The following is a 113,688-nucleotide window of genomic DNA, read 5'->3' as shown; positions in this document are numbered from 1 at the left end:
TGGAACGACAGCCCCGAGATCCGCGAACCGGCCGGCTGCGCCACGTCGATGTCGTACGTCACCCCGTACACGGCGTCGTAGTTGTAGTCCGGGATGTTCTCGGCGTTCGTCAGCTTCGCCGGGTCCACCGGGGCGCCCGCGGCCGTCTGCACGTAGTACCGCGCCGAGAACTCCAGGTAGTCCTTCAGCTGCGCACCCGTCAGCAGCCGTGCCTCAAGGGTGTTCTCGAACGGGTACAGGCCCGCCGCATCCTTGATCGTCACCTGCCCGGCCGGTATCGCGGCCGTCCGGGAGAAGCACGACGCCTGCGACAGCACCGGCAGCGCCGCCCACTCCGTACCGGCCAGCGCCCCCTTCACCGTCTCCGCCTGCACATGGCTGATCAGATCGATGATCGCGACGTCCTTGACCGGACCTTCCGCCGAGGACATCGCCTGCGTCGACGTACCGATCACCTGGTTCACGTACGCCACGACCTTGCGGTGCTCGTCCGAGAGCAGCCGGGTGATTTTGGGGTCCTCGGCGGCCGTGTTGGAGTTCAGCACCTGCGCCGACACCTTCGCCACCGACCAGCGGCCCTTCGACCAGGTCAGCTCGAAGTCGAACAGCGTCAGGCGCTGCCCCCACTTCAGCGGCTCGGACAGCACCACGTCCTTGCCGGTCGCCTTGTTCTTCACCCGGTACTCAGGGATCTCCGTGTGCGCGTGCCCCACCAGGATCGCGTCGATCCCCGGCACCTGCTCCGCCACCAGACCCGCCGCGTTCTCGATGTACGGCAGCTGGTCACCGTACGAGGAGGTGCCGCTCGAACCGGAGTGCGCGGACACGATCACCACGTCGGCGCCCATCGAGCGGAGCCTGGGCACGTACTTCGCCGCCTGCTCCTCCAGGCCCGGGAAGGTCATCTTCCCCTGCACGTTGGCCTTGTCCCAGATGGCGATGCCCGGGTTCGTCAGCCCCAGCACCGCCACCTTCACGTCCCGCCCGCAGGGCGTGCGCAGCTTGTGCATGCTGTACGGCGCGAAGGCCGGGCGCAGCGTCTTCGCGTCCAGCGCGTTCGCCCCGAGCAGCGGGAAGTCGCACTGCTCCTCGAACTTGCGGAGCACCGGGATGCCGTAGTTGAACTCGTGGTTCCCGAGCGCGGCCGCGTCGTAGCCGATCGCGTTCATCGCCTGCGCCATCGGGTGGACCGGCCCGCGGCGCGCGGTGATCGGGTCGACCTTCGCGTAGTAGTACGAAAGCTGCGTGCCCTGGATCGTGTCTCCGGCGTCGATCAGCAGGGTGTTGCGGCGCCCCTTCTGTGCGCGCACCTGGTTCACGAGCGTCGAGATCTTCGCGAGGCCGACGTCGTTGTGCGCCTTGTCGTCGAACTCCTTGTCGGTGAAGTAGTCCCAGTTGAAAACGTTTCCGTGCAGGTCGGTCGTACCCATCACCGTGAACGAGTACGTGTGCTGCCGCGCGGTCGCTTCGGCTGCGGCGGCCGGAGTGCCCGCGGCCCCCGTCAGCGCGACGGCCGCACCCGTGGCGGCCGAAGTACCCAGAAACGTCCTACGGTCGAACGCCATGCCATCTCCCCTTGTCGGCGTGAACAACGCGCGTAGATTCTGACCGATGGGTAACAAGGAGCAACACCCCCGCCGGTGCGGATGTCTTGACGCGACACGGTCATGAGCCTTCAATCAAGCATTGAACTAAGGCAGTTGAGGTGAATCCCCCCACTTGAAGTGATGTGATGTCATGGCCATGCGCACCACCTGGCGCCACCGCACCGCACTCGGCGCCCTCGCCCTGCTCTGCTGGAGCGGCCTCGCCGCCCCGCCCGGCGACGCCGCGGAACCCCCCACGGCCGCGGCCGCCGCGGCCGCCGCAGCCACCTTCTCCGACGAGTTCGACGGGCCGGCCGGAGCGGCCGTCGACCCCGGGAAATGGCAGACCGAGACCGGCGACAACGTCAGCAACCACGAACGGCAGTACTACACGGCGGGCAATCGGAACGCCGCCCTCGACGGCCAGGGCCACCTCGTGATCACCGCCCGCCGCGAGAACCCCGGCAACTACGGCTGCTGGTACGGGCGGTGCGAGTACACCTCGGCACGGCTCAACACCGCCGGCCGCTTCACGCAGGCGTACGGACACGTCGAAGCCAGACTCAAGGTCCCGCGGGGCCAGGGGATGTGGCCCGCCTTCTGGATGCTCGGCAACGACCTCGGCCAGGTCGGCTGGCCGGACTCCGGCGAGATCGACGTCATGGAGAACGTCGGGTTCGAACCCTCCACCATCCACGGAACGATCCACGGACCCGGATACTCCGGCTCCGGCGGCATCGGCGCCGCCTACACCCTCCCCGGCGGCCAGGCCTTCGCGGACGCCTTCCACACCTTCGCCGTCGACTGGGCCCCCGACTCCATCAGCTGGTCCGTCGACGGCGCCGTCTACCAGCGCCGCACCCCCGCCGACCTCGGCGGCCGCACCTGGGCCTTCGACAAGCCGTTCTTCCTGATACTCAACCTCGCCGTCGGCGGCTACTGGCCCGGCGACCCCGACGCCGGCACGAGCTTCCCCCAGCAGCTCGTCGTCGACCACGTAAGGGTCACCACCTCCGACACCGGCACCGGCCGCAGCGGCCCGATCACCGGCCTGGCCGGCAAATGCGTCGACGTCGCCGGGGCCAACCCCGCCAACGGCACCCCCGTCCAGCTGTACGACTGCAACGGCACCCCCGCCCAGCAGTGGACGATCGCCGCCGACGGCACCCTGCGCGCCCTCGGCAAATGCCTCGACGTGACCGGCGGCGCCACCGCCGACGGCACGCCCGTACAGCTCTACGACTGCAACGGCAGCCCCGCACAGCGCTGGGCCCTGCCCGCGGCCCGCGACATCGTCAACCCGCAGGCCGACAAATGCCTCGACGTCACCGGCAACAACGCCGCCAACGCGACCCGCCTCCGGATCTGGACCTGCGGCGGCGCCCCCAACCAGAAATGGAACCTCCCGAACTGACGGATGCGGCCATAGCCGCTGTCGTTGCCGCCGGGCCCACGCGCCGATCGGCGCGGGCCCGGCGGCGGAGGCTACGCGCCGGCCGCCCGCCTGATCAGACCCGCCACGGCATCGGGCCGCGACACGTACACGCAATGGCTCGCCGGGACCTCCACCACCGTCGCCCCGATCCGCTCGGCCATCGCCCGCTGCGCCTGCGGCGGGATCATCCGGTCCTCCGTGGACACCAGGTACCAGCTCGGCTTCGACCGCCACGCCGGCTCCGTGACCGCCCCCGTCAGCGCCTCCATGCCCCACGGAAGCTGGGCGTCGGCCATGAACCGGGCCTGCTCGGGCGGCAGATCGCCCGCGAACGACTCCGCGAACCGCTCCCGGTCCAGGAGCAGGAAACCGTCCCGGGGCGGCAGGATCGGCGGCACCGGAGCACCCGGCGGCGGATCGGCGATCAGGCTGTTCACCGACTCGCCCTTGTCGGGAGCGAAGGCGGCGACGTAGACGAGGCTCGCGACCGCGTCGTGACGGCCCGCCTCGCTGATGATCACACCACCGTACGAGTGGCCCACGAGGACCACCGGACCGTCCTGCTCGTCGATGACCTGCCGGGCGGCCGCCACATCGCCCTCCAGCCCCAGCGTGGGGTGCTGGACCACGCTCACGCGGTAGCCCTCGCCCACCAGCCGGTCGTACACCGCCTGCCAGCCCGAGCCGTCCACGAACCCGCCATGGACCAGCACGACGTTTCGGATCGGCGCATCTGCGCTCATTTCCTTCACCTTCGCCTTTGTGTGTCGTGGCCGTTGTTCCGAGCGGGTCGAGGCTAGGGGGGCCCGCGTTCCGGCCGCTTCTGTCAAATGACGTAGAGGGGCGCCGAAGCGACATAAAGTGACAGGGCCTTGGGGGAGGGGGGACATGCTGATCGGACGTGAAGGCGACCTCGAACTGATCCGGGGCTTCGTCGACGATGCCGGAGTCCGCGGCGGCGCCCTCCTGCTGTCCGGGGACGCCGGGGTGGGGAAGAGCGAGCTCCTCGACGCCGCCGCCGCGCACGCCCACGCCGCGGGCACCCGGGTCGTGCGAGCGGCCGGCGTCGAGTTCGAGAGCTCGGTCGGCTTCGCCGGACTCCTCCAGATCCTGCACCCGCTGCTGGGCGGACTGGAAGGGCTCAGCGCCCCGTACCGCGACGCGCTCGGCGTGGCCCTGGGCCTGGAGCACGGCGCGCCACCCCGGCAACTGATGGTGTCGAACGCCGTGTCGGCCCTGCTCGCCCACGCAGGAGCCGAACGCCCGCTGCTCGTCGTCGTCGACGACCTGCCCTGGCTGGACCGGGCCAGCGCCACCGTCATGGGGTTCGCGGCCCGCCGCCTCGGCGGCAGCGGCGACCGCGTCGGCTTCCTCGGCGCGTACCGGTCCGAGGACGGCAGCTTCTTCGACCGCGGCGGCATCACCACCCACCACCTGCGGCCCCTCGGCCCCGCCGCGGCGGAAGAGCTGCTGCGAGAGCGCTTCCCCGCCCTGACACCCCGCGTGCGCACCCGCCTCCTCTCGGAGGCCCGGGGCAACCCCCTGGCGCTGCTGGAGCTGCCCATCGCCCTCGGCCCCACCCGGCGCGCCGCCGCCGCGATCCCCGACGTACTGCCGCTCGGCCGCCGCCTCCAGACGCTCTTCGCGGCCCGCATCGAGGCGCTGCCGCCCACGACCCGGCTGCTGCTCCTGTGCGCCGTCCTCGACGGCACCGGCGACCTCCACACCCTGCAGGCCGCCACCGCCACCGCCACCGGGCCGGGGCCGGGCCGGGGACCGGAACCGGAACCGGAACGGGAACCGGACCCGCCGGCATCGAGGACCTGGCCCACGCGGAGCGCGCAGGACTCGTCTACGTGGACGACACCACCGGCCGGCTGACCTTCCGCCACCCCCTCACCCGCTCGGCCGTCGTGGAACTCTCCACCAGCGACCAGCGCCGCCGCATCCACCGCGCCCTCGCCGAACACACCGCGGACCGGCCCGAACGGCGCGCCTGGCACCTCGCCCAGGCCACCGTCGAACCCGACGAGGACGTCGCCGCCCTCCTCGAACAGACCGCACACGCCGTCCTGCGGCGCGCAGGAGGGCGGCGCCATCGCCGCCCTCCTGCGCGCCGCGGACCTGAGCCCCCGAGGCCGGGACCGCGGGCGCCGCATCGCCGAAGCCGCCTACCTCGGCGCCGACCTCACCGGCGACCTGCGCGACGTGCCCAAGCTCCTCGAAGACGCCCGCCGAGCCGACGGCGGCCGCGCCGGCCCCCTCGTCGCGGCCGTCGCCGCCGCCCACCACCTCCTGCTCAGCGGCGAAGGCGACCTCGACACGGCCCACCGCCTCCTCACCGGCGCCATCGACATGCAGCACCGGCCGTACGACGCCACCGACCCCACCATGACCGACGCGCTCTACACCCTCGCCTGGGTCTGCCACGGAGCGCAGCGCCCCGAGCTGTGGAAACCGCTCGACCGGGCGGTCGCCCTGCTGACACCCCACGTCCCCGACCGGGTGGCCCTCACCCTCGCCACCATCGGCGACCCCGCCCGCACCGCACCCTCCGCACTCGGCCTCCTGGACGATGCCATCGCCACCCTCGACCGGGAAGCGGACCCCGTCCGCGTCATCCGCACCGCGATGGCCGCCGTGTACGTCGACCGGCTGGCCGACTGCCGCACGGCGTTACGGCGCATCCTGCGCGACGGGCGCGACACCAGCGCCGTCACCCTCGAACTCCAGGGCCTGGTCTTCCTGAGCCGCGACTGCTTCGCGGCGGGCGAATGGGACCAGCTCGACGAACAGACCGAGCAGGGACGACGGCTCAGCGCGGCCCACAGCTACCAGCTGCTCACCGTGGACTACCTCTACCAGCGCGCACTGGTCGCCGCCGCGCGCGGGGACACCGCCACCACCCGGGCCCTCACCGACGAGATGACCCTCTGGGCCGTGCCCCGCCGCGTCGGCTTCGCCCTCTCCGGCGCCTCCCACGCCAAAGCCCTCGCCGCACTCGGCCAGGGGCGGTACGAAGAGGCCTACCGCCACGCGACCGCGGTCAGCCCCGCCGGCGAACTCGCCTCCCACGTCCCCACGGCCCTCTTCCTCGTCATGGACCTCGTCGAAGCCGCCGTCAGGACCGGCCGCCGGACCGAAGCGGCGGCCCACGTCACCGCCGTACGGGAGGCGGGCATCGCCGCCATCTCGGCACGGCTCGCCATGACCGTCGAGGCGGCGGCCGCGCTCACCGCCCGTGGCCCACAGGCACGCGAACTGTTCGAGAGAGCGCTCTCCACGCCCGGCACCGACCGCTGGCCCTTCGAGCGCGCCCGCGTCCGGCTCGCGTACGGAGAACACCTCCGCCGGGCACGGGCCGCAACCGACGCCCGCACCCACCTCGCCGACGCACTCGACACCTTCCGGCGCCTCGGCGCCCGCCCCTGGGCCGCCCGCGCCGCGGGCGAACTCCGCGCGACGGGACGGTCCGCAGGACGGACCGCGGAACACGCCGACGAGCTCGGACCCGCCTCACTCACGCCCCGGCAACGGGAAATCGCCCAGCTCGCCGCCGCCGGCCACACCAACAAACACATCGGGGAAAGGCTCCACCTCTCCCCGCGCACCGTCTCCACCCACCTCCACCAACTCTTCCCCAAACTCGGCATCACCTCCCGAGCCGCCCTCCGCGACGCGCTGGCAGAACTCGAACGACACACCCCGGACGACAATGCGACAGTGAAACCATGACCCAGGACTCCGCACACCAGCCCTACGGAACCCCCGAAGTCCCCCGCGTCGCCGTCCGCGGCGAAGCCCGCCTCGAAGTCGATCCCGAAATCGCCCGCATCGGCATCACCGTCACCGCCCGCGGCACCGACCGGCGCACCGCACTCGAAGACCTCACGCGCCGCAACAACACCGTCCTCGAGCTCGTCAAGAGCTACGGCGACGCCGTGGAGAAACTCGAAACCGGCGCCTTCTCCATCAACCCGGAACTCACCCGCCACGGCCGCGCCGAACGCATCCGCGCCTACCACGGCAGCGTCCACGTCACCGCCGAACTCAGCGACTTCACCGCCCTCGGCGAACTCACCACCCGCCTCGCCGACCTCGAACTCACCAGCGTCGACGGCCCCTGGTGGGCCCTGCGCCCCACCTCGCCCGCCCACGGCGAAGCCCGCCGTCAAGCCGTACTCGAAGCCGTCCAGCGCGCCCGCGAATACGCCACCGCCCTCGGCGCCGACCTCGCCGCCCTCGTCGAACTCGCCGACCTCGGCGCCGAGAACGCCGTCCCGGCCTACCCGCAGGCAGCCCCAGGCGGCGGCATGCGCACCATGGCCTTCAGCGCCTCCGAGGACACCGCCCCGCCGCTCGACCTCGAACCCCAGCGCCAGACCGTCCACGCCCAGGTGAACGCCCGCTTCACCATGACCCCTCCCCGGCTGTGAACGCCTCCGCCCCGGCGGGCGCGTGGACCCTGGAGAGCCTGCGCGCCGACCACGCCTGCGCCCTCCTCGATTTCGAACGGCGGAACCGGGCCTACTTCGCCCGCACCGTCCCCGACCGCGGCGACGCGTACTTCGCCGAGTTCGCCGACCGCCACCGCGCCCTGCTCGCCGAGCAGGAGACCGGTCTGTCCCGGTTCCACGTCCTCGTCACCCGGCAGGGCGACCTGGCCGGCCGCGTCAACCTCGTGGACATCGAGGACGGCAGCGCCGAACTCGGCTACCGCATCGGCGAGAGCGCCGCCGGCCGGGGCCTGGCGACCGCCGCCGTCGCCGAGATCTGCCGCGTCGCGCACTCCGCCCACGGGCTCTCGCGGCTCATCGCCGTCACCACCCTGGACAACCCGGGCTCCATGGCCGTGCTCCGGCGCAACGGATTCACCCAGGTCGAGACCATGACCATCGACGGCCGGCCGGGCGTCCGCCACGAGCGCCCGCTGACCCCCGCCGACTGATCGAAAACACGTATCGGCAGGACCCCCGGGGGTGCTCATCAGAGCACCCCCATGCACATTCAACAATTGTCAACAACCTTTTGCCCAACGGTTGTTGAGTGGTCACCCGGAACCAATTTCCTACTGCCTGGTAGGGGCATACGCTCGCCCCATGCGCCGAGCAAAAATCGTATGTACCCTGGGCCCCGCCACCGACTCATACGACCAGATCAAAGCCCTGGTCGAAGCCGGAATGGACATCGCCCGCCTCAACCTCAGCCACGGCACCTACGCCGAACACGAGGAGCGCTACCAGCGCGTACGCAAAGCCTCCGACGAAACCGGCCGCAGCGTCGGCGTCCTCGCGGACCTTCAAGGCCCGAAGATCCGCCTCGGCCGCTTCACCGAAGGCCCCGTACTCCTTGAACGCGGCGACGAATTCACCATCACCGTCGAAGACCTCGAAGGCGACCGCCACACCTGCGGAACCACCTACAAGGGCCTCGCCGCCGACGTCACCACCGGCGAACGCATCCTCGTCGACGACGGCCGCGTGACCCTCGAAGTCACCGGCGTCGACGGTCCCCGCGTCCACACCCTCGTCATCGAGGGCGGCATGGTCTCCGACCACAAGGGACTCAACCTCCCCGGCGTCGCCGTCTCCGTCCCCGCCCTCTCCGAGAAGGACATCGAAGACCTCCGCTGGGCCCTGCGCACCGGCGCCGACGTCATCGCCCTCTCCTTCGTCCGCAGCGGCCGGGACATCGAAGACGTCCACCGCGTCATGGACGAGGAAGGCCGCCGCCTCCCCGTCATCGCGAAGATCGAAAAGCCGCAGGCCGTCGAGAACATCGACGACATCGTCGCCGCCTTCGACGGCATCATGGTCGCCCGCGGCGACCTCGGCGTCGAAATGCCCCTGGAACAGGTCCCGATCGTCCAGAAGCGCGCCGTCAAGCTGGCCAAGCGCAACGCCAAGCCGGTCATCGTCGCGACCCAGATGCTCGACTCGATGATCGACAACTCCCGGCCCACCCGCGCCGAAGCCTCCGACGTGGCCAACGCCATCATCGACGGCACGGACGCGGTCATGCTGTCCGGGGAGACGAGCGTCGGCAAATACCCGGTCGAGACCGTGAAGACGATGTCCCGGATCGTGGAGGCGGCCGAAGAGGACATCCTCGCCAAGGGCCTCCCGCCGCTCACCGAACGCAGCAAGCCCCGCACCCAGGGCGGAGCCGTCGCCCGCGCGGCCGCCGAAATGGGCGACTTCCTCGGCGCCAAATTCCTGATCGCCTTCACCCAGAGCGGCGACACCGTCCGCCGCCTCTCCCGCTACCGCTCACCCATCCCCCTCCTCGCCTTCACCCCCGACCCGGCGACCCGCTCCCAGCTGAACCTGACCTGGGGCGTCGAAACGTTCCTGGGCCCCCACGTCGACTCCACCGACGCGATGGTCGCCCAGGTCGAGGAAGAACTCCTGCGCATCGGCCGCTGCGTACGCGGTGACGTCGTCGTCATCACCGCCGGCTCGCCCCCCGGGGTCACCGGCTCCACCAACCTGGTCCGCGTCCACCACATCGGCGACCCGGTCCACTGACGCCGCGCTTCTCCTCCCCGCGTCGGGCCCCGTCCGCCCGACGCGGCCACGGCGTGCACCGCTGCCTAGTACTTGGGCCCGATGTGCGCGTCCATGAGCGCGACGGAGCCCTTGCGGGCGACGGAGACGTTGTACGGCTGCCCATGGCGCGTGCAGTTCGTCCAGACGACTCCGAGTCGATCGAGCGTGTCCGTGAACAGCCTCCGGATGTCGTCGGAGACGTTGGTGAACCAGTAGCGGGGGTACTCGTACCGTTTCCCGTTGCGCACGGTCCAGTTGGTCAACCGGCATCCGTCCGAGTGGATCAAACCCCGGACGAACTCCCAGGGGTGCTGATCCACGATCTCTTGCTGCCAGGGCTCAAGGGCTATGACGCGCTCGTGTTTCCTGCCGGGGCCGTGCTGCGGGAACATGCAGGGCAGGTGGGTCGAGTAGACCTTGATGTTGTGGGCCCCTTTCACGCGGACCCTGCACGTCGCATGGCGGGGGAACACCGCCTTGAGCGCCGCTTCGGCCTCGTCCTGGATGCCGGGCCATCGGTCGTCGAGGGTGATCATGAGGCTCCAGGTCCTGTGCCCGGAGTAGCGGCTGACATGGCCGTCGCCCAGATAGAGGCCGAGCAGGTACGCGTACGCGGGGCGGTTCAACGGCACACCGTCACACCGGGCACAATCCCGGGCGCGCCGCCCCGGGCACTCGCCGCGTGTGGCGCGGTCCTTGTGCTTCCAATAGCCGACGGTGCCGAGGGGGACGTTCAGCTGCCGGGCCACGTCGGCGTTCTTGGCTCCGCCACGCAAGAGGGAGAGGGCCGTTTGCCGTATTTCGAGGCTATGGAACTCCATGGATCAACTGTGCGTGACCGATCATGACCGGGCGCGACAAAAAGCGGACGTTCACGCGAAGGTGAACGTCCGCTTTTCGGACAAGTGCCGGGTGCGGGATTCGAACCCGCACGTCCTTTCGGACAGATGTGTTTGAGACATCAGCGTCTGCCATTCCGCCAACCCGGCAAGGTCGCTGGTCGGAGTGTACCCGGTGACCATCCTCGACTTCAGCTAGGTAGGCTCATCTAGCATCACCGCCCCGCACCGAGGAGCCATCGTGACCGCCGAGCACGAGTCGACGCCCACGCCCGACGCCGACCAGTCGCACGTTCCGCCGCTGACGACGCGCGTCGTCATCGCCGAGGACGAGGCGCTCATCCGTCTCGACCTGAAAGAGATGCTCGAGGAAGAGGGGTACTCCGTCGTCGGCGAGGCCGGGGACGGGCAGACGGCCGTCGAGCTCGCGCGGGAGCACCGGCCCGACCTGGTCATCCTCGATGTGAAGATGCCCGTCCTGGACGGCATCTCCGCGGCCGAGAAGATCGCGGAGGAGTCCATCGCCCCCGTGCTCATGCTGACGGCGTTCTCGCAGCGCGACCTCGTCGAGCGGGCGCGGGACGCCGGGGCCATGGCGTACCTGGTGAAGCCGTTCAGCAAGAGCGACGTCGTGCCGGCCATCGAGATGGCCGTGTCGCGGTTCGCGGAGTTGAAGGCGCTGGAGAAGGAGGTCGCGGACCTCTCGCTCCGGCTGGAGACCCGCAAGCTCGTGGACCGGGCCAAGAGCATCCTGCAGACGCAGTACGGGCTGAGCGAGCCGGCCGCGTTCCGGTGGATCCAGAAGACGTCCATGGACCGTCGCATGTCCATGCAGCAGGTGGCCGAGGCGGTCATCGAGGACGCCGAGGAGAAGAGGAACGCCGCGAAGTAGTCCGTGCGTACGCGAGAGGCCCGCCACCGTTCCCGGTGGCGGGCCTCTCGTGTGTGAGGGGATCAGTCCTCGCCGAGGTAGGCCTTGCGGACGTCCTCGTTGTGCAGGAGCTCCTGGCCGGAGCCGCTGAGCACGATCTTGCCGATCTCCATCACGTGGGCCTGGTCGGCCAGCGAGAGGGCGGCCTGGGCGTTCTGCTCGACGAGCAGGATGGTGGTGCCCGTGGACTTGAGCTCGGCGATGGTCGCCATGATCTTCTGCATCATGAGGGGCGAGAGGCCCATGGAGGGCTCGTCCAGCATGAGCAGCTTGGGGCGGGACATGAGCGCCCGGCCCATGGCGAGCATCTGCTGCTCACCGCCCGAGAGGGTGCCGGCGGCCTGCTTTCGGCGTTCGCCCAGGATGGGGAACATCTCGTAGGCGCGCTGGACGTCCTTCTCGATGCCCTCCTTGTCGGTGCGCAGGAACGCGCCGAGCTGGAGGTTCTCGGCGATCGTCAGCCGGGGGAAGATGTGGCGTCCCTCGGGGGAGTGGGCCAGGCCCAGGGAGACGATCTTGTGGGCGGGGACCTGCGCGAGCGGCTTGCCGTCGAAGACGACGGTGCCGCCGACCGGCTTGAGGAGGCCGGAGAGGGTGCGCAGGGTGGTGGTCTTGCCGGCGCCGTTGGTGCCGACGAGGCAGACGATCTCGCCCTCGTTGACCTCGAACGAGATGCCCTTGACGGCTTCGATCTTGCCGTAGGCGACCTTGAGGTCCTTGACCTCGAGCAGTGCGGTCACTTGGCCTCTCCGTCCGTGCTGGTGGTGCTGTCCGGGGCCGCGGCCGACTCGGCGTCCGCGGCCGGCTCGGCGTCCGCGGCCGGCTCGGCGTCCGGCTCCGCGTCGGCCGCGGCTTCCGCCGGTGCCTCCGCCTCGGCCGGTGCATCGGCTTCCGCCGGTGCCTCCGCGTCGGCTTCGGTCTCCGTCTCGACCGCCGCGTGCTCCTCGGCGGCTTCGACCTCGGCGACCTCGGCGATCGCGGCCGCCTCGGCCGCGCCCGGGTCGCCCTCGAAGGGCTCTCCGAGGTAGGCGGCGATGACGCGCTCGTCGCCCTGGACCTCGGCCGCGGTGCCCTCGATGAGCTTCTCGCCCTGGACGAGACAGGCCACGCGGTCGCAGAGGTTGAAGATGAAGCGCATGTCGTGCTCGATGACGAGTACGGCGATGCCCATGTCCCGGATGGCGAAGATGAGCTCTTCGGCCGCGCGGGTCTCCTGCGGGTTCATGCCGGCGGTCGGCTCGTCCAGGAGGATGAGGCCGGGGTCGCTGGCGAGGGCGCGGGCGATCTCGAGCTTGCGCTGCTCGCCGTAGGGGAGGTTCTTGGCGAGGTGCTGGGCCTTCTTCTCCAGGCCGATGAACGCCAGGAGCTCCATCGCCCGTGCCTCGCTGGCGGCTTCGGCCTTCTTGAAGCCGGGGCCGCGCAGGAGGGCGGACCAGAGGCCTTCCTTGGTGCGGGTGTGGCGTCCGACGAGGACGTTCTCCAGCACCGTCATGTTGTGGAAGAGCCGGATGTTCTGGAAGGTGCGGGCGATGCCGGCGCTGGTGACCAGGTGCGGCTTGGGCGGCAGGACCGTGCCCTTGTAGCTGACGGTTCCCTCGGTGGGGACGTACAGCCCGGTCAGGCAGTTGAAGAAGGTGGTCTTGCCGGCGCCGTTGGGGCCGATGAGTCCGACGATCTCGCCCGCGTTGACCTTGAGGTCCACGCCCTTGACGGCGGTGAGGCCGCCGAAGCGCATGGTGACGCCGCTGGCTTCGAGGACCGTGGTCGCCGTGGTGGTGTCTGTGGTGGTGGTCATGGTGTTCACGCACCCGCCTTGGCGGTGGCCAGGTCCGTGGGGGCCTGGTCAGTCGTCTCTTCGTCGTGGTACTCGAGCTGCGCGCGCTTGTTGGCGATGAGACCTTCGGGGCGGAAGCGCATGAGCAGGATGAGGGCGATGCCGAACGCGAGGAGCTGGTAGTCCTGGAGGAAGGCCAGCTTCGCCGGGATCAGGAACAGCAGCGCGGCGCCGAGGATGGGGCCGCGGATGGTGCCCATGCCGCCGAGGATGACGGCGGCGAGGAGGAACGCGGAGTTCGGCGGGACGGGCCCGGCGAAGACGTAGTTCTCGGGGACGACCGTGCTGTTGACGTGTGCCTGCACCGTGCCGGCGAGGCCGGCGAGGGTGGCGCCGAGGGCGAAGGCGATGAGCTTGACCTTGAAGCCGTTGATGCCCATGGCTTCGGCGGCCGTCTCGTCCTCGCGGATGGCGACCCAGGCGCGGCCGATGCGGCTGTTGCCGGCACGGGCGAAGACCAGGATGACGAGCGCCATCACGAGCAGCATCAGGAAGTAGTAGTTGGCGTAGGCGCCGAGGACGATGCCGCCGACGGTGTGCGACTCCCCGAAGTTCCACCCGAAGAGTTCGAGGTGGGGGATGTTCGGGATGCCGTTGGGGCCGTTGGTGATGTCCGGGCCGGAGGTGCCGTCGAGGTTGCCCATGGCGATGCGGAAGATTTCTCCGAAGCCGAGGGTGACGATGGCGAGGTAGTCGCCGCGCAGGCGCAGGGTCGGGGCTCCGATGACCACGCCGAAGATCAGCGAGGCGAGGGCGCCGACGATGACGGCCGCCCAGAAGGGGAGCTGGAAGCCGAAGGCGGAGGCAGTGCTTCCGGAGACCAGGGCCGCTGCGTAGGCGCCGACGCCGAGGAAGGCGACGTAACCGAGGTCGAGGAGGCCCGCGAGGCCGACGACGACGTTGAGGCCGAGGGCGACGGTCGCGAAGATCAGGATGTTCACCGCGATGAGCGTGTACGTGTCGCCGCTCTGCTGGATGAACGGGAAGGTGATCGCGACGGCCGCGCTGCCGATCAGGGTGACCTGACGGTTCTTCGCGGTGATGGCGCTGAACCGGTCGAGGAGGCCCGACTTGAGCAGGGCGAGGGCTGCGGCGCCGACGGTGATCAGGTAGGCGACGAAGAGCTGAGGCTCCTTGTCGTCGGTGTCGATGCCGTAGGTGACGACGTAGAGGCCGAGGGCGAAGACGCCGACGATGATGAGGATTTCGGCCCAGGACGGCAGCTTCTTGGCGGGGGCCGCCTTGCGGGTGTCGTCGGGGAGCTTGAGCGAGGCGAGGGCCGGGACGAGCGAGCCGACGAAGGCGGCGTAGGCGCCGGGTTCGAGGTGGACGACACCGCCGAGGACGACGGTGATCGAGACGACCGTGAATCCGGTGGCCAGGAAGTTGCCCACGGCCAGGAACTCGATGGCCTTGCGGGAGCCCGTGGGGGCGAGCCAGCCGAGGCCCTTCACGCCCAGCGCGGAGAGCGCGTAGACGAGGGTGAGGACGGCTCCTGCGAGGCTGACGAACTGGATGGGGGCCGGGCTGCCGTAGTAGGTGAGGTCACCGGGGAACTCGGCGGTCCAGGTCCAGGCGAGGAAGGTGCTGACGATCGTCAGCAGGCTTCCGCCGATGACCGTGTAGAGCAGTGCGGTGCGGGAGACGGCACCGGTGCCGGCGGCGGTGGCTTCGCCCTCGAGGGGGAGAGTGGCTTCGTTGGTCATGGTTCTCACGCCCGATCCGCGACGCGCTCACCGAGCAGGCCTTGTGGCCGCACGAGGAGGACGACGATGAGGAGTACGAACGCCCAGACGTTGGACCAGGCTCCACCGCCGAGCTGCGACATGCCGGGGATGTCTTCGATGTAAGCGATCGACAGGGCCTCGGCGAGGCCGAGGACGACGCCGCCCACCATGGCTCCGTAGATGTTGCCGATGCCGCCGAGGACGGCCGCGGTGAACGCCTTGAGGCCGAGGATGAAGCCCATCTCGAAGTTGATCTGACCCTTGTCGAGGCCGTAGGCGACGGCGGCGACGGCGGCGAACGCGGCACCGATGGCGAAGGCCATGACGATGATGCGGTCGGTGTTGATGCCCATCAGCTTCGCGGTGTCCGGGTCCTGCGCGGTGGCCTGCATGGCGCGGCCGCTGCGGCTCTTCTGGACGAAGATGCCGAGGGCGAGCATGCAGAGCGGGGCGAGGATGAGGACGAAGAGGTCCGCGCGCTGGATGGCCAGGCTGTCGGTGATCTTGAAGGCTTCACCCTTGAACTCGGGGAAGCTGACGGCCTTCTTGGCATCCGGGTAGAACTGCCAGACGAGCTGCTGCAGCGCGATCGAGAGGCCGATTGCGGTGATGAGGGGGGCGAGCCGGGGAGCGCTGCGCAGGGGACGGTACGCGAAGCGTTCGGCTGCGGTGGCTACGGCGACGGAGGCGAGTGCGCCTCCGACGATCATGACGGGTATCGCGATCAGCAGGGAGGTGCCGGTCGGGAGTGCGGCGTAGGCGGTGAGCGCGCCGAAGCCGCCGATCATGAAGATCTCGCCGTGGGCGAAGTTGATGAGCTGGACGATGCCGTAGACCATGGTGTACCCGATGGCTATGAGGCCATAAAGGGCACCGAGGGCAAGGCCGTTGGCCAGCTGTTGCGGCAGTTCGTGCACCGCAGGGCCTCCGATGAGCGTGTCGGATAAGACTCCGCGCGAGGGCGCTGTTGCGCCCTCGCGCGGTGGGTTTGGTTCAGGTGCGGCTGGTAATGCGGGGGTCCTGCGGGATTACTGGTTGAACGTGTCGCTCTTGACGTCGATCCACTTGCCGCCCTCGACCTTGTAGACCGTGAGCTGCTTGTTGGTGGTGTCGCCGTACTCGTCGAAGGCGACCTTGCCGGTCACACCCTCGAAGGACACCTTGCCGAGAGCCTCGACGACCTTGGCGCGGGCGTCGGTGGGGAGCTTGCCACCGTTGGCGGCGACGACGGCCTTGACGGCCTGGACGACGGACCAGCCGGCGTCGTAGGAGTAGCCGCCGTAAGCCGCGTAGGGGTCCTTGTAGCCGCCGGCCTGGTAGTCGGCGATGAAGGTCTTGGCGGTGGGCAGCTTCTCGACCGGGTAGCCGATCGAGGTGGAGAGGTCGCCCTCGTTGGCCTCGCCGGAGGCGGTGATGAAGGCGGGGTCCTGGATGCCGTCGCCGCCCATGAGCGGGATGTTGGCTCCGGCCTTCTTGACCTGGTCGGCGAGGAGGCCGCCCTCGGGGTACTGGCCGCCGAAGTAGACGGAGTCGGCGCCGGAGGCCTTGACCTTGTCGGCGGTGGAGGAGAAGTCGGTCTCCTTCACGGTGACGTGGTCGGTGCCGACGACCTCGCCGCCGAGCTTCTTGAACTCGTCGGAGAAGATCGCGGCGAGACCGGCGCCGTAGGTCTGCTTGTCGTCGACGACGAAGACCTTCTTCTTGCCGGCGTCCTTGAAGAGGTACTGGGCGGCGAACTTGCCCTGGACCACGTCGGTGGCGGCGGTGCGGAAGTAGGTCTTGAAGGGGCGCTTGAACTCGCCCTTGCCCCAGTTGTCGCCCTGGCTGAGCGCGGGGTTGGTGTTGGCGGGGGAGACCTGCGCCAGGTTGGCGGAGGCGAAGACACCCTGCATCTGCTGCGCGACGCCGGAGTTCAGCGGGCCGACGACGCCGACGACGTCCTTGTTGCCGACGAGCTTGGTGGCGTTGGCCTGGCCGGAGGCGGGGACCGCCTGGTCGTCGAGGGCTTCGACCTTGAACTCGATACCGGGGACCTCGTTGTTCTTGTTGGCCGTCTTGGCCGCGAGGTCTACCGAGTTCTTGATGCCCTGGCCGAGCGCGGAGAGCGAGCCGGTGAGCGGGGCGTCCACGCCGATGACGACGACGGTCTTGGAGCCGTCGGCCTTGTCCCCGCCGGTCTTGGCCTCATTGCGCGATCCGCAGGCGGTGAGGGTCAGTGCTCCCGTGGTGATCACGGTGGTGAGGACGAGCAAAGAACGGTGTCGCACGATTCTTCCTTTCCCTGGCGCGGCCGCCTCAGATGAGGTGCCGTTGGGTCGCCGGGCCGCACTGGGATGTCCACGGCCGTGCCGGGTTGCGCCCTGTGGCGCGGTGACTGGCCGTGACTCTAGGCCGAGGTGGCGAGTGCGGGGAGCGGGGAAAGGAGGATGTGACTGTCTTGTTATGCCGAGGCCAAGAATGTGTGGCGGGAGTGCGGACAATTCGGACGTTTAACCACTTCGGGGAATGTCCGCATGGTGAGAATTCCCCGTTCCCCTAAGGGGCTTGAGGGGTCCATGCTCCTGTCATTGATCAAAAGGGCAAGAATGTCGCTGACCGTGTCCGGAAGAATCCGGCGGGTTGCATTCCGCGGGGGTAAAACGGGATTCTGTGGGGCGTCGGCATTACTGTGGGTAATTTCTCCCCTTGATCCACTTCAGGTGGATGGATCTTGGTCAGGGGTGCGGCAGGCTTCCGACCTGCGGATCGGGTCCGCGCCGCAGGGCGCCCGGAAGTCGGACAGCGTGCGCGGGATTCCGGTCATCCGGGCGGGCTCGGAGGCCGCCAGTTCTCGGAGCTCCAGGTTGCCCCGTTCTGTTCGGCGCAGCGCTGTGCGGTGAGCCGGTCGGCGAGCTCAAGTGCCTTGTCCAGACCGGCAGTTCGCTCCTCGGCGCGACCTGCGGCCACGACTTCCTCGTGGATCTTGTACTGGTCGTTGGACATGCCCTTCTGCTCCCAGTCGAGCCCGGCCCACTTTCCGCCCTTGAGGGCCTCCTTCGCCCAGTAGGACACCAGGCTCGTGCAGATCTGGGCGGGCGAGGAAGGGCTGGAAACGGGCGTTGGCGTGGTCCGCGGGGCGGGTGGGGCGGATGTGGAGCATCCGGACAGGGTGAGTGCCGCCAGGAGTGCGGCGGCACCACAGCGGGCCGCGGTGCGTGGCTGGGTCCCCATGAAGGGAAGGTAGGCCGTCACCTTCGGTGACACAACAGTCGTTGCTGTGCCGGGTGCGGACTGGCGGATTCCGGGTGGTTGCCGGGCCCGTACGCGCCGCAGGCCCGGGTCCGGCCCCTCGGCGGGGGCGGGATCCGGGCCTGCGGAGGCTCTTCGCGGGCGGGTCAGGCCCTGGCGGCGGGGTCCGCGTCGCGCAGCAGGCAGGTCAGGCGGGCGGTGCACACGCGCCGGTCCTGCTCGTCGCTGATGACGATCTCGTACGTGGCGGTGGAGCGGCCGCGGTGTACGGGGCTGGCGACGCCGGTGACCAGGCCGGAGCGCGCACCGCGGTGGTGGGTGCAGTTCAGGTCCACGCCGACGGCGATCTTGTTGATGCCGCCGTGCATCATGGCGCCGACCGAGCCGAGGGTCTCGGCGAGCACGGCCGAGGCGCCGCCGTGCAGCAGCCCGTACGGCTGGGTGTTGCCCTCGACGGGCATGGTGGCGACGACGCGCTCCGCCGAGGCCTCCAGGATGCGGATGTCCATCCGCTCGCCGAGGTGGCCCGCCGAGAACAGCGAGGGCAGGTCGATGCCCAGGGCCGTGTACTCGTCGAGGACCTCCTGCGGGAACTTCACAGCGTGCTGCTCGCCCATGGGCAGGCTCCGTTCGTGTGTCAACGCTCGTTAACCGTCTTGTCCTGAGGTCGTTCTATCAGGCTGGTTCGAAGCGGACGACGACGGACTTGCTCGCGGGGGTGTTGCTGGTGTCCGCCGTGGAGTCGAGCGGGACCAGCACGTTGGTCTCGGGGTAGTACGCGGCCGCGCAGCCGCGGGCGGTCGGGTAGTGCACGACGCGGAAACCGGGCGCGCGCCGCTCGACCCCGTCCTTCCACTCGCCGACCAGGTCCGTGTACGAGCCGTCCGCGAGGCCGAGCTCCGCCGCGTCCTCGGGGTTGACCATGACCACGCGGCGGCCGCCGGTGATCCCGCGGTAGCGGTCGTCGAGGCCGTAGATGGTGGTGTTGTACTGGTCGTGGCTGCGCAGGGTCTGCAGGAGCAGCCGGCCCTCGGGGATCTTCGGGTACTCGACGGGGGCGGCGGTGAAGTTCGCCTTGCCGGTCTTGGTGGGGAAGCGGCGCTCGTCGCGCGGGGCGTGCGGGAGGCGGAAGCCCTCGGGGCGGGCCGCGCGGGCGTTGAAGTCCTCGAAGCCGGGGATCACTCGGGAGATCCGGTCGCGGATGGCCGCGTAGTCCCGCTCGCATTCCTCCCACGGGGTGGCGGAGGCGGCGCCGAGGACGGCGCGGGCCATGCGGGCGACGATCGCGGGCTCGGAGAGCAGGTGCGGGGAGGCGGGGGCGAGGTTGCCGCGGGAGGCGTGGACCATGCCCATCGAGTCCTCGACGGTGACGAACTGCTTGCCGCTCGCCTGTACGTCCTTGTCGGTGCGGCCGAGGGTGGGCAGGATCAGGGCGCGCCGGCCGGTGACCGCGTGGGAGCGGTTGAGCTTGGTGGAGACGTGGACGGTCAAGGATGCGCGGCGGATCGCGGCCTCGGTGACGTCGGTGTCGGGGGTGGCGCCGACGAAGTTCCCGCCCATGGCGAAGAGGACCTTGGCCTCGCCGTCGCGCAGGGCCTGGATGGAGCGCACGACGTCGTAGCCGTGGCCGCGCGGCGAGGTGATGCCGAATTCCTTGTCGAGTGCGTCGAGGAAAGCGGGCGCGGGGCGCTCGAAGATCCCCATGGTGCGGTCGCCCTGCACGTTGGAGTGGCCGCGGACGGGGCAGACGCCGGCGCCGGGGCGGCCGATGTTGCCGCGCAGCAGGAGCAGGTTGACGACCTCGCGGATGGTGGCGACGGAGTGCTTGTGCTGGGTGAGGCCCATGGCCCAGCAGATGATGGTGCGCTTCGAGGCCAGGATCATGGCCAGCGCCTGCTCGATCTCGGGGCGGGTGAGGCCGGTCGCGGTGAGGGTCTCGTCCCAGTCGGCTTCCCCGGCGGCGGCCGCCAGCTCCTCGTAGCCGTGGGTGTGCTCGCGGATGAAGGCCTCGTCGGTGGCGCCCTCGGTCTCGATGACGAGCTTGTTGAGGAGGCGGAAGAGGGCCTGGTCGCCGCCGATGCGGATCTGCAGGAAGAGGTCGTTGAGGGCGGTGCCCTTGAGCATGCCGACCGGGGTCTGGGGGTTCTTGAACCGCTCCATGCCGGCTTCGGGCAGCGGGTTCACCGATATGATCTTCGCGCCGGAGGTCTTGGCCTTCTCCAGGGCGGAGAGCATGCGCGGGTGGTTGGTGCCCGGGTTCTGCCCGGCGACGATGATCAGGTCGGCCTGGTGGAGGTCTTCGAGGTTGACGCTGCCCTTGCCGATGCCGATGGTCTCGTTCAGCGCGGAGCCCGAGGACTCGTGGCACATGTTCGAGCAGTCGGGCAGGTTGTTGGTGCCGAACTCGCGGGCGAAGAGCTGGAAGAGGAACGCGGCCTCGTTGCTGGTGCGGCCCGAGGTGTAGAAGAGGGCCTCGTCGGGGGAGCCGAGGGCCTTCAGCTCCTCGGCGATGATCTCGAAGGCCCGCTCCCAGGGAACGGCCTCGTACCGGTCGGCCCCCTCGGGCTGGTACATCGGCTCGGTGATGCGGCCCTGCTGACCCAGCCAGTAACCGGAGCGGCCGGCGAGGTCGGCCAGCGGGTGCGCGGCGAAGAACTCCGGGGTGACCCGGCGCAGCGTGGCCTCCTCGGCGACGGCCTTGGCGCCGTTCTCGCAGAACTCGGCCGTGTGCCGCTTGTCGCCCTCGGGCCAGGCGCAGCCCGGGCAGTCGAAGCCGTTCTTCTGGTTGACCTTGAGCAGGGTGCGCGCGGTACGGGCGACGCCCATCTGCCGCTGCGCGATCCGCAAGGTGTGCCCGATGGCGGGCAGGCCGGCCGCGGCTTGCTTGGGGGGCGCGACCTGCGGCGCGTCCTGTGCGGGATCACCTGCGGGCGGCTTGGTGGCCATGTCGCTCCCCTTTGAGCAGTCGAGCATCGCGGCGTGGGCCGCTGTTCGTATTCGAGTAGGCGTCCGATCCTGTCACGCCCTGCGGACATCGCCGACGCCGGAATTGTCAGCGGGGCCGCCTAGGATCGAGGGTGTGGCAGAGAAAGCATCGAAGAAGACCGACCAGCCGACCGCAGCGGACCGCCCCCGCCTGATGCTCATGGACGGGCACTCCCTGGCGTACCGGGCGTTCTTCGCGCTGCCCGCGGAGAACTTCACGACGGCGACCGGGCAGCCGACGAACGCCATCTACGGCTTCGCGTCGATGCTGGCGAACACGCTGCGCGACGAGGCGCCCACGCACTTCGCGGTGGCGTTCGACGTATCGCGCAAGACGTGGCGCTCGACGGAGTTCCCCGAGTACAAGGCGAACCGCTCCAAGACCCCCGACGAGTTCAAGGGGCAGGTCGAGCTGATCGGCGAGCTCCTGGACGCGATGAAGGTGCCGCGGTTCGCGGTCGACGGCTTCGAGGCCGACGACGTGATCGCCACGCTGGCGACGCAGGCGGAGGCCCTCGGCTTCGACGTCCTGATCGTCACGGGGGACCGGGACTCGTTCCAGCTCGTCTCCGAGCACACCACCGTGCTGTACCCGACCAAGGGCGTCTCCGAGCTGACCCGGTTCACCCCGGAGAAGGTCGAGGAGAAGTACGGGCTCACCCCGCAGCAGTACCCGGACTTCGCGGCGCTGCGCGGCGACCCGTCGGACAACCTGCCGGGCATCCCCGGCGTCGGCGAGAAGACCGCCGCCAAGTGGATCACCCAGTTCGGCTCGTTCGCGGAGCTCGTCGAGCGCGCAGAGGAGGTCAAGGGCAAGGCCGGGCAGAACTTCCGGGACCACCTGGAAGCCGTGAAGCTCAACCGGGTCCTGACCGAGATGGTCAAGGACGTCGAGCTGCCCCAGGCCGCGGGCGACCTGGCCCGCCTCCCCTACGACCGCTCCGCGGTCACGGGCGTGCTGGACGTGCTGGAGATCCGCAACGCCTCGCTGCGCGAGCGGCTGCTGGCCGTGGACCCGGGCGCCGCCGAGGAGCCGGCCCCGGCTCCGGCCGCCGGCGTGGAGCTCGACGCGAGCGTGCTGGGCGCCGGCGAGCTGGCGCCGTGGCTGGCGGCCCGCGCGGGCGAGCCCCTGGGCATCTCCACCGTGGACAGCTGGGCGCTGGGCCAGGGCAATGTCAGCGAGATCGCGCTGGCCGCGGCCGGCGGGGCCGCCGCCTGGTTCGAGCCGTCCGCGCTGGACGAGGCCGACGAGCTGGCCTTCGCCGCCTGGGCCGCCGATGCCGCGAAGCCCAAGGTGGTGCACAACGCCAAGGGCCTGATGCGGGTCTTCCCCGAGCACGGCTGGAGCCTGGCCGGCGTCACCATGGACACCGCGCTCGCCGCGTACCTGGTCAAGCCGGGCCGGCGCTCCTTCGCGCTGGACGTGCTGTCCAACGAGTACCTGCACCGTGAGCTCCAGCCCGCCGCGGCCGACGGCCAGCTGGCCTTCGGCGCCGACGAGACCGCCGAGGCGGAGGCCCTGATGGCGCAGGCCCGCGCCGTCCTCGACCTCGGGGACGCCTTCACCGGCAAGCTCGCCGAGGTCGGCGCCGCCGAGCTGCTCCACGACATGGAGCTGCCCACCTCGGAGCTGCTGGCCCGGATGGAGCGGGCGGGCATCGCCGCCGACCGCGACCACCTGGAGGCCATGGAGCAGCAGTTCGCCGGAGCCGTGCAGCAGGCGGTGAAGGAGGCGCACGCGGCGGTCGGCCACGAGTTCAACCTCGGCTCGCCCAAGCAGCTCCAGGAGGTGTTCTTCGGCGAGCTGGACCTGCCGAAGACGAAGAAGACCAAGACCGGCTACACCACGGACGCGGACGCGCTGGCCTGGCTGGCCACGCAGACCGAGCACGAACTGCCGGTGATCATGCTCCGCCACCGGGAGCAGGCCAAGCTGCGCGTCACCGTCGAGGGCCTCGTCAAGACGATCGCCGCCGACGGCCGGGTGCACACCAGCTTCAGCCAGACCGTCGCCGCGACCGGACGCCTGTCCTCCACCGACCCCAACCTGCAGAACGTGCCGGTGCGCACGGACGAGGGCCGGGCGATCCGCCGCGGGTTCGTCGTCGGCGAGGGCTTCGAATCCCTCATGACCGCCGACTACAGCCAGATCGAGCTGCGCGTCATGGCGCACCTCTCCGAGGACGAGGGCCTCATCGAGGCCTTCCTGTCCGGCGAGGACCTGCACACCACCGTCGCCTCCCAGGTGTTCGGCGTGGAGCGCTCCCAGGTCGACGCCGAGATGCGGCGCAAGATCAAGGCGATGTCGTACGGGCTCGCGTACGGGCTCTCCGCCTTCGGTCTCGCCCAGCAGCTGAACATCGAGCCCGCCGAGGCCCGCGGCCTGATGGAGACCTTCTTCGAGCGGTTCGGCGGGGTCCGGGACTACCTGGGCCGCGTGGTCGAGGAGGCCCGCGCCACCGGGTACACGGCGACCGTCTTCGGCCGCCGCCGCTATCTGCCCGACCTCAACAGCGACAACCGCCAGCGCCGCGAGGCCGCCGAGCGGATGGCGCTGAACGCCCCGATCCAGGGCACCGCGGCCGACATCGTCAAGGTCGCGATGCTGCGCGTGGACAAGGCCATCACCGGGGCCGGGCTGAAGTCGCGGATGCTGCTCCAGGTCCACGACGAAATCGTGCTGGAGATCGCCCCGGGCGAGCGCGAGAAGGTCGAGGAGCTGGTGCGCCGCGAGATGGGCGCCGCCGTGGAACTCCGCGCCCCGCTGGACGTGTCGGTGGGCGTCGGCGCCGACTGGGAGTCGGCCGCGCACTGAGGCAGGCTCACCGGACGCCCGTCCCCGCAGGCCGCTGTGCGGTGGGGGCGGGCGTTCGCGTCTCCTCGTCCGTGCGGGCCGGCTCGCGCCGGTGCAGGAGCCGTACGAGGACCCCGTACAGCAGCAGGCCCACGGCGAGGCCGCCGCCCGCTCCGAAACAGACGGTCGGGATGATGTCGAGCGGGGTGCGGATCCGGTCGAAGAACGTGAAGAAGCGCAGCACGCGCATCGTCACCCCGACGGCCACGCACCCCACGACCAGGGCGGCCGCGCCCAGCAGCTCCGCCCGGCCGAGCACCGGCACGGACGCCGGGGCGGGGGAGTCGGGCAGCCGCCGCACGGCCGTCACCGCGAACCAGAGCAGGGCGCAGGCGGCGACCGCGGAAGTCCCGTACTGCACATAGGTATAGAGGGGAAGCCCGTTCGCGAACGGCTCGCCGAGTACGGGAAACGCGTCCGTCCCCCACCGGTGGGGGTGGGTGAAGCTGTCCCACACCACGTGCGTGAGGGAGCCGATGACGGCGCAGACGTAGAACCACGACGCGACCGACACCGGGCCGCGGCCCCGCCAGTCCTCTCCCCGTACGAAGGCGTGCATCCGGCCCCGGCGGCGGCGCGGCAGGAGCGCGATCAGCGGTTCGCGCAGCAGCAGCCAGCAGGCCGCGAGCGCGGCGGTCAGCACCGCGTCCATGGTGAACACCCCGGGCAGCGAGTGCGCGAACTCTCCATACGGCCACAGGCCCGAGACGACGGCGTCCGCGAAATAGAACGTGTCGGGCGCGAACGACCCGAGGACGAGCGCCGACGCGACCAGCGGTCCGCGGGCTCTGCCCGTACGGCGCACGGCGGGCAGGACGGCGGCCGCGTGGCTGAGCGTGAACGGCATGGCATCTCTTCCTTACTTCGGGCCAATGCGCCCCGAATGGTCCGGGACAGTATGCGTGAGCTGCGCGGCAGGTGGGGAAGTGGTGAAATCCGGACTCCGATCGGTGCAGGTTGAAGGGAGTTGACGTAGGGTCGCGCCGACGTCGAGGGGGAGGGGACCCGGCTCATGTCGGCTCGGATCGGAAGCAGGCTGCGCAAGGGTGGGGCCGCGGCCCTGATCTGCGCACTGGTGGCCGCGGCGCTGACGGGGTCCCAGGCCCCCTCGCGGGAGCGGATGTCCGCGGCGGACGCCGAAGAGGCGGCCGTGCTGCCCGCACGGCCGGCGGAGTCCGGCGGGGACTCCGACTACCTCGCGGAACTCCCGCCCCCGGCGGGCGAACAGCCGCAGGAGGCCCCGGCCGCCGCACAGCCGGCCACCGGGGCGCCGGCGACGCACAACGAACCGGTGGCGATGGGCGGCGGGGAAGGCGCGCAGGGAATCCCCGCGACGGTCCTGGCGGCGTACCGGCTGGCCGAGCGGAAGGTGGGGCAGACCGACCCCGGCTGCGGACTGCGCTGGCAACTGCTCGCCGCGATCGGCAAGGTCGAGTCCGGGCAGGCCGGCGGCGGCCGCGTGGACACCAACGGCACCACGCTGCGGCGGATCCTGGGCCCCGTACTCGACGGCAACGGCTTCGCGAGCATCCGCGACACGGACGGCGGGGAGTACGACGGGGACGCCGCGTACGACCGGGCGGTCGGCCCGATGCAGTTCATCCCGTCCACGTGGGCGTCGTGGGGTCAGGACGCGGACGGTCACGGCCGCCGCAATCCCGACAACGTGTACGACGCCGCCCTGGCGGCCGGCCGCTACCTCTGCGCGGGCAGCCGCGATCTGCGCGTACCCGCCGATCTGGACCGGGCGGTGCTCTCGTACAACCAGTCCGCGGAGTACCTCCGCACGGTGAAGTCCTGGTTCACCTACTACCTCCAGGGCGCCCACGCGGTTCCGAACGCGGGCGGGGACCGGCCCGCGACCCCGCCGAAGCCGGCCCCGACGCCGAAGCCGACGCCGCCCCCCACGCCCACGCCGAGTCCGACGCCGTCCCCGAAGCCCACGCCGACGGCGAGCGCGCGGCCGACTCCCGCGCCCACCCCGAGCCCCACGGCCACGCGCAAGGCGTCCCCGTCCGCTTCCCCGTCCCCCACCGGAACCAAGGCCTCGTAGCCGGGCGTTCACCGAGCAGCACGAGACGGCCCGCCGGGGAACCGGCGGGCCGTCCTCGTCCCGGTCCGCCCGGCCGCCGTCCCGAGACGGTTCTCATCTCCGCCCCGCGTTGCTACGGTGCGGCTCCGCCCTGACGTCCCATCAGATTCCGGAGGCCCCGGCATGCGCGCATTCCTCGCCGCCGCCATCGGGCTTGCCGCCGCGCTGGCCCTCGTGTTCGCCATCACGGCACTCGGGGCGCCGGAAGGCAAGACCTCTCCCAAGCCCCTGCTCACCACCGCGCCCAGCGCGCCCGGACAGTAGAGGAGGCCCGGCCTTGAGACGTACCGCCAGCCTCGTCCTGCTCGCCTTCGCCGTGTTCCTCGCCGCCCTCGCACCGCTGCTGCGCTGGTACGCGTACCCCCGGCTGGCCAAGATCCCGCCGGGGCAGTACCAGGAGATGGTCCTGGAGGCGAAGGACGCGACCCTCCTCGACTACACCGCCGGCATGCAGCCCAAGAAGGTGGACAAGGTCACCATCGTCCAGACCCTGAAGGGCAACGTCGAGGCGTCGAAGGAGATCGAGGCGAGCGCCGGCAAGGACGTCGTCGTCTGGGACACCCTGACGTACATCATGGGCCCGGACGGGAAGATGGTCTCCCGGATACCCGAGCGCTACATCTTCGACGCCCACAGCCAGGACCCGGTGCACGCCACCGGCGAGATGGTCGACGGCGACCCGGTCAAACGCGAGGGCATCGAGTTCAAGTGGCCGTTCTTCACCGAGCCGCGCGACTACCTCTACTTCGACGCGCAGACCCGCACCGCCTCGCCCATCCACTACGTCGGACCGCGCACGTACCGCGGGATGGACGTCTACTACTACGAGCAGACCCTCCCGTGGACGAAGGTCTCGCTCCCGAAGAAGATGCCGATCGAGGGCATCGACCCGAAGACCTTCGAGCAGAGCACCGGCACCAGCCTCTGGTACCAGGCCAAGGCGATGTTCTGGGTCGACCCGGTGACCGGGGCGCCCGTCAACGCCGAGCAGGTCATCGAGCAGGAGATGCGCGGCGGCATCGCGGCCGGCGCGCCCGACGGCCGGCTCACCGTCTTCGCCGGGCACGTGAAGATGCGCGAGGACTACGCCGCGTACACCGTCGACCTGGTCAAGTCGAACCGTACGAAGGTCCTCGCGCTGCACACGTACGCCCCGATCGGCCTGGCGGCGGGGGCCCTCGTCCTGCTCGGGGCGGCCTTGTGGCTGGAGGCCCGCGGCCGGCGCCGAGGCGAGGCGCAGGACGGGGAGGCGTTCACCACGCGGCTCACTGCTGCCGTTTGAGCCGGGCGTTGGTGTGCCGGGTGGGCTCGGCGGTCGCCGGGTCCTGCGGCCACGGGTGCTTGGGGTAGCGGCCGCGGAGCTCGGCGCGCACCGCGCGATAGCCGCCCTGCCAGAAGGAGGCCAGGTCGGCGGTGACGGCGGCGGGCCGCCCGGCCGGGGACAGCAGGTGCACGAGTACGGGCACCCCGGCCACCTTCGGGGTCTCGGCCAGCCCGAACAGCTCCTGCAGCTTCACGGCGAGGACCGGCTGCCCGTGCCCCTCGGCGGAGTAGTCCACCCGGATCCGGGAGCCGCTGGGCACCTCGATCCGCTCCGGGGCCAGCTCGTCGAGGCGGGCGGCCTCGCCGGTGGCCCAGGGCAGCAGCCGGTTCAGTGCCTGCCCGGCGTCGATCCGCCCGAGATCGGCGCGGCGGCGGGCCCGTGACAGCTCGGGCTCCAGCCAGTCGTCGGCGCGGTCCAGCAGGGTGTCGTCGTCCTGTACGTCGGGCCAGCCGCCGCCGAGCGTGCGGTGCAGGAAGCCGAGGCGGGCCCGGAGCGTCCGCGCGTCCGGGGACCAGCGCAGCAGGCCGAGCCCCTCGCCGCGCAGGCCGTCGAGGAGGGCGGCCCTGACCAGGCCCGGGTCGGGGCTCCTGAGCGGGCGCACGGCCAGCTCGATGGCCCCGAGCCGTTCCGCGGACCTGGCCACCACGTCCCCGTCCTCCCAGCGGACCTCTTCCCCGGAGGTCAGCAGGTGGTCGGCGGCGGCCCGGGCGGTGTCCTCGTCGACGACGGCGGCCAGCCGGACCCGGGCGGAGACGGAATGCGGCCCCCGGTCGGCGACGGCCACGGCCAGCCAGGGCGCGCTGCGCAGCGATGAGCCGTCACCGAGCTCGGCCGCCGTCCCCGAGGCCATCAGGAACGCCCCCTCGCCCTTGGCCCTGGCGACGCGCTCGGGGAACGCCAGGGCCGCGACGAGCCCGGCGGCGGCATCGTCGGAAAGCCCCGAGGGGCTCCCGGCGGGGCTTCCCGCGGCCCGCTCCAGGCGGCGGGCCTCCGTGCGCCAGCGGGCAGCGTAGGCGTCGCCGCCCGCGCGGGCCCGGCGCCAGGCGGCGGCCAGGTCGTCCCCGTACTCCCGCGGCGGCTCCTCGCTCAGCAGGGCGACGATCTCGGCGGCCCGGCGCGGTCCCAGCGAGGCGGAGCCGTCCAGCAGGGCGCGGGCGAGGCGCGGGTGCAGCCCGAGCCGGGCCATCCGCTGCCCGCGTGCGGTGACCCCGCCGGCCGGGGACACCGCGCCCACCGCGACCAGGACCTCCCGCGCCGCGGCCATCGCCCCGGCCGGCGGCGGGTCCGGCAGGGCCAGCCCGGCCGCGTCCGGATCGCCCCAGCAGGCCGCCTGCAGCGCGAACTGCGCCAGGTCCGCGATCCGGATCTCGGGGGAGGGGAACGCCGACAGGCGGCCGTCCTCCGCCTCCGACCAGCAGCGGTACACCGCCCCCGGCGCCTCGCGCCCGGCCCGGCCCGCCCGCTGGCGCCCGGCCGCGCGGGACGCCCGTACGGTCGCCAGGGCGCCCAGCCCCCGGGCGTGGTCCACCCGGGGTTCGCGGGCCAGACCGGAGTCCACGACCACCCGTACCCCGGGCACGGTCAGGCTGGACTCCGCCACCGCGGTGGACAGGATCACCCGGCGGTGCGGCGCGACGGAGAGCGCCGAGTCCTGCACCGCCGCCGGGGCACGTCCGTGGAGCTGGAGCACCTCCGCCTCCACCCCGGCCAGCTGCCCGGCCACCCGGGCGATCTCCCCGACGCCGGGCAGGAAGCACAGGACGTCACCGGAACGTTCCGCCAGCGCCCGCCGCACCACCGAGGCCACGTGCGCGAGCTGCGCCGGGTCCACCCGCATCCCGTGCGGCGGCCGCACCGGCCGGGCCGGCGGGACCCAGACCGTCTCCACCGGGTACGACACCCCCGCGGCCTCCACCACCGGCGCGCCTCCGGGACGCCCGCGGCCGAGGACGCGGGCCCAGCCCGCGGCGTCGGTCGTCGCCGAAGCCGCCACCAGCCGCAGCTCCGGGCGCAGGGTTTCCCGTACGTCCAGCAGGAACGCGGCGACCGTGTCGGCGTCGAGGTGCCGCTCATGGCACTCGTCCAGGATCACCACGTCCACGCCGGCGAGCTCCTGGTCCCGCTGGAGGCGCTGGAGCAGCACACCGGTGGTGACCACTTCCACCGCCGCCGCCGGTCCCACCACCCGCTCGCCGCGCACCGTGAAGCCCACCGAGCCGCCCACCTGCTCGCCCAGCAGCCAGGCCATCCGCCGCGCCGCCGCCCGGGCGGCGATCCGCCGCGGCTCGGCGACGACCACCCGGCGCCGGGGCCCGCCGCCCACCAGCCCCGCCAGCACCAGCGGTACCAGCGTGGTCTTGCCGGTGCCGGGCGGGGCGCAGAGCACCGCGGTGCCGTGACCGTCCAGCGCGGAGGTCAGGGCGGGCAGGGCCTCCCGTACGGGGAGGGCGTCGAGGTCGGCCTGGCGGAGCTGTCGGGTCAACCGGGTCTCAGCCCCTCTCGCAGACGAAGATCGCGGTGCCGGGGATCAGGTTGCCGCGCAGCGGGGACCAGCCGCCCCACTCCTGGGTGTTCCACGCGGGCCACTCCGGCTCCACCAGGTCGACCAGGCGGAACCCGCCCGCCACCACGTCCCGGACCCGGTCGCCGAGGGTGCGGTGGTGCTCCACGTAGACGGCGCGGCCCTGCTCGTCCTGCTCCACGTACGGGGTCCGGTCGAAGTAGGAGGCGGCGATCGACAGCCCCTCGGGGCCGGGCTCGTCGGGGAAGGCCCAGCGGATGGGGTGGGTGACCGAGAAGACCCAGCGGCCGCCGGGGCGCAGGACGCGGTGGACCTCACGCATGACGTTCACGGGGTCGGCGACGAAGGGGACGGCCCCGTACGCGGAGCAGGCGAGGTCGAAGGAGCCGTCGCGGAAGGGCAGCCTTCCGGCGTCGGCCTCCACCAGGGGGACGTCCTCGCCGATGCGCAGGGCGTGCTGGAGCTGGCGGTGGGAGAGGTCGAGGGCGACGGGGCGGGCGCCCCGGGCGGCCAGCCAGCGCGAGCACTGGGCGGCGCCGGCGCCGATCTCCAGGACGTCCTTGTCCTTGAGGGAGTCCGCGGGGCCGAGCAGTGCGGCGTCCGCCTCGTCGAGGCCCTCCGGCCCCCAGACGAAGCGGTCGTCGCCGAGGAAGGCGCCGTGCTCGCTCTGGTACTCGTCGGCGTTGCGGTCCCACCAGCCGCGGCTGGCCCGGCTGCTCTCCGCTTCGTTGGCGTCACGCCGGGTGGCCTCGGCGTCGTCGCCGGCGTCCTCGACGCCGCCGTGACCGATGCCGTCGGCTTCGTACGCTTCTTCGGAGGCGTAGTCCTCTTGGTTCATGGGGCCCGTCGTCGTAGTCTGCGGAAAGAGTCGGAAAGAGTCGTGACACGGCAGAGAAGGGCCATCGGCGCCTGCCCGCCCACGAATTGTGCCGGTTATGCGGTGATCCGCCCGGGGTGTGCGCCTTCGCGCATTGACCCTGTCCGGCTGTCCCCGTATGCTACAAGTTGCGCTGCGAGCCTGTGCTCCTCAGACCTAGCAGGCTGCGCTTGTATCTGTTGATGTCCCCTCGGTTTTCGAGGCCCTGACCGCTTCACGGCGGAGTAGGGGCTTCCTTGGCTGTCCGGCTTCATCGGCAGATGCCGATAAGGGCTCCCGGCGTAGCAGTACCTACGACTTTCTGTCCGTAACCGGAGCCCTTACCCACATGACGAGCAGCACCGAGACCACCGCCACCACCCCGCAGGTTGCGGTCAACGACATCGGTGACGAGGAAGCATTCCTCGCCGCGATCGACGAGACGATCAAGTACTTCAACGACGGCGACATCGTCGACGGCGTCATCGTGAAGGTCGACCGGGACGAGGTCCTGCTCGACATCGGTTACAAGACCGAAGGCGTGATCCCGAGCCGTGAGCTCTCGATCAAGCACGACGTCGACCCGAACGAGGTCGTCAAGGTCGGCGACGAGATCGAGGCCCTGGTTCTCCAGAAGGAGGACAAGGAAGGCCGTCTGATCCTGTCCAAGAAGCGCGCCCAGTACGAGCGCGCCTGGGGCACGATCGAGAAGATCAAGGAAGAAGACGGCATCGTCACCGGTACCGTCATCGAGGTCGTCAAGGGTGGTCTCATCCTCGACATCGGCCTCCGCGGCTTCCTGCCGGCCTCCCTCGTCGAGATGCGCCGCGTCCGCGACCTCCAGCCCTACGTGGGCAAGGAGCTCGAGGCGAAGATCATCGAGCTGGACAAGAACCGCAACAACGTGGTCCTGTCCCGCCGTGCCTGGCTGGAGCAGACCCAGTCCGAGGTCCGCCAGACGTTCCTCACCACCCTGCAGAAGGGTCAGGTCCGCTCCGGCGTCGTTTCCTCGATCGTCAACTTCGGTGCCTTCGTGGACCTGGGTGGCGTCGACGGTCTCGTCCACGTCTCCGAGCTGTCCTGGAAGCACATCGACCACCCGTCCGAGGTTGTCGAGGTCGGCCAGGAAGTCACCGTCGAGGTCCTCGACGTGGACATGGACCGCGAGCGTGTCTCCCTGTCGCTGAAGGCGACGCAGGAGGACCCGTGGCAGCAGTTCGCCCGTACGCACCAGATCGGTCAGGTCGTCCCGGGTAAGGTCACCAAGCTGGTTCCGTTCGGTGCGTTCGTCCGCGTGGACGAGGGCATCGAGGGTCTGGTCCACATCTCCGAGCTGGCCGAGCGCCACGTGGAGATCCCGGAGCAGGTCGTCCAGGTCAACGACGAGATCTTCGTCAAGGTCATCGACATCGACCTCGAGCGTCGCCGGATCTCGCTGTCCCTGAAGCAGGCCAACGAGTCCTTCGGTGCCGACCCGGCGTCGGTCGAGTTCGACCCGACCCTGTACGGCATGGCCGCGTCCTACGACGACCAGGGCAACTACATCTACCCCGAGGGCTTCGACCCCGAGACCAACGACTGGCTCGAGGGCTTCGACACCCAGCGCGAGACGTGGGAGCGCCAGTACGCCGAGGCGCAGGTCCGCTTCGAGCAGCACCAGGCTCAGGTCATCAAGAGCCGCGAGGCCGACGAGGCCGCTGCTGCCGAGGGCGCTGCCGCCCCGGCCGCCAGTGGCAACGCCGGTGCGGGCATCTCGGGCGGTTCCTACTCCTCGGAGTCGGACGAGACCTCGGGCGCCCTGGCCTCCGACGAGGCCCTGGCCGCGCTCCGCGAGAAGCTGGCCGGCGGCCAGAGCTGATCGCAGCGCATCGCACCCCGGTGTGAGCTGTAGCTGAGCTGAACGACAAGGCCCGTCCCCTTCGGGGGGCGGGCCTTGTCGCGTTCCTGTGAAAGCGGCCAACTGGGGAATGGAGCAGCCGCCTTGGACGTTGTGCGCACAGTAGGCGGCGAGGAGGAGTGGTGGCGGTGCTTGATCCACAGGGTTTGTACGAATGGGATGCCAAGGGCCTGGCAGTGGCTGATCTGGCGCTTGCCCAGGACTCGGCCGGGCTGGTCATGCTCTACCACTTCGAGGGGTACATCGACGCGGGTGAGGCCGGGGAGCAGATCGTCGAGCGGCTGCTCGACACGCTGCCGCACCAGGTCGTGGCCCGGTTCGACGCGGACCGCCTGGTCGACTACCGCGCCCGGCGGCCGCTGCTGACGTTCCAGCGCGACCACTGGACCGAGTTCGAGGAGCCGCGCCTGGAGGTGCGGCTCGTCCAGGACGCCACGGGCGCCCCGTTCCTGCTGCTCTCCGGCCCCGAGCCGGACGTGGAGTGGGAGCGCTTCGCCGTCGCCGTCCGCCAGATCGTCGAGCGCCTCGGCGTCCGGCTCTCGGTCAACTTCCACGGCATCCCCATGGGTGTCCCGCACACCCGGCCCGTCGGGATCACCCCGCACGGCAACCGGACCGACCTCATGCCGGGGCACCGCAGCCCGTTCGACGAGGCGCAGGTGCCGGGCAGCGCGGAGTCCCTGGTGGAGTTCCGCCTCGGCCAGGCCGGGCACGACGTGCTGGGCGTCGCCGCACACGTACCGCACTACGTGGCGCGCTCCCCGTACCCGGACGCGGCGCTGACGGTGCTGGAGGCGATCACGGCGGCGACCGGGCTGGTCCTGCCGGCGGTGGCGCACGCGCTGCGCACCGAGGCGCACCGTGCGCAGACGGAGATCGACCGGCAGATCCGCGAGGGCGACGAGGAGCTGGTCTCCCTGGTCCAGGGGCTGGAGCACCAGTACGACGCGGCGGCCGGCGCCGAGACGCGGGGCAACATGATCGCGGAGCCGCAGGAGATCCCGTCGGCGGACGAGATCGGCCGTGAGTTCGAGCGGTTCCTGGCGGAGCGCGAGGGCGAGGGCTGAGGTCCTCGTCCCGGTCGGCCGGGGCGGGGGGCCGTACGGGGGCCCGGGCGCGGGGTCTAGTCTGCTGGGCATGTTGAAGGTGGGCCTGACAGGCGGAATCGGTGCCGGCAAGAGCGAGGTCTCGCGGCTGCTGGCGGGGTACGGGGCGGTCGTCGTGGACGCCGACCGCATCGCGCGGGAGGTCGTGGAGCCCGGTACGCCGGGGCTCGCGGCCGTCGTGGCGGCCTTCGGGGAGTCCGTGCTGACCGCCGAGGGGACGCTGGACCGGCCGAAGCTGGGATCGATCGTGTTCGCCGACCCGGCGAAACTGCAGACCCTCAACGCCATCGTGCACCCGCTGGTCGGGGCCCGGTCGGCCGAGCTGGAAGCCGCTGCCGGGGCCGACGCGATCGTGGTGCACGACGTACCGCTGCTCGCGGAGAACGGCCTGGCGCCGCTGTACGACCTGGTGGTCGTGGTGGACGCGGCCCCCGAGACGCAGCTGGCCCGGCTGACCGCGCTGCGCGGGATGGCCGAGGAGGAGGCGCGGGCCCGCATGGCCGCGCAGGCCACGCGGGAGCAGCGGCTGGCGGTGGCCACGCTCGTGATCGACAACGGCGGGCCGCTGGAGGCGCTGGAGCCGCAGGTGCGCAAGGTGTGGGCGGAGCTCAAGGCGCGGGAATCCGCGGCAGGCACGGCAGGCGCTGCCGGTGCCTGACGTGCACATGGAATAGCAGGCGGGGCGCGGGGCGTTGAACGCGGTCGCAGAGGGAAGGATCGAACCGTGTCCGACACCACGCCACCGTCCGTACCGGCGCAGCAGCCTTCGCCGTCCGGCTCGTCGCCCGAGACCCACGTCATCGACTACCGTGCCGCCGAGCAGCTGCTGGCCGCGCGCGACCCGCGGGGCGCCGTGAAGCTGCTCGACTCGGTCATCGCCGCGCATCCGGAGAACACGGCGGCCCGGCTGCTGCGGGCCCGCGCGTTCTTCGCCGCCGCACAACTGCGTCCGGCGGCGCTGGAGTTCGAGCTGGTGCTGGAGCGGGAGCCGGACAACGCCTTCGCGCACTTCGCCCTGGCCCGCACCCACGAACGCTCCGGCCGTCCCGAGCAGGCGCGCAAGCACTTCCGCCTGGCGGCCGCCCTGGACCCCCGGCCCGACTACGTGGCCGCGGCCCGCTTCGAGCAGTAGCGGAGCCGGGTCAGCGCCGGCGCGGGGGCTCGTACGGGGGGATCTCCGGGCCGGGCTGGTAGTGCGGGCCCTGGTGGATGTGGTGGAGGACCACGGCCAGGTCGACGAGCGCGAGCACGGCGACGACCCCGCAGGCGGCCGCCCACCCGGGACGGCCGACCAGCGAGAACGCGGCGGTCCCGGCGGCGGCCCAGACGAACCCCCACAGACTCAGCCAGAACCGCAGCCGCAGCGGACTGCGGGCGGTCACCGGCTCGTTTCCGGAACGCATGACCATCGCCTCGACTCCATGGTCCCACCGGTCATGGATCGAGGCGGTCCACGGCGGCCGTGGTCGTCCGCTTGAAGGCGGGGACGGGGGCGTCGCCCAGGTCGCCCATCCGGCCCCACTGGACGACGGTCACGGTGGAGCCGTCGCGGCCGATGCCGAAGAGGTGCACGCCGGGCTCGGAGTCCGGGATCGAGGTGTGCACGCCGTACACGTGCGCGCCCTCCTCGACGGGGAGGGCGCCGTAGCCCCTCGACCGCGCCGTCCCGTCCGGGTGCTCCCGCAGCCAGTCGGCGGCGCAGGCCGCGACCTGCCGCTCCAGGCCGCGGGCCGGCCGCGCGGCCGCCGCGTCGGAGGAGGCCCGCACGGAGACCTGCACGGCGCCGGTGTCGAGGTCGGTCCCGAAGTGCCGATGCCGGCTCCCGGCGGCCGGAAGCGCCCCGTCCAGGCAGAACGGCGCCGTTTCGGGCAGCCCCTCGGTGACCTTCCCGGCATGCCAGGGCGAGGTGGGATGCGGAGGGAGGTCGGCGGCGCCGAGGAATCCGGGGGCGGCGAGCACGAGTGCGACGACGGCGGCGAGGCCCTGGAGCATGGTGGTTTCCCCCGATGCGGCAGCTGGTGCGGTGCGTGAGCCGTCCCCACCCCATGCCACCCCAAAACGCCCCGCCAGGGTCGGACGCGGCCGGGCCGATCCGGCCCCGCCGGCGTTCAAAGTGCGGGGAGAGGGCCCCGCGCCGCGGGTCGGGAGTCGGTGTCCGCCCAGCTCAGCGGCATTGTCAGTGCCCACACCTAGACTCGACGGCAGACGGGACCCGTCTGATCCGACCGCGCCGAGAGGGAGAGGAGCCGACACCGTGACACCGCAGCCGCCCGCGACCGCGCTCCTGCGCCACCCCGCCGTCTTCCTCCCCGCCGCCGTCCCCCGCGAGTCCCGGATCGCCTTCTGGGCCCCCGACGGGGACCCGCTTCCGGAGGGCGGCGCGGGGACCCCGGCCCCGCTCACCGTCGTGCGCCCCCACGGCCAGGGGGTCCGCACCCGTACCGTTGCCTCCCTCACCCTCTCCGTCACCGACGCCCTCCCCCTCCTCGCCCGGGCCCCCCGCGGCCCCGCCACGCATCCCGCCACCCGCGCCTGGGGCACCGCCGCCCTCCATGCCCTCGCGCTCGTCGCCCGCGGCCTCCTCCTCCCCGGCGTCGCCCCCGACGGGGTCGACGCCTGGCGGGCCGGCCCGCTCGACGCGCAGGACGTGGGACACCTCCGCGCGGTGGCCGCCGCCCTCCCGTACGAGGGGTACGCCACGCCCCTGGCCGGTCGCCGCCCGCTCCTGCTGCCCGAACCGGAAGCGCTGGTCCGGGCGTTCCTCGACGCCGTCGCCGACAGCCTGCCCCGCACCCCGGCCGCGCCGGTGGCCGCCGGGCGGCCCTTCGCCGCGCAGGAGCCCCGGCGGGTGCCCGGGATACAGGACTGGGCCGCACAGGTCGCGGCCGGCGCCGATGCGGGCGTAGGGATCTCGCTGCGGCTCGACCTCTCCTCGTTCAGCCTCTTCGACCGGCCGGACGACACCGAGGGCACGGACGACACCCGGGACGGGGGCGCCGGCCAGGACGGGGGCGCCGTCCAGGACACCGACATCCGCCGTGCGGGCGCCGCCGTGGTTCAGGTGCACAGCCTCGCCGACCCCACCCTCGTCACCGACGCCGGGCTGCTGTGGGCCGGTGCGGCCGCCGCCGGGTTCGGGCCGCGCGCCCGGATCGACGCCGTACTGGCGCTGCGCCGGGCCGCGCGGGTCTGGCCGCCGCTGCTGCGGCTGCTGGACCAGCCGGTCCCCGATGTCCTCGCCCTCTCCGACCCGGAGCTCGAAGACCTCCTCGGCAGGGCCGCGACCCGGCTGGCGGCGGCCGGGGTCCTGGTCCACTGGCCGCGCGAGCTGGCCCGTACGCTGTCCGCGACCGCGGTCGTACGGTCCACCGCGCCAGGCTCCGCCACCGATGGCACCGCCTTCTTCGACGCCGGCCACCTCTTCGCCTTCTCCTGGGAGCTCGCGCTGGGCGGCGACCGGCTCACCCCGGGGGAGATGGACGCGCTGGCCCAGGCCCACCGGCCGGTGGTGCGGCTGCGGGACCAGTGGGTCCGGGTCGACCCCGAGCTGGTGCGCAAGGCGCGCAAGCGGGAGCTGGGCCTGCTGGACCCGGTGGATGCGCTGGCCACCGTACTGACGGGGACGGCCGAGGTGGACGGGGAGTCGGTGGCGGCGGTTCCGGTGGGCGCGCTGGCCGCCCTGCGGGAGCGGCTGACCGGCGCGCTGGCCCCGCTGCCACAGCCCGTCGGGCTGAAGGCCACCCTGCGCGACTACCAGGCCCGCGGCCTGGCCTGGCTGGACCTGATGACCTCGCTCGGCCTCGGCGGCTGCCTCGCCGACGACATGGGCCTGGGCAAGACGGTCACGCTGATCGCGCTGCACCTGCACCGGGACCGCCCCGAGCCGACGCTCGTCGTCTGCCCGGCGTCGCTGCTGGGCAACTGGCAGCGGGAGATCGAGAAGTTCGCGCCCGGGGTCGCAGTGCGCCGCTTCCACGGCGGCAGCCGCAGCCTCGACGGGCTGGCCGGCGGGTTCGTCCTCACCACGTACGGGACGATGCGCGCGAGCGCCGCCCGGCTGGCCGGGCAGCCCTGGGGCATGGTCGTCGCCGACGAGGCGCAGCACGTGAAGAACCCGCATTCGGCGACGGCGAAGGCGCTGCGCACGATCCCGGCGCCGGCCCGGGTGGCGCTGACCGGCACCCCTGTGGAGAACAACCTCTCCGAGCTGTGGGCGCTGCTCGACTGGACCACGCCCGGGCTGCTGGGCCCGCTGACGGCCTTCCGGGCCCGGCACGCCCGCCCGGTGGAGCACCAGCAGGAGGAGGACGGGGGCAACGAGGCGGCGGTGGCCCGGCTCGCCGCGCTCGTCCGGCCGTTCCTGCTGCGGCGCAAGAAGTCCGACCCGGGGATCGCCCCCGAGCTGCCGCCGAAGACGGAGACCGACCACCCGGTCTCCCTCACGCGCGAGCAGGCCTCGCTCTACCAGGCCGCGGTGGACGAGGCGATGGCCGTGATCGAGGCGAGCGAGGGCATCGAGCGGCGCGGCATGATCATGAAGCTGCTGGCCTCGCTCAAGCAGATCTGCAACCACCCCGCGCAGTACCTGAAGGAGGAGCAGCCCCGGATCCCGCACCGCTCGGGCAAGCTGGCCCTCCTGGACGAGCTGCTGGACACGATCCTCGCGGAGGACGGCTCGGTGCTGGTCTTCACCCAGTACGTGACGATGGCCCGGATCATCGAGCGGCACCTGGCGGCCCGGGGGATCTCCCACCAGCTCCTGCACGGCGGGACGCCGGTGGCGCGCCGCGAGGAGCTCGTGGACCGCTTCCAGTCGGGCGAAGTCCCGGTCTTCCTGCTCTCGTTGAAGGCGGCGGGCACCGGGCTGAACCTCACGCGGGCCGGCCACGTCATCCACTTCGACCGCTGGTGGAACCCGGCGGTGGAGGAGCAGGCCACCGACCGCGCGTACCGGATCGGCCAGACACAGCCGGTCCAGGTCCACCGGATCATCGCCGAGGGCACCGTGGAGGACCGGATCGCCGAGATGCTGGAGGCGAAGCGGGCCCTGGCCGATGCCGTGCTCGGCTCCGGGGAGTCGGCGCTGACCGAGCTGACCGACCGCGAGCTGGCCGATCTCGTCTCGCTGAGGAGGCCCGTATGACCACGGTGAGGAGGCCCGCATGATCACCGCGCGGGACGACCGCCGCCGGACCTTCGAGACGGTGCCCGCCGGGGTGGAGGCCGCCAGCTGGTGGGGGCGGGCCTGGGTGTCGGCGCTCGAAGAGGCGTCCGGCGATGCGGCGCGCCTGGCCCGGGGGTACGCGTACGCGGCCGAGGGCCATGTCGACGCGGTCACGGTCACCCCCGGCCGCATCGTGGCGTACGTCCGGGGCAGCCGGGCCCGCCCGTACCGCACCGAACTGGCCCTGAGCCCCTTCCCGGACGCCGAGTGGAGCGAGCTCCTGGAGGCGGTGGCCGCGGACCCCACGGCCCTCGCGAGCCTGCTCGAGCGGGAGGTCCCGCAGTCGCTGGCGGGCAAGGTCCTGCCCGGCGCGGGCGAGCTCGTCCCGCGCTGCTCCTGCCCGGACACCGCCCGTCCGCCCTGCAAGCACGCCGCGGCCCTCTGCTACCGGGCGGCCCGCCTCCTCGACGAGGACCCGTTCGTCCTGCTGCTCCTGCGCGGCCGGGGCGAGCGGGAGCTCCTCGACGAGCTGACCCGCCGCAATGCCGCGCACGCCGCCCGTGAACAGCCCGACACCGCACCGGACTTCCCCGGGATCCCGGCCCGCGCCGCGCTGACCCGCACCAGCCTGCCACCGCTGCCGGCCCCGCTGCGCGCGCCCGCCGCCGTGGGGCTTCCGCCCGCGTACCCGGCCGACCCGGCGGCCCCCGACCCGCTGGCCCTGGACCAGCTCGCCACGGACGCCGCCGCCCGCGCCTTCGCGCTGCTCACCACCGCCGAGGATCCGATCGCCGGGCTCACGCTCTGGCAGGACGCCGTCCGCCTGGCCTCCGCGCACCCCACGGCCGGCCTCACGGGCGCGGCCCGCACCCTCTACCGGGACCTGGCCCGGGCCACTGGTAGCACCACCACCGACCTGGCCCGCGCCGCCGCGGCCTGGCGCCAGGGCGGGCGGCCCGCGCTCGCCGCCCTCGAAGAGGCCTGGGACCCCCCGGCCGGCCCCTTCGACCGGGCCCGCCCTGCGCTCATCGCCGCCTCCCAGGGCGCCTTCCGCCCCGAGCGCAACCGCCTCACCGCGCACACCCGCCAGCTCCGCCTGGGCCGCGACGGCCTCTGGTACGCCTACGAGTCCCGGCCGGACACCGAGGACTGGTGGCCCACGGGCACTCCCGCGGCCGACCCCCTCACCGCCCTGCGCCGCTGACCTCGGCCGCCCAGCGCGTCAACGTGGTGAAGTCGCGGTCGCGCAGGCCGTGTCGGGCGTGGATGGTGAGGGGGAGGGCCGGGGCCGGGTGGTGGGCCGCTATCCAGTCGCGGTCCTGCGGGGTGATCATGTCGTCGACCCAGGCGAAGGGACGGCCCGCAGCCCAGTCGAGGAGCGGGCGGGTCTTCCAGAAGAGGCCGTCGGGATCGGCGGCGAAGAGTTCCGGCCATTCGATGACGGGAAGATCACCGGGTAGTCCGATGTGCGGGGCGATCATCGTGTTGGCCTGGTGCATCCAGGCGGTGGCCCAGGTGAGTTCGAAGGGCAGGGCCAGCAGTCGGGCGCCGTGCGCGGGGTGCAGGCGGATGCGCAGCCCGCGCCGGGCGCTGCGGGAGCCGGGGTCCCGGCGGGACATCCAGTCCGCCGGATGCATCCGGTGGCTCGTGTACCCGCGCAGCCCCGCGAGGCGGGACCGGAAGGGGTTGAGGGGGCCGTCCACGTCGAGGAGCAGGAGCGGGTGTTCAGTCATGACGTAGGCACTACCCAGTACACGATGGGGTGAAATGCCTACCCGCTCTATAACCCGAACGGGTTTGCCGCGTTGTTTCCGGTGCGGGTGCAGTGCCCGTGAACTCCTCCGGAAGGCAGGGTACTCATGCGTCACAGTCGTCGGAATGGCTTGATCGTGGCGGTGGTTGCGGGAGGTGGACTGGCGGTCGCGGGTGTCGGCGGATTCGCCTTCGCCGACGCGGACGCGGGCGGGAAGGCCGAGCGTTCGCCCGGGCTGCTGTCGGGGAATCTGGTGCAGCTGCCGGTGCACACCCCGGTGAACGTGTGCGGCAACACCGTGAGTGTGGTCGGGCTGCTCAACTCGGCCGCGGGCAACCGCTGTGCCAACCAGGGCGGTGGCGGCGACGGGCATCCAGGGTCGGTGTCCTCGCATCCTTCGAAACCGGGAACCGGAGCCGATGGCGGGTCACACACGGGCGGGGGAGCCCATGCCGACGGGCGCGGAAAGGATTCGCCGGGGCTGCTGTCCGGCAACGGGATCCAGCTCCCGGTCGATGTCCCCCTCAACATCAGCGGCAACTCGGTCAGCGTCGTCGGGGTCGGCAACAGCTCGACCGGCAACACCTCCGTCAACGGCGACGAGCCCAGCGGCGGCAAGCCGCCTCAGCCGCCCGTCGTCGAGCCGCCCGTCGTCGAGCCGCCGGTCGTCGAGCCGCCGGTAGTCGAGCGGCCCGTCACCCCGACCGCGCCGCCGCAGCAGGGCCCGGCGCTCGCCCACACCGGTGCCGACGGAGTCGGCTACCTGGTGCCCGGTGGCGGGGCACTGCTGCTGGGCGGGGTGCTGCTCTACCGTCGCTTCCGCCTCCGGTAGACACCTCCTAAGAGGTGTCCACAGCCGGCGACGGCGAAGACGAAGGCGGCGAAGACGAAGGCGGCGGGGGCGTGCGCCAGGCGTCCAGGATCGCGTCGATCCGGGGGGCCAGCCGGGCCCGGGCCGCGAACCGCGGGACGCCCGCCATCAGCAGGGCGTCGTACTCGGTGTCGGTGTGCCGCACCGCCGCCCGGACCGCCACCGACACCGCCTGTTCGGTCAGGGCCCGGCCGTCGGCCGTACGGCCCACCCGGCCGCTGCCGCGCAGCGAGGCATGCGCGGCGATCGCCACCGCCCGATCGGCCGGGCACCCCGGGAACAGCCGCACGATCTCGGCGGCGAAGGCCGCCGTGAACCGGGTGTCCTCGACGGCGCGGCGCAGCCGGTCCCGCTCCCGGCGGCGGGCCCGCGCCTCGGCGTCCGCGAGGCAGGCGCGCTCGGCGCGGGCCAGGGCGGGGTCCTCGACCAGCAGCCCCTGGCGCTCGTAGCGGCGGCGCCGCTTGTTGAACCGGACGACGACGGCCGAGAGCGAACTCGCCTCGCGGGCCCGCCGGGTGAGGGCGGCGTCCCCGCGCGGCAGGTAGACCAGGTGGCCCAGGTCGGCGCAGTCCAGGCACCGGGGCACGCCGACCTCGCGGACGAGATGCCGGAGCGGCCCCTGGCGGCATTCCGCGCAGTGGATCTGCTTCAGCGACTCGAACACCACGAGGCTCATGACCATGTGATACCGCTGTCCGGACCGGTTATCACCTGGCGGAAAATGACGATTGAGGTTTCGCCAACTTTCCCGGATGTCCGGATGTCCCTCTACCGTGGGGCGTTGGGGCTGCGGTAGGGCCGTGATGCCCATGGGGGAAGGGTGCGTACATGGGTGGATGGCAGCCGACGGCGCGGCTCACGAGAGCCGTGGAAGGCGGCGCGGAGGGCCTGGCGGGCCGGGAGATCGTCATCGAGCCCGGCGACTGCACCGGCTGGCACTTCCACCGCGTCCCGCTGATCGCGCTCGTCAAGTCCGGGACGCTGACCCGGATCCTGCACGACAACTCCGTCGTCGTGCACCGCCCCGGCACCAGCTTCGTCGAACCGCCCGGCGTCGAGTACCTGCACCTCGGCCGCAACCTCGGCACCGTACCGGTCGTGCTGTACGTGACCTGCACGCTCGCCGAGGACGAGGCCTTCTCCATACCCTCGGACGCCCCGCCCGGCGCCGAACCGTGCGCCTGCCCGGGCCGTCTTCCGTGACCCGCCCCGCCGGACCCCGCCCCGGTCAGACCAGGCGGCGTATCTCCCCGCGCACCCGGTAGAACCCGCCCGAGGCCGCATGCAGCCCGTCGACCACGTACCGGGCACCGGGCTCCCGTATCCCGCGCGGGAACTGCACGTTCCACGAGGACTCGAAGCCGCCCGACACCACCTGCACGCGCGTCCGGCCGCCCTGCTGCACGCACTCCACCACCACACCGCCGGCCGGGGCCGCCGCCACCGAGACGGTCGCCACCGCCGCGGCGGAGACCGCCGGGGTGAACACCGGCAGCGCAGCCGCCGACTTCACGTCCACGGCCGTCGGCACCGAACCCTGCTGGGCCGCCAGGATCGCCGCCTCGCTCGCGTCCATGCAGATCAGGGACCCGTCCGTGGTGACCAGGTACAGCCGCTCGTCCAGATACTGCATCGACAGGGCCGAACCGCCGCCGGTGCCCAGCTTCCACAGCCGCTGCCCGTCGGCGTCGAAGCAGTACACCGAGGAGGCGTAGTCGGCGGCGAACACGTGCCGGCCGTCCGGCGAGGTCGCGCACGCGTACACGGCGGCGTCGCACCGGTACGAGGCCTCCAAGGCCCCCGTCGCCTTCGACAGCCGCTGCACGGTGTGGCGCCCGGTGGCCGCGTAGACCGTGTGGTCCTCCTGCCAGCCGAACAGCACCGAGCCGTTGGTCGGCGTGTGCCACAACTGCGCGCCGCCGTCGGCCGCGTAGGCCGTCACGCCCTGGCTGTGGCCGTGGTAGACCGACCGCCCGTCCGCCCGGACCATCCACGCATTCGACCCCGGCGACCGCCGCGACCACTGGAACTCGTCCTCGTGGTCGATGACCGTCAGGCCGCCGCTGCGGTCGGACACGCTCAGCACGCCCTCGTGGATGTCGAGCCAGAAGATGTCCACGTCCGCCGCGATGTCGTAGGCCCCGAACGGCACCTTCGACGACAGGTCGTACACCGTGCCGTCATCACAGCCCGCGTATATCCAGAACTCGTCCGCCACCAGGCATTTCACACCGTCCGGCAGCGAGTACCGGGCCAGCACCTCGCCCTCGTGGCTCAGCGTGTAGACGTCCCCCGCCTGGTTCCCCACCCAGCAGCGGTCCTCGTCCACATGGATCCCGAACGCCGAGGAGCCCGTACGGAACCGCCACAGCACGGGGGCCACCGCACGCGCCGTCGACGGCGCCGACGTGACCTGGCGGCGGGACACCGACCGCGCCGAGCGCTGCCCGGCCACGGCCGGCGCGTACCCCTTGCGGACCTTCTCGCCGATCTTCTTGGCGGCTGCCGCCCGGGCCTTCTCGACGGTCGGGAAAGAGGAGCTCTGCACCTGGCCGTCCGCGCCGATCCGTCCGTACCGCACCGAGACGGCGGTGCCGTCCACGGTCACCTCGTAGAACTTGTGCGCCCCGCCGCCGTCTTGCGACAGCTCCAGATACGTCGTCTCGCGAGCCATGACAGACCCCTCCCCAAGGCCGGGCCAACGGCTCTTTCCCGCCGGTGATCCCTCGTGAAAAACGTTAGGGCCCACCACTGACAATGGGTCTGTGCAGCTGGAAGCGATCACATGGCAGCGGATGGCCGAGCGGCTCGCCGGCCACCTCGACGAACACAAGTCACCGGCAGGGGAGGGGACTTGGCAGCGGGTGGGCATCGACGGCGCGCCCGCCGCCGGGACCGGCGTACTCGCCGGTCACCTCGCCGACGCGCTGCGCCTGCGCGGCCGCCCGGTCCTGGTGGTCCCGGCCGGGGGATTCCTGCGCCCCGCCTCCCTCCGCTTCGAGTTCGGCCGCGAGGACGTGGACTCCTACCTCGGCGGCTGGTACGACACCGCCGCCCTGTGGCGCGAGGTGTTCGGCCCGACCGACCCCGGCGGCACCGGCCGGGTCCTGCCCGACCTGTGGGACCCCGTGACCGACCGGGCGACCCGCAGCCCGTACACAGAACTCCCGCCGGGCGGCGTCGTGATCGTGCACGGACCGCTGCTGCTGGGCCACTGGTTCCCCTTCGACCTCGGCGTGCACATCAGGCTCTCCCCGGGGGCGCTGGCCCGCCGCACCGAGGAGTCCGCCCGCTGGACCCTGCCCGCTTTCGCCCGCTACGAGGCCGAGACCGATCCCGCCGCCCGGGCGGACGCGGTGGTCCGGGCCGACGACCCCCGCCACCCCGCCTGGACCGGTCTCACCGGCTCCGCCGGCTGAGCTCCGCGCCCCTGTCCCGTCACGGACGTACGGGATCCGCAACAACGCCATCGCGGACCGGTGACGAACGGGATCCGGCCATCGCCCCGGCCGTGACCGCGCACTACGTTGACGTCACGCTTCGACGGCGACCACGCGGTGGCGCCTTGGCAGAGGGAGACGGCAATGAGCGGACGCGGTAGCGCGGTTCAGGGTCCGAGACGGATGCGGCGGCAGGCGGCCGCCGCTCTGGTGCTCTGCGGGGCCATGACCCTCACGGCCTGCAACGGCGACGGGGGTGACGCGGGCGCCGCCGGTACGAGCCCCGGCGCGAGCCCGGCGAGCCCCCCGGCCACGGCCTCCTCCTCCGCCGCGCCCGGCGGAGCGGCCCCGTCCGCCTCCGCGGCGTCCTCGAAGAAGCCGTCCCCGACCGCCAGCGCCCCGGCCAAACCGAAGCCGCCCGCCCCCGGACCCGCCTGCGCCTCCAAGGACGCGGTCTCGCCGAACGAGGTCGCCGTCCACCGCTACACCCCCGAGGGCGGCGCGTACAGCCTGATCGTCAAGCACGGCCACTGGGGCTGCCCCGTCGCGGGCGGTACCACCCCCTTCGTGACCGTCGGCGAGGAGACCTACATCCCGATCGCCGAGGACGCCAAGATCGGCGCCCACGCCCCGATCCTCTCCGGCTCCACGAACAAGCCGATCACCACGCACGAGCTCACCTCGTGGCTGGAAACCCACCCGAACAAGGGCCTGGTGTTCCACTACAGCGTGAACAAGGCGGGCGTGATCGACACCCTCGGCCAGGAGGAGTACAGCTCGTAGCGCCTTCACCCGCCGCCCGCGGCCGCCGTCACGGGCGCCCGCCCAGCCGGGTCACCGCCAGCGCGGCCGCCCGACACCCGGCCCGGGCCGCGTCCGCCGGGGCCGCGCCCGCGAGCCGCGCGGCCAGGAACCCGCCGGTGAACGCGTCCCCGGCACCCGTCGAGTCCACCGCCTCGGCCGACTCCGCCGACACCTCGGCGGTCACCCGGCCCCCCTCCGCCACCAGCGCCCCGGCCGCACCCCGGGTGACCACCACGAGCGGTACCCGCCGGCTCAGCTCCGCCGCCGCCCGGGCAGCCCCGGCCGGCTCCGGCAGCCCGGCCAGCAGCAGCGCCTCGTCCTCGTTGGGCAGCAGCACGCCGATGCCCGCCACGGAGCCGAGGAAGCGCTCCGCACCCAGCCCGGCCAGGAACCCCGCCGAGGCCGGGTCCACGCTCACCGGCACCCCCCGGGCCCGGGCCGCCCGCAGCGCGACCAGGGCCAGCTCGCGGCTGCTGTCGGCGAAGAAGAGGTAGCCGGACAGGTGCAGATGGGCGGCCCCGTCCAGCAGGGCCGGAGCCCAGTCCGCCGGGGTCAGCCGCAGCGCGGCGCCGCTGTCGGTGAGGAAGGTGCGCTCCGCGTCCTTGCCGACCAGCGCGACCACCGTCCCCGTGGGTTCGGCCGGATCGATGACCAGCCGCGGCCGCACCCCCGAGTCCCGCAGCGACTGCTCGTGCCACCGGGCCGATTCGGTGCCCACCCGCGCGAGGAGGCGTACCTCCGCCACCCCCGCGTAGGCCGCCCAGCAGGCCGCATTGGCCCCGGCGCCGCCCGGCAGGGTCCGGATCCGCGCGGCCGTGTCGGTGGCCGGGGCCAGCGGCTCCGGATGCACCGCCACGACGTCCGTCACCACGTCCCCGACGACCAGCAGCGCTCCCGGCGCGGCGCCGGACTCCGCCGCGGATGCGGCCCCGGACTCCGCCGCGGGCGCCGTCACGGACGGGCCGCCCAGGCCCCCGCGATCCTGGCCCCGAGCGCCACGTTGCCCCGTACCGCCGCCAGGTTGGCCTCCAGCGAGGCCCCGCCCGTCGCCCGTACCAGGAACCCCAGCAGGAACGGGGTCACCGCCTGCCCCGTGATCCCGCGTGCGTGGCACTCCTCCAGGGCCTCGGCCAGAACCCGGTCGTGCAGTTGCGGATCCAACTGCTCCGCCTTCGCCACCGGATTGGCCACCAGCAGCGCCGATTCCGGCCCGCCGAGCGCGTCCTGGGCGGCCATCACCGCGGCCACCTCCTCCGGACGGTGGACGGTCCAGTCCACCGCCTCGCCGGAACTGGCCAGGTAGAAGCCGGGGAAACGTTCCGTCCCGTACCCGACCACCCCCACCCCGAGCGTCTCCAGCCGCTGCAGCGTGGCCGGCACGTCCAGGATCGACTTCACCCCCGCGCACACCACGGTGATCCGCGTCCGCCCCAGCAGCGCCAGGTCCGCCGACTCGTCCTGCGTCTGCGCGTACTCCCGGTGTACGCCGCCCAGCCCGCCCGTGGCGAACACGCGCAGCCCCGCCCGCGCGGCCAGGAAGGCCGTCGCCGAGACCGTCGTCGCTCCGGTCGCGCCCGTCGCGAGCGCGGGCGCCAGATCCCGGTGGCCGAGCTTGCGCACGCCTTCGCCGCCCGCGATCCGCTCCAGCTGCGCCTTGTCGAGGCCGGCGTACGCCACCCCGTCGACGACGGCGACCGTGGCCGGAACCGCGCCTTCGGCGCGCACCAGCGCCTCAAGTTCCGCGCCCACGGCGAGATTGCGGGGACGGGGCAACCCGTGCGCGATGATCGTCGACTCCAGGGCCACGACCGGACGGCGCCGCTCCAGTGCCTCGCGGACCTCTTCGGACAGGACGGGGACCTCGGGTGATGTGTGCATGTCCCATCCATGGCACGGGATCCCCGCCCCCAAACGCCCTCCCGCCCACCGCCGCCGAACCTGTCCGGGTAGCGTGCCCGCATGAACTCCCCGGACACGCGCGCCTTCTACGACGAACTCGCCGACCGGTACGACCTCCTGTACGCGGACTGGGACGCGGGCATCGCCCGCCAGGGCCGGGCACTGGACGGCCTGCTCACCGCCTCCCTGGGCACCGGCCCGCACCGCGTCCTCGACAACGCCTGCGGGATCGGCACCCAAGCGCTCGGCCTCGCGGCCTCGGGCCACCGGGTCACCGGGACCGACCTGAGCCCGCCCTCGGCCGCCCGGGCCCGCCGCGAGGCGGCCGCGCGCGGTCTCGCCCTGTCCACCGCGGCCGCGGACATGCGGGCCCTGCCCTTCCGGGACGGCTCGTTCGACGCGGTCGTCTGCGCGGACAACGCCCTGCCGCACCTCCTCACGGCCGACGCGGTCCGCGCCGCCCTGGCCGAAACCCTGCGGGTGCTGCGCCCGGGCGGCCTGCTGCTGCTCTCGACCCGCCCGTACGGCGAACTGCGGCGGACCCGGCCGCAGAGCGACGCCCCGCACGTGCGGACGGGCCCGGAGGGGCGGACCATCAGCTTCCAGCTGTGGGAGTGGCACGAGGACGGGGAGCGGTACGACCTGGAGATGTTCCAGCTGCTGCCGTCCGGGGCGCCCGGCGGCCGGGAGACGTGGACCACCCGGACGGCCAAGGCCACGTACTGGGCGCTGCCCGAGGAGGAGACGGCGGACCACGCACGCGGGGCCGGGTTCACCGAAACGGTCTGGCACCCGGCCGAGGCCACGGGATTCCACCAGCCGGTGCTCAGCGCCCGGCGACCGGCCTGATCGGCAGGACACGGCCCAGGGGGCGTCCGGCTGGACAGGTTGACCTGTGCGGCGGGCGGAGCATGGACGTTGTGGTCACCGCGGAGCGCCGGACGGGCGGATTAGGGTGAGTCGGCATGAGCACCAGTGAGCACGGTCCCGCCTCGTTCGCCGTATCCGTACCGGACGCCGAACTGGAGGCCGAGGACCTCGATCCCGGCCAGATCCTCTCCGGCGAACCCGTCGTGACGGGCAAGGTGCTGTGGGAGTCCCCCCGACGGCGCCCAGGTGCGCGGCATCTGGCAGATCACCCCGGGAGTGGTCACCGACACCGAGGCGAACGAGCTGTTCGTGGTGGTCAGCGGCCGCGCCACCGTCGAGGTCGAGGGCGGCGAGACCCTGGAGGTGGGCCCCGGCTCCGCGTGCGTGCTCCGGGAGGGCGACAAGACCACCTGGACCGTCCACGAGACGCTGCGCAAGGCCTAATCAGCTACTAGCGGCCGGGGCGGCGGCGGGGTGGCGGCGCGCGGTGAACAGGGCCAGCGCAGCCATCGGCAGCAGCAGGGCCGCGCCGATCGCGTTCAGCCAGCCGTAGCCCGCGTGCGACATGACCAGGCCGGCGGCCGCACCGCCCACGCCCGCGCACGTGTTCATCGTGAGGTCGCTCAGGCCCTGTACGGCGGCCCGCGCGGCCTGCGGCACCGAGTCGGTGAGCAGGGCCGAGCCGGAGACCATGCCGGCGGACCAGCCGAGGCCGAGCAGGAACAGGCCGATCGCGCTCTGCGCGTGGCTCGGTCCGGCGGTGCCGGCGAGCAGGGCGGCCACCGACAGCAGGCCGGCCGCCAGGCCGATCACGGCCAGCCGGCCGACCCGGTCCGCGAGCCAGCCCATGACCGGCGAGAAGGCGAACATGCCCGCGATGTGACCGCTGATCACCAGGCCGACGAGCTCCAGCGTGGCGCCGTGGTGGCCCAGGTCGACCGGGGTCATCACCATGATCGAGACCATGGCGGTGTGGGACACCGCGACGGTGACCAGGGCCAGGCGCGCCCGCGGGGAGCCCTTGACGGCCGCGAACCCCGCGCGCAGCGAGCGGCCGCCCGTGGCCTGCTCCGCGGGCGAGGCCAGCGCCCGGGCCGTCAGCAGCGGGTCCGGCCGCAGGAACAGGCCGATCAGCGCGGCGGTGAGGACGAAGACGGCGCCGGCCCACACGAAGGGGCCCGCCGTCTCGGGTATGGAGGTGCCGGCGAAGCTGCGGCCGGCCGGGGCGGAGAGGTTCGGGCCGAGCACCGCGCCCAGGGTCGAGGCCCAGACGACGAGGGAGACGGCGCGGGCCCGGCGGTCCGGGGCCGCGAGGTCGGCGGCCGCGAACCGGGCCTGGAGGTTGGCCGAAGAGGCGGCTCCGAAGGCGGCCATGCCGAGCATCAGCAGCGGGAAGTTCCCGATCGCGGCGGCGAGGACCACCAGGCCCGCGCCGACGGCGCCGATCCCGTACCCGAGGACCAGCCCCGGCCGCCGGCCGCGCGCGGTCATCAGGGCGGCGAGCGGGAGCGAGACCGCAGCGGTGCCGATCACGGCGGCGGTGGAGGCGAAGCCGGACAGCGCTTCGGTGCCGCTGACCTCCGTCGCGAGGACCGGGCCAGGGCGATGCTGATGGGCACGCCGACGCCGCCCAGCATCTGGCTCGCGTCAGCACCCCCGAGACGCGGCGCTGGAGCTGGGGCAGGTCCGCCGCGCTCACAAGCGGGGCGGGCCGGTCGGTGCCGGGTATCGCGGTCATGCCGTACACCCCCGGCGCGGCGCAGGGTGGTGTACGGGCGCGGTGCGGCCGGAGGCGGTGGCAGTAGTCACCGCGGCAGTTTCCCACCCCTTACGGCCGGACGGAACGGGGGATGCACCCCCCGACCCCGATCCACTGCTGGGGCCCTACGTGTGCACCCCCGCGCGTGCCCCCGCCGGCGCCCCGCCGCTCCCCTCAGAACAGCGGCTGCGGCAGGACGCCCTCCAGGGCCAGCAGGCTGCGCTTGGTCTCCACCCCGCCGCCGAAGCCGCCGATGCCGCCGTCGTTCTCCACGACCCGGTGGCAGGCCACGACCAGCGGGAGCGGGTTCGACCCCATGGCGTTGCCCACGGCCTGGGCCGCGCCCGGCTGGCCGACGCGGGCCGCCAGCTCCCCGTACCCGACGACCGCCCCGTACGGCACCGAGCGGTCCAGCTCCTGGAGCACCTGCCGGTTGAAGCCGGAGCTGAGCCGCCAGTCCAGCGGCAGCTCGAAGCGCTTGAGCGTGCCCCCGAAATACGCCTTCAGCTGGCGTATCGGCTCGGCCAGCAGCACCTCCCGCCCCGGTGCCGGGCGCCAGGCGTCGGCGCCGAGCCGGGAGACGAGGGAGCCGATCAGCTTGTCGACCCGGTCCGGCCCGGCGTGGAACTCGACCCGGACCAGACCCTCCGGGGTCGCGGCCAGGAGCAGGGGGCCGATGTCGCTGGGGACGACGGTCCATTCGAGGTGCGGCCCGCGGGGCCGCTCGGTGCTGTCCACCCCTCCACCGTACGGGGAGGGTCCGACAGCCCGGGAGCGTCCCTGGGGGTGTCCGCACGCGAAGGCCCCCCCGCACCGCCAGGGCGTGTCCGCAAAGTCCCGCCTGCCCCGCGACGCCCGGCACGTGCTCTCGGCGCACCGGGCGAAATCCCGAGTACGTCCAGTACACGGGCTTCCGCCCGGCACGCCGAGAGCACGCACCGGACGCCGCGAGACCGCCCTGCGGGCGGACGGCGCTACTTTGCGGACACGCCCTAGAACGCGAAGGCTCCGAGCACCGCCTGGTGCACGACGTCCGGGGCGTTGGTGATGATCCCGTCCACGCCCATCCCCTGCACCTTGCGGGCCGTCGCCGCGTCGTCGACGATCCAGGTGTCCACCTCCATCGCCTTGCCGTGGGCGCCCCTCAGGTCGTGCACCGCCGCCACCCAGTCGGCGGAGATGGTGGTGTGCCACGGGTTGATCCGGTCCGTGAACTGGGCGTACTTCGGCAGCTCGGCGAGGGTCGGGGTGCCCAGGAAGGCCGTCACGAGGTCCGGGCGCAGGCCGTGCACGAGGCGTACGGAGTCGGCGCTGAAGCTCTGGACGACCAGCCGGCGCTGCACGTGGTCCGTGTCGAGCCAGCCGGCCTCGCCCAGCACCTGGAGGGTCTGCTTCTCGATGCCGGGGTAGAGCTCGGGCTTCTTGACCTCCAGCAACAGCCGCTGCCGGTTGCGCTCCACCCGGTCGAGGTACTCCCGCAGGGTCGGGACGCGCTCGCCCGCGAACTCCTCGCCGAACCAGCTGCCCGCGTCCAGCGTGGCGATCTCCGCCGCCGTGAAGTCCTTGACCCGCCAGGGCTTGCGGTCGGGGAACGCCTGCTCGGCGTCGGTGGTGCGGGCCAGGGTGTCGTCGTGGATCACGACCAGCTCGCCGTCCTTGGTGCGCTGGACGTCGTTCTCGACCCAGTCGAAGCCGAGCCGCATCGCGAGGTCGATCGCGGCGAGCGTGTTCTCGGGGGCGTACGCCGAAGCCCCCCGGTGGGCGTACACGACGGGGCCCAGCAGCCCCGGGGTGCCTGCGGGACCCGCGGGACCCGCGGGACCGGTGGAGCCGGAGGGGGTGGAGGGGACGGTGGGGCCGGAGGCGGCGGATGCGGCCGTCCCGCCCAGCAGGGTCAGGGCGAAGCCCAGGAATGCGGCGGTGGCCGCGGCGGCGGGTCGGACGTACATGTGCGTTCTCCTCGTTTCGGGAGCCCTGTTCCTGCGTCAGACGCGTGCGGACTGGCAGACGTTGCGGCGTTGCACTACACGGGGGACATCTACGGCGATCATGCGGTTGAAGATCACCGGGCCGCCACCGAACTACGACAAACGGACCAGAAAGGAGGACTCCCGACCCGTCCGCCGGACCCGCCCGGCCGCACGGGCCGACGCGCCGGGCCGCCCCCGCCGCGGCGCCCCGGACCCGCGCGGCTGCGTGAGTGTCAGTGGGGGGTCGTACGGTGGACTCATGCGGCCCGTATCGAAGATCGAACGCACGGTGGCGCCTTTCGAGGTCGTCAGCCCCTACCAGCCCAGCGGCGACCAGCCGGCGGCCATCGCCGAGCTGGAGAAGCGCATCCGTGCAGGTGAGAAGGATGTCGTCCTGCTGGGTGCGACCGGCACCGGCAAGTCGGCGACCACCGCCTGGATGATCGAGAAGCTCCAGCGCCCGACCCTCGTGATGGCGCCGAACAAGACGCTCGCCGCCCAGCTGGCGAACGAGTTCCGCGAGCTCCTGCCGAACAACGCCGTCGAGTACTTCGTCTCGTACTACGACTACTACCAGCCCGAGGCGTACGTACCGCAGTCGGACACCTACATCGAGAAGGACTCCTCGATCAACGAGGAGGTGGAGCGGCTGCGCCACTCCGCGACGAACTCGCTCCTCACCCGGCGCGATGTGATCGTCGTCGCCTCCGTGTCCTGCATCTACGGCCTCGGCACCCCGCAGGAGTACGTCGACCGGATGGTCCCCCTCAAGGTCGGCGAGGAGATGGACCGGGACCAGCTGCTGCGCCGCTTCGTCGACATCCAGTACACGCGCAACGACGTGGCCTTCACCCGCGGCACCTTCCGCGTGCGCGGCGACACCATCGAGATCTTCCCGGTCTACGAGGAACTGGCCGTCCGCATCGAGATGTTCGGCGACGAGATCGAGGCCCTCTCCACCCTGCACCCGCTGACGGGCGAGGTCATCAGCGAGGACCGCGAGCTGTACGTCTTCCCCGCCAGCCACTACGTCGCCGGCCCCGAGCGCATGGAGAAGGCGGTCCGCGGCATCGAGGCGGAGCTGGCCGAGCGCCTCGCCGAGCTGGAGAAGCAGGGCAAGATGCTGGAGGCCCAGCGGCTGCGCATGCGCACCACCTACGACCTGGAGATGATGCGCCAGATCGGGTCCTGCTCCGGCATCGAGAACTACTCGCTGCACATGGACGACCGCGAGCGCGGCTCCGCGCCCAACACCCTCATCGACTACTTCCCCGAGGACTTCCTCCTCGTCATCGACGAGTCGCACGTCACCGTGCCGCAGATCGGCGCGATGTACGAGGGCGACGCCTCCCGCAAGCGGACCCTCGTCGACCACGGCTTCCGGCTGCCCTCCGCCCTCGACAACCGGCCGCTGAAGTGGGAGGAGTTCCAGGAGCGCATCGGCCAGACGGTCTACCTGTCGGCGACCCCCGGCAAGTACGAGCTCTCCCGCGGCGACGGCTTCGTCGAGCAGATCATCCGCCCCACCGGGCTCATCGACCCCGAGGTCGTGGTCAAGCCCACGGAGGGACAGATCGACGACCTGGTCCACGAGATCCGGCAGCGGGTGGAGAAGGACGAGCGCGTCCTGGTCACCACCCTCACCAAGAAGATGGCCGAGGACCTCACGGACTACTTCCTGGAGCTCGGCATCCAGGTGCGCTACCTGCACAGCGACGTCGACACGCTGCGCCGCATCGAGCTGCTGCGCGAGCTGCGCGCCGGCGAGTACGACGTCCTGGTCGGCATCAACCTGCTGCGCGAGGGCCTCGACCTGCCCGAGGTCTCGCTGGTGGCGATCCTCGACGCGGACAAGGAGGGCTTCCTGCGCTCCGGCACGTCCCTGATCCAGACCATCGGCCGCGCGGCGCGCAACGTCTCCGGCCAGGTCCACATGTACGCGGACAAGATGACCCCGGCGATGGAGAAGGCCATCGACGAGACCAACCGGCGCCGGGAGAAGCAGATCGCGTACAACACGGCGAACGGGATCGACCCGCAGCCGCTGCGCAAGAAGATCAACGACATCGTCGCCACCATCGCCCGCGAGGAGCTGGACACCGAGCAGCTGCTCGGCACCGGGTACCGCCAGGGCAAGGACGGCAAGGGCGCCAAGGCTCCCGTGCCCGCGCTCGGTGTGGTCAAGGCGGGCCAGGTCACCGTGGGCGGCAAGGCGGTCAAGGGTGCCAAGGCCGCGAAGGCGGCCAGGGACGCCGCCGTGCTGACGGACCGTCCGGCCGAGGAACTGGCCGCGCTCATCGAGCAGATGACCGAGCGGATGCGCGGAGCGGCGGCCGAGCTCCAGTTCGAGGTCGCGGCCCGGATCCGCGACGAGGTGGGCGAGCTGAAGAAGGAGCTCCGACAGATGAGGGAAGCGGGCCTCGCCTGACCCGGAGCCGGTCAGTAGGGTTGGCAGCAGCCGCAGGTACACATGCGCACCCACATCGGGGGCGGGCTAGGGAGAGGGGACAGGCGTGACGGTCAACATGACCAAGGGTCAGGCCATCAGTCTGCAGAAGCAGGACGGGGGCACGCTGACCGCGGTCCGGATGGGCCTCGGCTGGCAGGCCGCCAAGCGCCGCGGTCTGTTCGGCTCGCGGACCCGGGAGATCGACCTGGACGCGTCGGCGGTGCTCTTCGCCGACAAGCAGCCGGTGGACGTGGTGTTCTTCCGGCACCTGCAGAGCGACGACGGCTCGGTCCGGCACACCGGTGACAACCTCGTCGGCGGCGCCGGCCAGGGCGGGGACGACGAGTCGATCCTCGTCGACCTCCAGCGCGTGCCGGTGCACATCGACCAGATCGTCTTCACGGTGAACTCGTTCACCGGCCAGACGTTCCAGGAGGTGCAGAACGCCTTCTGCCGCATCGTCGACGAGACCAACGGCCAGGAGCTGGCGCGCTACACGCTCGACGGCGGCGGCCAGTACACCGCGCAGATCATGGCGAAGGTGTCGCGCGTCGGCGGCGGCTGGCAGATGACGGCCCTCGGCAACCCGGCCAACGGCCGGACGTTCCAGGACCTGATGCCGTCGATCCTGCCGCACCTGTAAGCGGCGCCGGAACAGCCGAACAGAACAGAGCAGAAGAGCAAGGGCACGGGGGAGGGCTGCAGGATGACGGCCGAACTGGTCCGGGGGCAGAACCACCCCCTGTCCCGGACGCGGGTGGAGATCAGGGTCTCGGCGGGCACGCCCGTGCTGGCCCTGGCCTCGGCCTGCGACGACGCCGGCCGGCTGGCCGGCCCCGAGTCGGTGGCCCACCCCGGCGCCCGCAGACTGCCCGGACTGGAGGTGCCGGAGGCGGTGGCGGGCGAGCACCGCTTCGCCGTCGACCTCGACGCCGTCGCCCCCGCCGTGCACCGGCTCGGGGTGGTCCTCGTCCTGCCGCCCGGCGGGCCGGCGGGGTTCGGCGCGGTCCCCGCGTCGTACGTGGCCGTGGCCGACCCGGAGGGCGCCGAGCTCGCCGGGTACACGCTGACCGGGCTGGACGCCGAGACCGCCGTCGTGGCCCTGGAGCTCTACCGGCGCCAGGGTGCCTGGAAGGTCCGAGCCGTGGGCCAGGGGTACGCCGGCGGGCTCGGCGCGCTCCTGGCCGACGCCGGGCTGGGCGGCCCGGCCGCCACCGCCCTGGCGGACGTGGCCACCGGGCTGGTGCCGTCCGGCGACATCACCCTGGCCGCCCTGCCGACGGCGGCCCCGCCCACCCTTGCGCACGGCGTGCGGGCCCCGCAGGACGCCGCTGTCGGCGCCGGGGAGGCCCCGGCGCCGACCCCGCCGGCCCCGGAGCCGCTCCCCGCCACCGGTGTCCCGTACCCGGGCACCGCCGGAGCCGCACCGGGTCCCGCGTCCGCCGACACCATCGGCGGGCCGCCCACCATCGACTACGCCCACCCGCGCCGCCGCCGCACGACCACGGAGCCCCCCGAGCCCGGCCCGCGCCCCGTCCCCTCCCCGGAGGCGGACCGCCCGCCCGCACCGGTCGCGGGCGACGCGAGCGGCTGGTCCCTGGAGGAACGGCTCTACAACCAGGTCTGGGGCATGTTCGAGGACCTGGCCCGCTCCGTGGCCGCCTACCGCAGCGCCTGCGACTTCGCCGAGTCCCGGATGGACCGCGAGCTCGACGAGGCCCTGTCCGACCCCCGTCACCGGCTCGGAGGCTCCGGCAACGCCGCCCGCGACGCCGCCCGCGCCCGCCACGACGAGCTCGTCGCCCAGGCCAAGGCCGTGCTCGACCGGGACCTCGCCCAGCTGATCGCCGAGTCCGAGGTGGTCGAGCCCGCGCTGCCGGCCCCGTACGCCCGCTGGGCCAACCCCGTCTGGCACGGCCACGCCGTTCCCGAGGAGGCCCCGCTGGCGCTGCGCCTCGGCGACCTGCACCTGCCCGAGCGGCCCGACCTGCGCATCCCCATGCTGGTGCGGGCCCCGCTGGAGCGCGGGCTCTGGATCGACAACGGCCGTACCGGCTCCGAGGCCGCGATGACCATGGACACCGACCGGCTGCGCCGGGCCGCCATGGACATGGCCGTCGCGCACGCGGTCCGGCTGCTCGCGGTCCACCCCGGCGACCGGTTCTCCGTGCACGTCATCGACGCCGCCGGGGCGGGGGCCGCCTCCCTGGCGCCGCTCGTCGCGGCCGGGGTGCTGGCCGGGCCGCCCGCCGCCGGGGCCGCCGGGGTCACGGGGACCCTGGAGGCGCTGACCCGCCGGGTGGACCTCGTACAGATGGCGGTGCGGGCCGGGGCTCCCGAGGATCTGCCGCCCGATGTGGACCTCGCCGACCAGCTGCTGATCGTGCACGACTTCCCGCACGGGTTCGACGACCGGGCCGTGACCCGGCTGCGCTACCTCGCCGACGAGGGTCCGGCGGTCGGCGTCCACCTGCTGATGGTGGCGGACCGGGACGAGGCCTCAGCGTACGGGCCGCTGCTGGATCCGCTGTGGCGCTCGCTGATGAGGCTGTCGCCGGTGCCCGACAACCACCTCGCCGATCCGTGGGTCGGCCACGCGTGGACCTTCGAGCCGGACCTGCCGCCGCCGGGCAGCCGGGTCCTGGAACAGACCCTGGAACGGATCGCCGCCCACCGCCGCGATGCCCGCCCATGACCGCCCCTTGGTCTTCTCTTTACCTTTACGGGCTCTGACGGGTACCCTGGGCACGCGGAGGGGAGTATTCCTGCTTTCCTGCTACGGCGTACCCGTCAATACGGACCACTCGGTTGTGAACGCAGCCGGTCCCGGGGCGCCGGCCCACGGCCTCCAGGCCGCCCGGGTGGAAGAGACCTCCGGCAGCGATGACGCTGACATGTGTGCTGAGCCATCTGCCGGAGGCGAATTAGCAGTGGACGTTTCGTGGACCCTCTGGGTGCTGACCATTCTCGGTCTGTGCATCCTCATCGGCGCCGATTTCTTCATCGGCCGCAAACCGCACGACGTATCGATCAAGGAAGCGGGCACCTGGACGATCGTCTGGATCGTGCTCGCCGCACTCTTCGGCCTCGGCCTGTGGTTCTTCGGCAACGGCCAGGCCTCGCAGGAGTTCTTCGCCGGCTTCATCACCGAGAAGTCCCTGAGCGTCGACAACCTCTTCGTCTTCGTCCTGATCATGGCGAAGTTCGCGGTGCCCTCCCACCTCCAGCAGCGCGTCCTGCTGGTGGGCGTGCTGATCGCCCTGGTACTGCGCGCGATCTTCATCGCCGCCGGCGCGGCGATCATCGCCAGCTTCTCGTGGGTCTTCTACATCTTCGGCGCCTTCCTGATCTACACCGCCTGGAAGCTGATCCAGGAGGCGCGCAAGGACGAGGACGAGGAGGAGTTCGAGGAGAACCGCCTCCTCAAGTCCGTCGAGAAGAAGTTCGGCGTCGCCGACAAGTACCACGGCACCAAGCTGTTCATCGAGAGCAACGGCAAGCGCGTCCTGACCCCGCTGATGGTCGTCATGCTCGCCATCGGCACCACCGACGTGCTGTTCGCCCTGGACTCGATCCCCGCGATCTTCGGCCTCACCCAGGACCCGTACATCGTCTTCACGGCCAACGCCTTCGCCCTGATGGGTCTGCGCCAGCTGTACTTCCTCATCGGCGGCCTGCTCAAGAAGCTGGTCCACCTCAGCTACGGCCTGTCGATCATCCTCGGCTTCATCGGCGTCAAGCTGGTGCTGCACGCCCTGCACGAGAGCGGGCTGAACGTCCCCGTCGTCTCGATCCCGGTCTCCCTCGGCGTCATCTGCGGTGTCCTGGTGATCACCACGATCACCAGCCTGATCGCCTCGAAGAGGCAGGCGGCAGCCGAGGCCGCCGCCCGCCCGGAGAGCATCGACGCGTAGGGCCCTGTCGCCCGCGGGGCTATGCGGGGGCGGCCGCTTCGGCCGCCCCCTTTCCCGCATCCGCGCCCGTCCGCGCCCGCAGGAGTGCCGGATTCGTCTCCGGCAGCAGCGCGAAGCAGGCCAGGCTGAGCAGGGCGATCCCGCTCAGGTACACGGCCACGCCCCACGGCGGACCGGAGCCGCCCGCCAGCGCCGTCGCCACGATGGGGGTCAGCGCCCCGCCCAGCACCCCGCCCAGGTTGTAGCCCACGGCCGCGCCCGTGCAGCGGATCCGCGGGGCGTACAGCTCCGGCACGTACGCGCCCACCACGGCGAACATCGTCACCATGCCCAGCAGCCCGCCGAGGCAGCCCAGCGTCATCAGCACCGGATCCGCCGTCCGCAGCAGCGCGACGAACGGGAACATCCACACCAGGCACATCGCGCTGCCGATCAGGCAGAGCGGCCGACGGCCGTACCGGTCGCCGAGCACCGCCACCAGCGGGGTCAGCAGGGCCTTCAGCGCGACGGCCGCCATGATGCAGCCCAGCATCACCGTGCGGTCGACCCTGAGGTGCTCCGTGGCGTACGCGAGGGACCAGGTGGTGACCGCGTAGAAGACCGCGTACCCGACGGACAGGGCTCCGCCGGTCAGCAGGACCAGCCGCCAGTGCCCGCGCACGACCTCGGACAGCGGGGCGTCGGATCGCCGGCCGGTCTCCGCGAGGGCGCGGAACTGCGGGGTCTCCTCCACCGAGCGGCGCAGCCACAGCCCGGCGAGGGCCAGTACGCCGGCCGCCCAGAACGGCACGCGCCAGCCCCAGGACGTGAACTGCGCGTCGGTCAGCGTCGCGGAGAGAGTGAGGATCATGCCGTTGGCCAGCAGGAACCCGACCGGCGGGCCGATCTGCGGAAAGCTCGCCCACAGTCCGCGCCGCTGCTCGGGGGCGTGCTCGGCGGTCAGCAGGACGGCGCCGCCCCACTCGCCGCCGAGGCCGAGGCCCTGGAGGAAGCGCAGTACGAGCAGCAGCAGGGGCGCCGCCATGCCGATCGTCGCGTACGTGGGCACGCAGCCGACGGCGACCGTGGCGAGACCGGTGAGCAGCAGGGAGCCGAGCAGGACCGGGCGCCGGCCGTAGCGGTCGCCGATGTGGCCGAAGAGCACGGAGCCCAGCGGACGCGCGAGGAATCCGATGCCGAAGGTGCCGAAGGCGGCGAGGGTCCCGGCGAGCGGGGAGAAGGACGGGAAGAACAGCGGGCCGAGCACGAGGGCGGCCGCCGTGCCGTAGACGAAGAAGTCGTAGAACTCGATGGCGGTGCCGGCGAGCGAGGCCGTCGCCAGCCGCAGCATCGAGGGCGGGCGGGGGACCGCGGGGAGGGAGGGGGAGGGGTCTTGTTGCATGGTGCAGCAAGTACCCCGCCCCACACCCCCAGGACGTGCGTTCGGTCATCTTCGACCGGAAGGAGTGCTTCCTGTCGCGGTGTTGACCGGGACCGGTCCGGGCGGGACGTCCCGGCCGGGCGGGTGGGCCCGCCGGGCCGCGGACCGTACGCCTGCTACCAGCCGCGCTCGCGCCACTCGGCCAGGTGCGGCCGCTCGGCGCCGATCGTGGTGTCGTTGCCGTGGCCCGGGTAGACCCAGGTCTCGTCCGACAGCTCCCCGAAGAGCTTGTGCTCGACGTCGTCGATCAGCCGCTCGAAGGCCTTCGGGTCGCCCCAGGTGTTGCCGACGCCGCCGGGGAACAGGCAGTCGCCGGTGAAGACGTGCGCGTGCCCGTGCGGGTCGTCGTAGATCAGAGCGATGGAGCCGGGGGTGTGGCCGACCAGGTGGCGGGCGGTCAGCGTGATCCGCCCGACCGTGACCGTGTCCCCGTCCGCGACCGGCACGTCGGTCGCCACCGGGATGCCCTCGGCGTCGTGGGTGCCCGCGTAGGTGCGCGCGCCGGTCGCCTCGACGACCTCGGCGAGCGCTCCCCAGTGGTCGCCGTGCCGGTGGGTGGTGACGACCGAGGCGATGCCGTCGTCACCGATCAGGTTCAGCAGGGTCTCCGGCTCGGCGGCCGCGTCGATCAGCAGCTGCTCGTCGGTGGCCCGGCAGCGCAGCAGGTACGCGTTGTTGTTCATGGGGCCCACCGCGACCTTGGAAATCATCAGGTCCGGGAGTTCGTGCACGTCGGCCGGACCGCCGACCTTGACTGCTCCGCTGTACGTCATGTCCTGATCCTAGAGCGGGGGAAGGGTCGGGAGGGGACCGCCGACGACAGTGAGGTGTGCGCCCCCGTCGCCGCGGCCGGCCAGCCAGGCGAGGAGCTCGGCGCCGGTGCCGAGCAGGGTGACCGGACCGCCCTCCTCGCCGCCCGTGTGCCAGGTGGAGCCGTCGCCGTCGCCTTCGATCTGCAGGGTCACCGGGGGCACCTCGGGGCGCCCTGACCAGCGGTCGGCGAGGAAGGTGATCTCGCGGGCGGTGAACTCCTGCGGGAGGTCGGACAGCTCGTAGCCGATGTTCAGGTCGACGTGGTGCAGCTCGACCTCGACGAGGCGCCGGAACGGCACGTTGGAGGCCAGGTCGGTGACGCCGTTGCGCAGCTCGACGGTGCGCGACCAGTCCTGGTCCTGCCCGGTCTGCGCCAGGAACGCGGAGTGGGTGGCGCGTACGTCGGCGAGCTGGACCTCCAGCGGGCGCGGGGCGTCGCGCTCGATGTCGGAGTCACGGGCCTCGGCGCTCGCGTACATCGGGCGGCCGGCGAAGACGTTGACGAGGGCGTCCGCGTTGCGTGCCAGGTGGGCCAGCACGTGGCCGCGGGTCCAGCCCGGCAGATGTGACTCTTCGGCCAGGGCCGCGTTGTCCAGTTTCGCGAGAGCGGTCAGCATTCGGTCCGTGGCTTCACGTACAGATTGCAGGTCGTGCACATGATCAGTCATGGATCCGAGCCTAGTGCCGCCGACCCCCGGCCACACGAACGGGTGAACCCGTCTGCCGAGTGCCGTAAATCGAATGCGCGTGCTATACGCTCGAAGTCCAAGCTCTTCTCCATCGCAGAGGCGCCCACCCAGCCAGCCGTACGCTGGACAGTCGGGGGCCCCGTGCCCCCGCTCTCTCAAGAAAGGTGCGGACCGGCGTGACCGACCGTCTCATCGTTCGTGGCGCTCGCGAGCACAACCTCAAGAACGTCTCGCTTGACCTGCCCCGCGACTCACTCATCGTCTTCACCGGACTCTCCGGTTCGGGCAAGTCCTCGCTGGCCTTCGACACGATCTTCGCCGAGGGCCAGCGCCGCTACGTCGAGTCGCTCTCGTCGTACGCCCGCCAGTTCCTGGGGCAGATGGACAAGCCCGATGTGGACTTCATCGAGGGGCTCTCGCCGGCCGTCTCGATCGACCAGAAGTCGACCTCGCGCAACCCGCGCTCGACGGTCGGCACCATCACCGAGGTCTACGACTACCTCCGCCTCCTCTTCGCGCGCATCGGCAAGCCCCACTGCCCCGAGTGCCGCCGCCCGATCTCCCGCCAGTCGCCGCAGGCGATCGTCGACAAGGTGCTCGCCCTTCCCGAGGGCAGCCGCTTCCAGGTGCTCTCGCCGCTGGTGCGCGAGCGCAAGGGCGAGTTCGTCGACCTCTTCTCCGACCTCCAGACCAAGGGCTACAGCCGGGCGCGGGTGGACGGGGAGACCATCCAGCTCTCCGAGCCGCCCACGCTGAAGAAGCAGGAGAAGCACACGATCGAGGTGGTCATCGACCGCCTCACCGTCAAGGAGAGCGCCAAGCGCCGGCTCACCGACTCGGTGGAGACCGCCCTCGGCCTCTCCGGCGGCATGGTGATCCTGGACTTCGTCGACCTCGCCGAGGACGACCCCGAGCGTGAGCGGATGTACTCCGAGCACCTCTACTGCCCGTACGACGACCTGTCGTTCGAGGAGCTGGAGCCGCGTTCCTTCTCCTTCAACTCCCCCTTCGGCGCCTGCCCCGAGTGCACCGGCATCGGTACGCGCATGGAGGTGGACCCGGAGCTGATCGTCCCCGACGAGGACAAGTCCCTCGACGAGGGGGCGGTCTCGCCGTGGTCCCTCGGCCACACCAAGGACTACTTCCAGCGGCTGATCGGCGCGCTCGCCGGCGAGCTGGGCTTCCGTACGGACATCCCGTGGGCCGGGCTGCCGCAGCGGGCGAAGAAGGCCCTGCTGTACGGGCACAAGACGCAGATCGAGGTCCGCTACCGGAACCGGTACGGGCGGGAGCGGGCGTACACGACGGCCTTCGAGGGCGCCGTTCCGTTCGTCAAGCGCCGGCACGCGGAGTCCGAGAGCGACGCCAGCCGCGAGCGCTTCGAGGGCTACATGCGCGAGGTGCCCTGTCCGACCTGTGAGGGCACCCGGCTCAAGCCGATCGTGCTCGCGGTGACGGTGATGGACAAGTCCATCGCCGAGGTCGCCGCCATGTCGATCAGCGAGTGCGCGGACTTCCTGGGGCGGATGCGGCTCGACGCCCGCGACAAGAAGATCGCCGAGCGGGTCCTGAAGGAGGTCAACGAGCGGCTGCGCTTCCTCGTCGACGTCGGCCTGGACTACCTCTCGCTGAACCGCGCCGCCGGCACCCTGTCGGGCGGTGAGGCCCAGCGCATCCGGCTGGCCACGCAGATCGGCTCCGGTCTCGTGGGCGTGCTGTACGTACTGGACGAGCCGTCCATCGGCCTGCACCAGCGGGACAACCACCGGCTGATCGAGACGCTGGTGCGGCTGCGGGACATGGGCAACACGCTCATCGTCGTCGAGCACGACGAGGACACCATCAAGGTGGCCGACTGGGTCGTGGACATCGGCCCGGGCGCCGGTGAGCACGGCGGCAAGGTCGTGCACAGCGGCTCGCTGAAGGAGCTGCTGAAGAACTCCGAGTCGATGACCGGGCAGTACCTGTCCGGGAAGCGGTCCATCCCGGTGCCGGACATCCGCCGTCCCGTGAACGGGGAGCGGAAGCTGACTGTGCACGGCGCCAAGGAGAACAACCTGCGGGACATCGACGTGTCCTTCCCGCTGGGCGTGCTCACGGCGGTCACGGGCGTATCGGGATCGGGCAAGTCGACGCTGGTCAACGACATCCTGTACACGCACCTGGCGCGCGAGCTGAACGGCGCCCGGTCGGTGCCGGGACGGCACACGCGGGTGGACGGGGACGACCTCGTCGACAAGGTCGTGCATGTCGACCAGTCGCCGATCGGCCGGACCCCTCGCTCCAACCCGGCGACGTACACGGGCGTCTTCGACCACGTGCGCAAGCTCTTCGCGGAGACGATGGAGGCGAAGGTGCGCGGCTACCTGCCGGGCCGCTTCTCCTTCAACGTGAAGGGCGGCCGGTGCGAGAACTGCTCCGGCGACGGCACGATCAAGATCGAGATGAACTTCCTGCCGGACGTGTACGTCCCGTGCGAGGTCTGCCACGGCGACCGGTACAACCGGGAGACGCTGGAGGTCCACTACAAGGGCAAGTCGATCGCCGAAGTCCTGAACATGCCGATCGAGGAGGCTCTGGGCTTCTTCGAGGCGGTGCCGACGATCGCGCGGCACCTGAAGACGCTGAACGAGGTGGGGCTCGGGTACGTCCGGCTCGGCCAGTCGGCGCCCACGCTGTCGGGTGGTGAGGCGCAGCGCGTGAAGCTGGCGTCGGAGCTGCAGAAGCGGTCGACGGGCCGGACGGTGTACGTGCTGGACGAGCCGACGACGGGTCTGCACTTCGAGGACATCTCGAAGCTGATCAAGGTGCTGTCGGGGCTGGTGGACAAGGGGAACTCGGTGATCGTCATCGAGCACAACCTGGACGTCGTCAAGACCGCGGACTGGGTCATCGACATGGGCCCCGAGGGCGGCTACGGGGGCGGCCTCGTGGTGGCCGAGGGCACGCCGGAGCAGGTCGCCTCGGTGGGCGCGAGCCACACCGGCAAGTTCCTGCGGGACATCCTGGGGGCGGAGCGGGTCTCGGACGCCGCCTCGCTCGTGGCCCCGCCGAAGAAGGCCGCCGCGAAGCGGACGGCCGCCAAGAAGACGGCGGCCCCGGCCAAGAAGGCTGCCGCGAAGAAGGCGACGCCCCGGGCCCGCAAGGCCTGACCGCGCAGAGCCGGGTGGAGGAGGGCCCCCGCAGCCGGACGGCTTGCGGGGGCCCTCCTCCGCTTCCGCGCCCCCGTGGGCGGTTCCACCCCCGTGGGGGCCGCCCGGGCAAGGGTCCCGGGGCCAGGCTGCCGCGGGGATCAGGCCGCCACGCCCACCGCCCTGTCGGCCGGCCGACGCCGCCCGTGGCTCCGAACACCGCCAGTTTCATCGCCGGCTCCCGTCGGGCCGGTGGAGGAGTCCGCCCCCGCCGTGGCCCGGACCCGGTGGGCCGCTATCCGCCGAGCTCCGCCGCGTACGGCGGCTCCGCGCCCGCCCTCGTGCAGGTCAGCGCCGCCGCGTGGGCCGCGTAGGCGAGGACTCCCGGCCAGTCCACCGGCTCACCGGCCGGGAGAGCCGACAGGCGGTGCAGCAGGGCCGCGTTGACGGTGTCGCCCGCCCCGATCGTGTCCGCCACCGCGACCCGGCGGGCCGGCACCTCGTACTGCGCACCCTCCCGGGTCCGGACCGACAGCCCTTGCGCACCCCGGGTGAGCACCACCGCCGAGGGCCCGGCCGCCAGCCAGTCCGAGACCCGCCCGCCCAGCCACCGGGCGTCCTCCTCCGACAGCTTGAGGACCGAGACGTACGGCAGCCAGCCCAGGAACCGGGCCCGGTACGCCGTCGGATCCCCGATCAGCGCCGGGCGGATGTTGGGGTCCAGCAGGGTCAGCAGCCCGCGCCCGGACTCCCGGCGCAGCAGGGCCTCGTACGCGCTCGCGCCCGGCTCCAGCGCGAGGGAGCAGGTGCCGAGCGCCAGGGCCCGGGTCCCCGTGGGCAGCGCCGCGGGCAGGGTGAACAGCCGGTCGGCCGTGCCCTCCACGTAGAAGCGGTACGCCGCCGAGCCGTCCGGGGCCAGCGAGGGCACGGCGAGGGTGGTGGGCTCCGGCCCGCGCTGCACCAGCGAGAGGTCCACCCCGGCCGCGCGCAGCCCGTCGAGCAGGCTCACGCCGAAGCCGTCCGCCGAGACCCGGGAGCAGAAGGCGGTCTGCGCACCGAGCCGGCCCAGCGCCAGCGCGGTGTTGTACGGCCCTCCGCCCGGCCGCGGCACGAGCGCACCCGGCGGCTGCGCCACGGGCACGAGGTCGATCAGGGCTTCTCCACCGACGACGATCACGCGGGGGAAGGTATCCCATCGGGCGGCGGAACCGGGCAGCGGTATCGTCGGGGGGCCCACCAGAGGCACCGGAAACACCAGTAGCACCAGAACCACCAGAACCACCGGCACCAGCCCCCAGGCCAGGAGAACCGCATGTCCGCGTCGCAGCCCGCCGCCCGCCGTACCGTCCTCAAGGGCGCCGCCGCGATCGTCGGGGCCGTCGGCGGCGGGGCCGCGCTCGCGGCCTGCTCCACGGAGGGCAACAGCGGCTCCGGCTCCCCGGCGGTCCCGGCCGCCCCGGTGGAGCTCGGTGCCGTCTCCGAGGTCCCGGTCGGCGGGTCGAAGCTGTTCCGGGAGAAGAAGCTGGTCGTCAGCTGCCCGGCGGAGGGCCAGTACAAGGCGTTCAGCGCCCAGTGCACGCACGCCGGCTGCGTTCTGGACAAGATCGACGACGGCGAGGGCAACTGCCCCTGCCACGGCAGCCGCTTCGACGTGACGACCGGCAAGGTGCTGCGCGGCCCGGCCACCGATCCGCTGCCCGCCGTCCCGGTCAAGGCCGAGGGCGGCAAGCTCATCGCGGGCTGACGCGGCGCGCCGACACGGGCGTCACGCCCAGTCCCAGCCGATGCCCAGAAGCCCGCGCCGCACCTCCGGCTCGACCAGGTGCACGGCGCGGTGGCGCCCGCTCGGCGTCAGGTCCGCCAGGGAGCCGCGCGGGGCCCCCGGCCCGGACCGGCTGAACCGCCGGCAGCGCACCGGAAGCGCCGCCTCGTCGAAGCGGACCTGGAGCACGTACTGTCCGCCGCTGTAGCTGAACCCGCGCACGTACTCGGTGCAGCGGCCGCCGGTCCCGTCCTCGAAGCCGTAGCCGAAGACGTACGTGTCCCCGGCGCGCAGCCGGGCGTCGAAGAGCAGCTCGGCGACCAGCACCTCGGCCTCGGGGTGCCAGCGGACGCGTCCGGTCCGGCAGTTCTCGTCCGCCCGTACGCGGACCCCGGCCGGGTCGCAGCCGGGGTCGCCGTGGTGGACGGCGAGGTACCGGTCGACCCCGTCGCGGTGGGCCCGTACGACGTGCTGCGACTCGCGGCCGAGCAGTTCGCCGCCCGCCCCGATCCGTACCCGCTCGTGGTGGCCGACGGTGTGCAGGCCGCCGTCGGCGGGCAGTTCCATCCCGGCCAGCAGCCCTTCCACGGCCGCGCCGACGCTGACCAGGGCCCGGTACGAGCGGGCCGGCGGGCGGACGGCCTGCGACCCGGCGCCCTCCGGGGCGGCCAGCAGCCGCAGCAGGGTCCCCTCGGACAGTTCCAGGATCTGCTCCAGCGCCCGTACGGCCTTCAGGGACTCGGGGCGGCTCGGCCGGCGGGCACCCTGCTGCCAGTAGCTGAGGCTGGTCACGCCGAGCTTGATGCCGCGGGCCGCGAGCCGGTGCTGTACGCGGTGCAGGGGGAGGCCGCGGGCGGTGAGCGCGGCACGCAGGGCGAGGTGGAAGGGGCCGGCGCGCAACAGCTGCCCCAGCTCCTGCGCGCTCGCTTGCGTGCTCGCCTGCGTACTCGTCCGCGTGCTCTCCCCGGTCGACCGCATGACGGCTCCTCCTGTGAACATTCACGCGCGGTGGGGCGGGAGGGCTCGCCGGTGGCGCCCGGGGTCCAGGTGAAAGGACGGCAGTCGTTCACACTGCGGTCCCGCCGTTCACACAGCAATGTCACGGCGTATTGAAGCCTGTTGACCTGATCGCGACAACACCCTGATGCTCCTCAGCAGCGTCCGGACGCGCTCCTCCAACCCCCACCCTCCCCGGCCCCACCGGGGAGATCCCCACACGGGAGGAACGCGATGCGCAACCGAATCCGGCGGCGGCTTTCCCTGGCCGCCGTCCTCACCGCCGTGCTCTTCACCCTGCCCACCGGCACCGCCACCGCCGTCGATGCCGCCGCAGGTTCCGCCACCGCCGCCCCCACGAGCGGTGCCGCCGCCGAGTCCGCCCTCGCCTCCAAGCGCCTGAACATCACCATGCAGGCGCAAGCGAAGACCAACTGGTGCTGGGCCGCGAGCGGCAACACCATCGCGACCTGGTTCGGCCGGAACCACACGCAGAACCAGTTCTGCAATGCCGCCTTCAACCGTCAGCAAGGCTACGACTGCCCCAACGACCAGGCCACGCTCGGCAACGTCCAGACCGCCCTGGACTGGGCCGGCATCAACTCCGGTTCGTACGTCAACGGCTGGCTGCGCTACACCACCGTGCAGAGCGAGATCGACGCCGGCCGCCCGGTCGAGACCCGGATCCAGTGGTCCAACGGCGGCGGCCACATGCACGTCGTCTATGGCTACGACACCGCCAACAGCTGGGTCTACTGGGGCGATCCGTGGCCGTCGAGCGACCGCTACAACTGGGCTTCGCACGCCTGGTACGTGGACAACAGCACCTTCTCCTGGACCCACTCGCTCTACCGGATCGGGGCGTGAGCGCCATGACCGCCATGACCGCCATGACCGCCATGACCGGCATGACCGCCCTGTCCACGCGCGTTTCCGCCGCGGTCCTCGCGGCCTGCGCCGTCTCCGTCGTCATCGCAGGGGCCCCGCAGGCCTCGGCGGCGCCCGTCCCGCAGCCCCGGTCCTTCACCGCCGAGTCGAAGGCCGCGGCGGCGCGGGCGGCCGCCGCCCCCGACACCCTGGCCACGCTCTCCCGCTTCTTCGCCCGCGAGGGGAAGGTGGCTCCGGGCGCGGCGCGGCCGCGGATCGAGGGCGAGGCGATACCGGTCAGCTACCTGTCCCCGGACTTCGTCGCGGGCAAGGCCGGGGCGCCGGTGGCCCGGCTGGAGTTCCTCGCCAGCAAGGCGGTCTCCTCCGACGGCCAGGAGGCCGCGCTGTGGACCGCACGGACCGAGGCGGGGTGGCAGGTCGTGAACATCGCCACCGGCGACGACGAGTTCCGGTACGCGCGGCTCGGCGCCGCGAAGCTGCCGGGCGGCACGGTGTTCCGGGAACCGCAGATCGACGCGTGGTACGTGGCCGAGGAAGGCCGGGTGCTGCCGTTGGACGAGGACGCCGAGCGGGCCGTGGGCGCGGGGGGTACCAGCCTCGCCGCGTACCGGACGCGGGTGGCGCGGGCCTACGGGGACAAGTTGCCGGGGTCGGCGTACGCGAAGGACGGCAAGGCCGGAGGGTACGCGGCGGCTGCCGGCGCCGGCGAGGGCATGCCCGCGGCGGCCGGGGCCGTGGCCGGGGGGCTCGCGCTGGCCGCGGTCGGCGCGCTCGCCGTGCGGCGCTCGCGGCGGGGCCGCGCTCCGGCCTGACCGGACCGGCTCCCCGAGGGGTGCAGCGGTCGGGGGTCCGGGCGGTCGTCGCCGTCCGGACCCTGCGCGGGCCCGGTGTACCGGGGTTGTCGGTGGGCGGAAGTAGGGTGGTTGGCATGGCCGACCCTTCCAGCTACCGTCCCGCGCCGGGGCAGATTCCCGACTCCCCGGGGGTCTACCGATTCCGCGACGAGCACCGCCGGGTGATCTACGTCGGGAAGGCCAAGAGCCTGCGGCAGCGGCTGGCCAGCTACTTCCAGGACCTCGCCGGGCTGCATCCGCGCACCGCCACCATGGTGACCACCGCCGCCTCCGTCGAATGGACCGTCGTCTCCACCGAGGTCGAGGCGCTCCAGCTCGAGTACTCCTGGATCAAGGAGTACGACCCCCGGTTCAACGTCAAGTACCGGGACGACAAGAGCTACCCCTCCCTCGCCGTGACCATGAACGAGGAGTATCCGAGGGTCCAGGTCATGCGGGGGCCCAAGAAGAAGGGCGTGCGGTACTTCGGGCCCTACGGGCACGCCTGGGCGATTCGCGAGACCGTCGACCTCATGCTGCGGGTGTTCCCGGTACGGACCTGCTCCGCCGGGGTGTTCAAGCGGTCCGCCCAGATCAGCCGGCCCTGCCTGCTCGGCTACATCGGCAAGTGCTCGGCGCCCTGCGTCGGCCGGGTCACCCCCGACGAGCACCGCGAACTCGCCGAGGACTTCTGCGACTTCATGGCCGGGCGGACCGGTACGTACCTGTCCCGCCTGGAGCGGCAGATGCACGAGGCCGCCGAGGAGATGGAGTACGAGAAGGCCGCCCGGCTGCGCGACGACATAGGGGCGCTGCGCCGGGCCATGGAGAAGAACGCCGTCGTCCTCGCCGATGCCACGGACGCCGATCTCGTCGCCGTCGCCGAGGACGAGCTCGAAGCGGCCGTGCAGATCTTCCACGTCCGCGGCGGGCGCGTGCGCGGGCAGCGCGGCTGGGTCACCGACAAGGTCGAGGCCGTGGACACCGCCGGCCTCGTCGAGCACGCACTCCAGCAGCTCTACGGGGAGGAGAGCGGCGAGGCGGTCCCCAAGGAGGTGCTGGTTCCGGCCCTGCCCGAGGACGCACACGCGCTGGGCGAGTGGCTCGCCGAGCGGCGCGGCTCCCTGGTCAGCCTGCGCATCCCGCAGCGCGGGGACAAGAAGGCCCTGATGGAGACCGTCCACCGCAACGCGCTGCAGTCCCTGGCCCTGCACAAGACCAAGCGCGCCAGCGACCTCACCACCCGCTCCCGGGCCCTGGAGGAGATCGCCGAGGCCCTCGACCTGGACAGTGCGCCGCTGCGCATCGAGTGCTTCGACATCTCGCACCTCCAGGGCGACGACGTGGTGGCCTCGATGGTCGTCTTCGAGGACGGGCTGGCCAGGAAGAGCGAGTACAGGCGCTTCGCGATCAAATCGTTCGAGGGGCAGGACGACGTCCGGTCCATGCACGAGGTGGTCTCGCGGCGCTTCCGCCGCTACCTCCAGGAGAAGCTGAAGACCGGCGAGTGGTCCCCGGAGGACGGGGAGGAGGGGGAGAACCCCCTCGCCGAGGACGACGGGCGGCCGAAGCGCTTCGCCTACCCGCCGCAGCTCGTCGTGGTCGACGGCGGGCAGCCGCAGGTGGCCGCCGCCAAGCGGGCCCTGGAGGAGCTCGGCATCGACGACGTGGCCGTCTGCGGGCTGGCGAAGCGGCTGGAGGAGGTCTGGCTGCCCGGCGAGGACGACCCGGTCGTGCTGCCCCGCACCAGCGAGGGGCTCTACCTGCTCCAGCGGGTGCGTGACGAAGCCCACCGCTTCGCGATCCAGTACCAGCGGAACAAGCGCGGAAAACGGCTCAAGGCGGGCCCGCTCGACGAGGTGCCCGGACTCGGCGAAAGCCGCAGGCAGGCGCTGGTCAAGCACTTCGGTTCGGTGAAGAAGCTGAGACAGGCGACAATCGACCAGATCTGCGAGGTCCCGGGCATAGGCCGCAAGACGGCCGAGACCGTGGCCGCGGCGCTCGCCCGGTCGGTTCCCGCCGGTCCTGCCGTCAACACGGCGACAGGAGAGATCATTGAGGATGAGACCCCGCCCCCGCGGGTGGGGGCACCTCCCGGCGGCAGCCGGGGGACATCGTCCGAACGGGGGACCGAGCAATGACCGAGCGCGAGACCGACCAGACGAGCGGCGAGACGGCCGAGCAGATGACCGACGACACGACCGAGCACGACCGAGACGGAGCACAGGTGAGTACGGGCACGACAGCGGAGCCCGGAGATACCGCCGAGGCGGCCATCCCCGAGCTTGTGATCATCTCCGGCATGTCCGGGGCCGGGCGCAGTACGGCGGCCAAGTGTCTCGAGGACCTCGGCTGGTTCGTCGTCGACAACCTCCCGCCCGCGCTGATCCCCACCATGGTGGAGCTCGGCGCCCGCTCGCAGGGCAACGTGGCGCGGATCGCCGTCGTCGTCGACGTCCGCGGCCGCCAGTTCTTCGACGCCCTGCGCGAGTCCCTCTCCGACCTCGACAGCAAGGGCGTCACCCGGCGCATCGTCTTCCTGGAGTCCTCCGACGACGCCCTGGTCCGCCGCTTCGAGTCGGTCCGCCGCCCGCACCCCCTCCAGGGCGACGGCCGCATCACCGACGGCATCGCCGCCGAGCGCGACCTGCTGCGCGAGCTGCGCGGCGACGCCGACCTGGTCATCGACACCTCCAGCCTGAACGTGCACGAGCTGCGCGCGAAGATGGACGCCCAGTTCGCGGGCGACGAGGAGCCCGAGCTGCGGGCGACCGTCATGTCCTTCGGCTACAAGTACGGCCTGCCCGTCGACGCCGACCTCGTCGTCGACTGCCGCTTCATCCCGAACCCGCACTGGGTCCCCGAGCTGCGGCCCTTCACCGGCCTCAACCCGGAGGTGTCGGGCTACGTCTTCAGCCAGCCCGGCGCCAAGGAGTTCCTCGACCGCTACACCGAGCTGCTCCAGCTCATCGCCACCGGCTACCGCCGCGAGGGCAAGCGGTACGTGACCATCGCGGTCGGCTGCACCGGCGGCAAGCACCGCAGCGTGGCCATGTCCGAGAAGCTCGCTGCCCGCCTCGCCTCCGAGGGAGTCGAGACCGTCGTAGTCCACCGGGACATGGGGCGCGAGTGACCGGACGGACCCTGCGGCTGCGCCGCCTGCGCCGCCTCACCTCGGGGCGGGACGAGGACGGCGTGAGCCGCACCGGGCTGCGCCGCGGTGCGGCCCCCAAGGTGGTCGCACCCAAGGTCGTCGCCCTCGGCGGCGGCATGGGCCTGTCGGCCTCCCTGGCGGCGCTGCGCCGGATCACCGGCGAGCTCACCGCCGTCGTCACCGTCGCCGACGACGGCGGCTCCAGCGGCCGGCTCCGGGAAGAGCTCGGCGTGCTGCCGCCCGGCGACCTGCGCAAGGCGCTGGCCGCGCTGTGCGGCGACGACGACTGGGGCCAGACCTGGGCCCGCGTCATCCAGCACCGCTTCCAGTCCGAGGGAGACCTGCACGGGCACGCGGTCGGCAACCTGCTGATCGTCGCCCTGTGGGAACAGCTCGGCGATCCGGTCCAGGCGCTCGACCTGGTCGGGAAGCTGCTGGGCGCGCAGGGCCGGGTGCTGCCGATGTCGGCGGTGCCGCTGGAGCTGCAGGCCCTGGTCCGCGGCCACGACCCCGCCCGCCCGGGCGAGGTCGACACCGTCCGGGGGCAGGCCACGGTGGCCACCACCCCCGGCGAGGTGCTCTCCGTGCAGGTCGTGCCCGGGGATCCGCCGGCCGTGCCGGAGGCCGTCGCGGCGGTCCTGGACGCGGACTGGGTGGTCCTCGGCCCCGGGTCGTGGTTCTCGTCCGTGATCCCGCACCTGCTGGTGCCGGAACTGCTCGACGCGCTGATCGAGACCAAGGCCCGCAGGGTCCTCTCGCTGAACCTCGCGCCGCAGCCCGGCGAAACAGAGGGCTTCTCTCCGCAGCGTCATTTGGAGGTTTTGGCCCGACACGCCCCTAAACTCGCCCTGGACGTGGTGCTGGCCGACGAGGCCGCCGTGCCCGACCGCGAGTCCCTCGCCGATGCCGCAAAACGGTTCGGTGCCGCGGTCGAGCTGGCGCCGGTGGCCAGGGAAGACGGCTCTCCGAAGCATGACCCGGAGCTGCTCGCCGCCGCGTACGACCGTATTTTTCGGATGCATGGAAGGATCGGCCCATGGCGATGACGCCAGCGGTGAAGGATGAGATCTCCCGGCTCCCCGTCACCCGGACGTGCTGCAGGAAGGCGGAGGTCTCGGCGATTCTTCGGTTCGCGGGCGGGCTGCACCTGGTGAGCGGGCGGATCGTCATCGAGGCGGAGCTGGACACCGGGATCGCTGCCCGGCGCCTGCGCAAGGACATCCTGGAGATCTTCGGCCATTCCTCGGACCTGGTCGTCATGGCTCCCGGCGGACTGCGCCGCGGCAGCCGGTACGTCGTCCGGGTCGTGGCCGGCGGTGACCAGCTGGCACGCCAGACGGGCCTCGTGGACGGCCGCGGCCGCCCCATCCGGGGTCTCCCCCCGCAGGTGGTCTCCGGGGCCACCTGTGACGCGGAGGCGGCCTGGCGCGGCGCCTTCCTGGCTCACGGCTCGCTCACCGAGCCGGGCCGGTCCTCCTCCCTGGAGGTGACCTGCCCCGGTCCGGAGGCCGCCCTGGCCCTGGTGGGCGCCGCCCGCCGGCTCTCCATCGCCGCCAAGGCGCGCGAGGTGCGCGGCGTGGACCGGGTCGTGGTCCGCGACGGCGACGCGATCGGCGCCCTGCTCACCCGGCTCGGCGCCCACGAGTCGGTGCTGGCCTGGGAGGAGCGGCGGATGCGGCGCGAGGTCCGCGCCACCGCCAACCGCCTCGCCAACTTCGACGACGCCAACCTGCGCCGCTCGGCGCGGGCCGCGGTGGCCGCCGGCGCCCGGGTCCAGCGTGCGCTGGAGATCCTCGGCGAGGAGGTCCCCGAGCACCTCGCGGCGGCCGGCCGGCTGCGCATGGAGCACAAGCAGGCCTCCCTGGAGGAGCTGGGCGCGCTCGCCGACCCGCCGCTGACGAAGGACGCGGTCGCGGGCCGGATCCGCCGCCTGCTGGCGATGGCCGACAAGCGGGCGCAGGACCTGGGCGTCCCCGGTACCGAGTCCAACCTGAGCGAGGACCTGGCCGACAACATGGCGGGCTGAGGCCCCGGCCGCGCCGGGATCCCCCGTACGCCTCGCGCCGTACGCCTCAAAGGGGCCCGCACGTCACACGTGCGGGCCCCTTTGAGACACGCCCCATTGACATGAGCATCCCTTGATCGTGAGCCTGTCGTCCGAAGGCTTTCGTGGCAGACGACGCCCAGGGGGGCACATGAGGCACCGCGCGAGATCGATCCTCGCCGCAAGCGCACTCGTCATCGGAACCACACTGGCCGCCCTCCCGGCGGCCCACGCCCAGCCCGCCGCAGACGCCTCACCCGGCGCGGACGAGGTTCGGGTCTACGACGCGGACGTCACCAAGGAGCAGGTACCGCTGCTCCTCGCCGCGGGCCAGGACGCCCACGAGCTCAGCGAGCGCGCCCCGGAGACCGGCACCGCCAAGGTCGAGCTGTTCCTCACCGGCGCCCAGGCCAAGGAGCTCGCCGGCCAGGGCGTCAAGCTCGCCGAGCACAGGGTCCCGGCGAACGCGGCCCGCACCCAGACCGCCGGCGACGGGGTCTTCCGCCCGTACAGCGGCAAGGGCGGGCTCCAGGACGAGATCCTCAAGACGGCCCAGGCCAACCCCGGCCTCGCCAAGGTGGTCTCCATCGGCAAGACCGTCCAGGGCAAGGACATCCTGGCCCTGAAGGTCACCAAGAACGCCCGCACCACCAGGGACGGCGCCAAGCCGTCCGTGCTCTACATGTCCAACCAGCACGCCCGCGAGTGGATCACCCCCGAGATGACCCGGCGGCTGATGCACCACACCCTCGACAACTACGGCAAGGACCAGCGGGTCACCAAGCTGGTGGACTCCACCGAGCTGTGGTTCCTGCTGTCCGCCAACCCGGACGGGTACGACTACACGCACTCCCCGGACGGCGACCGGCTGTGGCGCAAGAACCTGCGCGACAACAACGGCGACGGCAAGATCACCACCGGCGACGGCGTCGACCTCAACCGGAACTTCGCCTACAAGTGGGGCTACGACAACGAGGGTTCCTCGCCGAACCAGTCGAGCGAGACCTTCCGCGGTGCCAAGCCCTCCTCCGAGCCGGAGACCGTCGCCCTCGACAGGTTCGAGAAGCGCATCGGCTTCAAGTACGCCATCAACTACCACTCCGCCGCCGAGCTGCTGCTCTACGGCGTGGGCTGGCAGGTGGCCACTCCCACCCCGGACGACGTCGCCTACAAGGCGCTCGCCGGCACCCCGGAGAACTCCGCGATCCCGGGCTACTACCCGCAGGTCTCCTCCGAGCTCTACACCACCAACGGCGAGGCCGACGGCCACGCCGCGAACGTCAACGGCGTCATGATGTTCACGCCGGAGATGACCACCTGCCAGACGGCGTCGGCGAGCGACCCCAACGACCGGTGGAAGCCCGAGGACTGCCAGTCCGGCTTCAACTTCCCGGACGACGAGAAGCTCATCCAGGCGGAGTTCGCGAAGAACGTCCCCTTCGCCCTCGCGGTCGGCGAGAGCGCCGCCCACCCGGACCAGCCGAAGTCCTCCGTCGGCCTGAGCGCCGCCGACTTCACCCCGGACCCCTTCACCACCTCCTACGTGGCCAAGGGCGAGGACCAGACGGTCTCCGTCACCGCCCGCAAGGCGCTGAAGGACAAGCAGCTCAAGTTCCGCATCAACGGCGGCCGCACGCACGACGACGGGCTCAAGGCCTGGAAGGGCGGCGGTGTCTACGGCGGCGACGACAACAACTGGTTCGACGAGTACCGGGCCGAGGTGGACGGCGCCAAGCCGGGTGACAAGGTCGAGGTCTGGTTCACCGGTCGCGACGGCTCCGGCAGGCAGGTCTCCAGCGGGCACTTCACGTACACGGTGGCCGAGCGGCCGCGGGCCGACGTGCTGGTGATCGCGGAGGAGGGCGCCAAAGCCCAGCACGCACAGGAGTACGTCGACGCCCTGCGCGCCAACGGCAAGTCGGCGGCGGTCTGGGACGTGGCCACGCAGGGCGCCCCGCACCACCTCGGAGTGCTCTCCCACTTCCGCACGGCCGTCCACTACACCGGCGCCAAGACCCCCGGCGGTGACACCCAGCTCGCCGTACGGGACTTCCTCAACGAGGGCGGCAAGCTGATCGAGGCCGGCGAGCTCGCGGGCGGCAACGCCCAGGTCGGCCGCGCCGTGACGAACGACTTCAGCCAGTACTACCTCGGCGCCTACAGCCGTACGAGTGCCGGCGGCGCGAAGGGCTTCACCGGTACGGGTGCCCTCACCGGCGCCAAGGGCGGCCTGGGCGACGCGGCGGGCAACCCGTTCAACGCCCCCGGCTCGTACGCGGTCACCTCCGACTCCCTGCCGGCGGCGCAGTTCCCGCAGTTCAAGAGCGCGCAGGCCGGTCAGTACGCCGGGGTCGTGAACCCGTACGCCCCCTACACCGGCACGGGGATGGCCGCGGCCACCCACGAGGACGACGAGTGGAAGCGGCTGACCCGCACCGTCGACCTGACCAAGGTCACCGCCGCCGACAAGCCGCAGCTCAAGATGGCCCTCAACTGGAACACCGAGGAGGGCTACGACCACGCGATCCTGGAGGCCCACACCACCGGCGCCGAGGACTGGACCACGCTGCCCGAGGCGGGCGGTCTGAGCGCAAGCGCCGTCCCGACGGAGTGCGAGGCCGGGTTCTACGTCAACGGCCACCCCTTCCTCAAGCACTACCTGACCCTCGACAGCGCAGGCTGCACCGCCAGTGGCACGAGTGGCCGGTGGAACAGCTTCACCGGGTCCTCCGACGGCTGGAAGCAGGTCGCCTTCGACCTGAGCGCGTACGCGGGCAAGACCGTCGAGGTCTCCCTCTCCTACGTCTCGGACGGCGGCTCGGGCGGCCGCGGCCTCTTCGCGGACGACGCACGCGTCTCCGTCGGGGGAGCCGACCAGGCCGTGGAGGGGTTCGAGACCTCCCTGGGTGCCTGGACCGCCCAGGGCGCACCTGCCGGAAGTCCCGCGGTTCCGGGCGATTGGGCCCGGTCCGGTGAGCTGTTCAAGTCCTACGCCTCGGTGACTACGCGTAACACGGTGCTCCTCGGCTTCGGCCTCGAACACCTGCCGGCGGCGGCGGACCGAGCCGTACTCGTCGGTAAGGCGCTCAGGTCGCTGCACCGCTGATCATACGAGCCCCTTTCGCTCACTCTGAGTGATGGGGGCGGAAGTCCCCGGGTCCCGTTCCGAGCGCAGGATACGGGCCCCGGGGGCGGTCTCCCGTGTGGCGAGGGGAGTGTCAGGTCCCGGCCGATGTCACTCAAAAGCTCACGGAGAGGTAGGGTCGTAAGCGGTCGGGGACATCCCATACAGCTCGCCGGCGGGACAGGCCGGCGCACCAACGAGGAGATCGGTTCGTGACGATCCGCGTAGGCATCAACGGTTTTGGCCGCATTGGCCGCAACTACTTCCGGGCGCTCCTTGAGCAGGGAGCGGACATCGAGATCGTCGGTGTCAACGACCTGACTGACAACGCGACCCTGGTGCACCTGCTCAAGTACGACACCATCCTGGGCCGCCTCAAGGCCGAGGTCTCCCACACCGACGACACCATCACCGTCGGCGGCAACACCTTCAAGACGTTCGCCGAGCGTGACCCCGCGAACCTGCCGTGGGGCGAGCTCGGCGCGGACATCGTCATCGAGTCGACCGGCATCTTCACGAAGAAGGCCGATGCCGCCAAGCACATCGCCGCGGGCGCGAAGAAGGTCCTCATCTCGGCTCCGGCCAAGGACGAGGACATCACGATCGTGATGGGCGTCAACCAGGACAAGTACGACGCGGCCAACCACCACGTCATCTCCAACGCCTCCTGCACCACCAACTGCGTGGCGCCGATGGCCAAGGTTCTCGACGAGAACTTCGGCATCGTCAAGGGCATGATGACCACGGTCCACGCGTACACGAACGACCAGCGCATCCTGGACTTCCCGCACTCGGACCTGCGCCGCGCCCGCGCCGCCGCCGAGAACATCATCCCGACCTCGACGGGTGCCGCCAAGGCCACCGCTCTGGTCCTCCCGCAGCTCAAGGGCAAGCTGGACGGCATCGCCATGCGCGTCCCGGTCCCGACCGGCTCGGTCACCGACCTCGTCCTGGAGCTCTCCCGCGAGACCACCAAGGAAGAGATCAACGCCGCCTTCCAGAAGGCCGCCGAGGGCCAGCTCAAGGGCATCCTCGACTACACCGAGGACGCGATCGTCTCCTCCGACATCGTGAACTGGCCGGCTTCCTGCACCTTCGACTCCTCCCTGACCATGGTTCAGGACGGTACGCAGGTCAAGGTCGTCGGCTGGTACGACAACGAGTGGGGCTACTCCAACCGCCTCGTCGACCTGACCGTCTTCGTCGGCGGTCAGCTCTAAGTCTCAGGTAGCAGGGCCAGGCACCAAGATGTGAGGACAGGGTCCGGTCAGCGCGATGGAGCGCTGCACGGGCCCTGTCGTCTGCCTCCACCGATCGGCCCCGCACCGGCAGAACCCGTGTATGGGGATAAGGAGTAGAAACACATGAAGACGATCGACGAACTGCTCGCCGACGGCGTGACCGGCAAGCGGGTCTTCGTCCGCGCCGACCTCAACGTGCCGCTCGCGGGCGACACGATCACCGACGACGGCCGCATCCGCGCCGTGCTGCCGACCATCGCGAAGCTCGCCGAAGCCGGCGCCCGCGTGATCGTCGCCTCGCACCTGGGCCGCCCGAAGGGCGCCCCGGACCCGGCCTTCTCACTCGCTCCGGCCGCCAAGCGACTCGGTGAACTGCTCGGTGCGGACGTCGCGTTCGCCACCGACACCGTCGGCTCCTCCGCCACGGAGACCGTGGCCGCCCTCGCCGACGGCCAGGTCGCCGTCATCGAGAACCTGCGCTTCAACGCCGGTGAGACCTCGAAGGACGACGCCGAGCGCGGCGCCTTCGCGGACCAGCTCGCCGAGCTCGCCGACGTCTACGTCGGCGACGGCTTCGGCGCCGTCCACCGCAAGCACGCCTCGGTCGTCGACCTGCCCGCGCGCCTCCCGCACGCGGCCGGCTACCTGATCGCCACCGAGGTCGGCGTCCTGAAGAAGCTGACCGCCGAGGTCAAGCGCCCCTACGTGGTCGTCCTCGGCGGCGCCAAGGTCTCCGACAAGCTGGCCGTCATCGACCAGCTGCTCGGCAAGGCCGACCGCATCCTCATCGGCGGCGGCATGGCCTACACCTTCCTCTACGCCAAGGGCCACGAGGTCGGCATCTCCCTGCTCCAGAAGGACCAGGTGGACGTCGTCAAGGAGTACATGGCACGTGCCGAGAAGCTGGGCGTCGAGCTGGTCCTCCCGGTCGACATCCTGGCCTCGGCGGACTTCCCCGACCTCAAGGGCAAGGCCCCGGCCGAGTTCATCACCGTCGACGCGGACAAGATCCCCGCCGACAAGGAGGGTCTGGACATCGGTCCGAAGACCCGTGAGCTGTACGCGTCGAAGATCGCCGACGCGGAGACCGTCTTCTGGAACGGTCCCTTGGGCGTCTTCGAACACCCCGACTACGCCGGAGGCACCCGCGCCGTCGCGCAGGCCCTCGTCGACAGCAGCGCGTTCACCGTGGTCGGCGGCGGCGACTCCGCCGCGGCCGTGCGCACGCTCGGCTTCGACGAGAACGCTTTCGGTCACATCTCGACCGGTGGCGGCGCCTCCCTCGAATACCTCGAGGGCAAGACGCTCCCCGGCCTCGCCGCACTGGAGGTCTGAACCCGTATGACCACGCGTACCCCGCTGATGGCGGGCAACTGGAAGATGAACCTCAACCACCTCGAGGCCATCGCGCACGTCCAGAAGCTCGCCTTCGCGCTCGCCGACAAGGACTACGACGCCGTCGAGGTCGCGGTCCTGCCGCCCTTCGTCGACCTGCGCTCGGTCCAGACCCTGGTCGACGGCGACAAGCTGAAGATCAAGTACGGCGCCCAGGACATCTCGGCGCACGACTCCGGCGCCTACACCGGCGAGATCTCCGGCTCCATGCTCGCGAAGCTGAAGTGCACGTACGTGGCCGTCGGCCACAGCGAGCGCCGCCAGTACCACGGCGAGAGCGACGAGCTCTGCAACGCCAAGGTCAAGGCCGCCTACCAGCACGGGATCACCCCGATCCTCTGCGTCGGCGAGGGCCTGGACGTCCGCAAGGCCGGCCGGCAGGTCCCGCACACGCTGGCGCAGGTCGACGGCGGCCTCAAGGACCTCCCGGCCGAGCAGGCCGAGTCCATCGTGATCGCGTACGAGCCCGTCTGGGCGATCGGGACCGGCGAGGTCGCCACCCCCGAAGACGCGCAGGAGGTCTGCGGGGCGATCCGCACCCGCCTCGCCGAGCTCTACTCCCAGGAGCTGGCCGACAAGGTCCGCATCCAGTACGGCGGCTCGGTCAAGTCCGGCAACATCGCGGCGATCATGGCGCAGCCCGATGTCGACGGCGCCCTGATCGGCGGCGCGGCACTGGACGCGGACGAGTTCGTGAAGATCGTCCGCTTCCGCGACCAGTGACCTGCGTGATCGTCGCAGCGAGTATGCGGTAGGGCGGATCCGTCGTACCCTTGCGGGGGCCAGGAGGCTGAACCGACAGCCACTGGCCCCCGCGCACGTCAAGCGGAGCCGGACAGCCAGTAAAGCCAGAAAGTAGGAATCAGCCGTGATTATGGGGTTCTCGATCGCCCTGATCGTCTTCAGCGCCCTGCTGATGCTGCTCGTGCTGATGCACAAGGGCAAGGGCGGCGGCCTTTCCGACATGTTCGGCGGCGGCATGCAGTCCTCCGTCGGCGGCTCCTCGGTCGCGGAGCGCAACCTGGACCGCATCACCGTCGTGATCGGTCTGCTCTGGTTCGCCTGCATCATGGCGCTCGGGATTCTGCTGAAGTAGCGAAGCCGACGGTTCTGGCCATTGTGCCGGTCCGGTCGGCTCCACCCCGCCTATCATGAGGACTGCGTCCATGCCATGGAGTGAGTAACTCCATGTGATGGACGTGCGTTGGGCCTTACGTAGACTGGGGCGCCCGCAGCGGAATCCACTCACGCTTCGCGGCACCATCACGCAGGGAGTTACGACCGTGGCAAGTGGCAACGCGATCCGTGGCAGTCGGGTCGGAGCGGGGCCGATGGGTGAGGCCGAGCGCGGCGAGTCCGCGCCCCGCCTGCGCATCTCCTTCTGGTGCTCGAACGGGCACGAGACGCAGCCGAGCTTCGCCAGCGACGCGCAGGTGCCGGACACCTGGGACTGCCCGCGCTGCGGGTTCCCGGCCGGCCAGGACCGGGACAATCCGCCGGCGCCGCCGCGCACCGAGCCGTACAAGACGCACCTGGCGTACGTGCGGGAGCGCCGGTCGGACGCCGACGGCGAGGCGATCCTCGCCGAGGCGCTCGCCAAGCTCCGCGGCGAGATCTGACGAACGCAAGAGTGACGGTGTGACATGGGGCCCGGCCCGCAGGAGTCTTCTCCAGCGGGCCGGGCCCCTTTGTGCACCCCGCGCCGAAGGCGCTGTCCGGCACACCCCCCTTTGATCCCTTAGGTTGGTGATCGGCGGGGCACGACAGGACGGAAGAAACGGGTTGATGTCCGAGATGAACGCAGACAGCCGTACGAGGCTCAACCGGACGCCCGAGTGGCTGGCACTCGGCAAGCACCGCGAAGAGCTGGGACAGACGCACCTGCGCGAGCTGTTCGCGGCGGATCCGCACCGGGGAACGGGCTACACGCTGCGGGTCGGGGACCTGTACATCGACTACTCGAAGCACCTGGTGACGGACGAGACGCTGGAGCTGCTGCGCGAGCTGGCCGCGGCGACGGGCGTGGCAGAGCTGCGCGAGGCGATGTTCCGCGGCGAGAAGATCAACACGACGGAGGACCGGGCGGTCCTGCACACCGCCCTGCGCGCGCCGCAGGACGCGGTGATCGAGGTGGACGGCGAGAACGTCGTCCCCGAGGTGCACGCCGTGCTCGACAAGATGGCGGCCTTCTCCGGCCAGGTCCGGTCGGGGGAGTGGACCGGCTTCACCGGCCGGCCCATCAAGAACGTGGTCAACATCGGCATCGGCGGCTCCGACCTGGGCCCGGCGATGGCGTACGAGGCGCTGCGCGCGTTCACCGACCGCGGTCTGACCGTGCGGTTCGTGTCCAACGTGGACGGCGCCGATCTGCACGAGGCCGTACGGGACCTGGACCCGGCGCAGACGCTGTTCATCATCGCCTCCAAGACCTTCACCACCATCGAGACCATCACCAACGCCGAGTCGGCGCGGGAGTGGCTGCTGGCGGGTCTGGGCGGTGACACGGCAGCCGTGGCACGGCACTTCGTGGCGCTGTCGACCAACGAGGAGAAGGTCACCGCGTTCGGCATCGATCCGGCCAACATGTTCGGGTTCTGGGACTGGGTCGGCGGGCGCTACTCCTTCGACTCCGCGATCGGGCTCTCGCTGATGATCGCGATCGGGCCGGACGCCTTCCGGGAGATGCTGGGCGGCTTCCGGACGGTGGACGAGCACTTCCGCACGGCCTCGCCGGAGCAGAACGTGCCACTCCTGATGGGCATGTTGGGGGTCTGGTACGGGGCGTTCTTCGACGCGCAGTCGCACGCGGTCCTCCCGTACAGCCACTACCTCTCCCGTTTCACCGCGTACCTCCAGCAGCTGGACATGGAGTCCAACGGCAAGTCCGTGGACCGGGACGGCAATCCGGTGGACTGGCAGACCGGTCCGGTGGTGTGGGGCACGCCCGGCACTAACGGGCAGCACGCGTACTACCAGTTGATCCACCAGGGCACGAAGGTGATCCCGGCGGACTTCATCGGCTTCGCCCGGCCGCTCGGCGAACTGGAGCCGAAGCTGGCGGACCAGCACGACCTGCTGATGGCGAACTTCTTCGCGCAGACGCAGGCGCTGGCCTTCGGCAAGACGGCGGACGAGGTCCGCGCGGAGGGCGTGGCGGAGCCGCTGGTCCCGCACAAGACGTTCAAGGGCAACCACCCGACCACGACGATCCTGGCGCAGGACCTCACCCCGGCGGTGCTGGGCCAGCTGATCGCCCTGTACGAGCACAAGGTGTTCGTACAGGGCGCGGTGTGGAACATCGACTCCTTCGACCAGTGGGGAGTGGAGCTCGGCAAGGTGCTGGCGAAGCGGGTCGAGCCGGCGCTGACGGACGGCGCGGAGGTGCCGGGGCTGGACGCCTCGTCCAAGGCCCTCGTGGCCGCCTACCGGGAGCTGCGCGGCCGCAGCTGACGGACGGCCGTCGGACACGCAGAAGGGCCCGCTCCCCGTTCGGGGGGCGGGCCCTTCGTGTGTACGGGGCCGCCGGATCAGGAGGCGGCCGGCGGGTACAGACCCGCCGGGAGCTTCGCCGCGGCCGTGCGGTCCAGCAGCCACAGGGTGCGGGAGCGGCCGTACGCCTGGGCGGCGGGGGCCTGGACGGCGCCGGCGCCGCCGAGGGCGATGGCCACCGCCCCGGCCTTGTCCTCGCCCGCCGCCAGCAGCCAGACCTCGCGGGCCGCCCGGATGGCCGGGAGGGTCAGGGAGATCCGGGTGGGCGGCGGCTTGGGGGCGCCGTGCACGCCGACGACCGTGCGCTCGCTCTCGCGGGACGCCGGGTGCTCGGGGAAGAGCGAGGCGATGTGGGTGTCCGGGCCGACGCCCAGCATCAGGACGTCGAAGGTGGGGACCGGCCCGTGGTCCTCGGGCCCGGCGGCCTTGGCCAGCTCGGCCGCGTAGGCGGCGGCCGCGGCGTCCACGTCCGCCCCGTACGGGCCGTCGGAGGCGGGCATGGCGTGCACGCGGGCCGGGTCGACGGGTACGGAGTCCAGGAGGGCCTCACGGGCCTGGGTGTGGTTGCGCTCGGGGTCGTCGGCGGGGACGTAGCGCTCGTCGCCCCACCAGAGGTCGATCCGCGACCAGTCGACGGCGTCGCGGGCCGGGGCCGCGGCGAGCGCGGCGAGGAGGCCGTTGCCGTTGCGGCCGCCGGTGAGGACGACGGAGGCGCTGCCGCGGGCGGCCTGCGCGTCGACGATCTTGGTGATGAGCCGGGCCGCTGCGGCCTGGGCCATCAGCTCCTTGTCCCGGTGGACGACGACCTGGGGAGTCGTCATGCCCATGGCTGCCGCCTTGTCGTAGTGCGGGTGTGCGGTGTTTGCGGTCTGCGGGTTGCGCTGCGCGGGCTGCCCCTGCCCGCCCTTCTACCGTTCACCGAGGCTCCGCCCCGGACCCCGGACCCCGGTCTCGGAACGCCGGACGGGCTGGAAGCAGCCCGTCCGGCGTTCGAGGCCGAGGGAGCGGGGTGGGTAAGGAGCCCCGCGCAGCGGTCGGTGTTACTTGGCCGGAGCCTTCTTCGAAGGCTTCGCCGCCGGCTTCGCGGGCGCCGCATCGGCCTTGGGGCCGGTCGCCGTCTCCGGGGATTCGACGGGCGCGGCCTTGACCGGGCCCTCGGCGGCGAGCTTGGCCACGCCGAACTTCAGCGCGGCCTCGAACGTGTTGTCCGGGTCCAAGCGGCGCAGCTCCTCCGCCAGGAGCTCGGCCGTGTCACGGCGCTTGAGCGCCACGGCACGGTCGGGCTGCCCCGGCATGCAGAGCGTCGCCAGGGAGCCGTCCGCACGGTCCAGGACGATGTCCCCGTCCTTGGTCTCCAGCCGGACCGAGGTCAGGCCGGGTCCGGCCGAGGCCGTACGCCGGACGGGAACCTGGAGGCGGTCCGCCAGCCACATGGCCAGCAGCTCGCAGCTCGGGTTCTCGTCCTCGCCCTCGACGACCACCGAGGAGACCTTGACGGACTGCTGGTCCAGCGCGGCCGCCAGCATCGAACGCCACGGCGTGATCCGGGTCCAGGACAGGTCCGTGTCACCCGGGGCGTAGGCCGCGGCCCGCTTCCCGAGCGCCTGCTGCGGGTTCTCGCAGGCGTACGTGTCCGAGATCCGGCGCTGCCCGAGCGCACCCAGCGGGTCGCCCGCCAGGTCCGACGGGGCACCGTCCGGCCACCAGACCACGACGGGCGCGTCCGGCAGGAGGAGCGGGAGAACCACCGACTGGGCGTGGTTGACCAGTTCACCGTGGAGGCGGAGCACCACCGTCTCGCCGGTGCCGGCGTCCGCCCCGACGCGGACTTCCGCGTCGAGACGGGCGTCGCGGCGGCTGCGAGCCGAGCGGCTGACCCGCTTGATGACGACGACGATCCGCGATGGGTGTTCGTGGGACGCGTCGTTCGCCGACTTGAGCGCGTCGTACGCGTTCTCTTCGTCGGTCACGATCACCAGCGTGAGGACCATGCCGATGGCCGGCGTGCCGATGTCCCGGCGCGCCTGCACCAAAGCGGCGTTGATCTTGCTGGAGGTGGTCTCCGTGAGGTCGATCTTCATGGCCGGCGCCAGCTCCGTCCGTCTCGTGCGAGCATCTCGTCCGCCTCGACCGGCCCCCAGGTACCCGCCGGGTACTGCGCGGGCTTGCCGTGCTTGTCCCAGTACTCCTCGATCGGGTCGAGGATGTTCCAGGACAGCTCGACCTCCTGGTGGCGCGGGAAGAGGTTCGCGTCACCCAGCAGGACATCGAGGATCAGCCGCTCGTACGCCTCGGGGCTCGACTCCGTGAAGGACTCGCCGTACGCGAAGTCCATCGTGACGTCCCGGACCTCCATGGAGGTGCCCGGGACCTTGGAGCCGAAGCGCACCGTGATGCCCTCGTCCGGCTGGACCCGGATGACCAGGGCGTTCTGCCCCAGCTCCTCGGTCGCGCCCGACTCGAACGGCAGGTACGGGGCCCGCTTGAAGACGACCGCGATCTCGGTCACCCGGCGGCCCAGGCGCTTGCCCGTCCGCAGGTAGAACGGGACGCCCGCCCAGCGGCGGTTGTTGATCTCCAGGCGGATGGCCGCGTAGGTGTCGGTCTTCGACTTGGGGTCGATGCCGTCCTCTTCGAGGTACCCGACGACCTTCTCGCCGCCCTGCCACGCCGCCGAGTACTGGCCGCGCACGGTGTGCTTGCCCAGGTCCTCGGGGAGCTCGACGGCCGTGAGGACCTTGAGCTTCTCCGCCACCAGCGCCTTCGGGTGGAAGGAGCCGGGCTCCTCCATCGCGGTCAGCGCGAGCAGCTGCAGCAGGTGGTTCTGGATGACGTCGCGGGCCGCGCCGATGCCGTCGTAGTACCCGGCCCGGCCGCCGATGCCGATGTCCTCGGCCATGGTGATCTGCACGTGGTCGACGTACGACCGGTTCCAGATCGGCTCGAACATCGTGTTGGCGAAGCGGAGCGCCAGGATGTTCTGGACGGTCTCCTTGCCGAGGTAGTGGTCGATCCGGAAGACCTCGTCCCGCGGGAAGACCTCGTGGACGACCTTGTTGAGCTCCTCGGCGCTCTTCAGGTCGTGCCCGAAGGGCTTCTCGATGACGGCACGCCGCCAGGAGCCCTCCTTCTGCGCCAGCCCGTGGTTCTTGAGCTGCTGGACCACCTTGGGGAAGAACTTCGGGGGCACCGACAGGTAGAAGGCGAAGTTGCCGCCCGTGCCCTGCGCCTTGTCCAGGTCGTCGATCGTGGACTTCAGGGTCTCGAAGGCCGCGTCGTCGTCGAAATCGCCCTGCACGAAGCGGCAGCCCTGCACCAGCTGCTGCCAGACCTCCTCCCGGAAGGGGGTGCGCGAGTGCTGCTTGACGGCCTCGTACACCTCCTGGGCGAAGTCCTCGTGCTCCCACTCACGGCGGGCGAAGCCGATCAGCGAGAAGCCCGGCGGCAGCAGCCCCCGGTTCGCCAGGTCGTAGATGGCGGGCATCAGCTTCTTGCGCGACAGGTCACCCGTAACGCCGAAAATGACCAGGCCGGACGGCCCCGCGATGCGCGGGAGCCGCCGGTCCTGTGCGTCACGAAGCGGGTTCGCTCCGTTCACAGACAAGGTGTTCAGGCCTCCGTGGGGGCAAGGCGCGCGAGCTCCGCCTCGGTGGACTTCAGCAGATCGTTCCAGGACGCCTCGAACTTCTCGACGCCCTCGTCCTCGAGCAGCTGCACCACATCGTCGTACGAGACGCCCAGCTGTGCGACCGCGTCGAGCTCGGCGCGGGACTGGTCGTACGTGGCGCGCACGGTGTCACCCGTGACCTCACCGTGGTCGGCGGTGGCCTCCAGGGTGGCCTCCGGCATGGTGTTCACGGTGTTCGGGGCGACCAGGTCGACCACGTACAGGGTGTCCTTGTACGCCGGGTCCTTGACGCCCGTCGAGGCCCACAGCGCACGCTGCTTGTTGGCGCCGACGCGCTCCAGGGCGTTCCACCGGTCGGAGGAGAACACCTCTTCGTAGGCCTCGTAGGCCAGACGGGCGTTGGCGAGGGCCGCCTTGCCCTTGAGGGCCTTCGCCTCGTCGGTGCCGACGGCGTCCAGGCGCTTGTCGATCTCCGAGTCCACGCGGGACACGAAGAAGGAGGCGACCGAGTGGATCAGGGAGAGGTCCAGGCCCGCGGCCTTGGCCTTCTCCAGACCCGCCAGGTACGCGTCCATGACCTCGCGGTAGCGCTCCAGCGAGAAGATCAGCGTGACGTTGACGCTGATGCCCTTGCCGATGACCTCGGTGATCGCCGGCAGGCCGGCCTTGGTCGCCGGGATCTTGATGAGCGTGTTCGGGCGGTCCACCAGCCAGGCGAGCTGCTTGGCCTCGGCGATCGTCGCCGTGGTGTTGTGGGCCAGGCGCGGGTCGACCTCGATGGAGACCCGGCCGTCCTGGCCGTCGGTGCGGTCGTAGACCGGGCGCAGGATGTCGGCGGCGTCGCGGACGTCCGCCGTCGTGATCATGCGGATGGCCTCGTCGACGGTGACCTTGCGGGCGGCGAGGTCGGCGAGCTGCTGCTCGTAGCCGTCGCCGCTGCTGATCGCCTTCTGGAAGATCGACGGGTTGGTGGTGACACCGACCACGTGCGACTGGTCGATGAGCTCGGCCAGGTTGCCGGACGTGATGCGCTTGCGGGACAGGTCGTCCAGCCAGATCGCCACGCCCTCGTCGGAGAGGCGCTTGAGTGCGTCTGTCATGGGAATTGCATCTCCTACTGGTTTTGTACGGGCGTCAGCGCGCGGCGGCGGCGATGGAGTCCTTGGCGGCGGCGGTCACGGCCTCGGGGGTGAAGCCGAACTCGCGGAACAGCACCTTGGCGTCGGCCGAGGCACCGAAGTGCTCCAGCGAGACGATCCGGCCGGCGTCGCCGACGTAGCGGTGCCAGGTCAGGCCGATACCGGCCTCGACCGCGACGCGCGCCGTGACCGACGGCGGCAGGACGCTGTCCTTGTACGCCTGGTCCTGCTCCTCGAACCACTCGACGGACGGCATCGAGACCACGCGGGCCGGGATGCCCTCGGCCTGCAGCGCCTCGCGCGCGGCGACGGCGAGCTGGACCTCGGAGCCGGTGCCGATGAGGACGACCTGCGCCGCTGCGCTCTGCCCCTCGGGGCCCGTCGCCTCGAAGAGCACGTACCCGCCCTTGGCGGCGTCCTCGTTGCGCTCGTACGTCGGCACGCCCTGGCGGGTCAGTGCCAGACCGTGCGGGGCGCCCTTGCCGAACACCTTGGTGTGGCGGCGCAGGATCTCGCGCCAGGCGATGACGGTCTCGTTCGCGTCGGCCGGGCGGACCACGTTCAGGCCCGGGATGGCGCGCAGCGAGGCGAGGTGCTCGACCGGCTGGTGCGTCGGGCCGTCCTCGCCGAGGCCGATGGAGTCGTGCGTCCACACGTACGTCACCGGCACGTGCATCAGCGCGGACAGGCGGACGGCGTTGCGCATGTAGTCGGAGAACACCAGGAAGGTGCCGCCGTAGATGCGGGTGTGGCCGTGCAGCGCGATGCCGTTCATGGTCGCGGCCATGGCGTGCTCGCGGATGCCGTAGTGGACGGTGCGGCCGTACGGGTCGGCCTCCGGCAGCGGGTTGCCCTTCGGGAGGAAGGACGAGTGCTTGTCGATCGTGGTGTTGTTGGAGCCGGCCAGGTCGGCCGAGCCGCCCCACAGCTCCGGGATGACCGCGCCGAGGGCCTCGAGGACCTTGCCGGAGGCCGCGCGGGTGGCGATGCCCTTGCCGGTCTCGAAGGCGGGGAGCTTGTCCTCCCAGCCGGCGGGCAGCTCGTTGGCGTTGATGCGGTCGAACTCGGCGGCGCGTTCCGCGTTGGCGGTGCGCCAGGCGGAGAAGTCCTTCTCCCAGGCGGCCTTGGCCTCGCGGCCCCGGTCCAGCGCCTTGCGGGTGTGCGCGAGGACCTCGGTGGAGACGTCGAAGCTCTTCTCCGGGTCGAAGCCGAGGACGCGCTTGGTGGCGGCGACCTCGTCGTCACCGAGGGCCGAGCCGTGCGAGGCCTCGGTGCCCTGGGCGTGCGGGGCCGGCCAGGCGATGATCGAGCGCATCGCGATGAAGGAGGGGCGGCCGGTCTCGGCCTTGGCCGCGGCCAGGGCCTCGAAGAGCGCCTTCGGGTCGAGGTCGCCGTTCGGCTGCTGCGCGACGCGCTGGACGTGCCAGCCGTACGCCTCGTAGCGCTTGAGGGTGTCCTCGGAGACGGCCGTCTCGGTGTCGCCCTCGATGGAGATGTGGTTGTCGTCCCACAGCAGCACCAGGTTGCCGAGCTTCTGGTGGCCGGCCAGGGCGGACGCCTCGTGGGAGATGCCCTCCTGGAGGCAGCCGTCACCCGCGATCGCGTAGACCATGTGGTCGAACGGGGAGGCGCCCTGCGCGGCCTCCGGGTCGAACAGGCCGCGCTCGTAGCGGGCGGCCATGGCCATGCCCACCGCGTTGGCGATGCCCTGGCCCAGCGGGCCGGTGGTGGTCTCGACGCCGGCCGTGTGGCCGTACTCCGGGTGGCCGGGGGTCTTGGAGCCCCAGGTGCGGAAGGCCTCGAGGTCGGCGAGCTCCAGGCCGAAGCCGCCGAGGTAGAGCTGGGTGTAAAGAGTGAGGGACGAGTGCCCCGCGGAAAGCACGAAACGGTCGCGGCCGACCCACTCGGGGTCCGCCGGGTCGTGCCGCATCACCTTCTGGAAGAGGGTGTACGCGGCGGGGGCCAGGCTCATCGCCGTACCGGGGTGGCCGTTACCCACCTTCTGGACGGCGTCGGCGGCCAGGATGCGGGCGGTGTCGACGGCCCGCTGGTCGAGATCGGTCCAGTCGAGCTCTGTGGTCGTCGGCTTGGTGCTCACCGTTGGTCAGGGCTCCTCTCCACATGTCTGTTACCCGGTGACGAACGGTGCACCGGCGCGATTCCGAGCCTACCCCCGTGACGGCGTGCAGCTATTCGAGTGCCCGCAGTCCGTCATGACGTCGGCGGTCCGATCGGACCAACACGAGGCGACCCCCGCGCAGGGCGACGTAAGTGCAACGTCTACAGTGGCGTGGTACGTGCGAGCCTTCCGCGGACCTTTATGTCCGGAGCTTGCTGATTTCTCTGTCAGGGGTGTGCGTGACGGCCGTCGAATCCCGTCCAGCGGGGGTGCTCGGGACGAGCCCCGGTCACCGGCCGTTCGGGGCCCGGGTCATGGCTTTCGTGGCTTTGACCAAGCCGCGGATCATCGAACTTCTGCTGATCACCACAGTGCCGGTGATGTTCCTCGCCGAACAGGGCGTGCCGTCGCTGTGGCTGGTCCTCGTCACCTGCTTCGGCGGGTACTTGTCCGCGGGCGGCGCCAACGCGCTGAACATGTACATCGACCGTGACATCGACGCGCTGATGGACCGCACCGCGCAGCGGCCGCTGGTGACCGGGATGGTGAGCCCGCGCGAGTGCCTCGCCTTCGGCATCACGCTCGCGGTGGTCTCCACCCTGTTCTTCGGGCTGCTCGTCAACTGGCTGTCGGCCGCGCTCGCCCTCGGCGCGCTCCTCTTCTACGTCGTCGTCTACACGATGCTGCTGAAGCGGCGCACCTCGCAGAACATCGTCTGGGGCGGCATCGCGGGCTGCATGCCGGTGCTCATCGGCTGGTCCGCCGTCAAGAACGAGGTCTCCTGGGCCGCCGTCATCCTCTTCCTCGTCATCTTCTTCTGGACGCCGCCGCACTACTGGCCGCTGTCCATGAAGGTGAAGGAGGACTACGCGCGCGTCGGCGTGCCGATGCTGCCGGTCGTGGCGGGCAACCAGGCCGTGGCGCGCCAGATCGTCCTCTACAGCTGGGTGATGGTGGCGGTCTCGCTGCTCCTCACCCCGCTGGGGTACACCGGCTGGTTCTACACGGCGGTCGCGCTGGCGGCCGGCGGCTGGTGGCTGTGGGAGGCGCACGCGCTGCACGCGCGGGCCAAGGCGGGCATGACGGGCGGGAAGCTCAAGGAGATGCGCCTGTTCCACTGGTCCATCACCTACGTGTCGCTGCTGTTCGTGGCGGTGGCCGTGGACCCCTTCCTCCGCTGACGCTTCCTCCGATCATTACCCGCCGGTAGCATGCTGTCCATGGCAGACACCGCGGCGGACACCGCAGACAAGAAGCAGGACCGGAAGGCCGCGAAGCTGGCCCGTCAGATCGGCGCGTTCGCCAAGCACCACGGCGGCGCCGAGGGCCAGATCGCGCACATCGGCCAGGCCGGCACCCGGATCGTGCTCGTCGGCACGGACGGCGGCTGGGGCGACCTGGTGGCCCCGACGTACTCGGTGGCCCAGCTGGCCGCCGAGAAGGCCGGCCTGACCCTCCACGAGGAGTTCGACGGCGAGTTCGCCGCGCGTGTCAAGACCGGTCCGTACGAATGGTCCCGGATGGCCGGCATCCAGATCGGCGGGGCGGCGAACCCGGCCGCCTGACCGTGGCGGTGGCCGCTCGGTCAACAGCGCGAGCAACACCTCGCACCCCGCTCACCCGTTAGGACGTGTGGAAGCCCCTTCCTCACGTCCGCAACGGGATGCCCGGATGATCGAAACGCCGCCCCTGGTGGACCAGTACTGCCACGGAGTGCTCCGCACGGAGCTGGGCCTCGGCACCTTCGAGGCCCAGCTGATCCGCTCGGCCGGCCCGCCCGCCGCCGGGACCACCTTCTTCGACACCCAGACCGGTTTCGCGGTGCGCCGCTGGTGTCCGCCTCTGCTCGGGCTGGAGCCGCACTGCACCCCCGCCCGGTACCTGGCCCGGCGGCGCGAGCTGGGCGTGGTCGAGTCCGGGCGCAGGCTGCTGCGGGGCTCCGGGGTCGCCGCCTATCTGGTCGACACGGGAGTGCCCGGCGACCTCACCGTCCCCAAGGAGCTGGCGCTCGCGGGGGACGCCGACGCCTTCGAGGTCGTACGGCTGGAGCTGCTGGCCGAGCAGGCCGCCGACACCTCCGGGACGGTCCCGGCCTTCCTCGCCAACCTCGCCGAGGCCGTCCACCACGCCGCCGCCGGGGCCGTGGCCTTCACCTGCGGTGCGGACGCGGGGTACCCGGCGGTGCTGGGGCGGGCCCCCGAGCCGCCCGGTCCGGGCGAGGTGCGGGGGGCGGCCGGCCGGTGGCTGGCCCGGCGCGTCAAGGGCGGGGCCGTACGGGACCCCGTACTCCTGCGGCACCTGCTGTGGAGCGCGGTGGCGACCGGGCTGCCGCTCCAGCTGCACACCGGGGCGGGCGCGGGGGAGCCGGGGCAGCGGCCGGAGCAGGCCGATCCGGCGCTGCTGACGGATTTCGTACGGGCCACGGCGGGGCTCGGGACCCGGCTGGTGCTGCTCGGCGGATACCCCTACCACCGGCACGCCGCCCAGCTGGCGGCGGCCTTCCCGCACGTCCACGCCGATCTGGGCGCGGCGCTCGGGCAGAGCGGCGCACGGGCGGCGGGGGTGCTGGCCGAGGTGCTGGAGCTGGCTCCGTTCGGCAAGCTGCTGTTCTCCAGCGGCGGGCGCCGGCTGCCCGAACTGCACGCGGTGGGCGCCCTGGTGTTCCGGGAGGCGCTGGGCCGGGTGCTGGGCGGCTGGGTCGGTGAGGGCGCCTGGTCCTGGCGGGATGCCGAACGGGTGGCGGCGATGGTCGCGGCGGGCAATGCCCGCCGCGTCTACCGGCTGGACGAGCGCGGGTGAGCGGCGCGGGGCCGGGGCCCCGGCGGCTCAGACCGAGGAGAGCTGCGGGTCGCTCTGCGCCGGGATGTCCGCCTGCGTCGCGGGCCGCTCCCGCAGGCTGAGCGCCATGCGGAGCACGGCGATCCAGACGAGGCAGGAGCCGAGCATGTGCACGGCGACCAGGGCCTCGGGCACGTGGGTGAAGTACTGGACGTAGCCGATGCCGCCCTGCGCGAGCAGCACGACCAGCAGGTCGCGGGCGCGGGCCCGGGTGTCGGTCGGCGCGTCGACCACGCGCAGCACCAGCCACATGGCCACGGCGAGCGCGCACACCACCCAGGCGGAGATCGCGTGGACGTGGGCGGTGGCCGCCCAGTCGAACGGCATCCGCTTGATCTCGCTGCGGTCGCCCGCGTGCGGCCCGGAACCGGTGACCACCGTGCCCGCCGCGATCAGCACCAGGGTGGTCGCGATCAGGGCCCAGGAGAGCTTGCGCACGGGGCCGGGGACGCGCGGCTTCGCCGCCGTGTCGCCCTCGCGGGTGCGCTGCCAGGTGACCGTCGTGACCGTGATCAGGGAGGTGGCGAGGAGGAAGTGCCCGGCCACGCTGTACGGGTTGAGCCCCGTCAGGACGGTGATGCCGCCGAGGACCGCGTTGCCCATCACGATGAAGAACTGGAGCCAGCCGAGCTTCGTCAGCGTACGGCGCCACGGCTTGGCCGAGCGGGCCGCGACGATGCTCCAGCCGACGGCCGCGCAGAGCACGTACGTCAGCATGCGGTTGCCGAACTCGATCGCTCCGTGGAAGCCCTGCTCCTGGGTCACGATCAGGCTGTCGTCGGTGCACTTGGGCCAGGTGTCGCAGCCGAGACCGGATCCGGTCAGCCGTACCGCGCCACCGGTGACGACGATGAGCACGCTCATGACGAGCGCGGCGAGCGCGGCCCGCCGGACGGTCCGGGGTGACGGGGTCCAGCGGTTGGCGATGAAGGCGAGAGGGGTCAACACGGCCCTTATCGTACGCGGAGCCTTGTGCAAACTTTCACGAGGGGGTGTCCGCAGGCCGGCCCGGAGCGGTGTCGGGCCCCGCCGCCGCGTGGAACCGGGCTCCCGCCGGGTCGCCTTCGTCGTGCCACCAGACGCGGACGCGCCAAGGGACGCCGTCCCCGGGGTAGTCGGCGGACGTCATGAACCCGCGTATCAATTCAGTGCCTATATCCTCTGCTGTCCTGTTTCGCACTTCCGTTCCGCTGTGCCACGGATGTTCCTGTACGTTCCACAGCCCGTCAGGACCGCGCACCTCGAAGCGCCACACCGCGAGCCAGGGCGTGACCTCCAGCATCGTGCCCACCTGTTCGGCGCCGAGACTCAGCCGGGCGGCGATCTCGGGCTCGGCCACGCCCCGGATCCGGGCCGCCACCACGGCCTGGGGCAGCAGCGGTTCGGGCAGCAGGCCCTGCGCGCGCAAGCTCACCAGGGAGTCGAAGGACAGGAAGCGCAGCCGCAGTTCGAGCTGGCGGCCGATGTGGTCGAGGGCCTCCTCCGCCTCCTGGGCCTCCTCCGCACCGGGGGCCGCGCGCAGCAGCCGGCGGAAGCCGCCCTCCGCGTCCACCGCCCACGCCACCGCCTCCTCGGCGGAGCCCAGCTCCGCGAGGCGGTCCCCGAGGAACACCTTGGCCTGAGCGAGACCGCGCCGGTTGACCGGATCCTGCTGGTCAAGGCCCGCCCACACCTCGACCGCGGCCCGGGTCAGGTCCAGGGCGCGCTCGCCGGCCGCCCGCTCCATCGCGCTCGGGCCGGACTCGGCCTCCGCGCCGAGCGGATAGCGGGGCAGCCGCGCCTCGTCGCTCATCGGCCAGGACAGCCAGACCCCCTGGTTGATCAGGCCCCGGGCGTACCAGCGGGCGTACTCGGGGGCGTGCCCGGCCGCCTGGTGCGCATGCCGCAGCCCCTCCTCGACGGCCGAGAGGGCACCGGCCCGGTCACCGCCGGCGAAGCGGCGGGCCGCCAGGTCGCCCAGGCGCAGGCCGAGCCGCGCCGCGCACTCCGGATCGGTCCGCGCCGGTTCGCGCAGCGCGCCGATCAGCTCCGTCAGCAGCGCCTCGGCCTCGGCCGGCGCCGCCCGTGCGGCACCCGAGCGGACCTGTGCCCATTGCGCGTCCAGCCGTAGAACGTCTTCCCGTTGCGCCATGCCCGCCCCCCGGCGTCCTGGTGTGCACCGCCCCCGCGGGGCGGCGCCCATCCTCCTGCCAGGCCAACGTACGGGGGAGGGGATTCACTCCCAGCGGAACAGCTTCGCGGCGGCGCCGAGTCCGAGGACGGCCCATGCGGCCAGGACGGCCACGTCCCCCCACGGCAGCCCGGAGCCGTGCCGGAGCACCTCGCGCAGCCCGTCGGACAGCGCCGAGATCGGCAGCAGCCCCAGTACGGACTGCACGGCTCCGGGGAACTTCTCCATCGGCACGATCACGCCGCCGCCGACCAGCAGCAGCAGGAACACCAGGTTGGCGGCGGCCAGCGTGGCCTCGGCCTTGAGGGTGCCCGCCATCAGCAGCCCGAGCCCGGAGAAGGCGGCGGTGCCCAGCAGGATCAGCGCGGCGGCCGCGAGCGGGTTGCCGTGCGGGGACCAGCCGAGCGCGAAGGCGATCACCGTCAGCAGCGCGATCTGGAGCACCTCGGTGACCAGCACGGACAGCGTCTTGGCGGACATCAGCGCCCAGCGCGGCAGCGGCGAGGCACCGAGCCGCTTGAGCACCCCGTAGCGGCGGTCGAAGCCGGTGGCGATGGCCTGCCCGGTGAAGGCGGTGGACATCACGGCCAGCGCGAGAATGCCCGGCGCGAGGAAGTCCACGGACTTCCCGGCTCCCCCCTCTTGAATGGGCACAGTGACGATGTCGACGGTGGAGAACAGGACCAGCAGCAGCGCCGGGATGATCACGGTCAGCAGCAGCTGCTCCCCGTTGCGCAGCAGCATCCGGGTCTCCAGCGCCGTCTGCGCCAGGATCATCCGGGACACGGGCGCGGCCCCCGGGGCGGGGGTGAACGTACCGGCGCTCATGCGCGCAGCTCCTTGCCCGTGAGTTCCAGAAAGACGTCTTCGAGGCTGTGCCGCTCCACCGAGAGGCTGCTCGGCATCACCCCGTGCTGGGCGCACCAGGAGGCGACCGTGGCCAGCAGCTGCGGGTCCACGGCGCCGGTGACCCGGTAGACGCCCGCGGTGAGTTCGGCCGCCTCGGTGCCGTCCGGCAGCGCCTTCAGCAGCGAGCCGAGGTCGAGGGCGGGCCGCCCGGTGAAGCGCAGGGTGTTCTCGGCGCCGCCGCGGCACAGCTGCTCGGGGCTGCCGTGGGCGATGACCCGGCCGGCGTCGACGATGGCGACCTCGTCCGCGAGCTGCTCGGCCTCGTCCATGTGGTGGGTGGTGAGGACGACGGCGACCCCGTCGGCGCGCAGTTCCCGTACGAGGTCCCAGGTCGCCCGGCGGGCCTGCGGGTCGAGTCCCGCGGTCGGCTCGTCCAGGAAGACCAGCTCGGGGCGGCCGACCACGGCCATGGCCAGGGCCAGGCGCTGCTGCTGGCCGCCGGAGAGGCGGCGGTAGGCGGTGCGGCCGCAGCCGCCCAGCCCGAGCCGCTCGACCAGGGTGTCCACGTCGAGCGGGTGGGCGTACAGCTTGGCCATGTGGCGCAGCATCTCCACGGCGCGGGCGCCGGAGTAGACCCCGCCGGACTGGAGCATCACGCCGATCCGCGGGCGCAGCGCCTCGGCCTGGGCGACGGGGTCGAGGCCGAGGACGCGGACGGTGCCGGCGTCGGGGCGGCGGTAGCCCTCGCAGGTCTCCACGGTGGTGGTCTTGCCCGCGCCGTTGGGGCCGAGGACGGCGGTGACCGAGGCCTTGCGCACGGTGAGGTCGAGACCGTCCACCGCTGTCTTGGGCCCGTACCGCTTCACCAGTCCGCGGATCTCCACGGCGGGGTCGTTGCTCATGCGGGTGAGTCTACGGAGCCGGGGAGGGGGTCCTTGGTCCCGGGGTCGAAGGGTTACGGACCTGCGCATTCATGTCTTTTTCAGTCGGGGAGACGCGGCCAAGATCTTCGAGTTCCGGCTGCCGGTGGCCGGCTTCCTGGCCGTCGGATTCGAACACTGTGTCGCGAACATGGCTCTATTCAGTCTTGCGGTCCTGGACGGCTCAGCCGGTTTCCGTGACTTTTTCCGCAACGTGATGTTCACCGTTCCCGGAACCGTCCTCGGCGGAGGATTGCTGGTAGGGGCGGTGCACCGGTTCATCGGAGGGGCTCGGCAGGGCCGCGGATCATCCCCTTCCGTTAACTCTGCGTAGACAAATTAGGTAACCCTTAGTGATAGAGGCCACCAGGAGTGGCCTCGGTCACGGCTTGTCGGGGCTCGACTAATTACGCAACAATGGCGTTGTGAAATACGGCGAACGGATGATCGAGACCCCCCAGGGGGAACTCGCTACCGGGGAGCGGTCAACCCGCAACCGGGTCGCGCGCTCCATCCTGGACCACGGTCCCTCGACCGTCGCCGACCTCGCAGCGCGTCTCGGCCTCACCCAGGCCGCCGTCCGCCGCCACCTCGACACGCTCGTCGCCGACGACGTGGTCGAGCCCCGTGAGCAGCGCGTCTACGGTGCGCGCACCCGGGGCCGGCCCGCCAAGGTCTTCGCGCTGACCGACTGCGGCCGCGACGCGTTCGACCAGTCCTACGACTCGCTCGCCGCGGACGCACTGCGCTGGATCGCGCAGGCCGCCGGCGGGGGCGAGCAGGGGGAGGCGGCCGTCGCCGCCTTCGCCAGGGCGCGGATGGACGCGCAGGCCGAGACCTACCGGGAAAGCCTGGACGCCGCCGCCCCCGCGGAACGCACCGAGGCCCTTGCCAAGGCGTTGACCGCGGACGGGTACGCTGCTACGGCGAAGAGCGCTCCCGGTCCGCACAGCGGTGAACAGCTCTGCCAGCACCACTGCCCGGTCGCCCATGTCGCCGAGCAGTTCCCGCAGCTCTGCGAGGCGGAGACCGAGGTCTTCTCCCGCCTGCTCGGGACGCACGTGCAGCGCCTCGCCACGATCGCCCACGGCGACGGGGTGTGCACCACCTTCATCCCGCGAGGCGCGGGCACCACACAGAACGACACATCAGCATCTGCCAGCACGGCCGGGAGGAACCCCGCATGACCACGGAGACTGCTCACCCGGAGCTTGAGGGTCTGGGCAACTACGAGTACGGCTGGGCCGACTCCGACGCGGCCGGCTCGGCTGCCAAGCGAGGCCTGTCGGAGGACGTCGTCCGCGACATCTCGGCGAAGAAGAACGAGCCCGAGTGGATGCTGAAGCTCCGCCTCAAGGGCCTGAAGCTCTTCGGCAAGAAGCCCATGCCGACCTGGGGCTCCGACCTGTCGGGCATCGACTTCGACAACATCAAGTACTTCGTGCGTTCCACCGAGAAGCAGGCCGCTTCGTGGGAGGAGCTGCCCGAGGACATCAAGAACACGTACGACAAGCTCGGCATCCCGGAGGCGGAGAAGCAGCGCCTCGTCGCCGGTGTCGCGGCCCAGTACGAGTCCGAGGTCGTCTACCACCAGATCCGCGAGGACCTGGAGGAGCAGGGCGTCATCTTCCTCGACACGGACACCGCGCTCAAGGAGCACCCGGAGCTCTTCCAGGAGTACTTCGGCACGGTCATCCCGGTCGGCGACAACAAGTTCGCGTCGCTGAACACCGCCGTGTGGTCGGGCGGCTCGTTCATCTACGTGCCCAAGGGCGTCAAGGTCGACATCCCGCTCCAGGCCTACTTCCGCATCAACACGGAGAACATGGGCCAGTTCGAGCGGACGCTGATCATCGTCGACGAGGACGCCTACGTCCACTACGTCGAGGGCTGCACCGCCCCGATCTACTCCTCGGACTCGCTGCACAGCGCCGTGGTCGAGATCATCGTGAAGAAGGGCGGCCGCTGCCGCTACACGACGATCCAGAACTGGTCGAACAACGTCTACAACCTGGTCACCAAGCGCGCCGTGGCGTACGAGGGCGCGACCATGGAGTGGATCGACGGCAACATCGGTTCCAAGGTCACCATGAAGTACCCGGCCGTCTACCTGATGGGCGAGCACGCCAAGGGCGAGACGCTGTCCATCGCCTTCGCGGGCGAGGGCCAGCACCAGGACGCCGGCTCCAAGATGGTCCACATGGCGCCGAACACCTCCTCGAACATCGTCTCCAAGTCGGTGGCGCGGGGCGGCGGCCGCACCTCGTACCGCGGTCTGGTCGAGATCGGCGAGGGTGCCCACGGCTCCAAGTCGAACGTGCTCTGCGACGCGCTCCTGGTCGACACGATCTCCCGCTCGGACACGTACCCGTACGTGGACGTCCGTGAGGACGACGTCTCCATGGGCCACGAGGCGACCGTCTCCAAGGTCTCGGACGACCAGCTCTTCTACCTGATGAGCCGCGGCATGACCGAGTTCGAGGCCATGGCCATGATCGTGCGCGGGTTCGTCGAGCCGATCGCGCGCGAGCTGCCCATGGAGTACGCGCTGGAGCTCAACCGGCTGATCGAGCTGCAGATGGAGGGCTCGGTCGGCTAATCCCCGACCGTCCCGGATCCGCAGCAATTCTTTGACGTAGACCGTGTTCTTTTAAGAGAGCGAGCAAGACGACAGCCATGGCTGAGGCTCAGAACATTCCGGCCGGGTCGACCACGGCCGGCGCGATCGCGGTGGCCGCCGAGTCCACCGTCGCCACCCGGATGAGCGCACCCCCGTCCTTCGACGTGGCGGACTTCCCCGTCCCCCACGGCCGCGAGGAGGAGTGGCGGTTCACCCCGCTGGCGCGCCTGCGCGGTCTGCACGACGGCACCGCGGTCGCGGACGGCACCATGAAGGCCCAGATCGACGCGCCCGAGGGCGTCACCGTCGAGTCGGTGGAGCGCGGCGACGCGCGCATCGGCAAGGCCGGCACCCCCGTGGACCGGATCGCCGCCCAGGCGTTCTCGTCCTTCGCCAAGGCCACGGTCGTCACCGTGCCCAAGGAGGCCGTCCTGACCGAGCCGGTGCGCGTCTCGCTGCACGGCGAGGGCGGCACGACCTTCGGCCACACCGTCTTCGACGTGCAGGCCTTCGCCGAGGCCGTCATCGTCATCGACCACACCGGTGACGGCGTGCGCGCCGCCAACGTCGACTTCCTCGTCGGCGACGGAGCGAAGCTCACCGTCGTCTCCGTGCAGGACTGGGACGACACCGCCGTCCACTGCTCCCAGCACAACACGCTGATCGGCCGCGACGCGACCTTCAAGTCGATCGTGGTCACCTTCGGCGGCGACCTCGTACGCCTGCACCCGCGGATCAGCTACGCGGGCCCCGGCGGCGAGGCCGAGCTCCTCGGCCTGTACTTCACGGACGCCGACCAGCACCAGGAGCACCGCCTCCTGGTCACGCACGACGCCCCGCACTGCAAGTCGCACGTGGTCTACAAGGGCGCCCTGCAGGGCGAGGGCGCGCACGCCGTCTGGATCGGCGACGTCCTCATCGAGAAGAGCGCCGAGGGCACCGACACCTACGAGATGAACCGCAACCTCGTCCTGACGGACGGCGCGCGGGTCGACTCGGTGCCGAACCTGGAGATCGAGACCGGCGAGATCGTCGGCGCCGGCCACGCTTCCGCCACCGGCCGCTTCGACGACGAGCAGCTCTTCTACCTCCAGGCCCGCGGCATCCCGGCCGACGAGGCCCGGCGCCTGGTCGTGCGCGGCTTCTTCGCCGAGCTCGTCCAGCAGATCGGTGTCGACGACATCGAGGAGCGCCTGCTCGCCAAGATCGAGACCGAGCTCGAGGCGTCCGTCTGATGACCTACGTCAAGGCCTGTGCGCTGAGCGAGCTGGAGGAGAACACCCCGAAGCGGGTGGAACTCGACGGCACGCCGGTGTCCATCGTCTCCACCGAGGGGGAGGTGTTCGCGATCAACGACATCTGCTCGCACGCGAACGTCTCGCTCTCGGAGGGCGAGGTCGAGGACTGCATGATCGAGTGCTGGCTGCACGGGTCCTCGTTCGACCTGCGCACCGGCAAGCCGTCCGGTCTGCCCGCGACCCGCCCGGTTCCCGTATACCCCGTAAAGATCGAAGGGGGCGACGTGCTCGTCTCCCTCACCCAGGAGTCCTGAGGTATCCATGGCAACGCTTGAAATCCACGACCTGCACGTCTCCGTCGAGGCCGAGAACGGCGCCCGCGAGATCCTCAAGGGTGTCGACCTCACCGTCAAGGCCGGCGAGACGCACGCCATCATGGGTCCGAACGGCTCCGGCAAGTCCACGCTGGCGTACTCGCTCGCCGGTCACCCGAAGTACACCATCACCGGTGGCACCGTGACCCTCGACGGCGAAGACGTCCTGGAGATGTCCGTCGACGAGCGCGCCCGCGCCGGCGTCTTCCTCGCCATGCAGTACCCGGTCGAGGTCCCCGGCGTCTCGGTCTCCAACTTCCTGCGCACGTCGGCCACCGCCATCCGCGGCGAGGCCCCGAAGCTGCGCACCTGGGTGAAGGAGGTCAAGTCCGCGATGGAGCAGCTCCAGATGGACCCGGCCTTCGCCGAGCGCAACGTCAACGAGGGCTTCTCCGGCGGTGAGAAGAAGCGCCACGAGATCCTGCAGCTGGAGCTCCTCAAGCCGAAGATCGCGATCCTCGACGAGACCGACTCCGGCCTCGACGTCGACGCCCTGCGCATCGTCTCCGAGGGCGTCAACCGCGTCCGCGAGACCGGTGACGTCGGCACCCTGCTGATCACCCACTACACGCGCATCCTGCGCTACATCAAGCCCGACTTCGTGCACGTGTTCGCGAACGGCCGCATTGCCGAGTCCGGTGGCGCCGAGCTGGCGGACCAGCTGGAGGCCGAGGGCTACGACAAGTACGTGAAGGGTGGCGCAACCGCGTGACACAGCTGCCTGGCCTCCTCGACATCGAGGCGATCCGCAAGGACTTCCCCCTTCTGGATCGTGTGGTCCACGACGGGAAGAAGATCGTTTACCTGGACAACGCGGCGACCTCGCAGAAGCCGCGCCAGGTGCTCGACGCGCTGAACGAGTACTACGAGCAGCACAACGCCAACGTCCACCGCGGCGTGCACGTGCTCGCCGAGGAGGCCACGGCGCTGTACGAGGGCGCCCGCGACAAGGTCGCCGCCTTCATCAACGCGCCGAGCCGCGACGAGGTGATCTTCACCAAGAACGCCTCGGAGTCGCTCAACCTGGTCGCGAACATGCTCGGCTGGGCGGACGAGCCCTACCGGGTCGACCGCGAGACCGAGATCGCCATCACGGAGATGGAACACCACTCCAACATCGTCCCGTGGCAGCTGCTCTCGCAGCGCACCGGCGCGAAGCTGAAGTGGTTCGGCCTCACCGACGACGGCCGGCTCGACCTGTCCAACATCGAAGAGGTCATCACGGAGAAGACGAAGATCGTCTCCTTCACGCTGGTCTCCAACATCATGGGCACGATCAACCCGGTCGAGGCGATCGTCCGGCGCGCGCAGGAGGTCGGCGCGCTGGTGCTGATCGACGCCTCGCAGGCCGCTCCGCACATGCCGCTCGACGTGCAGGCGCTCGGCGCCGACTTCGTGGCCTTCACCGGCCACAAGATGTGCGGCCCGACCGGCATCGGCGTGCTCTGGGGCCGCCAGGAGCTCCTGGAGGACCTGCCCCCGTTCCTCGGTGGCGGCGAGATGATCGAGACCGTGTCGATGCACGCCTCGACGTACGCCCCGGCGCCCCACAAGTTCGAGGCGGGTACGCCCCCGATCGCCCAGGCCGTCGGCCTCGGCGCGGCCGTGGACTACCTCACCGCGATCGGCATGGACAAGATCGCCGCGCACGAGCACGCGATCACCGAGTACGCGGTGAAGCGCCTCCTGGAGGTCCCCGACCTGCGGATCATCGGCCCCACCACGGCCGAGGACCGCGGCGCCGCGATCTCCTTCACGCTCGGTGACATCCACCCCCACGACGTCGGCCAGGTCCTGGACGAGCAGGGCATCGCGGTCCGCGTGGGACACCACTGCGCGCGCCCGGTCTGCCTGCGCTACGGAATTCCCGCGACCACGCGAGCGTCTTTCTACCTGTACTCCTCTCCGGCCGATGTCGACGCGCTGATCGACGGGCTGGAGCACGTACGGAACTTCTTCGGCTGACGAGGGCGACGAGGACGACGCAGTGAAGCTGGATTCGATGTACCAGGAACTGATCCTGGACCACTACAAGCACCCGCACGGGCGTGGCCTGCGCGACGGCGACGCCGAGGTGCACCACGTCAACCCGACGTGCGGCGACGAGATCACGCTGCGCGTGAAGTACGACGGCGAGACTCTCACCGACGTCTCGTACGAGGGCCAGGGCTGCTCCATCAGCCAGGCCAGCGCGTCCGTGCTGAACGAGCTGCTCGTCGGCAAGGAGCTGGCCGAGGCGCAGAAGATCCAGGGCGTGTTCCTGGAGATGATGCAGTCGAAGGGCAAGATCGAGCCCGACGAGGCCATGGAGGAGGTGCTGGAGGACGCGGTCGCGTTCGTCGGCGTCTCCAAGTACCCGGCTCGCGTGAAGTGTGCTCTGCTGAGCTGGATGGCCTGGAAGGACGCGACCGCCCAGGCACTGGGCGACGCCGCGGAGAGGAAGACGGCATGACCGAGAACGCGACGCCCGCCGAGGCGTCGATCAAGCCCGCCACCGAGGAAGAGGTCCGCGAGGCCCTCTACGACGTGGTCGACCCCGAGCTGGGCATCGACGTCGTCAACCTGGGCCTGATCTACGGCATCCACATCGACGACGCGAACATCGCCACCCTCGACATGACGCTGACCTCGGCGGCCTGCCCGCTGACGGACGTCATCGAGGACCAGGCGAAGTCGGCGACGGACGGCATCGTGAGCGAGCTCCGGATCAACTGGGTCTGGATGCCGCCGTGGGGCCCGGACAAGATCACGGACGACGGCCGCGAGCAGCTGCGCGCGCTCGGCTTCAACGTCTGAGCGGCTGAGCGTCTGACCCACCGCTTCACGGAGGGCCCCCGGCACTGTGCCGGGGGCCTTTCGCGTGCTCCGGAGCAGGTGGGGCGGTGTCCGGCGCGCTCCCGACGGGCCCTGTGAGTTCTTCCGGCGGACGATTGACGTGCACCGGGTGTTGGCCACGGTGGCCGAACCTGCTCGACGGCCGTCACGGCGTGACGCGGTTCGCGCCCGGCTCGACCCTTGGGGACGGACACCGATGAAGAAGCAGCTTGGCATCGCAGGGATCGCGGCGCTGGTCGTCGCCGGGACGGTCACGGTCGTGCCCGCACAGGCGGTGACGTACGGGACGCCGACGATCAGCCTGTCCGCCGCGTACCTGTCCGGCGCCGTCGGCGCGTCCGGGGACCCCGTGGTCGACGTGACCGTGGGGCAGAGCGGCGCCGACGCGTCCGCGCTGACGGTCAGCGCGTCCGCGTCGAGCAAGGCCTCGGTCGCCGGGACCGGCGACGTGACCGTCACCGGGACCGGGGCGGTGCGCAGCCTCGCCGTCGCCGCGCGCGGCCGCGGCTACACCAACCTCACCGTCAAGGTGACGGGGCTGGGCGGCAAGAGCGCCACCAAGACCCTGTCGTACGCAGCCTCCGCCGCCGTGCAGAACCCGGCCGACGCCCGTTACTTCACCGGTGCCTCCGACTCCTCGGCCGCCGTGGACGTCGGCGGCGGCTACACCGTCGTCGCCGACGACGAGAGCAACGTGCTGCGCCTGTACGACCGTTCCCGCTCGGCGGCCCCGGTCCGCACCTGGGACTTCAGCTCGCAGCTCGGCGTCACCAAGGAGGTGGACATCGAGGGGGCGACCCTGATCGGGAACACCATCTACTGGACGGGCTCGCTCGGCAACAACAAGGACGGCGAGTACAAGGCGCCGCGGAACACGGTGTTCACCACCACGGTGAGCGGCTCCGGATCGGCCGTGCAGCTCGCGTACGGGCGCTCGTACAAGAAGCTCCGCGACGACCTGGTGGCCTGGGACAAGGCGAACGGGAACCGCTACGGCTTCGCGGCCGGCACGGCCGCGGGCGAGGCGCCCAAGCAGATCGACGGGTTCAACGTGGAGGGTCTGGAGTTCGCGCCCGGCTCGACCACCACCGCCTACCTGGGCTTCCGGGCCCCGCTGGCCCCGGCGGTGCCGGGCGGCAAGGCGCTGGTCGTGCCGGTGACCAACTTCGACCAGGTGCTCTCCAGCGGGGCCAAGGCCACCTTCGGGGCGGGCATCGAGCTCGACCTCGGCGGCCTCGCGATCCGCGACATCCGCAAGAACGCGGCGAACCAGTACCTGATCCTGGCCGGCTCCTGGGCCGCGGACGACAACTCGGACCCGTACGCGCTCTACCAGTGGGACGGCGTCGCCGGCCACGCCCCGGTGAAGCGGGCCGACCTGCCGACGACGGACCCGGGCGGCTGGGAGGCCGTCGTGGACGTACCGGACCTGTCAGTTCCGGGCGCGCGGGTCCAGCTGATCACGGACAGCGGCTCGGCCGACCTGTACGGGGACGGCATCGAGGCCAAGGACCTGGCGCACGCGGAGTGGAAGAAGTCCCGCGCGGCCTGGTTCACCCTGAACTGACGCTCCCGCGGGGCCGGCCCAGCGGATCCGGCTCAATGAATCCGGCCCGGTGGATCCGGCCCGGTGGATCCGGTCCCGCGGATCCCGGCCCCGCCGACGGGGTCAGCCGGCGTCGCGGACGGCGCTCAGCGCCGCCGCCACGCCGGCCTCGATGTCCCGGATCGGATAGAACACCTCGCGCACCACGCGCTCCCGGTCCACCACCAGGGTCAGCCGCTTCAGCCGGCTCACCCCCGCCGCCCGGAACGTCGGCAGCCGCAGCGCCGCCGTCAGCGTCAGTTCCGCGTCCGAGAGCAGCGGGAACCGCAGCCCCTCCGCCTCCGCGAACTCCCGCTGCTCATCGGGCCGCTGGGTGGACACCCCGTGCACCGTCGCCCCGGCCGCCGCGAACTCCGCCAGCTGGTCCCGGTACGTGCACGACTCGAACGTGCAGCCCTTGGCCCCCGGGATCCCCGCCCATCCCGGAGGGTAGGACTCCGCCCGGGCGTACGCGCCGGGGAAGCAGTACAGGACCGTGAACGGCGTGTCCGCCACCGGATCCCGCACCTCCCCGAACCGGTCCGGCAGCACCAGCTCCGGCAGCCGCGTGCCGCGCAGCGCGTGCACCCGCTCGGCCTCCCGCGAGGACTCCTCCGTCGTCGCCGTCATCTCGCCTTCCCCCAGGACCCAGGTGTCTCCCCAGTCCTGGAGGGCCACCAGGACCGGCAGCAGTCCCCGCCCGCGCGGGGTCAGCCGGTAGTCGTGCCGCACCGGGCGTTCCTGGTACGGCTCGCGCGTCAGCACCCCGGCTTCGACCAGCAGTTTCAGCCGCTCGGCCAGCACCTTCCGGGACACCCCCAGCTCGCGCTGGAACGCGTCGAAGCGGTGCACGCCGCGCGCGGCGTCGCGCACGATCAGCAGCGTCCACCAGTCGCCCACCACGTCGAGGGCCTGGGCGATGGCGCAGTCCGCGTCGTCGAGGTGCGTGCGCTGGGCCATGGGCACTCCTTTGTCCGTTGACCCAAGGCTGTCATGCTGACATAGTCCGTTCCCAAAAGGAACTAACTACGGTTCGGGGGCGGACATGGGAATGGCGCAGGGCTTCAAGGACGTGCCCCGAGTGGTGTGGCTGCTGGCGGCCGGGGTGTTCGTCAACGCCGTCGTCAGCTTCACCTTCGTCTTCGTGTTCCTGTACCTGACCGGCCCGCGCGGCCTCGGAGCCGCCCAGGCGGGGCTGGTCACCGGCATCGGCGGCATCGGCCTGGTCGCCGGGAACTTCACCGGCGGCTGGTACGGGGACCGCTTCGGCCACCGCCGCGTGCTGCTCGCCGCCTCCCTCGCCGGCGGCCTCGCCCTGATGTCCTTCCCGCTGCTGCCCACCGCCGGGCTCTACGCGGCCCTGCCGCTCGCCCAGTACGCCTCCGGCGTGGTCCGGGCGGCGAACTCCGCGCTGGTCGCCGTGACCGTCCCCGAGGGGGCCCGCCGGCAGGCCTTCGCCGTCGTCCGCTGCGTCTCCAACGGCGGCTTCACCCTCGGCCCGCCGCTGGGGGCCCTGCTCGCGACCGGGCTCTCGTACGACTGGCTCTTCGTCGCCGACGGCCTCGGGACCCTGTTCTTCGCCGCCTGGACCGCGCGGGTCGTCCCGGCCCGCGGGGCCTCCCGCAACGCCTCCCGTCCCGCCGCGGCCCCGGACGGGGGTCTGGGCCGCGGCGTGTGGGAGGAGCTGCGGGCACGGCCCGCCGTACTCGTGCTGCTCGGCGCGATCCTGGTGACCGACCTCGTCTACCGCCAGCAGTACTCCGCCTTCCCCGTCTTCCTCGCCGACCACGGGCTCGACACCCGGGCCTTCGGCTTCGTGATCGCCCTCAACGGGGGCGTCATCCTGCTGCTGGAGCTCCCGGCCGCCGTCGCGCTGCGCGCACGGCCGCCGCTCCCCGTCATCGCCACCGGCATCGTGTTCGTCGGGGCCGGGTACGCGGCGCTGTCGGCCGGAGCGGGGCTCGCCAGTGCCGTGGCGATGATGGTGCTGCTCAGCCTCGGCGAGATCCTGTACAAGACCACCGCGACCGCGTACGTCGCCGACCAGGCGCCCGAGCACGCCGTCGGGCGGTTCCAGAGCCTGTACGCGGGGGTCTCGGTCAGCGGGGTCGTCCTCGGGCCTCCGCTGGGCGGAGCCCTGTACGCGGCCGCGCCCGGGCTGCTGTGGCCGCTGTGTGCGGCGCTGGCGGCATGCGCGGGCGGGGCGGTGCTGTACGTGTCACGGCGCGAGGGGCGGCGGAAGGCGGCGGGCGCGGCGCGACACGCGGCGCGACCGGCACATGAGACCGGTTCGCGACCTCGGGCCGCCGCCGGTTAGGTTTCGGGCATGACTGCTACGCGTACCACCGGCGCCGTCGCCGCCGGACTTGCCACCATCGCCTCCGACGGCACCGTCCTCGACACCTGGTTCCCCGCCCCCGAGCTGGTCGCCGAGCCCGGCCCGGCCGGCACCGAGCGCCTCACCGCCGATCAGGCCGTGCAGCTGCTGGGCGCCGCCGCGGCCAAGGCGATCCGCCTGGACGCGGTCCGTGACGTCGAGGTCGTAGCCGTCCGCACCGTGATCTCCTCCCTGGAGGACAAGCCGCTCGACGCGCACGACGCGTACCTGCGCCTGCACCTGCTCAGCCACCGCCTGGTCAAGCCGCACGGCCAGAGCCTGGACGGCGTCTTCGGCCTGCTGGCCAACGTCGCCTGGACCTCGCTGGGCCCGGTCGCCGTGGACCAGGTGGAGGCCGTACGGCTGAACGCCCGCGCCGAGGGCCTGTACCTCCAGGTCACCTCGATCGACAAGTTCCCGCGGATGACGGACTACGTCGCCCCCAAGGGCGTGCGCATCGCCGACGCGGACCGGGTCCGCCTGGGCGCGCACCTCGCCGAGGGCACCACCGTCATGCACGAGGGCTTCGTCAACTTCAACGCCGGGACCCTCGGCACCTCCATGGTCGAGGGCCGCATCTCGGCCGGCGTCGTGGTCGGCGACGGCTCCGACATCGGCGGCGGCGCCTCCACGATGGGCACCCTCTCGGGCGGCGGCAAGCAGATCATCTCGATCGGCGAGCGCTGCCTGATCGGCGCCGAGGCGGGCGTGGGCATCGCGCTGGGCGACGAGTGCATCGTCGAGGCCGGCCTGTACGTGACCGCGGGCACCCGCGTCACGCTCCCGGACGGCCAGATCGTCAAGGCCCTGGAGCTCTCGGGCGCGAGCAACATCCTCTTCCGCCGCAACTCGGTCACGGGCACGGTCGAAGCCCGCCCGAACAACGCGGTCTGGGGCGGCCTGAACGAGGTCCTCCACTCCCACAACTGATCCCCGGCCCCCAGCCGGCCCCGGAACGGCCACGACGCCCTCATCTCCCCGGCAAGGGGTGGTGAGGGCGTCGTGTTTCTCCCGGTCCCGTCAACGTCCTCCCGCCCCGAGCGCGGGGGGACGTGGCGGTTCAGCGGAGGGGGATGGTGCGGATCAGGCCGGCGAAGGCCTCTTCTTCCGCCTCGGTCAGCTCGACCGACTCCATCGGGTGCATGGCGGCGCTGCGCTGGGCCGGGATGACCGCGACGCCCTCGTACGTGCCTGGCTCCGGCTGGTGGAAGCGGGAGTCCCACAGCATGTGCCCGAGGCCGAGCACCCACACGAGGGCGGCCACGAGCAGGACGGCCAGGCCGATTTCCTGGGCGGGGGAGATGGAGGGGAACACGCGGTCCTCCGGGGGATACGGGGGGACATGGTCGAGCGTGGGGCCACTCAACACCACAACTCGGGTCGAATGGGTGGTGATGTGGCGAGCGTCACGCCAGGGGCGAAAGTCCCGACTTCTCCCCAGGTGTCCTATGGCGCCCGCGCTCAGTGCGCCGCCAGGCTCAGCTTGAAGCCCTCGTGGCTGCGCGCGAAGCCGAGCCGCTCGTAGAACCGGTGGGCGTCCGCCCGCCGCTTGTTGCCGGTCAGCTGCACCAGGCCGCAGCCGCGCCCGCTCGACCGCCAGCCGCATCAGAAGGCCCGCTCCTGCGCCTCGGTGACCTCGGCCCGCTCCTCGCCGGCGTCCGCCGGCAGGGCCAGTACGACGGGCAGGTCCTCACGGGTGGCAGTGCGGAAGATCACGGCCGGAAGTGTGGCAGGGCCCCCGGACCGGACGGCGTCCGGGGGCCCTGCCGGTCAGTGGCGCGTCGCCGTTACGGGCGGAAGCGGAGCACCTGCGGGTCGTGGTCGCTGTTCTGCGCCGAGAACTCCGCGTTGATGTGCACGCTGTCGTACGTGAAGTTCTTGATGGCCGGGCTGGTCAGGATCTGGTCCAGCACCTGCGCGTTGCCCTGGTACACGTACGAGTAGCGCTCCGCCTTCGGCAGCGACTTGATCGCCGAGTACAGCGCCCCGCCGTCCTCCAGCGCCTGCGCGGTCGCCGAGAACTCGAAGTCGTTGATGTCGCCGACGGCGAGGACGCTCGCGTTCTTGTCCGCCGCCAGGAGCTGCTTGACGAAACCGTTCACGGCCTGCGCCTGGAGCAGCCGCTTGGCCTCCGAGGAGCGCACCGGCGGCTGGTGGACCGAGGTCAGGCCCTCGTCGCCGCCCTTGGAGCCGAAGTGGTTGGCGATCACGAAGACCGTCTTGCCCTTGAACACGAACTCGCCGGCCAGCGGCTTGCGGCTGTCGGCCCACGCCGGGTTCGCCGGGTCGATCCGGCCGGGGGAGTGGGTCAGGGCGGCCTTGCCGTCCACCTGCGTCACGGCGGTCGGGGTCACCGAGTCGCCCGCCGCGCGGTCCGTGAAGGAGACGCGGGCCGGGTTGAAGAGGAACACCTGGCGGATGTTGCCGCCGGGCTCGCCACCGTCCTTGTTGTTCTCCGGGCTGATGGTGCGCCACTGGTACGCCGGGCCGCCGGCCGCCGCGATCGCCGCGGTGAACTTCGTCAGCGTCTGCTCCGCCGAGACGGTGCCGTCGTTCTTGGCGCCGTTGTCGTCCTGGATCTCCTCCAAGGCCAGGATGTCGGGCGAGGCGAGGTTCGCGACGACCGCCTTCGCCAGGTTGTCGAACTTCTCCTGCGGGTCGCTCGGGTCGAGGTTCTCCACGTTGTACGTGGCCACCGCGAGCTCGTTCGCTGCCTGCGCCTTGGTCTTCTCGGGGGCCAGGGTGCCCGCCTTGACGGTGCCGAGGGCACGGGCCACCAGGGTGTAGCCGCCGAACTGGTTGAAGTCCAGCGGGCCCTCGGTGGTGCCGGTCAGCTTGTCGCCGACGTTGGCCACCGGGAAGGGCTGCTGCGCGAGCGGCGCGAGCTGCTGGATCTGCAGGCGGCCGGTGTTCTGGGACTCGTACGAGCCGTAGAGCGTGCCGCCGCGCTTGGCGGTGTTCTCCCAGCCCTTCACCGTGACCCACAGCTCCGAGTGCGGGTCGGTGGCGCCGACCACGCGCGAGGTGCCGATCTTCACGTTCATGCCCTCGAGGGACTCGTAGAAGTCCAGGGCGTAGCGCGAGGGGTCCAGGGTCAGGCCGTTGATGCTGCCGGCGGCGGCCGGGTCGCCCGCCGGGGCGTACTCGGCGGGCACGTTGTACTCGTTGATCGCGGTGGCCTCGGGCAGCGCGTTGCCCGAGGAGAGCACGGTCACGGCCGGCTTGGAGATCTGGGTGACCGACTGGTTGCCGGAGGAGACGCCGCCGGGGATGTACTCGCCGACCAGGCCGGAGACCTTGACCGCGTCGCCGACGGCGACGGTCGGGACGGAGCTGGTGAAGACGAAGACGCCCTCGCTGGTCGCGTCGTTGTCGTCGGCGTCCGGGTCCTGCATCCAGAAGCCGCGCGAGCCGTACGTGCGCACGCCCGTCACGATGCCGGCGACATCGGCGACCTGCTTGCCGTTGAGCGGCGATATGCGGGTGGTGCCCTGGATGTCGTGGATGCGTATCGGCTCGGCGGACGCGGAGCCTTCGGCTGCGTCGGCGGTGCCCGCGAGCAGGCCGGTGGCCAGGGCGGTGGCGACGAGTGCCGAGACGGCGGCGGAACGGGGGTGCGAGGAGCGCATGGTCAAGAACTCCGGTGTGTGGAAGACGAAAGCGAAGGGGTGTTGCGTGCGTTTGGCGGGATTCGTGCGGAGGCCCCCGCGGTCGGGCCACGGGAGGTCCGCAGGAATCCCGGAGATTCCCCATAGATCTACGCGCGTCAATTTCCTGTGTGACCAGGGAAGTTGTCAAGGCCTCCAGGGGATACGGCAGCTGACTGTGGGATGAACCAAAGGAGATGGCCCCCCGGGCGCGCCCGATATGCGTCTACGCTGGTGCGCCGGACGGCCGCCCCGCGGGGCCGTGCCCCATCGCCCCACCGCGTTCGCGAGGAGACCGCCCCATGTCCGCAGAGCCGCACCCCACGCTGCCGCCGGTACGGCTGCCCTCCGATGCGGAACTGGCCCGCGAGGCCCTCGTCGCCCCGCTGTTCGCCCGGGCCGTACGGCTGGCCCGCTGGGCCGGGCCGCACACCCGCGTGGACATCGGCGGCGAACTCGCCTCAGCTCAGCTGCCCGAGGCCGCGGCCGTACTGGGCCTCGACCCCGCCGACGAGGAAGGCCCGGTGCTGGCGAGCCAGGCCTGGCGGGTGGCCGTGGACACCGGCCTCGTGGACGTGGCCGAGCCGGAGGAGGACGGCGACGAGGAGTCCGGCACCGCCGCACCCGGTGAGGACCTGGCGCTGGTGACCGGCGGCGCACCCGCAGAGGTGCTCGACCTGTGGCTGGCGGCCCTGGACACCGTCCTCGCGGATGCGGCCGTGCCCGATCTGGACGACCTCGTCGACGCGTTGGACGCGGGCGGTGAGATCGACTTCGGCCGGCTGGACTGGAACCCGAGCCGCGAGGCGGACTTCCTCGACGGGGTCCTCGCCAACCTCTACCTGCTCACCGTCTCCGGGCACGGCGCTTCGGACGGGCCGATTCCGCTTCCGGTGCTCGCCGCCTCGATGGTCATCCCCGAGGACATGGGCGAGCCGACCGACGCCGTGCTGGAGCAGGTCTCGGACGCGATGATGCGCCTCGACGACCAGTTCCGGCAGCTGGAGCCGATCGGGCTCGTCGAGTTCCGGCCCGTGGACGAGGCCCTGATGGCGGAGGCGGACGACGAGGAGTTCGCCGCCGCCGGCTCGGCCGGCGGCCCGGGCGCCGGTTCGTCCCCCGGCGAGGTCGACGACGAGGACGTCTCCCGGTACGGGCTGGTACGGCTGACCCCGCTGGGCCTGTACGGGATCCGGGCCCGCATGCTGGAGGCCGGGGTCACCGCCCCCGCCGTCGGCGAACTGGCCGACAAGGGCGCCGACGCCCTCCTCGACGCGGTCTCCGGATACTCCGAGGACGCGGCCCAGGCCGAGATCGAGCAGTGGCTGGCCGGCCGTGAACTGCGGGGCGCGGTCGCCGAACTGCTGGCCGCGGCCCGCGGCGCCGACGAGGGCGGTCCGCTGCGGCGGCTGCGCTGCCAGCAGGCCCTCGCCCCGGCCGGTCCCGAGGCCGAGCCGGCGGTCCGCGCGGTGCTGGACGACGCCGAGCTCGGCGGGCTGGCCCGGGTCTGGCTCTCGGAGCGCGGGGCGGCCGACGTACCGGCGCCGGACGAGGCCATGGTGTTCTGGCTGACCGTCGACACGATCGCGGCGCAGCTCGCGGCGGACGGGGAGACGGAGGAACTGCCGCTGCTGATGCAGTCGCTGACCGAGCACCACACGGGGTTCTTCGACCAGGCGTGGCGGGTGGAGCACCCGGCGACGGCGTACGTGCT

97 protein-coding genes, 1 tRNA gene and 3 pseudogenes (2 of these 101 running past the window's edge) are annotated in these 113,688 nt (G+C 71.7%); 58 read left to right on the top strand and 43 right to left on the bottom strand.

The window, feature by feature from the left end; genetic code table 11:
* Positions 1-1,565: the 5' portion of a bifunctional metallophosphatase/5'-nucleotidase gene (locus ACFXGI_RS14005; protein WP_384705716.1), read on the bottom strand. 229 nt of this gene lie to the left of the window's left edge; the window shows 1,565 of its 1,794 coding nt (coding positions 1-1,565); the start codon lies at positions 1,563-1,565; its stop codon lies beyond the left edge, outside the window.
* 172 nt (positions 1,566-1,737) lie between these two features.
* On the opposite strand from ACFXGI_RS14005, the gene ACFXGI_RS14000 reads away from it, so the two are divergent.
* The gene (locus ACFXGI_RS14000; RefSeq protein WP_384705714.1) at positions 1,738-3,000 is read left to right on the top strand and encodes a ricin-type beta-trefoil lectin domain protein; all 1,263 of its coding nucleotides are present in this window, start codon (positions 1,738-1,740) and stop codon (positions 2,998-3,000) included.
* 71 nt (positions 3,001-3,071) lie between these two features.
* On the opposite strand, the gene ACFXGI_RS13995 is transcribed toward ACFXGI_RS14000, so the two are convergent.
* Positions 3,072-3,764: an alpha/beta fold hydrolase gene (locus tag ACFXGI_RS13995; RefSeq protein WP_384705712.1), complete on the bottom strand. Its 693-nt coding sequence runs from the start codon at positions 3,762-3,764 to the stop codon at positions 3,072-3,074.
* A 145-nt stretch (positions 3,765-3,909) separates the two neighbouring features.
* Between ACFXGI_RS13995 and ACFXGI_RS13990 the strand changes: the two genes are divergently transcribed.
* The 5 genes from ACFXGI_RS13990 (at position 3,910) to pyk (ending at position 9,548) form a co-directional block, all read left to right on the top strand.
* The gene (locus ACFXGI_RS13990) at positions 3,910-4,902 is read left to right on the top strand and encodes an AAA family ATPase (protein WP_384705710.1); all 993 of its coding nucleotides are present in this window, start codon (positions 3,910-3,912) and stop codon (positions 4,900-4,902) included.
* A 327-nt stretch (positions 4,903-5,229) separates the two neighbouring features.
* Positions 5,230-6,756 carry a LuxR C-terminal-related transcriptional regulator gene (locus ACFXGI_RS13985; protein WP_384705708.1) on the top strand — a complete coding sequence of 509 codons (1,527 nt, stop codon included), beginning with the start codon at positions 5,230-5,232 and terminating at the stop codon, positions 6,754-6,756.
* Positions 6,753-7,457, top strand: coding sequence for an SIMPL domain-containing protein (locus ACFXGI_RS13980; RefSeq protein WP_384705706.1), 705 nt, complete (start codon positions 6,753-6,755; stop codon positions 7,455-7,457). Before ACFXGI_RS13985 ends, ACFXGI_RS13980 begins: the two co-directional genes overlap by 4 nt.
* The gene (locus tag ACFXGI_RS13975; RefSeq protein WP_384705704.1) at positions 7,454-7,969 is read left to right on the top strand and encodes a GNAT family N-acetyltransferase; all 516 of its coding nucleotides are present in this window, start codon (positions 7,454-7,456) and stop codon (positions 7,967-7,969) included. The genes ACFXGI_RS13980 and ACFXGI_RS13975 overlap by 4 nt, the downstream gene beginning before the upstream one ends.
* Positions 7,970-8,120: 151 nt before the next feature.
* Positions 8,121-9,548, top strand: a complete 1,428-nt coding sequence (pyk, locus tag ACFXGI_RS13970; protein ID WP_030858845.1) for a pyruvate kinase — start codon at positions 8,121-8,123, stop codon at positions 9,546-9,548.
* Between the two features lie 65 nt (positions 9,549-9,613).
* Here pyk and ACFXGI_RS13965 read toward each other — a convergent pair whose 3' ends face one another.
* Positions 9,614-10,390: a helix-turn-helix domain-containing protein gene (locus tag ACFXGI_RS13965; protein ID WP_384705702.1), complete on the bottom strand. Its 777-nt coding sequence runs from the start codon at positions 10,388-10,390 to the stop codon at positions 9,614-9,616.
* Between the two features lie 85 nt (positions 10,391-10,475).
* Positions 10,476-10,558 (bottom strand) — tRNA-Leu (locus tag ACFXGI_RS13960).
* A gap of 91 nt (positions 10,559-10,649) precedes the next feature.
* Between ACFXGI_RS13960 and ACFXGI_RS13955 the strand changes: the two genes are divergently transcribed.
* Complete coding sequence (locus ACFXGI_RS13955) at positions 10,650-11,300, top strand: ANTAR domain-containing response regulator (RefSeq protein ID WP_384705700.1); 651 nt, start codon at positions 10,650-10,652, stop codon at positions 11,298-11,300.
* 62 nt (positions 11,301-11,362) lie between these two features.
* Here the strand turns inward: ACFXGI_RS13955 and ACFXGI_RS13950 are convergent, their stop codons facing one another.
* The 8 genes from ACFXGI_RS13950 to ACFXGI_RS13915 all read right to left on the bottom strand — a co-directional run bounded on the left by ACFXGI_RS13950 (position 11,363) and on the right by ACFXGI_RS13915 (position 21,074).
* Positions 11,363-12,079 (bottom strand): ABC transporter ATP-binding protein, encoded by a 717-nt coding sequence (locus ACFXGI_RS13950; protein ID WP_030858849.1) that lies wholly within the window; start codon positions 12,077-12,079, stop codon positions 11,363-11,365.
* Positions 12,076-13,134: an ABC transporter ATP-binding protein gene (locus ACFXGI_RS13945; protein ID WP_384705697.1), complete on the bottom strand. Its 1,059-nt coding sequence runs from the start codon at positions 13,132-13,134 to the stop codon at positions 12,076-12,078. Before ACFXGI_RS13945 ends, ACFXGI_RS13950 begins: the two co-directional genes overlap by 4 nt.
* Before the next feature lie 5 nt (positions 13,135-13,139).
* The gene (locus tag ACFXGI_RS13940; protein WP_384705695.1) at positions 13,140-14,879 is read right to left on the bottom strand and encodes a branched-chain amino acid ABC transporter permease; all 1,740 of its coding nucleotides are present in this window, start codon (positions 14,877-14,879) and stop codon (positions 13,140-13,142) included.
* A 5-nt stretch (positions 14,880-14,884) separates the two neighbouring features.
* A complete protein-coding gene (locus tag ACFXGI_RS13935) occupies positions 14,885-15,817 on the bottom strand; it encodes a branched-chain amino acid ABC transporter permease (RefSeq protein ID WP_030155821.1) in 933 nt (310 codons plus the stop codon).
* A gap of 111 nt (positions 15,818-15,928) precedes the next feature.
* Positions 15,929-17,167, bottom strand: coding sequence for a branched-chain amino acid ABC transporter substrate-binding protein (locus ACFXGI_RS13930; protein ID WP_384705693.1), 1,239 nt, complete (start codon positions 17,165-17,167; stop codon positions 15,929-15,931).
* Between the two features lie 532 nt (positions 17,168-17,699).
* Positions 17,700-18,110, bottom strand: coding sequence for a hypothetical protein (locus ACFXGI_RS13925; RefSeq protein WP_384705691.1), 411 nt, complete (start codon positions 18,108-18,110; stop codon positions 17,700-17,702).
* Positions 18,111-18,274: 164 nt separating this feature from the next.
* Positions 18,275-18,745, bottom strand: a complete 471-nt coding sequence (locus ACFXGI_RS13920; protein WP_384705689.1) for a PaaI family thioesterase — start codon at positions 18,743-18,745, stop codon at positions 18,275-18,277.
* 58 nt (positions 18,746-18,803) lie between these two features.
* Complete coding sequence (locus tag ACFXGI_RS13915) at positions 18,804-21,074, bottom strand: FdhF/YdeP family oxidoreductase (protein ID WP_384705687.1); 2,271 nt, start codon at positions 21,072-21,074, stop codon at positions 18,804-18,806.
* 133 nt (positions 21,075-21,207) lie between these two features.
* Between ACFXGI_RS13915 and polA the strand changes: the two genes are divergently transcribed.
* Positions 21,208-23,928, top strand: coding sequence for a DNA polymerase I (polA, locus tag ACFXGI_RS13910; RefSeq protein WP_384705685.1), 2,721 nt, complete (start codon positions 21,208-21,210; stop codon positions 23,926-23,928).
* 7 nt (positions 23,929-23,935) lie between these two features.
* Here polA and ACFXGI_RS13905 read toward each other — a convergent pair whose 3' ends face one another.
* Positions 23,936-24,814, bottom strand: a complete 879-nt coding sequence (locus ACFXGI_RS13905) for a DUF4184 family protein (protein ID WP_384705684.1) — start codon at positions 24,812-24,814, stop codon at positions 23,936-23,938.
* A 165-nt stretch (positions 24,815-24,979) separates the two neighbouring features.
* On the opposite strand from ACFXGI_RS13905, the gene ACFXGI_RS13900 reads away from it, so the two are divergent.
* From ACFXGI_RS13900 to ACFXGI_RS13890, 3 genes are all read left to right on the top strand, one after another.
* Positions 24,980-26,020, top strand: coding sequence for a lytic transglycosylase domain-containing protein (locus tag ACFXGI_RS13900; protein WP_384705682.1), 1,041 nt, complete (start codon positions 24,980-24,982; stop codon positions 26,018-26,020).
* A gap of 162 nt (positions 26,021-26,182) precedes the next feature.
* Positions 26,183-26,323 (top strand): SPW_0924 family protein, encoded by a 141-nt coding sequence (locus ACFXGI_RS13895; RefSeq protein WP_107048105.1) that lies wholly within the window; start codon positions 26,183-26,185, stop codon positions 26,321-26,323.
* A gap of 13 nt (positions 26,324-26,336) precedes the next feature.
* On the top strand, positions 26,337-27,341 hold the full coding sequence (locus ACFXGI_RS13890) for a DUF3068 domain-containing protein (RefSeq protein WP_384705680.1): 1,005 nt from the start codon (positions 26,337-26,339) through the stop codon (positions 27,339-27,341).
* On the opposite strand, the gene hrpB is transcribed toward ACFXGI_RS13890, so the two are convergent.
* Both hrpB and ACFXGI_RS13880 read right to left on the bottom strand, forming a co-directional pair.
* Positions 27,325-29,865 (bottom strand): ATP-dependent helicase HrpB, encoded by a 2,541-nt coding sequence (gene hrpB / locus ACFXGI_RS13885; protein ID WP_384705678.1) that lies wholly within the window; start codon positions 29,863-29,865, stop codon positions 27,325-27,327. The two genes, ACFXGI_RS13890 and hrpB, sit on opposite strands and share 17 nt — an antisense overlap.
* Before the next feature lie 7 nt (positions 29,866-29,872).
* Positions 29,873-30,742, bottom strand: a complete 870-nt coding sequence (locus tag ACFXGI_RS13880) for a class I SAM-dependent methyltransferase (protein WP_384705676.1) — start codon at positions 30,740-30,742, stop codon at positions 29,873-29,875.
* Between the two features lie 367 nt (positions 30,743-31,109).
* Here ACFXGI_RS13880 and rpsA point away from each other — a divergent pair, with 367 nt between their 5' ends.
* From rpsA to ACFXGI_RS13860, 4 genes are all read left to right on the top strand, one after another.
* On the top strand, positions 31,110-32,618 hold the full coding sequence (rpsA, locus tag ACFXGI_RS13875) for a 30S ribosomal protein S1 (protein ID WP_266668098.1): 1,509 nt from the start codon (positions 31,110-31,112) through the stop codon (positions 32,616-32,618).
* A 167-nt stretch (positions 32,619-32,785) separates the two neighbouring features.
* Positions 32,786-33,724 carry a PAC2 family protein gene (locus ACFXGI_RS13870; RefSeq protein ID WP_384705673.1) on the top strand — a complete coding sequence of 313 codons (939 nt, stop codon included), beginning with the start codon at positions 32,786-32,788 and terminating at the stop codon, positions 33,722-33,724.
* Between the two features lie 70 nt (positions 33,725-33,794).
* Positions 33,795-34,421: a dephospho-CoA kinase gene (gene coaE / locus ACFXGI_RS13865; protein ID WP_384705671.1), complete on the top strand. Its 627-nt coding sequence runs from the start codon at positions 33,795-33,797 to the stop codon at positions 34,419-34,421.
* Between the two features lie 66 nt (positions 34,422-34,487).
* The gene (locus tag ACFXGI_RS13860; protein WP_384705669.1) at positions 34,488-34,895 is read left to right on the top strand and encodes a tetratricopeptide repeat protein; all 408 of its coding nucleotides are present in this window, start codon (positions 34,488-34,490) and stop codon (positions 34,893-34,895) included.
* Positions 34,896-34,905: 10 nt separating this feature from the next.
* Here the strand turns inward: ACFXGI_RS13860 and ACFXGI_RS13855 are convergent, their stop codons facing one another.
* Both ACFXGI_RS13855 and ACFXGI_RS13850 read right to left on the bottom strand, forming a co-directional pair.
* Positions 34,906-35,166: a DUF6343 family protein gene (locus ACFXGI_RS13855; protein ID WP_384705667.1), complete on the bottom strand. Its 261-nt coding sequence runs from the start codon at positions 35,164-35,166 to the stop codon at positions 34,906-34,908.
* A 31-nt stretch (positions 35,167-35,197) separates the two neighbouring features.
* Positions 35,198-35,755 (bottom strand): hypothetical protein, encoded by a 558-nt coding sequence (locus ACFXGI_RS13850; RefSeq protein WP_384705665.1) that lies wholly within the window; start codon positions 35,753-35,755, stop codon positions 35,198-35,200.
* Positions 35,756-36,017: 262 nt separating this feature from the next.
* Here ACFXGI_RS13850 and ACFXGI_RS13845 point away from each other — a divergent pair, with 262 nt between their 5' ends.
* Entirely contained in the window at positions 36,018-38,906 is a 2,889-nt protein-coding gene (locus tag ACFXGI_RS13845; protein ID WP_384705663.1) for an SNF2-related protein, read from the top strand.
* Positions 38,907-38,925: 19 nt separating this feature from the next.
* The gene (locus ACFXGI_RS13840; RefSeq protein WP_384705661.1) at positions 38,926-40,131 is read left to right on the top strand and encodes an SWIM zinc finger family protein; all 1,206 of its coding nucleotides are present in this window, start codon (positions 38,926-38,928) and stop codon (positions 40,129-40,131) included.
* Here ACFXGI_RS13840 and ACFXGI_RS13835 read toward each other — a convergent pair.
* On the bottom strand, positions 40,112-40,660 hold the full coding sequence (locus tag ACFXGI_RS13835; protein ID WP_384705659.1) for a hypothetical protein: 549 nt from the start codon (positions 40,658-40,660) through the stop codon (positions 40,112-40,114). The genes ACFXGI_RS13840 and ACFXGI_RS13835 overlap by 20 nt on opposite strands.
* Before the next feature lie 162 nt (positions 40,661-40,822).
* On the opposite strand from ACFXGI_RS13835, the gene ACFXGI_RS13830 reads away from it, so the two are divergent.
* On the top strand, positions 40,823-41,512 hold the full coding sequence (locus ACFXGI_RS13830; protein WP_384705657.1) for a chaplin: 690 nt from the start codon (positions 40,823-40,825) through the stop codon (positions 41,510-41,512).
* Between the two features lie 7 nt (positions 41,513-41,519).
* Here the strand turns inward: ACFXGI_RS13830 and ACFXGI_RS13825 are convergent, their stop codons facing one another.
* Positions 41,520-42,227 (bottom strand): DUF2293 domain-containing protein, encoded by a 708-nt coding sequence (locus tag ACFXGI_RS13825; protein WP_384705655.1) that lies wholly within the window; start codon positions 42,225-42,227, stop codon positions 41,520-41,522.
* A 152-nt stretch (positions 42,228-42,379) separates the two neighbouring features.
* On the opposite strand from ACFXGI_RS13825, the gene ACFXGI_RS13820 reads away from it, so the two are divergent.
* Positions 42,380-42,754 carry a cupin domain-containing protein gene (locus ACFXGI_RS13820; protein ID WP_384705653.1) on the top strand — a complete coding sequence of 125 codons (375 nt, stop codon included), beginning with the start codon at positions 42,380-42,382 and terminating at the stop codon, positions 42,752-42,754.
* A 25-nt stretch (positions 42,755-42,779) separates the two neighbouring features.
* On the opposite strand, the gene ACFXGI_RS13815 is transcribed toward ACFXGI_RS13820, so the two are convergent.
* Complete coding sequence (locus tag ACFXGI_RS13815; RefSeq protein WP_384705651.1) at positions 42,780-44,225, bottom strand: WGR domain-containing protein; 1,446 nt, start codon at positions 44,223-44,225, stop codon at positions 42,780-42,782.
* A 91-nt stretch (positions 44,226-44,316) separates the two neighbouring features.
* Between ACFXGI_RS13815 and ACFXGI_RS13810 the strand changes: the two genes are divergently transcribed.
* Both ACFXGI_RS13810 and ACFXGI_RS13805 read left to right on the top strand, forming a co-directional pair.
* Positions 44,317-44,970 carry a uridine kinase gene (locus tag ACFXGI_RS13810; RefSeq protein ID WP_384705649.1) on the top strand — a complete coding sequence of 218 codons (654 nt, stop codon included), beginning with the start codon at positions 44,317-44,319 and terminating at the stop codon, positions 44,968-44,970.
* A gap of 165 nt (positions 44,971-45,135) precedes the next feature.
* The gene (locus tag ACFXGI_RS13805; RefSeq protein ID WP_384705647.1) at positions 45,136-45,774 is read left to right on the top strand and encodes a hypothetical protein; all 639 of its coding nucleotides are present in this window, start codon (positions 45,136-45,138) and stop codon (positions 45,772-45,774) included.
* A gap of 28 nt (positions 45,775-45,802) precedes the next feature.
* On the opposite strand, the gene ACFXGI_RS13800 is transcribed toward ACFXGI_RS13805, so the two are convergent.
* Complete coding sequence (locus ACFXGI_RS13800) at positions 45,803-46,750, bottom strand: carbohydrate kinase family protein (protein ID WP_384705645.1); 948 nt, start codon at positions 46,748-46,750, stop codon at positions 45,803-45,805.
* Positions 46,747-47,673 (bottom strand): pseudouridine-5'-phosphate glycosidase, encoded by a 927-nt coding sequence (locus ACFXGI_RS13795; RefSeq protein WP_384705643.1) that lies wholly within the window; start codon positions 47,671-47,673, stop codon positions 46,747-46,749. The genes ACFXGI_RS13800 and ACFXGI_RS13795 overlap by 4 nt, the downstream gene beginning before the upstream one ends.
* Before the next feature lie 81 nt (positions 47,674-47,754).
* Between ACFXGI_RS13795 and ACFXGI_RS13790 the strand changes: the two genes are divergently transcribed.
* Both ACFXGI_RS13790 and ACFXGI_RS13785 read left to right on the top strand, forming a co-directional pair.
* The gene (locus ACFXGI_RS13790; RefSeq protein ID WP_384705641.1) at positions 47,755-48,543 is read left to right on the top strand and encodes a methyltransferase domain-containing protein; all 789 of its coding nucleotides are present in this window, start codon (positions 47,755-47,757) and stop codon (positions 48,541-48,543) included.
* Between the two features lie 116 nt (positions 48,544-48,659).
* A pseudogene (locus tag ACFXGI_RS13785) lies at positions 48,660-49,008 on the top strand (cupin domain-containing protein).
* On the opposite strand, the pseudogene ACFXGI_RS13780 reads toward ACFXGI_RS13785, so the two are convergent.
* The 3 genes and pseudogenes from ACFXGI_RS13780 to ACFXGI_RS13770 form a co-directional block, all read right to left on the bottom strand.
* A pseudogene (locus ACFXGI_RS13780) lies at positions 49,009-50,302 on the bottom strand (MFS transporter).
* A 195-nt stretch (positions 50,303-50,497) separates the two neighbouring features.
* Positions 50,498-51,061 carry a methylated-DNA--[protein]-cysteine S-methyltransferase gene (locus ACFXGI_RS13775; protein WP_384705639.1) on the bottom strand — a complete coding sequence of 188 codons (564 nt, stop codon included), beginning with the start codon at positions 51,059-51,061 and terminating at the stop codon, positions 50,498-50,500.
* Between the two features lie 254 nt (positions 51,062-51,315).
* Positions 51,316-52,272 carry a glycerophosphodiester phosphodiesterase gene (locus ACFXGI_RS13770; RefSeq protein ID WP_384705637.1) on the bottom strand — a complete coding sequence of 319 codons (957 nt, stop codon included), beginning with the start codon at positions 52,270-52,272 and terminating at the stop codon, positions 51,316-51,318.
* A gap of 280 nt (positions 52,273-52,552) precedes the next feature.
* Here ACFXGI_RS13770 and uvrB point away from each other — a divergent pair, with 280 nt between their 5' ends.
* The 4 genes from uvrB (at position 52,553) to ACFXGI_RS13750 (ending at position 58,656) form a co-directional block, all read left to right on the top strand.
* Complete coding sequence (gene uvrB / locus ACFXGI_RS13765) at positions 52,553-54,721, top strand: excinuclease ABC subunit UvrB (protein ID WP_384705635.1); 2,169 nt, start codon at positions 52,553-52,555, stop codon at positions 54,719-54,721.
* A gap of 85 nt (positions 54,722-54,806) precedes the next feature.
* Positions 54,807-55,385: a TerD family protein gene (locus ACFXGI_RS13760; protein ID WP_030858917.1), complete on the top strand. Its 579-nt coding sequence runs from the start codon at positions 54,807-54,809 to the stop codon at positions 55,383-55,385.
* 63 nt (positions 55,386-55,448) lie between these two features.
* On the top strand, positions 55,449-57,437 hold the full coding sequence (locus ACFXGI_RS13755; protein ID WP_384705633.1) for a TerD family protein: 1,989 nt from the start codon (positions 55,449-55,451) through the stop codon (positions 57,435-57,437).
* 235 nt (positions 57,438-57,672) lie between these two features.
* Positions 57,673-58,656 carry a TerC family protein gene (locus ACFXGI_RS13750; RefSeq protein WP_384705631.1) on the top strand — a complete coding sequence of 328 codons (984 nt, stop codon included), beginning with the start codon at positions 57,673-57,675 and terminating at the stop codon, positions 58,654-58,656.
* A 19-nt stretch (positions 58,657-58,675) separates the two neighbouring features.
* Here the strand turns inward: ACFXGI_RS13750 and ACFXGI_RS13745 are convergent, their stop codons facing one another.
* From ACFXGI_RS13745 to ACFXGI_RS13735, 3 genes are all read right to left on the bottom strand, one after another.
* Positions 58,676-59,986, bottom strand: coding sequence for an MFS transporter (locus ACFXGI_RS13745; RefSeq protein ID WP_384705771.1), 1,311 nt, complete (start codon positions 59,984-59,986; stop codon positions 58,676-58,678).
* 206 nt (positions 59,987-60,192) lie between these two features.
* The gene (locus ACFXGI_RS13740) at positions 60,193-60,849 is read right to left on the bottom strand and encodes an MBL fold metallo-hydrolase (RefSeq protein WP_384705629.1); all 657 of its coding nucleotides are present in this window, start codon (positions 60,847-60,849) and stop codon (positions 60,193-60,195) included.
* A gap of 9 nt (positions 60,850-60,858) precedes the next feature.
* Positions 60,859-61,557 (bottom strand): maleylpyruvate isomerase family mycothiol-dependent enzyme, encoded by a 699-nt coding sequence (locus tag ACFXGI_RS13735; protein ID WP_384705627.1) that lies wholly within the window; start codon positions 61,555-61,557, stop codon positions 60,859-60,861.
* Positions 61,558-61,754: 197 nt separating this feature from the next.
* Between ACFXGI_RS13735 and uvrA the strand changes: the two genes are divergently transcribed.
* Positions 61,755-64,730: an excinuclease ABC subunit UvrA gene (gene uvrA, locus ACFXGI_RS13730; protein ID WP_384705625.1), complete on the top strand. Its 2,976-nt coding sequence runs from the start codon at positions 61,755-61,757 to the stop codon at positions 64,728-64,730.
* Positions 64,731-65,004: 274 nt separating this feature from the next.
* On the opposite strand, the gene ACFXGI_RS13725 is transcribed toward uvrA, so the two are convergent.
* A complete protein-coding gene (locus ACFXGI_RS13725; protein ID WP_384705623.1) occupies positions 65,005-65,886 on the bottom strand; it encodes a carbohydrate kinase in 882 nt (293 codons plus the stop codon).
* A 135-nt stretch (positions 65,887-66,021) separates the two neighbouring features.
* Between ACFXGI_RS13725 and ACFXGI_RS13720 the strand changes: the two genes are divergently transcribed.
* Positions 66,022-66,453 carry a Rieske (2Fe-2S) protein gene (locus ACFXGI_RS13720; RefSeq protein ID WP_030858934.1) on the top strand — a complete coding sequence of 144 codons (432 nt, stop codon included), beginning with the start codon at positions 66,022-66,024 and terminating at the stop codon, positions 66,451-66,453.
* Positions 66,454-66,474: 21 nt separating this feature from the next.
* Here the strand turns inward: ACFXGI_RS13720 and ACFXGI_RS13715 are convergent, their stop codons facing one another.
* Positions 66,475-67,449 carry a hypothetical protein gene (locus ACFXGI_RS13715; protein WP_384705621.1) on the bottom strand — a complete coding sequence of 325 codons (975 nt, stop codon included), beginning with the start codon at positions 67,447-67,449 and terminating at the stop codon, positions 66,475-66,477.
* Between the two features lie 252 nt (positions 67,450-67,701).
* Between ACFXGI_RS13715 and ACFXGI_RS13710 the strand changes: the two genes are divergently transcribed.
* From ACFXGI_RS13710 to pgi, 13 genes are all read left to right on the top strand, one after another.
* Positions 67,702-68,334 (top strand): papain-like cysteine protease family protein, encoded by a 633-nt coding sequence (locus tag ACFXGI_RS13710; RefSeq protein WP_384705619.1) that lies wholly within the window; start codon positions 67,702-67,704, stop codon positions 68,332-68,334.
* Between the two features lie 5 nt (positions 68,335-68,339).
* Positions 68,340-69,167: a hypothetical protein gene (locus ACFXGI_RS13705; RefSeq protein WP_384705769.1), complete on the top strand. Its 828-nt coding sequence runs from the start codon at positions 68,340-68,342 to the stop codon at positions 69,165-69,167.
* Positions 69,168-69,283: 116 nt separating this feature from the next.
* A complete protein-coding gene (uvrC, locus tag ACFXGI_RS13700) occupies positions 69,284-71,329 on the top strand; it encodes an excinuclease ABC subunit UvrC (RefSeq protein ID WP_384705617.1) in 2,046 nt (681 codons plus the stop codon).
* A gap of 44 nt (positions 71,330-71,373) precedes the next feature.
* Positions 71,374-72,321: an RNase adapter RapZ gene (gene rapZ / locus ACFXGI_RS13695; protein ID WP_384705767.1), complete on the top strand. Its 948-nt coding sequence runs from the start codon at positions 71,374-71,376 to the stop codon at positions 72,319-72,321.
* Positions 72,318-73,388 carry a uridine diphosphate-N-acetylglucosamine-binding protein YvcK gene (yvcK, locus tag ACFXGI_RS13690; RefSeq protein ID WP_384705615.1) on the top strand — a complete coding sequence of 357 codons (1,071 nt, stop codon included), beginning with the start codon at positions 72,318-72,320 and terminating at the stop codon, positions 73,386-73,388. Before rapZ ends, yvcK begins: the two co-directional genes overlap by 4 nt.
* On the top strand, positions 73,379-74,368 hold the full coding sequence (whiA, locus tag ACFXGI_RS13685) for a DNA-binding protein WhiA (protein WP_053688633.1): 990 nt from the start codon (positions 73,379-73,381) through the stop codon (positions 74,366-74,368). The genes yvcK and whiA overlap by 10 nt, the downstream gene beginning before the upstream one ends.
* A 169-nt stretch (positions 74,369-74,537) precedes the next feature.
* Positions 74,538-77,492, top strand: coding sequence for a M14 family zinc carboxypeptidase (locus ACFXGI_RS13680; protein ID WP_384705612.1), 2,955 nt, complete (start codon positions 74,538-74,540; stop codon positions 77,490-77,492).
* Positions 77,493-77,722: 230 nt separating this feature from the next.
* Complete coding sequence (gene gap, locus ACFXGI_RS13675; protein ID WP_030160344.1) at positions 77,723-78,730, top strand: type I glyceraldehyde-3-phosphate dehydrogenase; 1,008 nt, start codon at positions 77,723-77,725, stop codon at positions 78,728-78,730.
* A gap of 144 nt (positions 78,731-78,874) precedes the next feature.
* Positions 78,875-80,086 (top strand): phosphoglycerate kinase, encoded by a 1,212-nt coding sequence (locus ACFXGI_RS13670; protein WP_384705610.1) that lies wholly within the window; start codon positions 78,875-78,877, stop codon positions 80,084-80,086.
* Positions 80,087-80,092: 6 nt separating this feature from the next.
* Positions 80,093-80,869, top strand: a complete 777-nt coding sequence (gene tpiA, locus ACFXGI_RS13665; protein ID WP_384705608.1) for a triose-phosphate isomerase — start codon at positions 80,093-80,095, stop codon at positions 80,867-80,869.
* Positions 80,870-81,020: 151 nt separating this feature from the next.
* The gene (gene secG, locus ACFXGI_RS13660; RefSeq protein WP_030858951.1) at positions 81,021-81,242 is read left to right on the top strand and encodes a preprotein translocase subunit SecG; all 222 of its coding nucleotides are present in this window, start codon (positions 81,021-81,023) and stop codon (positions 81,240-81,242) included.
* 187 nt (positions 81,243-81,429) lie between these two features.
* Positions 81,430-81,765, top strand: coding sequence for an RNA polymerase-binding protein RbpA (locus ACFXGI_RS13655; RefSeq protein ID WP_010352468.1), 336 nt, complete (start codon positions 81,430-81,432; stop codon positions 81,763-81,765).
* A gap of 175 nt (positions 81,766-81,940) precedes the next feature.
* Positions 81,941-83,596: a glucose-6-phosphate isomerase gene (gene pgi / locus ACFXGI_RS13650; protein ID WP_384705765.1), complete on the top strand. Its 1,656-nt coding sequence runs from the start codon at positions 81,941-81,943 to the stop codon at positions 83,594-83,596.
* Positions 83,597-83,673: 77 nt separating this feature from the next.
* Here pgi and pgl read toward each other — a convergent pair whose 3' ends face one another.
* The 5 genes from pgl to tkt all read right to left on the bottom strand — a co-directional run bounded on the left by pgl (position 83,674) and on the right by tkt (position 90,500).
* Positions 83,674-84,456 (bottom strand): 6-phosphogluconolactonase, encoded by a 783-nt coding sequence (pgl, locus tag ACFXGI_RS13645; protein ID WP_030858962.1) that lies wholly within the window; start codon positions 84,454-84,456, stop codon positions 83,674-83,676.
* A gap of 219 nt (positions 84,457-84,675) precedes the next feature.
* Positions 84,676-85,716, bottom strand: coding sequence for a glucose-6-phosphate dehydrogenase assembly protein OpcA (gene opcA / locus ACFXGI_RS13640; protein ID WP_384705605.1), 1,041 nt, complete (start codon positions 85,714-85,716; stop codon positions 84,676-84,678).
* Positions 85,713-87,239, bottom strand: a complete 1,527-nt coding sequence (zwf, locus tag ACFXGI_RS13635) for a glucose-6-phosphate dehydrogenase (protein WP_373312979.1) — start codon at positions 87,237-87,239, stop codon at positions 85,713-85,715. Before zwf ends, opcA begins: the two co-directional genes overlap by 4 nt.
* A gap of 5 nt (positions 87,240-87,244) precedes the next feature.
* Positions 87,245-88,363: a transaldolase gene (gene tal / locus ACFXGI_RS13630; protein WP_384705603.1), complete on the bottom strand. Its 1,119-nt coding sequence runs from the start codon at positions 88,361-88,363 to the stop codon at positions 87,245-87,247.
* Positions 88,364-88,397: 34 nt separating this feature from the next.
* Complete coding sequence (tkt, locus tag ACFXGI_RS13625; RefSeq protein ID WP_384705601.1) at positions 88,398-90,500, bottom strand: transketolase; 2,103 nt, start codon at positions 90,498-90,500, stop codon at positions 88,398-88,400.
* A 254-nt stretch (positions 90,501-90,754) separates the two neighbouring features.
* Here tkt and ACFXGI_RS13620 point away from each other — a divergent pair, with 254 nt between their 5' ends.
* The 3 genes from ACFXGI_RS13620 (at position 90,755) to ACFXGI_RS13610 (ending at position 93,320) form a co-directional block, all read left to right on the top strand.
* Complete coding sequence (locus tag ACFXGI_RS13620) at positions 90,755-91,702, top strand: heme o synthase (RefSeq protein ID WP_384705763.1); 948 nt, start codon at positions 90,755-90,757, stop codon at positions 91,700-91,702.
* Positions 91,703-91,741: 39 nt separating this feature from the next.
* The gene (locus tag ACFXGI_RS13615; protein ID WP_384705599.1) at positions 91,742-92,086 is read left to right on the top strand and encodes a hypothetical protein; all 345 of its coding nucleotides are present in this window, start codon (positions 91,742-91,744) and stop codon (positions 92,084-92,086) included.
* Between the two features lie 106 nt (positions 92,087-92,192).
* Positions 92,193-93,320, top strand: a complete 1,128-nt coding sequence (locus ACFXGI_RS13610) for an amidohydrolase family protein (protein ID WP_384705597.1) — start codon at positions 92,193-92,195, stop codon at positions 93,318-93,320.
* A gap of 27 nt (positions 93,321-93,347) precedes the next feature.
* Here ACFXGI_RS13610 and ACFXGI_RS13605 read toward each other — a convergent pair whose 3' ends face one another.
* From ACFXGI_RS13605 to ACFXGI_RS13590, 4 genes are all read right to left on the bottom strand, one after another.
* Complete coding sequence (locus ACFXGI_RS13605) at positions 93,348-94,316, bottom strand: heme A synthase (RefSeq protein WP_384705761.1); 969 nt, start codon at positions 94,314-94,316, stop codon at positions 93,348-93,350.
* Between the two features lie 25 nt (positions 94,317-94,341).
* Positions 94,342-95,490 (bottom strand): hypothetical protein, encoded by a 1,149-nt coding sequence (locus tag ACFXGI_RS13600; protein WP_384705595.1) that lies wholly within the window; start codon positions 95,488-95,490, stop codon positions 94,342-94,344.
* A gap of 84 nt (positions 95,491-95,574) precedes the next feature.
* Complete coding sequence (locus ACFXGI_RS13595) at positions 95,575-96,357, bottom strand: ABC transporter permease (RefSeq protein ID WP_384705593.1); 783 nt, start codon at positions 96,355-96,357, stop codon at positions 95,575-95,577.
* Positions 96,354-97,280, bottom strand: coding sequence for an ABC transporter ATP-binding protein (locus ACFXGI_RS13590; RefSeq protein WP_384705591.1), 927 nt, complete (start codon positions 97,278-97,280; stop codon positions 96,354-96,356). The genes ACFXGI_RS13595 and ACFXGI_RS13590 overlap by 4 nt, the downstream gene beginning before the upstream one ends.
* Here ACFXGI_RS13590 and ACFXGI_RS13585 point away from each other — a divergent pair.
* The 10 genes from ACFXGI_RS13585 (at position 97,279) to ACFXGI_RS13540 (ending at position 105,932) form a co-directional block, all read left to right on the top strand.
* Positions 97,279-97,632, top strand: a complete 354-nt coding sequence (locus ACFXGI_RS13585) for a formate/nitrite transporter family protein (protein WP_384705589.1) — start codon at positions 97,279-97,281, stop codon at positions 97,630-97,632. The two genes, ACFXGI_RS13590 and ACFXGI_RS13585, sit on opposite strands and share 2 nt — an antisense overlap.
* A 109-nt stretch (positions 97,633-97,741) precedes the next feature.
* Positions 97,742-98,485, top strand: coding sequence for a metalloregulator ArsR/SmtB family transcription factor (locus ACFXGI_RS13580; RefSeq protein WP_030160379.1), 744 nt, complete (start codon positions 97,742-97,744; stop codon positions 98,483-98,485).
* The gene (gene sufB / locus ACFXGI_RS13575) at positions 98,482-99,897 is read left to right on the top strand and encodes a Fe-S cluster assembly protein SufB (protein WP_384705587.1); all 1,416 of its coding nucleotides are present in this window, start codon (positions 98,482-98,484) and stop codon (positions 99,895-99,897) included. Before ACFXGI_RS13580 ends, sufB begins: the two co-directional genes overlap by 4 nt.
* Before the next feature lie 77 nt (positions 99,898-99,974).
* Positions 99,975-101,153, top strand: coding sequence for a Fe-S cluster assembly protein SufD (gene sufD, locus ACFXGI_RS13570; RefSeq protein WP_384705585.1), 1,179 nt, complete (start codon positions 99,975-99,977; stop codon positions 101,151-101,153).
* Entirely contained in the window at positions 101,153-101,470 is a 318-nt protein-coding gene (locus tag ACFXGI_RS13565) for a bifunctional 3-phenylpropionate/cinnamic acid dioxygenase ferredoxin subunit (RefSeq protein WP_030858990.1), read from the top strand. The genes sufD and ACFXGI_RS13565 overlap by 1 nt, the downstream gene beginning before the upstream one ends.
* A 7-nt stretch (positions 101,471-101,477) precedes the next feature.
* Positions 101,478-102,242, top strand: a complete 765-nt coding sequence (gene sufC / locus ACFXGI_RS13560; protein WP_384705583.1) for a Fe-S cluster assembly ATPase SufC — start codon at positions 101,478-101,480, stop codon at positions 102,240-102,242.
* Positions 102,239-103,495, top strand: coding sequence for a cysteine desulfurase (locus ACFXGI_RS13555; protein WP_030858993.1), 1,257 nt, complete (start codon positions 102,239-102,241; stop codon positions 103,493-103,495). The genes sufC and ACFXGI_RS13555 overlap by 4 nt, the downstream gene beginning before the upstream one ends.
* A 22-nt stretch (positions 103,496-103,517) precedes the next feature.
* A complete protein-coding gene (gene sufU, locus ACFXGI_RS13550) occupies positions 103,518-103,982 on the top strand; it encodes a Fe-S cluster assembly sulfur transfer protein SufU (RefSeq protein ID WP_030160391.1) in 465 nt (154 codons plus the stop codon).
* Positions 103,979-104,326, top strand: coding sequence for a metal-sulfur cluster assembly factor (locus ACFXGI_RS13545; protein ID WP_030160393.1), 348 nt, complete (start codon positions 103,979-103,981; stop codon positions 104,324-104,326). Before sufU ends, ACFXGI_RS13545 begins: the two co-directional genes overlap by 4 nt.
* A gap of 235 nt (positions 104,327-104,561) precedes the next feature.
* The gene (locus tag ACFXGI_RS13540; RefSeq protein ID WP_384705581.1) at positions 104,562-105,932 is read left to right on the top strand and encodes a DUF3616 domain-containing protein; all 1,371 of its coding nucleotides are present in this window, start codon (positions 104,562-104,564) and stop codon (positions 105,930-105,932) included.
* A 102-nt stretch (positions 105,933-106,034) separates the two neighbouring features.
* Here the strand turns inward: ACFXGI_RS13540 and ACFXGI_RS13535 are convergent, their stop codons facing one another.
* Positions 106,035-106,910 (bottom strand): winged helix-turn-helix transcriptional regulator, encoded by an 876-nt coding sequence (locus ACFXGI_RS13535; RefSeq protein ID WP_384705579.1) that lies wholly within the window; start codon positions 106,908-106,910, stop codon positions 106,035-106,037.
* An 85-nt stretch (positions 106,911-106,995) separates the two neighbouring features.
* On the opposite strand from ACFXGI_RS13535, the gene ACFXGI_RS13530 reads away from it, so the two are divergent.
* A complete protein-coding gene (locus ACFXGI_RS13530) occupies positions 106,996-108,267 on the top strand; it encodes an MFS transporter (RefSeq protein WP_384705577.1) in 1,272 nt (423 codons plus the stop codon).
* Between the two features lie 9 nt (positions 108,268-108,276).
* A complete protein-coding gene (gene dapD, locus ACFXGI_RS13525; protein WP_384705575.1) occupies positions 108,277-109,257 on the top strand; it encodes a 2,3,4,5-tetrahydropyridine-2,6-dicarboxylate N-succinyltransferase in 981 nt (326 codons plus the stop codon).
* Positions 109,258-109,387: 130 nt separating this feature from the next.
* Here the strand turns inward: dapD and ACFXGI_RS13520 are convergent, their stop codons facing one another.
* From ACFXGI_RS13520 to ACFXGI_RS13510, 3 genes and pseudogenes are all read right to left on the bottom strand, one after another.
* Positions 109,388-109,642: a hypothetical protein gene (locus tag ACFXGI_RS13520; protein ID WP_384705573.1), complete on the bottom strand. Its 255-nt coding sequence runs from the start codon at positions 109,640-109,642 to the stop codon at positions 109,388-109,390.
* A gap of 146 nt (positions 109,643-109,788) precedes the next feature.
* Positions 109,789-109,920: pseudogene (locus ACFXGI_RS13515) on the bottom strand (GNAT family N-acetyltransferase); the annotation flags it as partial.
* A gap of 194 nt (positions 109,921-110,114) precedes the next feature.
* Positions 110,115-111,956, bottom strand: a complete 1,842-nt coding sequence (locus ACFXGI_RS13510) for an endonuclease/exonuclease/phosphatase family protein (RefSeq protein ID WP_384705571.1) — start codon at positions 111,954-111,956, stop codon at positions 110,115-110,117.
* A 320-nt stretch (positions 111,957-112,276) separates the two neighbouring features.
* On the opposite strand from ACFXGI_RS13510, the gene ACFXGI_RS13505 reads away from it, so the two are divergent.
* On the top strand, positions 112,277-113,688 hold the 5' portion of the coding sequence (locus ACFXGI_RS13505; protein WP_384705569.1) for a hypothetical protein. 88 nt of this gene lie beyond the right edge of the window; the window shows 1,412 of its 1,500 coding nt (coding positions 1-1,412); its start codon is at positions 112,277-112,279; its stop codon lies beyond the right edge, outside the window.

Origin of the sequence: Streptomyces sp. NPDC059355 (assembly GCF_042752335.1) — a bacterium.
Lineage (GTDB): Bacteria > Actinomycetota > Actinomycetes > Streptomycetales > Streptomycetaceae > Streptomyces.
This window is presented reverse-complemented; position numbering and strand designations above follow the sequence as displayed.

Bases quoted from the DNA above. Each gene is read 5' to 3' on its own strand.
- ACFXGI_RS14000 (WP_384705714.1), top strand. From the start codon at position 1,738: ATGGCCATGCGCACCACCTGGCGCCACCGCACCGCACTCGGCGCCCTC.
- ACFXGI_RS13995 (WP_384705712.1), bottom strand. From the start codon at position 3,764: ATGAGCGCAGATGCGCCGATCCGAAACGTCGTGCTGGTCCATGGCGGG.
- ACFXGI_RS13990 (WP_384705710.1), top strand. From the start codon at position 3,910: ATGCTGATCGGACGTGAAGGCGACCTCGAACTGATCCGGGGCTTCGTC.
- ACFXGI_RS13980 (WP_384705706.1), top strand. From the start codon at position 6,753: ATGACCCAGGACTCCGCACACCAGCCCTACGGAACCCCCGAAGTCCCC.
- pyk (WP_030858845.1), top strand. From the start codon at position 8,121: ATGCGCCGAGCAAAAATCGTATGTACCCTGGGCCCCGCCACCGACTCA.
- ACFXGI_RS13965 (WP_384705702.1), bottom strand. From the start codon at position 10,390: ATGGAGTTCCATAGCCTCGAAATACGGCAAACGGCCCTCTCCCTCTTG.
- ACFXGI_RS13945 (WP_384705697.1), bottom strand. From the start codon at position 13,134: ATGACCACCACCACAGACACCACCACGGCGACCACGGTCCTCGAAGCC.
- ACFXGI_RS13940 (WP_384705695.1), bottom strand. From the start codon at position 14,879: ATGACCAACGAAGCCACTCTCCCCCTCGAGGGCGAAGCCACCGCCGCC.
- ACFXGI_RS13925 (WP_384705691.1), bottom strand. From the start codon at position 18,110: ATGGGGACCCAGCCACGCACCGCGGCCCGCTGTGGTGCCGCCGCACTC.
- ACFXGI_RS13920 (WP_384705689.1), bottom strand. From the start codon at position 18,745: ATGGGCGAGCAGCACGCTGTGAAGTTCCCGCAGGAGGTCCTCGACGAG.
- ACFXGI_RS13915 (WP_384705687.1), bottom strand. From the start codon at position 21,074: ATGGCCACCAAGCCGCCCGCAGGTGATCCCGCACAGGACGCGCCGCAG.
- ACFXGI_RS13905 (WP_384705684.1), bottom strand. From the start codon at position 24,814: ATGCCGTTCACGCTCAGCCACGCGGCCGCCGTCCTGCCCGCCGTGCGC.
- ACFXGI_RS13900 (WP_384705682.1), top strand. From the start codon at position 24,980: ATGTCGGCTCGGATCGGAAGCAGGCTGCGCAAGGGTGGGGCCGCGGCC.
- ACFXGI_RS13895 (WP_107048105.1), top strand. From the start codon at position 26,183: ATGCGCGCATTCCTCGCCGCCGCCATCGGGCTTGCCGCCGCGCTGGCC.
- ACFXGI_RS13880 (WP_384705676.1), bottom strand. From the start codon at position 30,742: ATGAACCAAGAGGACTACGCCTCCGAAGAAGCGTACGAAGCCGACGGC.
- rpsA (WP_266668098.1), top strand. From the start codon at position 31,110: ATGACGAGCAGCACCGAGACCACCGCCACCACCCCGCAGGTTGCGGTC.
- coaE (WP_384705671.1), top strand. From the start codon at position 33,795: ATGTTGAAGGTGGGCCTGACAGGCGGAATCGGTGCCGGCAAGAGCGAG.
- ACFXGI_RS13855 (WP_384705667.1), bottom strand. From the start codon at position 35,166: ATGCGTTCCGGAAACGAGCCGGTGACCGCCCGCAGTCCGCTGCGGCTG.
- ACFXGI_RS13850 (WP_384705665.1), bottom strand. From the start codon at position 35,755: ATGCTCCAGGGCCTCGCCGCCGTCGTCGCACTCGTGCTCGCCGCCCCC.
- ACFXGI_RS13840 (WP_384705661.1), top strand. From the start codon at position 38,926: ATGATCACCGCGCGGGACGACCGCCGCCGGACCTTCGAGACGGTGCCC.
- ACFXGI_RS13835 (WP_384705659.1), bottom strand. From the start codon at position 40,660: ATGACTGAACACCCGCTCCTGCTCCTCGACGTGGACGGCCCCCTCAAC.
- ACFXGI_RS13825 (WP_384705655.1), bottom strand. From the start codon at position 42,227: ATGAGCCTCGTGGTGTTCGAGTCGCTGAAGCAGATCCACTGCGCGGAA.
- ACFXGI_RS13820 (WP_384705653.1), top strand. From the start codon at position 42,380: ATGGGTGGATGGCAGCCGACGGCGCGGCTCACGAGAGCCGTGGAAGGC.
- ACFXGI_RS13815 (WP_384705651.1), bottom strand. From the start codon at position 44,225: ATGGCTCGCGAGACGACGTATCTGGAGCTGTCGCAAGACGGCGGCGGG.
- ACFXGI_RS13805 (WP_384705647.1), top strand. From the start codon at position 45,136: ATGAGCGGACGCGGTAGCGCGGTTCAGGGTCCGAGACGGATGCGGCGG.
- ACFXGI_RS13795 (WP_384705643.1), bottom strand. From the start codon at position 47,673: ATGCACACATCACCCGAGGTCCCCGTCCTGTCCGAAGAGGTCCGCGAG.
- ACFXGI_RS13790 (WP_384705641.1), top strand. From the start codon at position 47,755: ATGAACTCCCCGGACACGCGCGCCTTCTACGACGAACTCGCCGACCGG.
- ACFXGI_RS13770 (WP_384705637.1), bottom strand. From the start codon at position 52,272: ATGTACGTCCGACCCGCCGCCGCGGCCACCGCCGCATTCCTGGGCTTC.
- uvrB (WP_384705635.1), top strand. From the start codon at position 52,553: ATGCGGCCCGTATCGAAGATCGAACGCACGGTGGCGCCTTTCGAGGTC.
- ACFXGI_RS13755 (WP_384705633.1), top strand. From the start codon at position 55,449: ATGACGGCCGAACTGGTCCGGGGGCAGAACCACCCCCTGTCCCGGACG.
- ACFXGI_RS13745 (WP_384705771.1), bottom strand. From the start codon at position 59,986: ATGCTGCGGCTGGCGACGGCCTCGCTCGCCGGCACCGCCATCGAGTTC.
- ACFXGI_RS13740 (WP_384705629.1), bottom strand. From the start codon at position 60,849: ATGACGTACAGCGGAGCAGTCAAGGTCGGCGGTCCGGCCGACGTGCAC.
- ACFXGI_RS13735 (WP_384705627.1), bottom strand. From the start codon at position 61,557: ATGACTGATCATGTGCACGACCTGCAATCTGTACGTGAAGCCACGGAC.
- ACFXGI_RS13720 (WP_030858934.1), top strand. From the start codon at position 66,022: ATGTCCGCGTCGCAGCCCGCCGCCCGCCGTACCGTCCTCAAGGGCGCC.
- ACFXGI_RS13715 (WP_384705621.1), bottom strand. From the start codon at position 67,449: ATGCGGTCGACCGGGGAGAGCACGCGGACGAGTACGCAGGCGAGCACG.
- ACFXGI_RS13710 (WP_384705619.1), top strand. From the start codon at position 67,702: ATGCGCAACCGAATCCGGCGGCGGCTTTCCCTGGCCGCCGTCCTCACC.
- ACFXGI_RS13705 (WP_384705769.1), top strand. From the start codon at position 68,340: ATGACCGCCATGACCGCCATGACCGCCATGACCGGCATGACCGCCCTG.
- uvrC (WP_384705617.1), top strand. From the start codon at position 69,284: ATGGCCGACCCTTCCAGCTACCGTCCCGCGCCGGGGCAGATTCCCGAC.
- rapZ (WP_384705767.1), top strand. From the start codon at position 71,374: ATGACCGACGACACGACCGAGCACGACCGAGACGGAGCACAGGTGAGT.
- whiA (WP_053688633.1), top strand. From the start codon at position 73,379: ATGGCGATGACGCCAGCGGTGAAGGATGAGATCTCCCGGCTCCCCGTC.
- ACFXGI_RS13680 (WP_384705612.1), top strand. From the start codon at position 74,538: ATGAGGCACCGCGCGAGATCGATCCTCGCCGCAAGCGCACTCGTCATC.
- ACFXGI_RS13670 (WP_384705610.1), top strand. From the start codon at position 78,875: ATGAAGACGATCGACGAACTGCTCGCCGACGGCGTGACCGGCAAGCGG.
- tpiA (WP_384705608.1), top strand. From the start codon at position 80,093: ATGACCACGCGTACCCCGCTGATGGCGGGCAACTGGAAGATGAACCTC.
- secG (WP_030858951.1), top strand. From the start codon at position 81,021: ATGGGGTTCTCGATCGCCCTGATCGTCTTCAGCGCCCTGCTGATGCTG.
- pgi (WP_384705765.1), top strand. From the start codon at position 81,941: ATGAACGCAGACAGCCGTACGAGGCTCAACCGGACGCCCGAGTGGCTG.
- pgl (WP_030858962.1), bottom strand. From the start codon at position 84,456: ATGACGACTCCCCAGGTCGTCGTCCACCGGGACAAGGAGCTGATGGCC.
- opcA (WP_384705605.1), bottom strand. From the start codon at position 85,716: ATGAAGATCGACCTCACGGAGACCACCTCCAGCAAGATCAACGCCGCT.
- tal (WP_384705603.1), bottom strand. From the start codon at position 88,363: ATGACAGACGCACTCAAGCGCCTCTCCGACGAGGGCGTGGCGATCTGG.
- ACFXGI_RS13615 (WP_384705599.1), top strand. From the start codon at position 91,742: ATGGCAGACACCGCGGCGGACACCGCAGACAAGAAGCAGGACCGGAAG.
- ACFXGI_RS13610 (WP_384705597.1), top strand. From the start codon at position 92,193: ATGATCGAAACGCCGCCCCTGGTGGACCAGTACTGCCACGGAGTGCTC.
- ACFXGI_RS13600 (WP_384705595.1), bottom strand. From the start codon at position 95,490: ATGGCGCAACGGGAAGACGTTCTACGGCTGGACGCGCAATGGGCACAG.
- ACFXGI_RS13595 (WP_384705593.1), bottom strand. From the start codon at position 96,357: ATGAGCGCCGGTACGTTCACCCCCGCCCCGGGGGCCGCGCCCGTGTCC.
- ACFXGI_RS13585 (WP_384705589.1), top strand. From the start codon at position 97,279: ATGCGGGTGAGTCTACGGAGCCGGGGAGGGGGTCCTTGGTCCCGGGGT.
- ACFXGI_RS13590 (WP_384705591.1), bottom strand. From the start codon at position 97,280: ATGAGCAACGACCCCGCCGTGGAGATCCGCGGACTGGTGAAGCGGTAC.
- ACFXGI_RS13580 (WP_030160379.1), top strand. From the start codon at position 97,742: ATGATCGAGACCCCCCAGGGGGAACTCGCTACCGGGGAGCGGTCAACC.
- sufB (WP_384705587.1), top strand. From the start codon at position 98,482: ATGACCACGGAGACTGCTCACCCGGAGCTTGAGGGTCTGGGCAACTAC.
- sufD (WP_384705585.1), top strand. From the start codon at position 99,975: ATGGCTGAGGCTCAGAACATTCCGGCCGGGTCGACCACGGCCGGCGCG.
- ACFXGI_RS13565 (WP_030858990.1), top strand. From the start codon at position 101,153: ATGACCTACGTCAAGGCCTGTGCGCTGAGCGAGCTGGAGGAGAACACC.
- sufC (WP_384705583.1), top strand. From the start codon at position 101,478: ATGGCAACGCTTGAAATCCACGACCTGCACGTCTCCGTCGAGGCCGAG.
- ACFXGI_RS13545 (WP_030160393.1), top strand. From the start codon at position 103,979: ATGACCGAGAACGCGACGCCCGCCGAGGCGTCGATCAAGCCCGCCACC.
- ACFXGI_RS13540 (WP_384705581.1), top strand. From the start codon at position 104,562: ATGAAGAAGCAGCTTGGCATCGCAGGGATCGCGGCGCTGGTCGTCGCC.
- ACFXGI_RS13535 (WP_384705579.1), bottom strand. From the start codon at position 106,910: ATGGCCCAGCGCACGCACCTCGACGACGCGGACTGCGCCATCGCCCAG.
- ACFXGI_RS13530 (WP_384705577.1), top strand. From the start codon at position 106,996: ATGGGAATGGCGCAGGGCTTCAAGGACGTGCCCCGAGTGGTGTGGCTG.
- dapD (WP_384705575.1), top strand. From the start codon at position 108,277: ATGACTGCTACGCGTACCACCGGCGCCGTCGCCGCCGGACTTGCCACC.
- ACFXGI_RS13510 (WP_384705571.1), bottom strand. From the start codon at position 111,956: ATGCGCTCCTCGCACCCCCGTTCCGCCGCCGTCTCGGCACTCGTCGCC.